General features: G+C 73.3%; 101 protein-coding genes (1 of these 101 only partly in view). 54 read left to right on the top strand and 47 right to left on the bottom strand.

All coding sequences use genetic code 11. The annotated features are described in order from the left end of the window. From Dsi01nite_RS19040 to Dsi01nite_RS19015, 6 genes are all read right to left on the bottom strand, one after another. Positions 1-959: the 5' portion of an ADP-ribosylation family protein gene (locus Dsi01nite_RS19040; protein WP_203847531.1), read on the bottom strand. 283 nt of this gene lie to the left of the window's left edge; 959 of the gene's 1,242 nt are visible here — the first part of the coding sequence; it begins with the start codon at positions 957-959; its stop codon lies off the left edge, out of view. Between the two features lie 14 nt (positions 960-973). After that, on the bottom strand, positions 974-1,240 hold the full coding sequence (locus Dsi01nite_RS19035) for a hypothetical protein (protein WP_203847530.1): 267 nt from the start codon (positions 1,238-1,240) through the stop codon (positions 974-976). A 63-nt stretch (positions 1,241-1,303) separates the two neighbouring features. After that, complete coding sequence (locus tag Dsi01nite_RS19030; protein WP_203847529.1) at positions 1,304-1,948, bottom strand: response regulator; 645 nt, start codon at positions 1,946-1,948, stop codon at positions 1,304-1,306. 2 nt (positions 1,949-1,950) lie between these two features. Then, positions 1,951-4,002 (bottom strand): sensor histidine kinase, encoded by a 2,052-nt coding sequence (locus Dsi01nite_RS19025; RefSeq protein WP_203847528.1) that lies wholly within the window; start codon positions 4,000-4,002, stop codon positions 1,951-1,953. Continuing rightward, entirely contained in the window at positions 3,999-4,619 is a 621-nt protein-coding gene (locus Dsi01nite_RS19020; protein WP_203847527.1) for a hypothetical protein, read from the bottom strand. Before Dsi01nite_RS19020 ends, Dsi01nite_RS19025 begins: the two co-directional genes overlap by 4 nt. 102 nt (positions 4,620-4,721) lie before the next feature. Further along, positions 4,722-5,615: a LysR family transcriptional regulator gene (locus Dsi01nite_RS19015; RefSeq protein WP_203847526.1), complete on the bottom strand. Its 894-nt coding sequence runs from the start codon at positions 5,613-5,615 to the stop codon at positions 4,722-4,724. 77 nt (positions 5,616-5,692) lie between these two features. Here Dsi01nite_RS19015 and Dsi01nite_RS19010 point away from each other — a divergent pair, with 77 nt between their 5' ends. The 3 genes from Dsi01nite_RS19010 to Dsi01nite_RS19000 are packed head-to-tail and all read left to right on the top strand — an operon-like array spanning position 5,693 to position 10,830. Then, positions 5,693-6,193: a nuclear transport factor 2 family protein gene (locus Dsi01nite_RS19010; RefSeq protein WP_203847525.1), complete on the top strand. Its 501-nt coding sequence runs from the start codon at positions 5,693-5,695 to the stop codon at positions 6,191-6,193. 58 nt (positions 6,194-6,251) lie between these two features. Then, on the top strand, positions 6,252-9,251 hold the full coding sequence (locus Dsi01nite_RS19005; protein ID WP_203847524.1) for an ATP-binding protein: 3,000 nt from the start codon (positions 6,252-6,254) through the stop codon (positions 9,249-9,251). A gap of 55 nt (positions 9,252-9,306) precedes the next feature. Then, entirely contained in the window at positions 9,307-10,830 is a 1,524-nt protein-coding gene (locus Dsi01nite_RS19000; protein WP_203847523.1) for a bifunctional 3-(3-hydroxy-phenyl)propionate/3-hydroxycinnamic acid hydroxylase, read from the top strand. On the opposite strand, the gene Dsi01nite_RS18995 is transcribed toward Dsi01nite_RS19000, so the two are convergent. Continuing rightward, positions 10,820-11,764 carry a helix-turn-helix domain-containing protein gene (locus Dsi01nite_RS18995; RefSeq protein ID WP_203847522.1) on the bottom strand — a complete coding sequence of 315 codons (945 nt, stop codon included), beginning with the start codon at positions 11,762-11,764 and terminating at the stop codon, positions 10,820-10,822. The two genes, Dsi01nite_RS19000 and Dsi01nite_RS18995, sit on opposite strands and share 11 nt — an antisense overlap. Positions 11,765-11,835: 71 nt before the next feature. Here Dsi01nite_RS18995 and Dsi01nite_RS18990 point away from each other — a divergent pair, with 71 nt between their 5' ends. Both Dsi01nite_RS18990 and Dsi01nite_RS18985 read left to right on the top strand, forming a co-directional pair. Further along, positions 11,836-12,840, top strand: a complete 1,005-nt coding sequence (locus tag Dsi01nite_RS18990) for a saccharopine dehydrogenase NADP-binding domain-containing protein (protein WP_203847521.1) — start codon at positions 11,836-11,838, stop codon at positions 12,838-12,840. Positions 12,841-12,916: 76 nt separating this feature from the next. Beyond that, positions 12,917-13,081, top strand: a complete 165-nt coding sequence (locus Dsi01nite_RS18985; protein ID WP_203847520.1) for a hypothetical protein — start codon at positions 12,917-12,919, stop codon at positions 13,079-13,081. 54 nt (positions 13,082-13,135) lie between these two features. On the opposite strand, the gene Dsi01nite_RS18980 is transcribed toward Dsi01nite_RS18985, so the two are convergent. Next, a complete protein-coding gene (locus tag Dsi01nite_RS18980) occupies positions 13,136-14,161 on the bottom strand; it encodes a hypothetical protein (RefSeq protein ID WP_203847519.1) in 1,026 nt (341 codons plus the stop codon). Between the two features lie 69 nt (positions 14,162-14,230). Between Dsi01nite_RS18980 and Dsi01nite_RS18975 the strand changes: the two genes are divergently transcribed. Continuing rightward, positions 14,231-14,629, top strand: coding sequence for a RidA family protein (locus Dsi01nite_RS18975; protein ID WP_203847518.1), 399 nt, complete (start codon positions 14,231-14,233; stop codon positions 14,627-14,629). A 141-nt stretch (positions 14,630-14,770) separates the two neighbouring features. Here the strand turns inward: Dsi01nite_RS18975 and Dsi01nite_RS18970 are convergent, their stop codons facing one another. Beyond that, on the bottom strand, positions 14,771-16,549 hold the full coding sequence (locus Dsi01nite_RS18970) for a WD40 repeat domain-containing protein (RefSeq protein WP_203847517.1): 1,779 nt from the start codon (positions 16,547-16,549) through the stop codon (positions 14,771-14,773). Further along, the gene (locus Dsi01nite_RS18965; RefSeq protein ID WP_203847516.1) at positions 16,550-18,010 is read right to left on the bottom strand and encodes an alpha/beta fold hydrolase; all 1,461 of its coding nucleotides are present in this window, start codon (positions 18,008-18,010) and stop codon (positions 16,550-16,552) included. It lies immediately after the preceding gene. 136 nt (positions 18,011-18,146) lie between these two features. On the opposite strand from Dsi01nite_RS18965, the gene Dsi01nite_RS18960 reads away from it, so the two are divergent. From Dsi01nite_RS18960 to Dsi01nite_RS18945, 4 genes are all read left to right on the top strand, one after another. Further along, a complete protein-coding gene (locus Dsi01nite_RS18960) occupies positions 18,147-18,695 on the top strand; it encodes a TetR/AcrR family transcriptional regulator (protein ID WP_203847515.1) in 549 nt (182 codons plus the stop codon). A 142-nt stretch (positions 18,696-18,837) separates the two neighbouring features. After that, positions 18,838-21,042 (top strand): MMPL family transporter, encoded by a 2,205-nt coding sequence (locus Dsi01nite_RS18955; RefSeq protein ID WP_203847514.1) that lies wholly within the window; start codon positions 18,838-18,840, stop codon positions 21,040-21,042. Between the two features lie 134 nt (positions 21,043-21,176). Beyond that, positions 21,177-22,508 (top strand): TrkH family potassium uptake protein, encoded by a 1,332-nt coding sequence (locus Dsi01nite_RS18950; RefSeq protein WP_203847513.1) that lies wholly within the window; start codon positions 21,177-21,179, stop codon positions 22,506-22,508. Positions 22,509-22,528: 20 nt separating this feature from the next. Then, entirely contained in the window at positions 22,529-23,182 is a 654-nt protein-coding gene (locus Dsi01nite_RS18945; RefSeq protein WP_203847512.1) for a potassium channel family protein, read from the top strand. A gap of 23 nt (positions 23,183-23,205) precedes the next feature. Here Dsi01nite_RS18945 and Dsi01nite_RS18940 read toward each other — a convergent pair whose 3' ends face one another. Continuing rightward, complete coding sequence (locus Dsi01nite_RS18940; RefSeq protein ID WP_203847511.1) at positions 23,206-23,505, bottom strand: hypothetical protein; 300 nt, start codon at positions 23,503-23,505, stop codon at positions 23,206-23,208. Between the two features lie 64 nt (positions 23,506-23,569). Next, the gene (locus tag Dsi01nite_RS18935; protein ID WP_203847510.1) at positions 23,570-24,160 is read right to left on the bottom strand and encodes a DoxX family membrane protein; all 591 of its coding nucleotides are present in this window, start codon (positions 24,158-24,160) and stop codon (positions 23,570-23,572) included. A gap of 178 nt (positions 24,161-24,338) precedes the next feature. On the opposite strand from Dsi01nite_RS18935, the gene Dsi01nite_RS18930 reads away from it, so the two are divergent. Further along, positions 24,339-24,803 carry a chemotaxis protein CheX gene (locus Dsi01nite_RS18930; protein ID WP_203847509.1) on the top strand — a complete coding sequence of 155 codons (465 nt, stop codon included), beginning with the start codon at positions 24,339-24,341 and terminating at the stop codon, positions 24,801-24,803. Here the strand turns inward: Dsi01nite_RS18930 and Dsi01nite_RS18925 are convergent. Then, positions 24,800-25,354: a TetR/AcrR family transcriptional regulator gene (locus tag Dsi01nite_RS18925; protein ID WP_203847508.1), complete on the bottom strand. Its 555-nt coding sequence runs from the start codon at positions 25,352-25,354 to the stop codon at positions 24,800-24,802. The two genes, Dsi01nite_RS18930 and Dsi01nite_RS18925, sit on opposite strands and share 4 nt — an antisense overlap. Positions 25,355-25,414: 60 nt before the next feature. On the opposite strand from Dsi01nite_RS18925, the gene Dsi01nite_RS18920 reads away from it, so the two are divergent. The 3 genes from Dsi01nite_RS18920 to Dsi01nite_RS18910 all read left to right on the top strand — a co-directional run bounded on the left by Dsi01nite_RS18920 (position 25,415) and on the right by Dsi01nite_RS18910 (position 27,488). Continuing rightward, on the top strand, positions 25,415-26,050 hold the full coding sequence (locus Dsi01nite_RS18920; protein ID WP_203847507.1) for an FMN-dependent NADH-azoreductase: 636 nt from the start codon (positions 25,415-25,417) through the stop codon (positions 26,048-26,050). An 85-nt stretch (positions 26,051-26,135) separates the two neighbouring features. Further along, the gene (locus Dsi01nite_RS18915) at positions 26,136-26,456 is read left to right on the top strand and encodes a DMT family transporter (RefSeq protein WP_203847506.1); all 321 of its coding nucleotides are present in this window, start codon (positions 26,136-26,138) and stop codon (positions 26,454-26,456) included. 51 nt (positions 26,457-26,507) lie between these two features. Next, positions 26,508-27,488 carry an Acg family FMN-binding oxidoreductase gene (locus tag Dsi01nite_RS18910; protein WP_203847505.1) on the top strand — a complete coding sequence of 327 codons (981 nt, stop codon included), beginning with the start codon at positions 26,508-26,510 and terminating at the stop codon, positions 27,486-27,488. Positions 27,489-27,543: 55 nt separating this feature from the next. Here Dsi01nite_RS18910 and Dsi01nite_RS18905 read toward each other — a convergent pair whose 3' ends face one another. From Dsi01nite_RS18905 to Dsi01nite_RS18890, 4 genes are all read right to left on the bottom strand, one after another. Next, the gene (locus Dsi01nite_RS18905) at positions 27,544-29,154 is read right to left on the bottom strand and encodes a sensor histidine kinase (RefSeq protein WP_203847538.1); all 1,611 of its coding nucleotides are present in this window, start codon (positions 29,152-29,154) and stop codon (positions 27,544-27,546) included. A 127-nt stretch (positions 29,155-29,281) separates the two neighbouring features. Further along, complete coding sequence (locus tag Dsi01nite_RS18900) at positions 29,282-29,917, bottom strand: response regulator (RefSeq protein ID WP_203847504.1); 636 nt, start codon at positions 29,915-29,917, stop codon at positions 29,282-29,284. Between the two features lie 129 nt (positions 29,918-30,046). After that, complete coding sequence (locus Dsi01nite_RS18895) at positions 30,047-30,883, bottom strand: universal stress protein (RefSeq protein ID WP_203847503.1); 837 nt, start codon at positions 30,881-30,883, stop codon at positions 30,047-30,049. Positions 30,884-30,952: 69 nt separating this feature from the next. Next, complete coding sequence (locus Dsi01nite_RS18890) at positions 30,953-31,585, bottom strand: hypothetical protein (RefSeq protein ID WP_203847502.1); 633 nt, start codon at positions 31,583-31,585, stop codon at positions 30,953-30,955. Positions 31,586-31,767: 182 nt separating this feature from the next. Here Dsi01nite_RS18890 and Dsi01nite_RS18885 point away from each other — a divergent pair, with 182 nt between their 5' ends. Further along, a complete protein-coding gene (locus Dsi01nite_RS18885) occupies positions 31,768-32,256 on the top strand; it encodes a sensor histidine kinase (protein WP_203847501.1) in 489 nt (162 codons plus the stop codon). A gap of 9 nt (positions 32,257-32,265) precedes the next feature. Here the strand turns inward: Dsi01nite_RS18885 and Dsi01nite_RS18880 are convergent, their stop codons facing one another. The 3 genes from Dsi01nite_RS18880 to Dsi01nite_RS18870 form a co-directional block, all read right to left on the bottom strand. Then, positions 32,266-34,497 (bottom strand): molybdopterin oxidoreductase family protein, encoded by a 2,232-nt coding sequence (locus Dsi01nite_RS18880; protein WP_203847500.1) that lies wholly within the window; start codon positions 34,495-34,497, stop codon positions 32,266-32,268. 157 nt (positions 34,498-34,654) lie between these two features. Continuing rightward, entirely contained in the window at positions 34,655-36,259 is a 1,605-nt protein-coding gene (locus Dsi01nite_RS18875; protein WP_203847499.1) for an ABC transporter permease, read from the bottom strand. Continuing rightward, complete coding sequence (locus Dsi01nite_RS18870; RefSeq protein ID WP_203847498.1) at positions 36,256-37,149, bottom strand: ABC transporter ATP-binding protein; 894 nt, start codon at positions 37,147-37,149, stop codon at positions 36,256-36,258. The genes Dsi01nite_RS18875 and Dsi01nite_RS18870 overlap by 4 nt, the downstream gene beginning before the upstream one ends. Positions 37,150-37,208: 59 nt before the next feature. On the opposite strand from Dsi01nite_RS18870, the gene Dsi01nite_RS18865 reads away from it, so the two are divergent. Beyond that, the gene (locus Dsi01nite_RS18865; RefSeq protein ID WP_239135994.1) at positions 37,209-37,766 is read left to right on the top strand and encodes a GbsR/MarR family transcriptional regulator; all 558 of its coding nucleotides are present in this window, start codon (positions 37,209-37,211) and stop codon (positions 37,764-37,766) included. A gap of 18 nt (positions 37,767-37,784) precedes the next feature. On the opposite strand, the gene Dsi01nite_RS18860 is transcribed toward Dsi01nite_RS18865, so the two are convergent. Genes Dsi01nite_RS18860 through Dsi01nite_RS18850 form a run of 3 tightly spaced genes read right to left on the bottom strand, consistent with a single transcriptional unit; the run spans position 37,785 to position 42,617 of the window. Next, a complete protein-coding gene (locus tag Dsi01nite_RS18860; protein WP_203847497.1) occupies positions 37,785-38,426 on the bottom strand; it encodes a hypothetical protein in 642 nt (213 codons plus the stop codon). A 37-nt stretch (positions 38,427-38,463) separates the two neighbouring features. Further along, on the bottom strand, positions 38,464-40,764 hold the full coding sequence (locus tag Dsi01nite_RS18855; RefSeq protein ID WP_203847496.1) for an FHA domain-containing protein: 2,301 nt from the start codon (positions 40,762-40,764) through the stop codon (positions 38,464-38,466). Further along, on the bottom strand, positions 40,761-42,617 hold the full coding sequence (locus Dsi01nite_RS18850) for a serine/threonine-protein kinase (RefSeq protein WP_203847495.1): 1,857 nt from the start codon (positions 42,615-42,617) through the stop codon (positions 40,761-40,763). Before Dsi01nite_RS18850 ends, Dsi01nite_RS18855 begins: the two co-directional genes overlap by 4 nt. Positions 42,618-42,725: 108 nt before the next feature. Between Dsi01nite_RS18850 and Dsi01nite_RS18845 the strand changes: the two genes are divergently transcribed. Then, the gene (locus tag Dsi01nite_RS18845; protein WP_203847494.1) at positions 42,726-45,725 is read left to right on the top strand and encodes an AfsR/SARP family transcriptional regulator; all 3,000 of its coding nucleotides are present in this window, start codon (positions 42,726-42,728) and stop codon (positions 45,723-45,725) included. 48 nt (positions 45,726-45,773) lie between these two features. Next, on the top strand, positions 45,774-47,084 hold the full coding sequence (locus Dsi01nite_RS18840) for a glycosyltransferase (protein WP_203847493.1): 1,311 nt from the start codon (positions 45,774-45,776) through the stop codon (positions 47,082-47,084). Between the two features lie 70 nt (positions 47,085-47,154). On the opposite strand, the gene Dsi01nite_RS18835 is transcribed toward Dsi01nite_RS18840, so the two are convergent. Beyond that, positions 47,155-47,997: a LysR family transcriptional regulator gene (locus Dsi01nite_RS18835; protein ID WP_203847492.1), complete on the bottom strand. Its 843-nt coding sequence runs from the start codon at positions 47,995-47,997 to the stop codon at positions 47,155-47,157. A 72-nt stretch (positions 47,998-48,069) separates the two neighbouring features. Here Dsi01nite_RS18835 and Dsi01nite_RS18830 point away from each other — a divergent pair, with 72 nt between their 5' ends. From Dsi01nite_RS18830 to Dsi01nite_RS18820, 3 genes are all read left to right on the top strand, one after another. After that, on the top strand, positions 48,070-49,269 hold the full coding sequence (locus Dsi01nite_RS18830; RefSeq protein ID WP_203847491.1) for an MFS transporter: 1,200 nt from the start codon (positions 48,070-48,072) through the stop codon (positions 49,267-49,269). Positions 49,270-49,351: 82 nt separating this feature from the next. After that, positions 49,352-49,951 carry an RNA polymerase sigma factor gene (locus tag Dsi01nite_RS18825; protein ID WP_239135993.1) on the top strand — a complete coding sequence of 200 codons (600 nt, stop codon included), beginning with the start codon at positions 49,352-49,354 and terminating at the stop codon, positions 49,949-49,951. Then, complete coding sequence (locus Dsi01nite_RS18820) at positions 49,944-50,876, top strand: CU044_5270 family protein (RefSeq protein ID WP_203847490.1); 933 nt, start codon at positions 49,944-49,946, stop codon at positions 50,874-50,876. Before Dsi01nite_RS18825 ends, Dsi01nite_RS18820 begins: the two co-directional genes overlap by 8 nt. A gap of 15 nt (positions 50,877-50,891) precedes the next feature. Here the strand turns inward: Dsi01nite_RS18820 and Dsi01nite_RS18815 are convergent, their stop codons facing one another. Further along, entirely contained in the window at positions 50,892-52,106 is a 1,215-nt protein-coding gene (locus tag Dsi01nite_RS18815; RefSeq protein WP_203847489.1) for an EAL and HDOD domain-containing protein, read from the bottom strand. Between the two features lie 282 nt (positions 52,107-52,388). On the opposite strand from Dsi01nite_RS18815, the gene Dsi01nite_RS18810 reads away from it, so the two are divergent. Beyond that, positions 52,389-54,788, top strand: a complete 2,400-nt coding sequence (locus Dsi01nite_RS18810) for a phosphoketolase family protein (protein WP_203847488.1) — start codon at positions 52,389-52,391, stop codon at positions 54,786-54,788. 10 nt (positions 54,789-54,798) lie between these two features. On the opposite strand, the gene Dsi01nite_RS18805 is transcribed toward Dsi01nite_RS18810, so the two are convergent. Next, a complete protein-coding gene (locus Dsi01nite_RS18805; protein WP_203847487.1) occupies positions 54,799-55,296 on the bottom strand; it encodes a pyridoxamine 5'-phosphate oxidase family protein in 498 nt (165 codons plus the stop codon). A gap of 126 nt (positions 55,297-55,422) precedes the next feature. Here Dsi01nite_RS18805 and Dsi01nite_RS18800 point away from each other — a divergent pair, with 126 nt between their 5' ends. Together Dsi01nite_RS18800 and Dsi01nite_RS18795 are read left to right on the top strand one after the other, a co-directional pair. Continuing rightward, a complete protein-coding gene (locus Dsi01nite_RS18800) occupies positions 55,423-56,910 on the top strand; it encodes an FGGY-family carbohydrate kinase (RefSeq protein ID WP_203847486.1) in 1,488 nt (495 codons plus the stop codon). Further along, the gene (locus Dsi01nite_RS18795; protein ID WP_203847485.1) at positions 56,907-58,547 is read left to right on the top strand and encodes a fucose isomerase; all 1,641 of its coding nucleotides are present in this window, start codon (positions 56,907-56,909) and stop codon (positions 58,545-58,547) included. Before Dsi01nite_RS18800 ends, Dsi01nite_RS18795 begins: the two co-directional genes overlap by 4 nt. On the opposite strand, the gene Dsi01nite_RS18790 is transcribed toward Dsi01nite_RS18795, so the two are convergent. Continuing rightward, positions 58,537-59,532: a LacI family DNA-binding transcriptional regulator gene (locus Dsi01nite_RS18790; RefSeq protein WP_203847484.1), complete on the bottom strand. Its 996-nt coding sequence runs from the start codon at positions 59,530-59,532 to the stop codon at positions 58,537-58,539. The two genes, Dsi01nite_RS18795 and Dsi01nite_RS18790, sit on opposite strands and share 11 nt — an antisense overlap. A 254-nt stretch (positions 59,533-59,786) precedes the next feature. Between Dsi01nite_RS18790 and Dsi01nite_RS18785 the strand changes: the two genes are divergently transcribed. From Dsi01nite_RS18785 to Dsi01nite_RS18755, 7 genes are all read left to right on the top strand, one after another. After that, positions 59,787-63,002: a DUF2961 domain-containing protein gene (locus Dsi01nite_RS18785; protein WP_203847483.1), complete on the top strand. Its 3,216-nt coding sequence runs from the start codon at positions 59,787-59,789 to the stop codon at positions 63,000-63,002. Then, on the top strand, positions 62,999-65,122 hold the full coding sequence (locus tag Dsi01nite_RS18780; RefSeq protein WP_239135992.1) for a family 43 glycosylhydrolase: 2,124 nt from the start codon (positions 62,999-63,001) through the stop codon (positions 65,120-65,122). Before Dsi01nite_RS18785 ends, Dsi01nite_RS18780 begins: the two co-directional genes overlap by 4 nt. A gap of 114 nt (positions 65,123-65,236) precedes the next feature. Further along, positions 65,237-66,781, top strand: a complete 1,545-nt coding sequence (locus Dsi01nite_RS18775) for a sugar ABC transporter ATP-binding protein (RefSeq protein ID WP_203847481.1) — start codon at positions 65,237-65,239, stop codon at positions 66,779-66,781. Further along, entirely contained in the window at positions 66,778-67,842 is a 1,065-nt protein-coding gene (locus Dsi01nite_RS18770) for an ABC transporter permease (RefSeq protein ID WP_203847480.1), read from the top strand. The genes Dsi01nite_RS18775 and Dsi01nite_RS18770 overlap by 4 nt, the downstream gene beginning before the upstream one ends. A gap of 34 nt (positions 67,843-67,876) precedes the next feature. Further along, positions 67,877-68,872, top strand: a complete 996-nt coding sequence (locus tag Dsi01nite_RS18765) for a substrate-binding domain-containing protein (RefSeq protein ID WP_203847479.1) — start codon at positions 67,877-67,879, stop codon at positions 68,870-68,872. A 194-nt stretch (positions 68,873-69,066) separates the two neighbouring features. After that, positions 69,067-70,527, top strand: coding sequence for an FG-GAP repeat domain-containing protein (locus Dsi01nite_RS18760; protein WP_203847478.1), 1,461 nt, complete (start codon positions 69,067-69,069; stop codon positions 70,525-70,527). A gap of 29 nt (positions 70,528-70,556) precedes the next feature. Next, positions 70,557-72,593, top strand: coding sequence for an N-acetylmuramoyl-L-alanine amidase (locus tag Dsi01nite_RS18755; protein WP_203847477.1), 2,037 nt, complete (start codon positions 70,557-70,559; stop codon positions 72,591-72,593). Here Dsi01nite_RS18755 and Dsi01nite_RS18750 read toward each other — a convergent pair. Then, complete coding sequence (locus Dsi01nite_RS18750) at positions 72,571-72,876, bottom strand: hypothetical protein (RefSeq protein WP_203847476.1); 306 nt, start codon at positions 72,874-72,876, stop codon at positions 72,571-72,573. The genes Dsi01nite_RS18755 and Dsi01nite_RS18750 overlap by 23 nt on opposite strands. Beyond that, the gene (locus Dsi01nite_RS18745; RefSeq protein ID WP_203847475.1) at positions 72,861-73,007 is read right to left on the bottom strand and encodes an NmrA family NAD(P)-binding protein; all 147 of its coding nucleotides are present in this window, start codon (positions 73,005-73,007) and stop codon (positions 72,861-72,863) included. The genes Dsi01nite_RS18750 and Dsi01nite_RS18745 overlap by 16 nt, the downstream gene beginning before the upstream one ends. Before the next feature lie 84 nt (positions 73,008-73,091). Between Dsi01nite_RS18745 and soxR the strand changes: the two genes are divergently transcribed. Next, the gene (gene soxR, locus Dsi01nite_RS18740) at positions 73,092-73,568 is read left to right on the top strand and encodes a redox-sensitive transcriptional activator SoxR (protein ID WP_203847474.1); all 477 of its coding nucleotides are present in this window, start codon (positions 73,092-73,094) and stop codon (positions 73,566-73,568) included. A gap of 45 nt (positions 73,569-73,613) precedes the next feature. On the opposite strand, the gene Dsi01nite_RS18735 is transcribed toward soxR, so the two are convergent. Both Dsi01nite_RS18735 and Dsi01nite_RS18730 read right to left on the bottom strand, forming a co-directional pair. After that, entirely contained in the window at positions 73,614-73,964 is a 351-nt protein-coding gene (locus Dsi01nite_RS18735; protein ID WP_203847473.1) for a hypothetical protein, read from the bottom strand. A 14-nt stretch (positions 73,965-73,978) separates the two neighbouring features. After that, positions 73,979-74,689 (bottom strand): hypothetical protein, encoded by a 711-nt coding sequence (locus tag Dsi01nite_RS18730; protein WP_203847472.1) that lies wholly within the window; start codon positions 74,687-74,689, stop codon positions 73,979-73,981. A 160-nt stretch (positions 74,690-74,849) separates the two neighbouring features. On the opposite strand from Dsi01nite_RS18730, the gene Dsi01nite_RS18725 reads away from it, so the two are divergent. Both Dsi01nite_RS18725 and Dsi01nite_RS18720 read left to right on the top strand, forming a co-directional pair. Then, on the top strand, positions 74,850-76,799 hold the full coding sequence (locus Dsi01nite_RS18725) for a histidine kinase (RefSeq protein WP_203847471.1): 1,950 nt from the start codon (positions 74,850-74,852) through the stop codon (positions 76,797-76,799). A 66-nt stretch (positions 76,800-76,865) separates the two neighbouring features. After that, positions 76,866-77,507 (top strand): response regulator transcription factor, encoded by a 642-nt coding sequence (locus Dsi01nite_RS18720; protein WP_203847470.1) that lies wholly within the window; start codon positions 76,866-76,868, stop codon positions 77,505-77,507. A gap of 388 nt (positions 77,508-77,895) precedes the next feature. Here Dsi01nite_RS18720 and Dsi01nite_RS18715 read toward each other — a convergent pair whose 3' ends face one another. Continuing rightward, positions 77,896-78,222: a DUF6223 family protein gene (locus Dsi01nite_RS18715; RefSeq protein WP_203847469.1), complete on the bottom strand. Its 327-nt coding sequence runs from the start codon at positions 78,220-78,222 to the stop codon at positions 77,896-77,898. Between the two features lie 197 nt (positions 78,223-78,419). On the opposite strand from Dsi01nite_RS18715, the gene Dsi01nite_RS18710 reads away from it, so the two are divergent. Both Dsi01nite_RS18710 and Dsi01nite_RS18705 read left to right on the top strand, forming a co-directional pair. Next, positions 78,420-79,520: a sensor histidine kinase gene (locus tag Dsi01nite_RS18710; RefSeq protein ID WP_203847468.1), complete on the top strand. Its 1,101-nt coding sequence runs from the start codon at positions 78,420-78,422 to the stop codon at positions 79,518-79,520. Further along, positions 79,517-80,179, top strand: a complete 663-nt coding sequence (locus tag Dsi01nite_RS18705; protein ID WP_203847467.1) for a response regulator — start codon at positions 79,517-79,519, stop codon at positions 80,177-80,179. The genes Dsi01nite_RS18710 and Dsi01nite_RS18705 overlap by 4 nt, the downstream gene beginning before the upstream one ends. Positions 80,180-80,194: 15 nt before the next feature. On the opposite strand, the gene Dsi01nite_RS18700 is transcribed toward Dsi01nite_RS18705, so the two are convergent. Further along, positions 80,195-81,046: a universal stress protein gene (locus Dsi01nite_RS18700; protein ID WP_203847466.1), complete on the bottom strand. Its 852-nt coding sequence runs from the start codon at positions 81,044-81,046 to the stop codon at positions 80,195-80,197. 191 nt (positions 81,047-81,237) lie between these two features. Here Dsi01nite_RS18700 and Dsi01nite_RS18695 point away from each other — a divergent pair, with 191 nt between their 5' ends. After that, entirely contained in the window at positions 81,238-81,882 is a 645-nt protein-coding gene (locus Dsi01nite_RS18695) for a CBS domain-containing protein (protein WP_203847465.1), read from the top strand. Between the two features lie 3 nt (positions 81,883-81,885). Here Dsi01nite_RS18695 and uppS read toward each other — a convergent pair whose 3' ends face one another. Beyond that, positions 81,886-82,668 carry a polyprenyl diphosphate synthase gene (gene uppS / locus Dsi01nite_RS18690; RefSeq protein WP_203847464.1) on the bottom strand — a complete coding sequence of 261 codons (783 nt, stop codon included), beginning with the start codon at positions 82,666-82,668 and terminating at the stop codon, positions 81,886-81,888. A 147-nt stretch (positions 82,669-82,815) separates the two neighbouring features. Between uppS and Dsi01nite_RS18685 the strand changes: the two genes are divergently transcribed. The 3 genes from Dsi01nite_RS18685 to Dsi01nite_RS18675 all read left to right on the top strand — a co-directional run bounded on the left by Dsi01nite_RS18685 (position 82,816) and on the right by Dsi01nite_RS18675 (position 86,302). Further along, positions 82,816-83,019 carry a hypothetical protein gene (locus Dsi01nite_RS18685; protein ID WP_203847463.1) on the top strand — a complete coding sequence of 68 codons (204 nt, stop codon included), beginning with the start codon at positions 82,816-82,818 and terminating at the stop codon, positions 83,017-83,019. Between the two features lie 7 nt (positions 83,020-83,026). Next, positions 83,027-83,803 (top strand): hypothetical protein, encoded by a 777-nt coding sequence (locus tag Dsi01nite_RS18680; protein ID WP_203847462.1) that lies wholly within the window; start codon positions 83,027-83,029, stop codon positions 83,801-83,803. A 291-nt stretch (positions 83,804-84,094) separates the two neighbouring features. After that, complete coding sequence (locus Dsi01nite_RS18675; protein ID WP_239135991.1) at positions 84,095-86,302, top strand: DEAD/DEAH box helicase; 2,208 nt, start codon at positions 84,095-84,097, stop codon at positions 86,300-86,302. Between the two features lie 6 nt (positions 86,303-86,308). Here Dsi01nite_RS18675 and Dsi01nite_RS18670 read toward each other — a convergent pair whose 3' ends face one another. Continuing rightward, entirely contained in the window at positions 86,309-87,757 is a 1,449-nt protein-coding gene (locus tag Dsi01nite_RS18670) for an EAL domain-containing protein (RefSeq protein ID WP_203847461.1), read from the bottom strand. A gap of 84 nt (positions 87,758-87,841) precedes the next feature. Here Dsi01nite_RS18670 and Dsi01nite_RS18665 point away from each other — a divergent pair, with 84 nt between their 5' ends. Then, the gene (locus Dsi01nite_RS18665) at positions 87,842-88,495 is read left to right on the top strand and encodes a GNAT family N-acetyltransferase (RefSeq protein ID WP_203847460.1); all 654 of its coding nucleotides are present in this window, start codon (positions 87,842-87,844) and stop codon (positions 88,493-88,495) included. Between the two features lie 145 nt (positions 88,496-88,640). Here Dsi01nite_RS18665 and Dsi01nite_RS18660 read toward each other — a convergent pair whose 3' ends face one another. The 4 genes from Dsi01nite_RS18660 to Dsi01nite_RS18645 all read right to left on the bottom strand — a co-directional run bounded on the left by Dsi01nite_RS18660 (position 88,641) and on the right by Dsi01nite_RS18645 (position 93,300). Continuing rightward, positions 88,641-89,456: an NAD(P)H-binding protein gene (locus tag Dsi01nite_RS18660; protein ID WP_203847459.1), complete on the bottom strand. Its 816-nt coding sequence runs from the start codon at positions 89,454-89,456 to the stop codon at positions 88,641-88,643. Between the two features lie 41 nt (positions 89,457-89,497). Continuing rightward, on the bottom strand, positions 89,498-90,325 hold the full coding sequence (locus tag Dsi01nite_RS18655; protein WP_373318792.1) for an NmrA family NAD(P)-binding protein: 828 nt from the start codon (positions 90,323-90,325) through the stop codon (positions 89,498-89,500). A gap of 73 nt (positions 90,326-90,398) precedes the next feature. After that, positions 90,399-92,561: a pectate lyase-like domain-containing protein gene (locus Dsi01nite_RS18650; RefSeq protein ID WP_203847457.1), complete on the bottom strand. Its 2,163-nt coding sequence runs from the start codon at positions 92,559-92,561 to the stop codon at positions 90,399-90,401. 208 nt (positions 92,562-92,769) lie between these two features. Next, positions 92,770-93,300: a GNAT family N-acetyltransferase gene (locus Dsi01nite_RS18645; protein WP_203847456.1), complete on the bottom strand. Its 531-nt coding sequence runs from the start codon at positions 93,298-93,300 to the stop codon at positions 92,770-92,772. 131 nt (positions 93,301-93,431) lie between these two features. Here Dsi01nite_RS18645 and Dsi01nite_RS18640 point away from each other — a divergent pair, with 131 nt between their 5' ends. Beyond that, the gene (locus Dsi01nite_RS18640; protein ID WP_203847455.1) at positions 93,432-94,718 is read left to right on the top strand and encodes a condensation domain-containing protein; all 1,287 of its coding nucleotides are present in this window, start codon (positions 93,432-93,434) and stop codon (positions 94,716-94,718) included. 6 nt (positions 94,719-94,724) lie between these two features. On the opposite strand, the gene Dsi01nite_RS18635 is transcribed toward Dsi01nite_RS18640, so the two are convergent. Beyond that, positions 94,725-95,837 (bottom strand): PucR family transcriptional regulator, encoded by a 1,113-nt coding sequence (locus Dsi01nite_RS18635; protein WP_203847454.1) that lies wholly within the window; start codon positions 95,835-95,837, stop codon positions 94,725-94,727. Between the two features lie 116 nt (positions 95,838-95,953). Here Dsi01nite_RS18635 and Dsi01nite_RS18630 point away from each other — a divergent pair, with 116 nt between their 5' ends. Together Dsi01nite_RS18630 and Dsi01nite_RS18625 are read left to right on the top strand one after the other, a co-directional pair. Beyond that, on the top strand, positions 95,954-96,760 hold the full coding sequence (locus tag Dsi01nite_RS18630) for an alpha/beta hydrolase family protein (protein ID WP_203847453.1): 807 nt from the start codon (positions 95,954-95,956) through the stop codon (positions 96,758-96,760). A 23-nt stretch (positions 96,761-96,783) separates the two neighbouring features. Next, positions 96,784-97,656: an alpha/beta fold hydrolase gene (locus Dsi01nite_RS18625; protein WP_203847452.1), complete on the top strand. Its 873-nt coding sequence runs from the start codon at positions 96,784-96,786 to the stop codon at positions 97,654-97,656. Here the strand turns inward: Dsi01nite_RS18625 and Dsi01nite_RS18620 are convergent. After that, positions 97,651-98,403: an SDR family oxidoreductase gene (locus tag Dsi01nite_RS18620; protein ID WP_203847451.1), complete on the bottom strand. Its 753-nt coding sequence runs from the start codon at positions 98,401-98,403 to the stop codon at positions 97,651-97,653. The genes Dsi01nite_RS18625 and Dsi01nite_RS18620 overlap by 6 nt on opposite strands. Before the next feature lie 10 nt (positions 98,404-98,413). Further along, positions 98,414-99,673, bottom strand: coding sequence for an EAL and HDOD domain-containing protein (locus tag Dsi01nite_RS18615; protein WP_203847450.1), 1,260 nt, complete (start codon positions 99,671-99,673; stop codon positions 98,414-98,416). Between the two features lie 154 nt (positions 99,674-99,827). On the opposite strand from Dsi01nite_RS18615, the gene Dsi01nite_RS18610 reads away from it, so the two are divergent. The 6 genes from Dsi01nite_RS18610 (at position 99,828) to pth2 (ending at position 104,489) form a co-directional block, all read left to right on the top strand. Continuing rightward, positions 99,828-100,754, top strand: coding sequence for an anti-sigma factor RsbA family regulatory protein (locus tag Dsi01nite_RS18610; RefSeq protein WP_203847449.1), 927 nt, complete (start codon positions 99,828-99,830; stop codon positions 100,752-100,754). Between the two features lie 99 nt (positions 100,755-100,853). Beyond that, positions 100,854-102,062, top strand: coding sequence for an inorganic phosphate transporter (locus Dsi01nite_RS18605; RefSeq protein WP_203847448.1), 1,209 nt, complete (start codon positions 100,854-100,856; stop codon positions 102,060-102,062). A gap of 14 nt (positions 102,063-102,076) precedes the next feature. Continuing rightward, on the top strand, positions 102,077-102,391 hold the full coding sequence (locus tag Dsi01nite_RS18600; protein WP_203847447.1) for a hypothetical protein: 315 nt from the start codon (positions 102,077-102,079) through the stop codon (positions 102,389-102,391). After that, positions 102,388-102,717: a DUF3349 domain-containing protein gene (locus Dsi01nite_RS18595; protein ID WP_239135990.1), complete on the top strand. Its 330-nt coding sequence runs from the start codon at positions 102,388-102,390 to the stop codon at positions 102,715-102,717. The genes Dsi01nite_RS18600 and Dsi01nite_RS18595 overlap by 4 nt, the downstream gene beginning before the upstream one ends. A gap of 75 nt (positions 102,718-102,792) precedes the next feature. Then, positions 102,793-104,073, top strand: coding sequence for a phytase (locus Dsi01nite_RS18590; RefSeq protein WP_203847446.1), 1,281 nt, complete (start codon positions 102,793-102,795; stop codon positions 104,071-104,073). A gap of 62 nt (positions 104,074-104,135) precedes the next feature. Then, positions 104,136-104,489, top strand: a complete 354-nt coding sequence (gene pth2, locus Dsi01nite_RS18585; protein ID WP_239135989.1) for a peptidyl-tRNA hydrolase Pth2 — start codon at positions 104,136-104,138, stop codon at positions 104,487-104,489. A gap of 7 nt (positions 104,490-104,496) precedes the next feature. On the opposite strand, the gene Dsi01nite_RS18580 is transcribed toward pth2, so the two are convergent. The 4 genes from Dsi01nite_RS18580 to Dsi01nite_RS18565 form a co-directional block, all read right to left on the bottom strand. Beyond that, entirely contained in the window at positions 104,497-105,327 is an 831-nt protein-coding gene (locus Dsi01nite_RS18580) for a carbohydrate ABC transporter permease (RefSeq protein ID WP_203847445.1), read from the bottom strand. Position 105,328: 1 nt separating this feature from the next. Next, entirely contained in the window at positions 105,329-106,336 is a 1,008-nt protein-coding gene (locus Dsi01nite_RS18575) for a carbohydrate ABC transporter permease (protein WP_203847444.1), read from the bottom strand. 63 nt (positions 106,337-106,399) lie between these two features. After that, complete coding sequence (locus tag Dsi01nite_RS18570) at positions 106,400-107,620, bottom strand: sugar ABC transporter substrate-binding protein (protein WP_203847443.1); 1,221 nt, start codon at positions 107,618-107,620, stop codon at positions 106,400-106,402. Between the two features lie 32 nt (positions 107,621-107,652). Further along, complete coding sequence (locus tag Dsi01nite_RS18565; protein WP_203847442.1) at positions 107,653-108,657, bottom strand: LacI family DNA-binding transcriptional regulator; 1,005 nt, start codon at positions 108,655-108,657, stop codon at positions 107,653-107,655. Positions 108,658-108,775: 118 nt separating this feature from the next. Between Dsi01nite_RS18565 and Dsi01nite_RS18560 the strand changes: the two genes are divergently transcribed. Genes Dsi01nite_RS18560 through Dsi01nite_RS18550 form a run of 3 tightly spaced genes read left to right on the top strand, consistent with a single transcriptional unit; the run spans position 108,776 to position 111,740 of the window. Further along, positions 108,776-110,716: a glycogen debranching N-terminal domain-containing protein gene (locus tag Dsi01nite_RS18560; protein WP_203847441.1), complete on the top strand. Its 1,941-nt coding sequence runs from the start codon at positions 108,776-108,778 to the stop codon at positions 110,714-110,716. A 32-nt stretch (positions 110,717-110,748) separates the two neighbouring features. Beyond that, positions 110,749-111,099, top strand: coding sequence for an ArsR/SmtB family transcription factor (locus Dsi01nite_RS18555; RefSeq protein WP_203847440.1), 351 nt, complete (start codon positions 110,749-110,751; stop codon positions 111,097-111,099). Further along, positions 111,096-111,740: an SRPBCC family protein gene (locus Dsi01nite_RS18550; RefSeq protein ID WP_203847439.1), complete on the top strand. Its 645-nt coding sequence runs from the start codon at positions 111,096-111,098 to the stop codon at positions 111,738-111,740. The genes Dsi01nite_RS18555 and Dsi01nite_RS18550 overlap by 4 nt, the downstream gene beginning before the upstream one ends. 54 nt (positions 111,741-111,794) lie before the next feature. Here the strand turns inward: Dsi01nite_RS18550 and Dsi01nite_RS18545 are convergent, their stop codons facing one another. Continuing rightward, the gene (locus Dsi01nite_RS18545) at positions 111,795-111,956 is read right to left on the bottom strand and encodes a hypothetical protein (RefSeq protein WP_203847438.1); all 162 of its coding nucleotides are present in this window, start codon (positions 111,954-111,956) and stop codon (positions 111,795-111,797) included. 140 nt (positions 111,957-112,096) lie between these two features. Here Dsi01nite_RS18545 and Dsi01nite_RS18540 point away from each other — a divergent pair. Further along, positions 112,097-112,980: IPT/TIG domain-containing protein (locus Dsi01nite_RS18540; RefSeq protein ID WP_203847437.1), on the top strand; the 884-nt coding region annotated here is incomplete at its 3' end.

Genomic DNA, 112,980 nt, shown 5'->3' with positions numbered 1-112,980 from the left:
GGGTCGCCGCTGTCCGGCGGGAGCACGGCGCCGATCGCCACCCCGCCCGGCGGTCGTTCGGCGGCCGCCCAGCGGGGTGGGCCGTCGGCCGCGCACGCCGCCTCGTCGGCCGGGGCGAACCAGTCCAGGGCCGCGCCGAGCGGGAACAGCATCCAGTACTTGTCCGGGCCCTCGTCGTCGCTGAGCGCGTCGTCCAGCACCCGGCGGATCTGGGCGAGGACCGTCGGCGCCTTCGAGGTCCAGGTCTCGGCGGAGTCCCGGGCGTAGTTGTACGCGACGAACGACGGCAGCTCGGCCGGGTCGTCGTACCAGAGGCCGTAATGCAGCCCGTCGGAGCCGCCGCCGAGGACCGTGACCAGTTCGGCCGGGTCGCGCCGGAACCGGCAGTGCAGCCGCTCGTCGAGGCCGTCGTGCCCGGTCCGGTCGAGCCCGCCGTCGTCGAAGTAGCCGGTGATGCCCCAGCTCGACAGCCCGAGCCACTGCAGCGCGCGGCGTTCGCGGTCGTCGAGGCTGTGCAGGAACGCCGCGAGGATGGCTACGTGCCGGGGCAGGCGCAGGCCGTACACCCGCGAAAATCGCTGCTCGACGGCCGGGAAGCGGTCCGTCATGGTGTCGAGGGCGCCGAGTCTGCGGGCCTCGTCGGCGTCCGTCGGGGCGAACATCCACTCCTCGAACCTGGCCTCGTCCAGGCCGAGGGTCTCGCTGAGTGGCGCGGCGAGCGCGGCCCGGGCGGCGCCGGGCACCTCGAGGCGGGCGAGGGCGGCGGTGAGCCGCTGCTCCGCGTCGTCGCCGAGGACGAGCGAGGCGGTCGGGCCGCTGTAGGTGCGCTGGTCGTAGAGCGACACCCGGACGACCTGGCCGAGACCGTTGACGGGCGCCGGCTCGGACAGCGTGCTCAGGGTGACGCGGTCGCCGTCGAACTTGCGGTAGCTGATGAGCCGGGCTGCTTCGCTGGTCACCCCGGGCACCTTAGTCAGTGGGGTGGCTGGATGCGTGGGCGGTGGGTCCGGTGGCGGTCCACCTGGTCGTGGCCCCAGCGCAGCAGGTCGGCCGCGGTCCGGTCCCAGGCGGGGTCCTCGGTGACCGGGTAGTCGCCTTCGAGGGCGGCGACGACGCCGTTCCACACCCGGCCGAACTCGCCGCCCCCGGTGGCTCGGTGTACCCCTGCGCCATGACCAGCGAGCGGATCTGGTCCCAGGTCTCCACCGGCCACGGAGGCGGACCACCTGCGGACATCCATCGATGTTCTCACTCGCGGGACGCCTCGAGTGAGGGTGGTGGTCTTCGTCGCGGCCGGCCGCTGTTACAACCCGGCTGCGCGGGCCCTGTCGATCGCCTCGGCCCGGGTCTCGACGCCGAGCTTGGCGAAGATCGTCGAGATGTAGTTGCGCACGGTCTTCGGGCTGACGCCGAGCCGGTCGGTGATGGCGGTGTTGGTCAGGCCGGCCGCGACGAGCTCGAGGATCTCGTGTTCGCGCACGGTGAGGGTGGCCAGGACCCCGGGTGTGCGTGCGGGCCGGGGCGGCGCCGACACCTGCTGGGCGAGGTGCTGGGCGGCGGCCGAACTGAAGATGGCGTCCCCGGCCGCGGCCGCGTGCACGGCGCGCAGCATCTCGTCCCGATCGGCGCCCTTGACGAGATAGCCGCGGGCGCCCGCGCGGACGGCGGCCAGCACCGAGGCGCTGTCGTCGAACATGGTCACCACCAGGATCGCGACCGCGGGACGCTGCCGCAGGATGCGGCGGGTCGCCTCGACCCCGTTGAGTTGCGGCATCGTCAGATCCATGACGACGACGTCCGGGTCCAGCTCGACGGCCTGCCGGACGGCGTCGGCCCCGTCGCTGGCCTCGCCGACGACCTCGACCGCCGGATCGGAGGCGAACGCGGCCCGCAGCCCGTAGCGGAACATGGGATGGTCGTCGGCCAGCAGCACGCGGATGACGGTCATGGTCACTCCGATCGCACCGGCAGTCGGGCGGTGACGACGGTGCCGCCGCCGGTGGCGGCACCGATGTCCAGTGTCCCGCCGAGTTCCTCGGCGCGTTCGCGCATCGACAGGGTGCCGACGCCGGGACGCATACCGGCCGGCAGGCCGACGCCGTCGTCGACGACCTGGAGGCACAACGCGTCGTCCTCGACGGTGACCCGCAGACGGGCGGTTGCCGCGCCGGCGTGCCGGGCGACGTTGGTCAGTGCCTCGTGCGCGATCCGGAACGCGGCGACCTCCACCGCGGCCGGCAGTCCGGGAAGGTCGTCGACGTGCACGTCCAGGTGGAACGTGCGGTGCTGCTCGGCGGCGTGCTCGAGCGCGGCGGCCAGGCCGAGCTCGTCGAGGACGGGCGGGCGCAGCTCGCGGGCAAGTCGCCGGACCTCCTGCAGTGCCTGCTGGCTCTGCGTCTTGAGCTCGCCGAGGATCGTGTCGGCGGTCGCCGGGTCGCTGCCGATCAGCGACCTGGCCGCGTCGATGGTCAGCGCCTGGCTGCCGAGTGCCGAACCCAGGGAGTCGTGCAGGTCGCGGCGGATCCTCCGGCGTTCCTCCTCCCGGGCGGCGACCAGCTTCTCCCGGGCCCGCTGCAGGTCGGCGGCCAGCCGCCGGGTCCGGGCCGACTCCCGAGCGGCGGACAGGGCGGCGCCGCAGTGGTCCGCCAGGTCGGCCACCAGTCGCCGGTCCAGCCGGTCCAGCGGGCCGGCGATCTCCAGGCGACCCAGTTGGCTGCCCTGATAGGTCAAGGCGACGGATTCCAGCTCGGTGGTGGCTGTGCCGATGGAGGCGGTCAGGTCGCCGTCGAGATGGACCGCCACATAGGGAGCGTTGAGTGCCCGGCCGACGGCGTCCACAATGGCCGGCGCGACCTGATCCGGTTCGACGATCTCGGTCATGCGGCGACCCAGTCGCGACAGCACACCGTACGGATCGCCCCGTTCGCCGTGGACGACCCGGCCGACCGCCCGCTGCACGCGTTCGCGGACGGGGTTGAAGACGACGGCGACGATCCCGGCCGCCAGCAACGGGCCGGCGATGGTCCGGTCGGCCGGCCACAGGGCGCCCACCCCGGCCACGACGACGGCGTACACGCTGACGACGAATCCGGTCAGGATGACGAACAGCAGCGTGCGGCTGATGACGGTGTCGACGTCGAACAGCCGGTGCCGCACGATGGCCACCGCGATCGCGGCCGGGAGCAGCGCCGCCATCGCGTAGCTGACCAGCATCAGCACGGCGTACACGGCCAGGCCCCGGGAACTGGTCTCGTGCTGGATCCGCAGCAACGGCGTGGTCGCGTACGCGATCGTCAGCGCGAACCGCAGCGCGACCGCGAACATCACCAGCTTGGTCTGGCGGCGTTCCTGCGGTCCGGAGACCCGCACGTAGCGGTAGACCTGGGCGACCGCGCAGCTGCCGAACAGCACCAGCAGGATCACCGCCTCGGCCGGGCTGCCCGCCAACGCGGGCACGGTCACCGACGCGACCAGGTACGCCGCCCAGCCGGCCGCGAACCAGCGGCCCCACCGCGGCGCGAACCGGCCGTCCGGGAACACGTAGGCCAGTTGGAACAGGCCGATCCAGGCCACTCCCTGCAGCAGCGCGGCCGGGTCGGCCAGCGCCGGGACGAGCCGGCCGACGACGTAGGGGACGCCGCCGCCCGCGACCGCGAACAGGACCAGCACGAAGGCGAGGTACAGGCGCAGCCACGACAGCCGGCCGCGCAGCACGAACCCGGCGGCGACCACGCTGACCGCGGTCAGCATCAGCTCCAGCAGCAGGAAGTAGCCGACGTACCAGCGTTGCGGCAGCGCCCAGCCGCTCAGGACGTCGCGCAGCTGACCGGCCGACCAGCCCTCCGGCGCGACCCAGGCCGGGGACGCCGCGTCGGCCTGGTGGCCCCAGGCGATCAGCCCCGCGACGAACCCGGCCAGCAGCAGCCCGATCGCCGTCAGCACGGCGGCCCGGCCCAGGCGCAGCGCGCGCCCGACCGAGCCGATCGTGGCCTCGGAGCTCATGCCGTGGAGGCTACCGGCTGGACCGTCGCGGTCACCGGACGGCGCAGCAGGCCGATCCCGATCGCCAGCCAGAGGAACCCGACGAGCAGCGGCGGGAATGCCCCGCCCAGCGCGAGGTCCGCCAGCAGGATGAGGCCCGCGATGATCGCCACCACCAGCCCGGTCCGCCGCAGGACGCCCGTCCGGCGCAGCCCGACGCCGGTCAGGACGATGGCGGCCAGCGCGGCCCAGATGGAGATCATGCTCAGCCACAGCGACGGGCTCCACAGCGAGTTGTCGGAGAGCTTCGCCGTCGTGGACCCGCTCATCGACAGGGCCAGCACGAGGTTGCCGATGATCGCGACCGCCGAGACGCCGGACGCGATCCGGGTCGCGACGGTCAAGCCGGGAGAGGTCGCGACCATCGCCATCCCGGCCGCTCCCGTCAGCACCGCCAGCGCGTACAGGACGGCGATGGCGACCCATTGCAGTCGGACGTCGGCCAGGACGCCCGGCGTGAAGTCGGCGGAGTTGTCGACGCCGGTCTGCGCCAGTGTCGCCATGGCCAGGACGAACCAGGCCAGGAAGGGGGCCAGGGCCAGCACGAGCAGGCGGCCGGTTGCTTTCGGATCGCGCATCATGAGCTCCTCGGTCGGGGTGGTCTGGCTGCCACGATCCCGAGCCCGATGTCCCAGGCAGTAGAGGCGAGAAGTCCCGGCCGCGGCCGGCCTTCGCTTCCTTCAGCGGCGCGGGGCTTCGGCCGTGGCGGCGACGAAGGCGCGCACCCGCTCGGTCGTGCGCACCGTGCGCCACACCGGTCCCCACCGCAGCGGCGGCGCGTCGTGCAGCGGCACGTAGGCGACGTCCGGGCGGGCGTGGAAGCGGGTGGCGTGCTCGCCGACGACGAAGACGCCCTGCCCGGCTCCGATCAGCGTCAGGACCTCCTGGAACGTCTGCGCCGACGGCCCGTCCACGATCGGGCGTCCGCCGGGTGTGCGGCGGGCCGGGTCCGGCCGGTACTCCGGGATGGAGCACGGTGCGACGAGCAGCGGGCTGCCGGCGAGGTCCTCGACCGAGGCCGAGGGCCGGCCGGCGAGCGGGTGCCGGGCCGGGACGGCCAGCATGCGTGGCTCGGACAGCAGCGCCGGGCCGCACGTCAGGTCGGGCTCGTCGAACGGGAAACAGCCGAACAGCAGGTCCAGCTCGTCGGCGCGGAGCCGGTCGACCGCGCCGGCGAACTGGACCTCGTTGAGGCGGACCTCACAGCCGGTGTGGCGCCGCCGGAAGCGTTCGGCGCCGTCGACGACGAGCTGCCCGGTGGCCGCGCCGACGAACCCCACGCGCAGCACGCCGGTCAGGCCGCGCCCGTCCGCCACGGCCCGGACCAGGGCGGCGGTGACCTGGTCGTAGGCCGGCCGCAGATCCTCGTACAGCCGCCGGCCCGTCCCGGTGAGCGCCACCCGGCGGCTGGTCCGCTCGAACAGCGGGACACCGACCCGCCGCTCCAGCACCCGGATGGTCTGGCTGACCCGGGCGGTCGTGCGCCCCAGCCGCTCGGCGGTGCGGCCGAAGTGCAGCTCCTCGGCCAGGGCCAGGAAGGTCTCGATCTCGTGCCGTTCCACTCGCGTCTCCATGATCGTCAAGCCACGCTTCACGATCGTTGCACGTTTCGGCGTTGTTCGGCGGGTACCGGTGGGCGACGGTGAACGACATGTACGTCACAGACAACCGCGCACTGTCCGCCACCGACGCCGGGGCCCTCGCGGCCGAGCTGCGCGACCGCACCGAGGTGATCGACGCCGTGTACCGCTTCGGGCTGGGGCAGGACCTGCGCGACCGCGACCTGTTCGGCTCGGCGTTCGCCGATGACGCCGAGCTGGACTTCGGCCCCGCGGCGGCCCGCTGGGGTGGGCAGGCGCCGCTCATGACCGGGCGGGACACCATCACCGGCACCATCCTGGCGCTGTTCGGCGGGCGGGTCGACACCACCCACGTGGTCACCAACCCGCGCGTCCGCGTCGACGGTGACGCCGCCCGGCTCACCGCCGTCGTCGAGGCACAGCACCTGCTCACGGCCGACCACGGCACGCACGCGCTGCTCAAGAACCTGTACGACGTCGACCTGGTCCGCGACGGCGCCCGCTGGGTGATCCGGCGGATGCGCATCGAGAACGTCTGGTACACCGGTGACCCGAAGTTGATCTTCGGGTAGAGCGTCCCGGGGCTATGCTCGCGGGGTCACGTCCAGGGTGCCGGGGGATCATTCAGCGGTGTGGTTCGCGATATTGGGGCCGCTGCGGGTGTCGCGCGACGGCGAGGCGGTGCCGGTCGGCGGGCCGAAGCAGCGGGCGCTGCTGACCCTGCTGCTGTTGCGGGCCAACCGGGTCAGCACCACGGACTGGCTGGTGGACGCGCTGTGGGACGGGGCTCCGCCGCCGAGCGCCGAGGTCACCCTGCGCACCTACGTCGCCGCGCTGCGGCGGGCCCTCGAGCCGGGCCGGGGTGCGCGGGCGCAGGGCCGGATCCTGGTCGGCCACGACGGCGGCTACGAGCTGCGGGTGGCCGGCGACGCGATCGACGCCGTGCGGTTCACGGAGCTGTCGGCGGCGGGCGCGCGGGCCCTCGCCGAGGGCGATCCGGTCGCCGCCGAACGGCACTACACGCAGGCCCTCACGCTGTGGCGCGGCGACCCGGCCGCCGGCGACCTGGCGGCGGTGCGGGCCGAGACGGCCCGGCTCGCCGAGACGCGCCTCGCCGCTGAGGAGGGCCGCTGCACCGCCGCGGTCGCCGCCGGCCGGCACCTGGCCGTGCTGCCCGATCTGCGGTGCTTTGTCGCCGAGCAGCCGGCCCGGGAAGCGGCGCGCGGGCAGCTGATGCTGGCGCTGTACCGGGCTGGACAGCAGACCGAGGCCCTGGCCGTGTACGACGAGGGCCGCCGGTTCCTGGCGTCGGAGTTCGGGGTGGAGCCGACCGCCGAGCTGCGCGCCCTGCACCGCCAGATCCTCGGCCACACGGTTCCCTGTGAGGCGCCGCCGCCGCGCGGGCTCGTCGGGCGGTCCGCGGAGCTCGAAGCCCTGGCGGCGCACCTCGACGGGGCGCGGCACCACAGCGGCGGCGGGCGGATGGTGGCCGTCGTCGGTGAGGCCGGGATCGGCAAGACGACCCTCGCCGCCGCCGTCGCCGACCGGGCCGCGGCGGCGGGGATCCCGGTGGTGTGGGGCCGCTGCCCGGACGTCGGCCAGGCGCCACCGTTCTGGCTGTGGAGCCAGGTCGTGCGGGGACTGCTCGCCCTGCCGCACACCGAAGACGTCGCCGCCCTGGCCGGATTCGTCGAAGGGCGGTCTCCTGAGGACGGCGGACCCGACCCGGCCGCCCGGTTCCGCGCCTATGACGCGGTGTCCGAGCTGATCCGTGCCGCCGCCGGGCCGGCGGGGCTGCTGCTCGTCCTGGACGACGTGCACGCGGCCGACCCCGATTCGCTGCTGCTGACGCGGTACCTGACCACGACCGTCCACACAGGACGGGCGCTCGTGCTGGCGACGCTGCGGCCGTACGAGCACGACCCGGGGCTCGTCGCGACCCTCAACGACCTGGCCCGGGGCCGCGGATCCGGGCAGCTGCGCCTCGGCGGGCTCGACCCCGCCGGCGTCGCGGACCTGGTCGCGGACCGGACCGGCGGGCCGGCGCCGGACGACCTCGTCCGGCGGCTCGCCGACCGTACCGGCGGCAACCCCTTCTTCCTCACCGAGCTGCTCGCCGCGCCCGAGCGGCCGCTGCCGCCGAGCGTCCGCGACGCCGTCCGGATCCGGCTCGACGGACCCGACCCGGCCGCCCGTGAGTGCCTGGACGTGCTCAGCGTCGCCGGCCGGGAGCTCGACCTGCACCTGCTGCGGGCGGTGACCGGCACCGACGCCGCGCAGCTGCTCGCCGGGCCGGGCGCGGCGCGGCTCGTCACGGAGGCCGGGCCGGGCACGGTCCGCTTCCGGCACGCGCTGCTCGCCGAGGTCACCTACGCCGAGCTGCCGCCACCGCGGCGGGCCACCCTGCACGCCAGGCTCGCCGGCGCGGCCGCGGACCGGGGTGGGCTCGCCGCGGGCGAGATCGCGCACCACTACGGACAGTCGATCGGGCTCGGCCACGCCGCGGACTTCCTGCGGTGGACGGTGCGGGCCGCCGACGATGCGGCCCGGCGCCTGGCCTACGAGGACGCCCTCGCCCACCTCGGCCGGGCCGCGGACCACCTCGCGCCGGACGCGGCGACCTCGCCGGAGGCGGCCGCCACCGAACTCGGCGTGCAGCTGCGCCGGGCCTCGCTGCTGCAGATCACCGTCGGCGTCGGCAGCGACGCCGTCGCCGAAGCGGCCGCCCGGGCCAGGTGGCTGCTGCCGTACACCGGGCCCGACACCGACGTGAGCACCGCGCTGTGGACGCTCGGCGAGGTCGCCTGCAACCGGGCCGAGTACGCCGTCGCCGAAGACCTCGCCCAGCGGCTCACCCGCGCGGTGACCTCCGACGACGAGCTGATCGCGGCCGCCGGACCGTACCTGCTCGGCGTCGTGTGCTATTTCACCGGCCGGCTCGGCGAGGCCGACGGGCACCTCAGCACCGCCGTGCAGCGCCTCGCCGCGGTCGACCCGCGGCAGCTGCGCGAGCAGGCGGGCCGGACGCCGGCGCTCGCCGCGTACAACTTCCGCGCCCTGGTCCGGTCCCTGCTCGGCGACGCCGGGGCGGCCCGCGCCGACATCGACGCGGCGGCGGCGCTGGCCGAGCGCGGCGACGACGCGTACGGCCGCGCCAACGCCGCCCTCTACGCGGCGTGGACGGCGTTGCAGGAGCACGACGTCGCCGCGGGCCGGGACGCCGCCCGGCGGTGCCGGGAGATCGGCGCGCGGCAGCGCATGCCGCACTTCGTCACCACCGGTGACTTCGTCGCGGAATGGGCGGCGGTGCGCGGCGGCGAGCACGGCCGGCTCGCCGCGATGCGAGCCGCCGGTGAGGCCATCCACCGGCTGGGGCTGCGCGCGACCCTGACCATCTCGATCGCGGCGATGGCCGACGCGCACCTGGTGGCCGGCGACCCCGCCACCGCAGCCCGGCTCGCCGCCGCCGGCCTCGAGGCGGCGGCCACCGCCGGTGAACAGGTGCTCACCGCCGAGCTGCGCCGCGTGCGTGGCCTCGCCAACGGCGACGACGAGGACGTCCGGGCCGGCGCCGGGATCGCCGCCGCTCAGGGCGCCCGGCTGCTGCTGGCCCGCATCGCCCAGGGGTAGCCGTCTCCACAGCGGCTCCACACGGTTTCCACAGGGCCCTGCTGGACTGTGCGGCATGGACACAGATGTCGTCGTGGTGGGCTGCGGGCCGGTCGGCGCGCTCACCGCCAACCTGCTCGGGATGCGCGGCGTGCGGACCCTCGTCGTGGAGCGCGGCACCGCGCCGCACGGGCAGCCGCGGGCGTTCTCCTGCGACGACGAGGCGCTGCGGGTGTATCAGCAGGCCGGCCTCCGGGACGAGGTCGCCGCCGACATGTACCCGCCGCCGGTCGTCGAGTACGTGAGCGGCAACGGCCGGCCGTTCGCGACGATCGCCCTCGACGAGGTCGACTTCGGCCTCGGTAGCGAGCCGCTGCACTTCTTCGACCAGCCGTGGCTGGAGGCGTCGCTGCGCGGCGGTCTCGACCGGTTCCCGCATGTCGAGCTGCGCACCGGCGTGGAGATGACCGGCCTGGAGCAGGACGCCGACGGCGTCACCGTCCGACTCAGAGACGCCGGGGGCGACAGCACGATCCGGGCCCGCTACGTGCTGGGCTGCGACGGCGCCCGCAGCGCCACCCGGGCGGCGGCGGGGATCGGGCTGAGCGGGACGTCCTACGCCGAGCCATGGCTGGCGATCTCCGGCGACGTCGAGCCCGGCGGGGTGCGGCAACCGCGGACCAGGTTCGTCTGCGACTGGCGCCGTCCCGCGTTCGTGTCGCCCGGCGCGTTCGGCACGCACCGCCTCGAGTTCATGCTCCGCGCGAGTGAGACACCGGAGGAGATGACCCGCCCCGAGACGCTCGAGCGCCTCGTCGCGCCGTACGTCGACCCGGCCCGGTTCACGGTGACCCGCGCCGTGGTGTACACCTTCCATCACCTGGTCGCGGAGCGCTGGCGGGCCGGGCGGGTGTTCCTTCTCGGCGACGCCGCGCACCAGATGCCGCCGTTCCTCGGCCAGGGGCTGTGCAGCGGGCTGCGCGACGCGGCGAACCTGACGTGGAAGCTGGCGATGGTCGTCGACGGCACCGCGGGCGACGACCTGCTCGACTCGTATGAGACCGAACGGCGCCCGCACACCGAGGAGATGGCGGTGACGAGCGTCCGGCTGGGCCGGGTCTTCCTGGTCCGCAACCGGGCCGCGGCGTTCCTGCGCGACACCGCGCTGCGCGCCGTGCAGGCCGTCCCGCGGGTCCGCCGGTTCGTGCGGCACTTCGAGTTCAAACCGGCGCCGGTCCTGCACAAGGGCCTGCTCGCCGGCGGCACCCGCCGCGGCGCCGTCGGCACCATGTTCCCCCAGCCCCGGGTGTCGGCCGCGGGGGAGGCCGCACCCGTGCGGCTCGACGACGTGCTGGGGACCGGGTTCGCCGTGATCGGCCCGTCGGTGACCGCCGCGACCGTCTGGACCGGCCCGCCGGCGGCCTTCATCCGCGTCCTGCCGCCGGGCTCCGTCGCGACCGCCGGGTCCGGGGTGCGTGAGGTCGTCGACACCGACGGCGTGCTGACCGCCTGGTTCGCCAGGCACCGGGCCGAGGTGGCGGTGCTGCGCCCGGACCGCTTCGTCTACGCCGCGGCCCTGGACGCCGCGCTCACGAGGTGACGGCGCGGAAGGTGCGGCGGTAGGTGTCCGGCGGGACGCCGACGGTCCGCTGGAAGTGGCGGCGCAGCGTCGTCGCCGTGCCCATGCCCGCGGCCGCGGCGATGGTGTCGATGCCGTCGTCCGTGTTCTCCAGCAGCTCCTGGGCGCGGCGGATCCGCTGGGCCAGCAGCCACTGCAGCGGGGTGGTGCCGGTGACCGCGTGGAAGTGGCGGGCCAGGTGGCGGGAGCTCATGTTGGCCTGCAGGGCCAGGTCCTCGACGGTGAGCGGCTGGTCCAGCCGGCGCATCACCCAGGGCAGCAGCGCCGACAGGGGATGGCCGTCGCGGTCCGGCACCGGGGTGGTGACGAACTGGGCCTGCCCGCCGGCGCGGTGCGGGGGCACGACCAGCCGGCGGGCGACCACGTTGGCGACCGCCGGGCCGTGGTCGAGGCGGACCAGGTGCAGGCACAGGTCCATCGCCGCGGCCTTGCCCGCGGACGTGAGCACGCTGCCGTTGTCGATGTAGAGCACGTCCGGGTCGACGGTGATCCGTGGGTACCGCGTAGCCAGCTGGTCGGTGTGCGCCCAGTGCGTGGTCGCCCGCAGCCCGTCGAGGAGCCCGGCGGCGGCCAGGACGAACGCGCCGGTGCACAGGGAGACCACCCTCGCGCCCGCCTCGTGCGCCGCGCGGACCGCCTCGACCAGGTCGGCCGGCGGGTCCACGTCGACGTCCGCGAGGGCGGGGACGATCACGGTGCGGGCGCGCGCCAGACCGTCGAGCCCGCGGTCCGGCTCCAGCACGAACCGGCCGACCCGCACGGCGCGCGTGCCGCACACCGAGACGTCATACCAGGGACCGCGGACGGCGTCGGGGGCGGGGCCGAACACCTCGCAGGCCAGGGCCAGCTCGAAGTGCAGCATCCCGTCGGTGGCGGCGACCGCGACAGAGGTCATGTCGGAAATTGTACGGGTCATGTCGTTCCGGACACTGGCCCGGTCCGTGCGGCCGGGACAGGATCTCCGGTATGGATCACAGGAACGTCGCGGTGTACGGCGCCTCCGGGCACACCGGCCGGTTCGTCGTCGCCGAGCTGGCCGCTCGCGGATACGCCCCCCTCCTGCTCGGCCGGGACCGGGACAAGCTGCTCGCGCTGGGGGCCAGTGCGGCGCGGCAGGCGCCGGTCGACGACCCGGACGCCCTCGACCGGGCCCTGGACGGCGCCGCGGCCGTCATCAACACCGCCGGGCCGTTCGCCACGACCGCCGCGCCGCTGATCGAGGCCGCGCTGCGCGCCGGCATCCCGTACGTGGACGTGGCCGCCGAGATCGAGGCGAACCATGACACGTTCCGCCACTTCAGCGAGCGGGCACGCGCCGCGGGCGTCGTCGTGGTCCCGGCGATGGCGTTCTTCGGCGGCCTCGGCGACCTGCTGGTCACCACCGCGATGGGCGACTGGACCGCCGCCGACGAGGTGCACGTCGCCTACGGCCTGAGCAGCTGGCACCCCACCGCCGGCACGCTCGTCGCCGGTGCGGTGTCGGGGCAGCGGCGCGGCGGGCGCCGGGTCCGCTACACCGGTGGCGGGTTGGAGTATCACGACGACGCCCTGCCGACCCTGCGGTGGCCGTTCCCGGCGCCGCTCGGCCCGCGGGACGTCATCGGCGGGTTCAGCATGGCCGACGTCGTCACCGTCCCCAGCCACCTGTCGGTGCCGGAGGTGCGCACGTACATGACCACCACGGCCGCCGCGGACCTGGCCGCCGGCGGCGCCGGACCGGTGCCCGTCGACGACCGCGGGCGCTCCGCGCAGACCTTCGTGGTCGACGTCCTCGTCCGCTCCGCCGGCACCGAACGCCGCATCGCCGCCAGTGGCCAGGACATCTACGCCATCAGCGCGCCGCTCGCGGTCGAGGCCGTCGACCGGATCCTCACCGGCCGCACCGCGACCACGGGCGTCGCCGCCGCGGGGGCGGTGTTCGACGCCCCGGACTTCCTGCGCTCACTGTCGGCGCACCTGTCGGTTTTGTGACGGGTGTGGCGCGGGGCCTCTACGCTCGACGCAAGTTCGTCCGACCGGAGAGGTGGTGGTTGTGATGCAGCCGGCCATGGCTGCGGGACCGGAGTTCGTGGAGCCGGTGCGGGGGCGCGGCAGGAAGATCCTCCTGTTCGGGCTGCTCGCGCTGATGGCCACGGTCACCGCGTTGGTGGTCACGTTCGTGGTCTTCGTCGCGCCGGCGGCCGGTGCCGCCGGCGGTTGCGGCGGAGGCTGAGGTCACGCCGATCCGGCCGGGGACGCCATTTGCGTCTCCGGCCGGGTGCTGAGGTCACGCCGATCTGGCCGGGGACGCCGTCGCGTCTCCGGCCGGGTCCGGTCTCGGCAGCAGGTAGGGCAGCCGCTCGGTCAGGAACCGGCGCGGGAACGCGTCCCGGAGCCGCCACAGCCCCGCGTCGACGACGAAGTGCGCCATCAGCAGCCCGGTGTACGCGCCGAACACCGCCCGCGCCGCGGTGCCACCGCCGTGCAGGTGCGAGGCGGCGTTGAGGGCCAGCCCGCCGAGCAGCGCGACGTTGACCAGCACGGCCAGGCTCACCACCGGCCCGAGCCCCGGCCGCGGCGCCCCGGCGACCAGCCCGACGATGAGCAGGTACTGGTACCCGTGCGCGATCGTGAGCCCGGCGACGGCGGCGTAGGGCGAGTCGAACAGGAACACCGGGCCGAAGAACAGCAGCGAGATCAGGTACACCGCGACGTACTGGACCGGCCGCGACGCGGGCGGCCGCTCCCGCAGCACCACCACACCCGCGACGACGGCGAGCACGAACGCGACCGCGGCGGCCGGGAACAGCCAGCCGGTCCGCGGGTCGACGGCGAGCTGCAACAGCTCCGGCCGGACCAGCAGCCCGGCGATCCCCGCCCCACCGGCGGCGACGATGGCCAGGCGCTCCCTCGGCCGGACCGACCCGACCCCGTGCGCGACCCCGGCCAGCGCGGCCATGCCGAGGTTCTGCTTCTGGAAGTGGAAGAACTGCCACGCGAAGAACGCCAGCAGCGGCCAGACGAACAGCCGCTCGGGCAGCACCGCGGCGACCGCGGCCGTGCCCACGACCAGGCCGATCGGCGCCCACACGTAACGCCCCTGATGCGCGGCGGCGTGCCGGCGCACCTCGGGCACGCTGAAGAACCACCCGGTCGCCGCCACGTGCACCGACGATCCGACGAACAGCAGCCACTGCAGGGCCCGCCCGGGCGGCGCGTCACCGGGCGGGGCGAGCGCGACCGTCACCGCGACCGCGCCCACGGTCAGCGCGATCGTGCCGAGGAGCCACACACGCCGCAGCGAGCCCGTCACACCGCGAGGATAGCGAGGCCCCGCGAATTCGGTGGCACCGCTGGTGGCGGCCCTGGCACAGTCCGCGTCATGCCCGTGGAACTGATCCGTGCCGCCCGCCTGACCGACGCCGTCCCGTATGCCTACGCCTCGGTGGTCCCCGCCGGCGCCCGGCTGATCCACACCGCCGGCGCGTGCCCGGTCGACGAGCACGACCGGCTGGTGGCGCCCGGAGACATCGCCGGGCAGGCCCGGCAGGTCATGGACAACCTCGAGGTGGCGCTGCGGGCGGCCGGGGCCGGGTTGACCGACGTGGTGCGCACGACCGTCTACGTCGCCAGCACGGACCAGGCCGACCTCGTCACCGCCTGGAACGTGGTGCGGGCCCGGTTCGGCGACCACGACGCGCCGAGCACGTTGCTCGGCGTCACGGTGCTCGGCTACCAGGGCCAGCTCGTCGAGGTCGACGCCGTCGCCGTCGCCCCGTGAACGGGTAACCTGCTCGCGTCCACCGGTCGTTCCACGGTGCCGCGTTGAACACGTCGACGAACACCTCGACGATCGATGGCAGGAGCGCAGGCTCCCAACCCACGATCGTCCCGGCCACAGGACCATCCACCCCTGTCGTGTTCAGTACGGGTACTCCGCGCAGATGCGCTCCACCTCGGCCATCGCCCAGCGGATGTTGCCGCGTTCGTCGTCGCGGAACCGGGCGAGGGCGGGGATCGCCGCCCGGACCGCGGCGACCTCGTCCGGCTTCCTGGTCCGGTGCCTGGTGTCGGCGATGTCGGCGATGACCATCAGCACGAGGTTCTGCGCCTTGGCGTCGGGCAGCAGCATGAGCTCGACCAGGAACGGCACCGCGGGTGGCGCGGCCGACAGCCGGCTGGAGCGGGACACCAGCAGCTTGTAGAGCTGCTTCGCCGCGTCGAGGGCGGTCTCCTCGTCGTCGGAGGCGGCCTGCGCCATCAGCCGTGGCACCGCGTGCGCGGGGCCCTGCGTCGACCACAGCTTCCCCCAGTCGATCTCGGCGAGCCGGCGTTGCAGGTCGCGGGTCGGCCACAACCGGTCCAGGTCGAGCTGGAGGGTGGCGGTGCCGGCCGGGATGCGGACCGACATCACCGCCGAGCCGTCGACGGTGATGGCCTCGATGCCGGTGCCGAGGCGCAGGTCGGCGGTGGCGCCGGTGGTGCGGTCCCAGGCGCGGACCAGGCCGTCCTCCCACGCCGCGAACAGCGCCGGGCCGGTGCTGAGCTCGGCGGCGGCCAGAGCGGTCACCGGAGCGGGACGCCGGTCCAGCGGCGTCCGGCGCGGCGTGCCGTCGACCGGCCAGGAGCGCAGCACACCGTCGGCGTCGCCGCTCACCACGGTGTGGCCGCCGCCGGGCTGCCGCGCGAGGGCCACGGCGGTGACGGGCGCCCGGTGCAGCACCTGGTGCCGGGCCACGGTCCCGCCGTCCACCGCACCCGGTGCAGACGCACTGTCCAGACCGTCCGGAGTGGACACGCCGTCCGGAGTGGACACGCCGTCCGGAGTGGACACGCCGTCCACAAAGGACGCAACCCGCCACCGGCCGCGCCGGTCGGCCTCGCCGGCGGCCAGGGTCGCGGCCCGCAGCCGCAGCCGGCGCAGCGGCTGGAACGACGGCGCCGTCACGGCCTTGTCGTCCCAGGCGAGGCCGAGGGACTCGGCGACCGCGGTCAGCGCATCGCGGTTGCGGGCCCGGATCACCACCGGGTGCGCGGCGCCCGACCCGCGGCCGTGGCTGACGAGCGCGTCCGGTGCGCCGTGCAGCACCGCGTCGACGCCCATCTCCTGCCACGGCGGCAGGCCGAGCTCCGGGCACTGCTCCCGCAGCCGCTGCACCACGTCGGCGCCGGCCGCGTCGGGTCCGAAGGTCAGGCTCCAGCCGTACGCCGCGGGCAGCCGGTCGAGCGTGAGGTGCAGCAGGAACTCCGAGATCGAGCGGTTCTGCAGCACCCACTCGCCGCCGCGGTCCACCAGCACCCGCGGGTCCGGCAGGTGCGCCTCGGCGGCCAGGTAGCCCCACGTGTTGGAGTAGTGGTACTCGGACATGAACCCGCACACCCGCCGGTCGTCGCCCGCCGCGGTGAACGGGTTCCGCTCCGGCAGCTCACCGGCCACCGCCGGCGGCCACTGCGAGTGGGTCCAGTACAGCCGCGGGTTGAACAGGAACGAGTTGACGGGTCGCTGCCACCACTCGTCGAGCGCCGAGGGGACCGGGAGGGCGGGGTCGACCTCGCCGGCCAGGTTCTCGCCGCCCTCGCGGGAGTGTGCCGGGTCGCCGCCGGGGTCCTGGAATCCCCACTCCGCGTGGATCTCGTCCAGCAGTGACCACTGGTCGGCCTGCTGGGCGAGCCGTTCGGCGAACGTGGCGTAGTTGATCATTCAGTACCCTACCGTGAACCGCTGCCGGACGAACGAGCCCTGCTCGACCGCGTCGATGACCGCGGCGGCGTAGTCGCCGACCGTGACCCGGGACTCGCCGGCGTCGTCGGTCAGCGGGGTGTCCCGCGCCTGCGCGCGGTAGCGGCCGGTCTTGTCGCCCGGCACCAGGTGCACCGGCGGCGGGCTCACGTAGGACCAGTCGACGGGGGTCTGCGCCGTGCGCAACAGGTCCAGCGCGGCCGCCTGGTCGAGCGCGGTTTCGCGGTACACCTGCGGAAAACGGGGCGAGTCGACGAATCGCTCACCACTGGGGGCGAGCAGGCTGCCCCCGCCGCCCAGGAAGACGAGCCGGCCCACCCCGGCCGCGGGCAGCGCCGCGAGCACGGCGGCGACGGCGCGCGGGACCAGGTGGTCGGGGCCCTTGACGGCGACGACCACCGCGTCGTGACCGGCGACGGCGTCCTTGACCGAGGCCGCGTCGGTGACGTCGACGTCGGCGCTGCCGAGCGCGGTGACCCGGTGGGCCCGGTCCAGCGCCTCGCGGGACACCGCGCCGCCGAGGTTGCCGGTCGCGCCGATCACGGCGATGCGCAGGGTGCGCGGCGCCCAGGTGCGGTCGACGAAGTCGGCGAGCAGCGGCGCGATCTGCGGCAGGCACTCCTCGAGGGCGAAGTGCCCGGTGTCCAGGACGTGCAGCTCGGCGTCGGGGAGGTCACGCAGGTAGGCGTGGGCGCCGGCCTCCGGGAAGAACGGGTCGTTGCGGCCCCACACGATCAGCGCCGGCGGCCGGTGCTCGGCCAGCCACTGCTGCCACACCGGATACTGCGCGACGTTGGTGTGGTAGTCCAGCGCGAGGGCGACCTGCGCCTCCTTGCGGCCCGGCAGGTCCAGGAAGTGCTGGTCGAGGGTCCAGCCGTCCGGTGCGACCAGGGCCGGGTCGCCGGTGCCGCCCTCGTACTGGTCGCGGGTCACCGGCAGGACCAGGATCTCCCGGACCCGCTCCTCGGCGCCGGCGACGCCCGGACGGTTGGCGATCATGCCGCGGGCCAGGTCGGAGAGTCCCTCCTCGTAGGCGTTCGCGTTCTGCACGACGAGACCCGCGACGGCGGCCGGGCGCCGCATGGCCAGCCGCAGGCCGACCGGTCCGCCGAAGTCGAAGGTGTACAGCACGAAGCGGTCGAGCCCGATCGCGTCGACGAAGCCCTCGACGACGTCGGTGAGGCGCTCGAACGTGTAGGTGAACCCGTCGGGGACCTCGGTATGGCCGAAGCCCGGGTAGTCGGGGGCGATCAGGCGGAACCGGGTGCCGAGCGCGTCGATGAGCCGGCGGAACTGGTGTGACGCCGAGGGGAAGCCGTGCAGGAGCAGCAGGACAGGCGCGTCGGAAGGACCGGCCTCGCGGTAGAAGACGCGGACGTCCCCGACCTGCGCGAACCGGTGTGAGACGCGAGGGATCTCCATGGAACGCACCTCTTAACGAGAAGGATCTTGCGTTAGCATGGGTATCGTGGCAGAGGATGACGCCCTAATGCAAGGTGATTCTCGTTTAGGTGGGTCGGTACGCCCCGGCGGGCGCACCGCACGCACCCGCGCCGCCGTGTTCGACGCCGCCATTGCCGAGCTGGGCGAGAAGGGCTTCGCCGGCACCAACCTCGAGAAGATCGCCGGCCGGGCCGGCGTCGCGCTGTCCACCCTGTATCGCCGCTGGGGCAACCTGACCGGCCTGCTCCAGGACCTCGTCGACGAGCTCACCCTGGACCTGTCCCCGCCGGACACCGGCTCCCTCGACGGTGACCTCGCCGCCCTCGGCCGGCTCATCCTCCAGCTGCACCGCCACCCGGTGCACCGGCCGTGGATGGACGCCGTGACCGCCGCCGCCGTGCACGACCCGGCCGCCCGCGCGGTGCTGTCGCGCACCATCATGGCCCGGATCCAGCGCGCCGCCGGCGTCGTCGAGGCGGCGGCCGCCCGCGGCGAGATCCCGGTGGACACCGACGCCGCCGACGTGATCCGCATGCTCGCCGCGCCCTTCTACTACCGGATGTACGTCAGCGGCGAACCCCTCACCGACGACCTGCCGGAGCGGGTCGCGGGCGCGGTCGCCGCCGCCGTGCGCGCCGGCACCCTGCGCCGGACCACGCCGTGACCTGCGCCCGGGCCGGGGCCGGGCGGGCAGCCCCACCGGCCCGGTAGGGCTGCCCCTACCAAGGGTGAGCGGGGTCGCCTCACCGCAGGTCAGCGGGCCCACCGGATCGATACCGCCGGTTGGCGAAAATAGCGTTCCTGGCATGGAATCCAGGGAGAACGTGAAAGGCATCGCGGCGCGGATCGCGGTGTGGAGCGCCCGCCATCGCGCGCTCGCCATTCTCGGCTGGCTGGTCTTCGTCATCGGCGTGACCGTCCTCAGCGGCCAGGCCGGCATGGTCGAGGCCGGCAGCGGCGACTTCGGCAACGGCGAGTCCGGCCGCGCCGACCGGATCGTCGAGCAGGCCGGCTTCCCCGAGCAGGGCGCCGGCGAGATGGTCATCGTCACCTCGAAGACCGCCACGGTGGACAGCCCGCCGGTGCAGGCGGCGATCGCCGAGGTCACCAGGGCCGTGCACGACACCGGCGCGACCGAGCCGGTGTCGGCGCCGCTGACCTCCGAGGACGGGAGGTCGGCGCTGCTCACGTTCGCCGTGCGCGGCGACCCCGAGACCGCCAAGGACCGCATCCAGCCGGTCCTGGCCGCCGTCGCGGCGGTCCAGCGGGCGCACCCGGACCTCTACATCGCCGAGGCCGGCGACGCCAGCGGCGACAAGCTGATCGGCGACGAGCTGGACGAGGGCCTGAACCGGCTGTCGCTGCTGTCGATCCCGGTCACCCTCGGCATCCTGCTGGTCGCCTTCGGCGCGATCGTCGCGGCGCTGCTGCCGGTCGGGCTCGCCGTCACCGCCGTCGTCGGCGCCGTCGGCCTGCTCGCCTACGCCAGCCACCTGGCGCCCGCCGTCGACACCACCATGCACGTCATGCTGCTCGTCGGGCTCGCCGTCGGCGTCGACTACTGCCTGTTCTACATCCGCCGCGAGCGCGACGAGCGCCGCAACGGCGCCGACGCGCACCGGGCCCTGGTCATCGCCGCGCAGACGTCCGGCCGGTCGATCTGGGTCTCCGGGCTGACCGTCATCGTCGCCATGGCCGGCATGTTCCTCACCCGCGACACCACGTTCGTCAGCTTCGCGATCGGCACCATCCTCGTCGTCGCGACCGCGGTCCTCGGCTCGCTGACCGTCCTGCCGGCGCTGCTGTCCGCGCTCGGCGACCGGGTCGACCTCGGCCGCATCCCCGGCCTGTACCGCAAGCGGGCCGGCGGCGGCCGGGTGTGGAGCGCGTTCCTGCGCCTCGTGCTGAAGCGGCCGCTCATCTCCGCGGTCCTCGCCGTCGCGGCCCTCGGCGCGCTCGCCGCGCCCGCCCTGGACCTGCGCACCAAGGGCGAGGGCGTGGAGGACCTGTCCCCGAGCGCGCCGATCACCCAGGCGTTCCTCGCCATCCAGGCGGCGTTCCCCGGCGGCACCGGGCCGGCCGTGGTCGTCGTCAAGGCACCCGCCGTCAGCGGTCCCGGCTGGGACGGCGCGGTCGCGGAGTTCAAGCGGCAGGCCCTGGCCACCGGACAGCTGCACGAGCCGGTCACCGTCGAGGTGAACCCGTCCGGCACGGTCGCCATGATCAGCGTCGGTCTCTCCGGTACGGGCAGCGACCGCGCCTCCGAGGACGCCCTGGCGGCCCTGCGCCGCACCGTCATCCCCGCCACGCTCGGCGGATATCCGGGCGCCTGGGTCGGCGTCACCGGCGACACCGCGGGCTCCAAGGACTTCAACGACCAGCTCGCCGACTCCATGCCGCTGGTCTTCGGGTTCGTCCTCGGCCTGGCCTTCCTGCTGCTGCTGGTGTCGTTCCGCTCGGTCGTCGTGGCGGTCACCGGCGTCGTGCTCAACCTGCTGTCGGTCGCCGCGGCCTACGGGATGCTGGTCTTCGTCTTCCAGTACGGCCACTTCGAGTCACTGCTGGACTTCCGCGCCGCGGACGGCATCACCAACTGGATGCCGCTGTTCCTGTTCGTGATCCTGTTCGGCCTGTCGATGGACTACCACGTGTTCGTGGTCAGCCGGATCCGTGAGGGCCACGACCGCGGGCTGCCGACGCGGCAGGCGGTCACCGAGGGCATCACCGCCACGGCCGGGGTCATCACCAGCGCGGCCGCGGTCATGGTGGCGGTGTTCGCCCTGTTCGCCACGCTGCCGCTGGTCTCCACCAAGGAGCTCGGCGTCGGCCTGGCCGCGGCGGTCCTGCTCGACGCGACGATCGTCCGCGCGGTGCTGCTGCCGGCGACCATGGCGCTGCTCGGCGAGCGGAACTGGTGGCTGCCCCGCTGGCTGAACTGGCTGCCGCAGGTGTCCCACGACGTGCCCGCCGGCCCGTCGGCGGACCGGGAGCTGGCCGCGACCAGATTCTGACGGGGGAACTGACGGGGGAACTGACGGGGGAATTGACGGGGGAATTGACGGGGGAACAAGTGCGGCGGCCATCCGGGTCGCCGCACCTGTCGTTGCCCGGCTTCTCTTGCGACACGGGCCTTAGGATCTTCCGCATGTTGCGTGCCCTGCGGCACCCCACCCGACTGCTGCCGGCGGCGTTCCTCGCCGCGCTGCTGGTCGGCACCGGTCTGCTCATGCTCCCGGCCGCCCGCGCCACCGGCGAGCCGGCCCCGCCGCTGGTCGCGTTGTTCACCGCCGCCTCGTCGGTGTTCATCACCGGCATGAGCACGGTCGACCCCGCGACGTACTGGTCCCCGGCCGGCCAGGGCATCATCCTCGGCCTCATCCAGGTCGGCGGGTTCGGCATCATGACGTTCGCGACCGTCCTGGGCCTGATGGTGTCCCGCCGGCTGGCCCTGCGCACCCGGCTCGTCGCGCAGGCCGAGACCCGGTCGCTGAACCTCGGCGAGGTGCGGGCGCTGCTGCTGCGGGTCCTCGCCATGATGGTGGGCTTCGAGCTGGTCGTCGCGGCCGTGCTGACCACCAGGTTCCGCATCGCCTACGACGACTCGTTCGGCACCGCCCTGTGGCACGGGGTGTTCCACGCGGTCAGCGCGTTCAACAACGCCGGCTTCTCGCTGTACTCCGACAGCTTCATGGGATTCGTCGGCGACCCGTGGATCTGCGGCACCGTGGCGGTCGCCGTCATCCTCGGCGGCCTCGGCTTCCCCGTGATGCTGGAGCTGTACCGGGAGTGGCGCAAGCCACGGTACTGGTCGATCCACACCCGGCTCACCGTGTGGGGATCGGTGATCCTGCTGCTCATCGGTACCGTCGCGATCACCGCCTTCGAATGGTCCAACCCGGCCACGCTCGGCCCGCTCAACTGGCGGGAGAGCCTCGTCGGCGGGACGTTCAGCGGCGTCACCCCCCGCACCGCCGGCTTCAACAGCATCGACTACGGCGCCGCCCGGCCCGAGACGCTCGCCCTCACCAACGTGCTCATGTTCATCGGCGGCGGCAGCGCCGGCACCTCCGGCGGTATCAAGGTCACCACGTTCTTCCTGCTCGCGTTCGTCATCTGGGCCGAGGTCCGGGGCGAGGACGACGTCAACGTCGGCGCCCGCCGCGTGCCGGCGCAGGCCGTGCGCCAGGCGGTCACCGTCGCGCTGCTCGGCGTCGGCACGGTCGCGCTCGGGACGCTGGTCCTGCTGCTCGTCACCGACTTCCCGTTCGACCGGGTCCTCTTCGAGGCGACCGCCGCGTTCTCCACCACCGGCCTGTCGACCGGCATCACCGGCTCCCTGCCGGCGTCGGGCCAGCTGGCGCTCGTCGCGCTGATGTTCATCGGCAGGGTCGGTACCATCACGGTGGCCTCCGCGATCGCCCTGCGACACCGGAAGCTGCGCTACCGCAGGCCCGAGGAGCGACCGATCATCGGGTGACCTTTCCGGCAGGAGCAACGATGACCAAGAGCGGTGTGGTGGTGATCGGCCTCGGCCGCTTCGGCGGGCAGGTCGCCGAGTCCCTGACCGAGCTCGGCCACGAGGTCCTCGGCATCGACGAGAACGCCGAGATCGTCCAGAAGCTCTCCGACGTGCTCACCCACGTCGTGCAGGCCGACTCGACCGACGAGGAGGCGCTGCGCCAGATCGGCGTCACCGAGTTCAACCGCGCCGTTGTGGGCATCGGCACCGACATCGAGGCCAGCGTCCTGACCGTGCTGGCGCTCACCGAGCTCGGCGTCGGCGAGATCTGGGCCAAGGCGATCTCCGCCAAGCACGGCCGCATCCTGGAGCGCGTCGGCGCCCGCCACGTCGTCTTCCCCGAGTCCGACATGGGCGTCCGCGTCGCCCACCTGGTCACCGGCCAGCTGCTGGACTTCATCGAGCTCGACGACGGCTATGCGATCGCGAAGGTCTGCCCGCCCGACGAGCTGATCGGCCGGACCCTGACCCAGCTGGGCCTGCGGACCAGGCACGGCGTCACCGTGGTCGCGGTCAAACGCGCCGGCAAGGAGGCCGAGACGGCCCTGCCGGACACCGTCATCGAGCGCGGCGACACCCTGATCGTGTCGGGCCCGACGAAGAAGGTCGAGCAGTTCGGCGAGCGACCGTAGTGCGGCGGTGCCAGTTTCGTGATCTACGCCGTGAGTTGGTCGAGCCAGGCCCGCGTCGTGGTGGCCGCGTGCAGTGGGTCGTCCGTGACGATCCGCTGGTCGGCCTCGATGATGAACGGTGGCTGTCCGTGGGGTGCGGTGTCGATCTGCACCAGGTCGGGCCGGGGTGAGACGCCGAGGAAGTAGACGTTGTCGTCGTCGCTGGGATGCGTGACATCCAGTCGTTCGATCAGCAGATGCGGGATGTTCTGGCGGAGGTTGTCGAAGACCTCGTCGATGGGGCCGCCGGTCCGCTCGGTGGGCTGCCAGTTACGACCTCGCATGGGGCGAGTATGCACCGCCGCGGGCCCGGGACGGATGGTCCCGGGCCCGCGGCCTGCGATGTGGTCAGATGAGCCAGCGGTGGCGCTGGACGAAGGGCAGCTTGGCCCAGCGGCGGCCGAGGCCCCAGGTGTGCCCGGCGTACGCCGCGGCGAGGACCACCAGCACGACCGCGTAGATCAGGTGGTAGTCGGTCAGCGGGTTGGTGGAGCCGCTCGCCGCGCCGGTCGCGGTGTGCTGCGCGATCGGGAACTCGGCGAACCACATCAGACCCATGATGAGCGCGCCCGACGCGGCCGCGGCGCGCAGGCCGACCCCGGCGATCAGGGCCAGGCCGACGCCGAGCATGCCGAGCATGAAGAGCCAGTTCGCCCACCAGGTGCCGGCCATGGCGTGGAACGCGGACTGGAGCGGGCCGACGTCGACCGAGCTGAGGAAGCCCTTGGTGGGTGACCCGCCGTGGATCCACGCCTTCGCCGACGGCGTCGAATACCCGAGGCCGAAGGTCTTGTCCAGGAACGCCCACAGGAACACCGCGCCGGTCGCGAGGCGCAGGACCGCGAGGCCCTTCGCGGCGGTCCGGGTGAGCATGGCGCCCGGGGCTTCGACGCGTTCGAGGTGGCTGGCAGGGGTGTGGTGGACGGGCACGGCGCTCATTGTGGGCCTCCAGTCGGTTTCCTTGACGACCTCAGTGTTGTCGGCGCCGGCGGGGGTACGCCGGTGCCGAAGCTCCCGGATCCACCGGGCCGAAAGGCCCGGAGTTGCTCAACCCGGGCCCGCGCCGGTCGATTGGCAACCGGGGTGGGACGGCGGGCCCGGGCCGAGAGGGGTTTCGGTGGATCCGGAGACGTCCCTGTCCGAGGACGACCTGCGCGGCATCGTGTGGCAGGTCTGGACGGCCTACCTGCACTGCACGCCGGAGGTCGAGGGCAGTCCGGAGCCGATGCCGGACACCGCGGACGTCACTGCGAGCGTCGGTGTCGCCGGCGCGTGGAACGGCCTGGCCGTGATCCGGTGCGGGCTGCCGGCGGCGGGTCAGATGGCCGGCGCGATGCTCGACATCGACCCGGTGGGCGCGAACGCCGACGACTGCGCCGACGCCCTCGGCGAGCTGGTGAACATCCTGGCCGGCAACGTGAAGAGCCTGCTGCCCAAGCCGAGCCACCTCTCGCTGCCCCAGGTGGTGGTGGGCCGGGCCAAGGTGGTGTGGCCGGGCACGACATCGCTGCACACGCTGCGGGTGACCCGCAACGACGAGCCGGCCGTGCTGACGATCCTGCGGGGCGAGGACAGGCGCTAAAGCACCCGGCGGGCGAGGTCGCCGAGCGTCTCGCGGATCTGCGCGGGCGGGTGTTCGAGCACCTCGCGCTGGTAGCGGTACAGGTCGGGAGCGAGGGGGGCGAGCAGCACGTCGGCGAGCACCTCGGGCCGCGGTGTGCCCGCCTCGCGCAGCAGCGACAGCACGTGCGCGCGCCAGAACCCGTAGGCGCCGGTCCGGTAGCGCGACTGGCCGATCTCGGTGCCGAGCACCAGGTGCACGTGCTGCTCCAGGAGGTCCACCAGTGCCGCGTAGAACGCCGTGAGCCGCTCGGCCGGCGGGGCGCCGGGCCCCAGCGGTGGCGGTCCGGACAGCATCCTGGCCTGCAGCGCCCGCTCGTGCTCGTCGAGCAGCGCCACGGCGATCGAGGCACGGTCGGGATAGCGGCGGTACAGCGTCGCCCGCCCGACGCCGGCCGCCTGCGCGATGTCGTCCATGGTGACCTGATCCGCGCCCCTGGTGGCGAACAGCTCCTGCGCCGCGGCGAGGACCCGGGCCCGGTTGCGGGCCGCGTCCGTCCGCTCGACCGCCATGCGCCCACGGTACCGTCGGCGAAGTGGACATGGTGTCCACTTCGGCGCTAGTGTTGCGGCGTGACGAAGCCGCACCTGCTGCACCTCGATGCCAGCGCCCGCCGCAACGGGCACTCCCGCACGCTCAGCGCCCGGTATGCCGGGGCCTGGCGGGCCGGGCACCCCGACGGCCGGTACACCTACCGCGACCTGGTGGCGGCGCCCGTGCCGTTCATCGACGAGGCGTGGACCGAGATCTGCGACCACGCGCTCGCCAACGGCATCACCGACCCCCGGCGGCTGCCGGAAGGGGTGCGGACGCCGGCGCAGCGGGCCGCCTGGGCGGTCGTCGAGCCGCTGCTGGCCGAGCTGCTCAGCGCCGACGAGCTGCTGATCGGCGTGCCGATGTACAACTACGGCGTGCCGGCCTGCCTCAAGGCGTGGATCGACCAGGTCACGTTCCCGCGGGCCCGCCTCGACGTCCGGGTCGTCGTCGCCGCGGCGCGCGGCGGCACCTACGCGCCCGGCACCCCGCGCGAACCCGTGGACCATCAGGAGCGCTACCTGCGCGACTTCTTCGCCGGGCACTTCGGCGTCCAGGACGTGACCGTGATCGCCGTGGAGCTGACCAACGCCCTCGTCGACCCCTGGCTGTCCGATGCCCGCCCGGCGCACGAGGAGTCCTACGCGGCCGCCCTCGCAGCGGTGGCGGTATGAGCGGGCCGGAGCGCAGCGGAGGCGCCGCGAATCATGGGCTCAGCATTGGCTCAGGCCGACGCCGGAGCGTAGCGGAGGTGGCGGCATGAGCTGGGTGATCCTGTGCCTGGCGGGGCTGGTGGAGATCGCGTGGTCGCAGAGCATCAAGCCGACCCAGAACTTCACCCGGCCCGGCCCGACCGCACTGTGCGTGGTCCTCGGCGTCGGCGCGGTCTACCTGCTGTCCCGGGCGATGCAGACGTTGCCGGTCGGCACCGCCTACGCCGTGTTCACCGGCATCGGTGCCATCGGTGCCATCGTCCTGGGCGTCGTCGTCCACCATGACCCGATGTCCGCCCTGCGGCTCCTCGCCGTCTCGCTCATCGTCGCCGGGCTCCTGCTGGCCCGCATCGCGACCCCGGCATGAGGGACCTTCGGCCCTGTCCGGCGCCGGGACCGCGGGGGAAGCGTGGAAGGCATGACAGCCACCGGGACCTGGGATCAGGACACGTTCGCCGCGGCGGTCGGCGAGGCGGTGCTGGCGCCGTCGATCCACAACAGCCAGCCGTGGCGGTTCCGCCGCACCGTGCACGGCATCGAGGTGCGGGTCGACCGGGACCGGGTGCTGCCGGTCTGTGACCCGGACGGCCGGGCGGCGCGGGTGTCGTGCGGCGCCGCCGCCACCAACCTGGCCCTGGCGCTCGCGGTCACCGGCCGGCCGGCCGCCTGCGCGGCCGGCCCCGGCGTGGTGCGCCTGGCCCCGGACGAGGCGAGGGCGGCCACCCCGCTGGAGCGCCGTCTGCACCGCCAGATCCCGCTCCGCCACACGAACCGCGCGCCGTTCGTCCAGGCCCGCGTCGACCCCGGCGTGCTGGCCAGGCTGGCGGAGGCGGTGGCGGCCGGCGGCGGCTGGCTGGACTTCGCCGGGGATGAGGCGACGCTGGCCGTGCTGGCGTCGCTCACCCGCCAGGCCGACGCGCGGCTGGCCGCGGATCCCCGCTACGTGGCCGAGCTGCGTGCCTGGAGCCGGTCCGCGGACCTGGCCGTCGAGGGTGTCGGCCGGTCGGCGGCCGGTGCCGCCCCGCACCCGGAGGAGCTGATGCCCCGCCGCGACTTCGGCGGCCCGGACCTGGCCGTCACCCATGATCCGACGCGGAGTCCGGCGGTCGCCGTGTTCGGGGTCCATGGCGACCACGCCGCCGACGAGGTGCGGGCCGGGCTGGTGCTGCAGCACCTGCTGCTGCTCGCCGCCGACCTCGGGCTGTCCACGGCGATGTACTCCCAGCCGATCGAGGTGCCGGCGGTGCGGGAGCAGCTGCGGCGCGCCGTGCACCGCCTGTTCGACCCGCAGCTCGTGCTGCGCTTCGGCTACGCGCCCGCCACCGGCGCCACGAACCGTCGGCCCGTGGCCGACGTCATGGAGGTCGACCCGGCACTCACCGCGGGACGCGCCGGCTGACGGTCGACCCGGGCGTTCACAGCGGGACGCGCCGGCTGACGGTCGACCCGGGCGTTCACAGCGGGACGTTCCAGCTGACGACGGTGCCGGCGGTGCTGGACTCCACGGTGCAGACGCCGTCGAGGTCGACGGCCCGGGCCCGCATGTTCGGCAGCCCCTGACCGGACGGCCCGGCGGCGGCCGCGATGCCGCGCCCGTCGTCGCGGACCGCCAGCGACAGCCGGCCCTGCACGATCGCGACAGTGATGGTCACGGCCCCGGCCTGGGCGTGCTTGGCGACGTTGCTCAGCGCCTCGCGGAGCACTGCGAGCAGGGCGGTGCGCTGCGCGTCCGGCACGGCGGTGTCGACCGGACCGTCGATGCGCAGCGCGGGCCGGAAGCCGAGCGGCTCGCGGGCCTCGTCGACGAGGTCGCGGATCTCGGTGCGGAAGCTGTGCTGGGCCGGGCCGCGCAGTTCGAAGATGGCGCCGCGGATGTCGCGGATGGTGGTGTCGAGGTCGTTGACGACCCGTTCGATGCGGGTCTGCACGTCGGGCTGGCCGGACAGCCTGGTCGCGCCCTGCAGCTGCATCCCGGCCGCGAACAGCCGCTGGATGACGACGTCGTGCAGGTCGCGGGCGATGCGTTCGCGGTCGCCGACGACGGCGAGCATCTCCCGCTCGTCCTGCGCGCGGGCCCGCTCCAGGGCCAGGGCCGCCTGCCCGGCGAAGGTCTCCACCATCGCCAGTTCGAGGCCCTCGGCGATCGGGACGCTGTCTTTGCGGTACGCGACCACGAGCACGCCGAGCGCGACGCCGCCGACGGCGAGCGGGACGAGCAGGGCCGTGCCGGTCGACAGCGGGGCCGGCCAGTCCGCCGCCGTCGCGAGGTCGGTGACCACGGACAGCTGCTGGCGGCCGAGCACCTCGGTGAACTCGCTGCCGTCGACGGCGACCGACCAGCCGGCGGCGTCGCCGGGCCCGCCGACGGACACCTCGACCGTCAGGCGCCCACCGCTCGTGTTGCCGCCGGTTTCGTCGGCCAGCAGGACCATGGCCAGGTCGGCGCCGGCCACGTCGCGGGCCCGGGTCGCGACGAATTCCAGCGCCTCGGTGCGGCGGACCTCGCCGAGCAGCACCGAGGTGATCTCGGCGGCGGCCATCAGCCAGCGCTGCCGCCGCTCGGCCTGGGCGTAGAGGCGGGCGTTGTCGATCGCCGCGCCGGCCGCGACGGACAGCGCGGAGACGAGGTCCTCGTCGTCCTGGGTGAACTGCTCGCCACCGGACTTCTCGGCCAGGTACAGGTTGCCGAACACCTGGTCGCGGATGCGCACCGGGACGCCCAGGAAGCTGTGCATCGGCGGGTGGTTGGGCGGGAACCCGTACGCGCGGGGATGCTGCGTGATGTCATGCAGCCGGATCGGTCGGGGCTCCTCGATGAGCAGCCCGAGCACCCCGTGGCCGCGCGGCAGGTCGCCGATGTCGGCCCGCTCCTGGGCGGTGACGCCGTGGTTGATGAACTCGATGAGCATCCGGTCGGGGCCGATCACGCCCAGCGCCCCGTAGCGCGCGTCGGCGAGCCGGCACGCGGCCTGCACGATGCGTTCGAGGGTGCTGTGCAGGTCGAGGTCGGAGCCGATCCCGACGACCGCGTCCAGCAGCGCCCGCAGCCGCTCCCGGCTGGTCATGACCGCGCCGACCCGGGCGAGCAGCTCCTGCAGCAGCGCGTCGAGGTCGACCCGGGACAGCGACGGCAGCGGCAGCGACGGTTGCCAGTCGGCCTGATCGTCGGTCACGACGTGATCGTATGCGGTTTCAGCGCTTGTTGAGCAGGCGGGACGCGAGGACGGCGGCCTGGGTGCGCCGCTCCAGGCCGAGCTTGGCCAGGAGGCTGGAGACGTAGTTCTTGACGGTCTTCTCGGCCAGGAACATCCGCTCGGCGATCTCCCGGTTCGTCAGGCCCTCGGCGACGAGCAGCAGGATCTTGCGCTCCTGCTCGGTGAGGTCCTTGAGCTCGTCGGGCTGCTCGGGACCCTTGCGGATGCGGTCCAGGACGCGGGCGGTGACCGCCGGGTCCAGCAGCGACTGGCCGGCGGCGACGCGGCGGATCGCGTCGACGAGGTCGGTGCCGTGGATCTGCTTGAGCACGTAGCCGGACGCGCCGGCCATGATGGCGGCGAACAGCGCCTCGTCGTCGTCGTACGACGTCAGGATCAGCGCCTTGATGGACGGGTCGACGGACCGGACGTCGCGGCAGACGTCGATGCCGCTGCCGTCGGGCAGCCGGCCGTCGAGGACGGCGACGTCGGGCCGCAGCGCCGGGATGCGGTGGGTGGCGTCCACGGCGGATCCCGACTCGCCGACGACCTCGATGTCGCCCTCGCGCTCCAGCATCTCCCGGAGCCCGAAGCGGACGACCTCGTGGTCGTCGAGCAGGTAAACCCGAATCATAGGTTCCTTCTTACTGGAGCCCGCCACCGCCGCCAAGCCGAACGGGCGATGTCGGGCCCAAGGTCCCGGCGGTTCGGGACCTCGGACCCGCGCCGTTCGACTTCGGTGATGACGGGGTGCCGGGGCGGGTCAGCTGTGCCGAACGACGAGCACCGGGATGTCGGCGTGTTCGAGGACGTGGGCGGTGACCGGGCCGAGCCGGGGACCGCCGAATCCCGCCTGGGCGCTGCCGCCGAGCACGACCATCAGCGCGTCGCGTGCCTCGTCCAGCAGCGCCTGCACCGGCGCGCCGTGGACGACTCTGGCGATCAGCTGCACGGCCGGGTCCTTGGCCCGCAGGGGTTCGAGGTCGGCGGCGAGGTCGGCGGCGACCCGGGCCGGGTCGGTCCGCCGGGCGAGCCGGGTCGCCGGGCTCTGCCACGCCCGGACCGCGACCAGCGGGACCTTGCGCGCGGACGCCTCCCGGAACGCCAGTTCGAGCGCCTGCTGGCCGCCGAGGGACCCGTCGGCGCCGACGACGACCGGCCGGTGCGACGGCAGGACGCTCTCCGGGCCGGCCCAGCGCTCGGCGTGGTGCACCACCAGGACCGGGCAGTGCGCGTCACCGGCCAGGTGGACGCCGACGGAGCCGGCGACCAGCGTGTGGAACCCGCCGTGGCCGTGGCTGCCGACGACGACGAGGTCGGCCTGCCGGGACTGTTCGCACAGCACCTGCTCCGGCTGGCCGTGCCAGGTCGAGGTCGTCACCGGCAGGCCCGGGCACCAGCGGCGGGCCTCCATCGCGGTCTCCAGCACCAAACCCTGATCGTCGAACGTCTCCTGGAGCGGGCCGGGGACCCCGAGGGCGTGCGTGATGCGCAGCGGTCGGCCGAGGCGCACCGCGGCGTCGGCGGCCCAGCGGACCGCGCCGAACGCGGCCGGCGAGCCGTCGATGCCCACGATCACCGGCCGATGGATGTTGGTCATGACGGCCTCCTTCGCGGCATGACGGGCTGTCCACTCCACGGTCGCGCGCCGGGACCCACATGGGAAGGGTCAGGCGGTCACGAGGCCGGTGGTCTCGGGGACCGCGAAGCCCCTGGTGGCCGGGGTGATCGCGGCGTGGACGAGGCCGGCCGCGCCGAGCAGCAGGAGCAGGCCCGCGGCGAGGTACGCGACGAGCGCCGCCTGCCCGGCCTTCGCGCCGAACTCGCTGAAGCCGTAGGAGGTGAGCAGCAGCCCGCGCAGCGTCTCGCCCTTGAAGACGGTCTCCCGGGCGGTGGTGGCGTCGGTGAGCTGCTGCTGCAGGCCGGCCACGGCGGGGTCGTCCTTGGGTAGGGCGGCGATCTTCGCGCGCAGGTCGGTCTGGACGTCGCCGAGCTGGGCGTAGGTCTTGCCGCCGGCGATGGACTTGAGGTGCAGGCCGATGAACTCGTTGGCGTAGCACTCGGCCTGCTTGCCGGTGGTCAGCTGCTGCCCGGCGTACCTGACCAGGCACGCCGACCGCTGCTCCTCGGCGGTCATGGTGGCCGCGGGTTTGAAGGAGATCTGCTGCTGGGCGAGCTGGCTTCGGACGTAGTCGTTGGCGAAGTCCGCGTTGCTGGTGAGCACGATGCCGGCGATGAGCAGGAGCCCGGCGAGGACGACGCCGCCGAGACCGAACAGGATGTCGAGGGTCTTGCGTTTCATGGTGGCCTCCGGGGTCGTGGGGTGGTGCCCTCAGGCTGCCGCCCGGCCCGCACCGCGGATCAGTGCGCAACGACCCCCGTCGAAGGGACCTCCGGCCCGTAACGCGGACGGCCGGGGGTGCGCTCCTTGAGGCGTGCGGATGCCGGTGCGAGCGCGCAACCGGATCATGGAAGGGTGTAGCCGTGGGGAAGATCAACCTGGGATCCGACGCGGCAGCCGCGCGCCGTGAACGCGAGTCCGAACTGCGCAACACCCTGCGGTCCCTGTGCGACGTGGCCCTCGCCGCGGGGCCGGGGACACCGGCGCAGTTCGCGCTCGGCCCGGCGGTGCACCGGCTCGCCGCGGTCATGCCGTTGCCGGTGCTCGTGGACGTGGAGGAGCTGCCGCTCGCCCCGGCGGTGGCCTCGACGGCGTACGCGACGATCTGCGAGGCGCTCGGCAACGTGGTCGGGCACGCCGGTGCGCGGCAGGCGACCGTCACGGTGCGCCGGCACGGGCCGACCGTGCAGGTCGTGGTCGCCGACGACGGCGCCGGCGGGGCCGGACCGGTCCTGGGTGGCGGCATCGTCACGCTCGCCGCGCGGGCGGCCGTGCTCGGCGGCCTGCTGCACGTCGACAGCCCGTCCGGCAGCGGCACCCACCTCGCGCTGGAGCTGCCCTCCGGGGCGTGAAGCCGGCGGTCAGGTGGTCGGAACGACGGTCACCGGGATGCCGTTGAGGACGCTGTTGCCCGACAGCGGGTCGATGGCCCGGTCGTCGGTGAGGATGTTGCTGTTGACGCCGGGACGGGCGGCCGCGACCGTCGTCCGGGTGCCCGGCGCGTCGTGACCCCAGCCGTGCGGGAGGCTCACCACGCCAGGCATCACCGTGTCGGTGATCTCGACGGCCACGGTGAGCGTGCCGACCCGGGAGGCGACGGTCGCCCGGCCACCGTCGGCGAGGTGCAGCGCCGCCGCGTCGCTCGGGTGGACCTGCAGCGTGCACCGGTCGCGGCCCTTCATCAGTGCCGGCACGTTGTGCATCCAGCTGTTGTTGGAGCGCAGGTGCCGCCGGCCGACGAGGACCAGGCCGTCGCTGGGCCGGTCGAGGGCGGCCCGCAGCCGGGCGACGTCGGCGGCGACGGGTTCGGCGCACAGCTCGACCTGCCCGCTGGGGGTGCGCAGCACCTCGGGGATGCGCGGGCGCAGCGGCCCGAGGTCCAGGCCGTGCGGGTGGTCGAGGAGCTTGCGCAGCGTCAGCCCGTCGGGGTCGGCGCCGAAGCCGTCGCCGTAGGCGCCGAGCCGCAGCCGGGCGTCCAGGAGCCGCTCGGCCGGCCCGTCGCCGTCGACGAGGGCCCGCAGGTCGGCCGCGGTCCGGCCGGCGACGGGGGAGTCCGGGTCGGTGGCGGCCCGCTGCAGCACCTGGGTCAGCAGAAGCTCGTGGCCGACGGCGACATCCTCGAAGCGCTGCCCGGCGGCGATGAGGGTGAGGCGGGCCAGGATGTCGCTCTCGTCCATGCCGCCGGGGTCCTTCGGCAGCACGGGCGGGGAGTAGGCGGCCATGTTGTGCACGACCAGGGTCAGGAACGCGAAGTCGTAGTGGCCGACGCGGGCGGGGTCGGTCGGCGGCAGGATCACGTCGGCGTGCCGGGTGGTCTCGTTGAGATACGGGTCGACGCTGACCATGAACTCGAGCCCGGTCAGGGCCTCGTCGAGCCGGCCGCTGTTGGGCGTGGACAGCACCGGGTTGCCGGCGACGGTGACGAGGGCCCGGACCTGCCCGTCGCCGGGGGTGGTGATCTCGTCGGCGAGGGTGGCGACCGGCAGCTCGCCCTTGACCTCCGGCAGGCCGCGCACCCGGCTGGTCCACCGCCCGACGCGGAACCCCTTACCGCCCGGTGCGGCGGCCGGGCGGGCGTGCGGGGCGAGGGGGAACATGACCCCGCCGGGCCGGTCCAGGTTGCCGGTGAGCACGTTGACGACGTCGACCAACCAGCTGGTCAGGGTGCCGAACTCCACGGCGCAGGTGCCGATCCGCCCGTAGACCGCGGCGGCGGGTGCGGCCGCGAGCTCCCGGGCGAGCCGGCGGATGTCGGCGGCCGGCACCCCGCACGCCGCGCCGACCTGCTCGGGCGTGAAGTCCTTGGCGAGGACCGCGACCGCATCGACGCCGCGGACGTGCCCGTCGAGGTGGTCCAGCGCGACGAGCTGCTCGTCGAACAGGGTGTGGACGAGCCCGAAGAGCAGCAGCGCGTCGCCGCCCGGCCGGATGAAGACGTGTTCGTCGGCGATGGCGGCGGTGCGGGTCCGCCGCGGGTCGATCACCACGATCCGCCCGCCGCGGGCCTGGACGGCGGCGAGCCGGCCCGGGAAGTCCGGGGCGGTGCACAGGCTGCCGTTGGACTCCAGGGGGTTGGCGCCGATCAGGACGATCAGGTCCGTGCGGTCGACGTCGGGCACCGGGATCGCGTCGGGGTTGCCGTACAGGTAACCGCACGAGACGTGTTTGGGCATCTGGTCGACGGTGCTGGCGGAGAACACGTTGCGGCTGCCGACGGCCTTGACGAGGGGGCCGCCGTAGAGCGGCCCCGCCATCGTGTGCACATTGGGGTTGCCCAGGTAGACGGCGACGGCGTCCCGGCCGTGCCGGGTGACCACGCCGGTCAGCCCGGCCTCGACCGCGGCGAACGCCTCGTCCCAGGTGACCTCGTGGTGCTCGCCGTCGGCGCCGCGCAGCAACGGCCGGCGCAGCCGGTCCGGGTCGTGCACCAGCTGCCCGAACGTCGCGCCCTTCGGGCAGATGAAGCCGGCGCTGAGGACGTGGTCGCGATCGCCGCGGGCCGCGGTGATCCTGTCCCCGGTGACGGTGAGCTCGAGACCGCAGACGGCCTCGCACAGCGGGCAGGTCCGGTAGGCCGTGCGGGTCGCGTCCATCGTTGCCTCACCGTCGTTGGTCGAGGAACTCGTCGTCGTCAGCTTGGTCCGTGGGACGCCGTCCCAGCAACCCGTCACGGCTCGTGGTCCCGGCGACCGTCACGGCGCGCGGTCCCGGCGACCGTCACGTTCGCGGTCCCGGCGACCTGGGTCACCGTTACGTGACCGGGACGCTGCGCCGGCGGAAGCCGGCCAGACCGGCGACCACCAGGACGATGGCGATGACGGTGAGGACCAGCAGCGGCACCACGGTCACCGGCCCGCCCGGGACGCGCGGGATGTGGGTGAACGGGGACACGTCCAGCAACGCCTGGCTCAGCTGCAACGCCGCGCCGATCTGGCCCAGGACCACGCACACCGACAGCGCCGCCCAGCCGATCGCCGGTGCCCGCCGCGGCGTCAGCCCGAAGACGGCCACGGTGAGCGCCGCGAGGACCCAGATCGCGGGCAGCTGCACCAGCGCACCGCCCAGCACCCGGGGAACCTCACGGCCGATGTCGCCGGTGGTCGCGCCGTAGAACAGCCCCGCGGCGAGACCGGTGACGAGCATGACGACGGTCGGGCCGAGGAACGCGAAGACCAGGTGGCTGGCGGCCCACCGCAGCCGGCTCACCCCGGTGGCCAGCAGCGCCTCGCTGCGCAGCGCGGCCTCCTCGGTGCGCATCCGCAGCGCGGCGGAGATCCCGTAGGCGGCGACGGCGATGGCGCCGAGGCCGAGCGTGCCGGCGAGGAACACGTCGGCCGCGCCGGACCGGCCGCCGATGCGTTGCATGATCTGGGTGAGCTCCTCGTTGTCCGCGAGGAGGTCGGCCGAGGTCTTGGCGACCCCGCCGAACAGCAGCCCGCCGACGACGCCGAGGCCCACGAGCCAGCCGTAGAGCGACCCGCGGTGCAGCCGCCACGCGAGGGCCAGGGGGCTGGACAGGCTCGGGGCGGCGGACGCCGGGCCGAGGCGCGGCGGCAGCAGCCCGGCGCCGACGTCGCGGCGCGCGGACAGGCGCAGCGCGAGCACGGTGACCGCCGCGGTGGCGACGGCGATCACGCCGAACACCCACCAGTGGTCGCCCGCATAGGCGTGCACGTTGTAGATCCAGCCGAGCGGCGAGACCCAGGTCAGCCAGGACAGGCCGGTGGTGACGTCGCCGGCGCCGCGCAGCCCGAACGCCACGCCGAGCGCCGCGATGCCGATGCCCCTGGCCGCGCCGGCGCCCTCGCTGAGCTGCGCGGTCACCGCGCCGATGGCGCCGAACAGGATGCCGGCGGCAGCCCAGGCCAGGCCCATGGCGAAGGCCCCCGCGGCCGGGGTGTCCTGGCTCATCATGCCGAGCGCGACGAGCACCCCGACGATCAGGCTCGCGCCGGCCATGGTGACGAGGGCCGCGGCGACGGCGGCGTGCCGGCCGACCACGGTGGCGCCGAGCAGCTCGCGGCGCCCGGCCTCTTCTTCGACCCGGGTGTGCCGGATGACGAACAGCACCCCGATCAGCGCCATGATCACCATGCCGGTGGCGGACCGCCAGAAGATCAGTGCGCCGAGGTTCGGGTCGGTGGGCTTCGTGCCGTAGAAGAGCAGCAGCAGTGGGCTGGAGCCGAGGTCGTCGATGTAGCCCTGCCGCTCGGCGTCGGTCTTGTACAGCGTCGCCGTGCCGGAGGCGAGGGACAGCGGCAGCACGGCCAGGAACAGCATCCAGATCGGCAGCAGCACCCGGTCGCGGCGCACGATCAGCCGAGCGAGGGATCCGGTGCCGGTGAAGGCGGTCACTTGGCCGGCTCCGTCTCGTAGTGGCGCAGGAACAGCTCCTCCAGCGTCGGCGGCTGGCTGACCAGGCTGCGCACGCCGTGCGACGTCAGCTGCCGCAGCACGGTGTCGAGCTGGGCCGAGTCCACCTGCAGGCGCACCTGGTTGGCTTCGACGTGCAGGTCGTGCACGCCCGGCAGGCTCGCGAGCCCGTTCGGCGGGGTGCTCAGCTCGGCCGAGATGAACGTGCGGGTCAGGTGCCGCAGCTGGGTGAGGGTCCCGGTCTCCACGGTGCGGCCCTGCCGGATGATGCTGACCCGGTCGCAGAGCGCCTCGACCTCCGACAGGATGTGGCTGGACAGCAGCACGGTCCGGCCGCGGCCCTTCTCCTCCGCGATGACCTGCCGGAACACCTCCTCCATCAGCGGGTCGAGGCCGGAGGTCGGCTCGTCGAGCAGCAGCAGCTCGACGTCGGAGGCGAGCGCGGCGATGAGCCCGACCTTCTGCCGGTTGCCCTTGGAGTAGGCCCGGCCCTTCTTGCGCGGGTCGAGGTCGAAGCGCTCCAGCAGCTCGTTGCGGCGGGCCGGGTTCAGGCCGCCGCGGAGCCGGCCGAGCAGGTCGATCACCTCGCCGCCGGACAGGTTGGGCCAGAGCGTGACGTCGCCCGGCACGTAGGCCAGGCGGCGGTGCAGCGAGACGGCGTCGTGCCACGGGTCGCCGTCCAGCAGGCGCACGGTCCCGCCGTCGGCGCGCTGCAGCCCGAGCAGGATCCGGATGGTGGTGGTCTTGCCTGCCCCGTTGGGACCGAGGAACCCGTGGACCTCGCCCTGCGCGACGGTCAGGTCGAGACCGTCCAGCGCTGTGGTCTGCCCGAACCGCTTGACCAGCCCGGCGACCGAAATGGAATTTTCCATGGTTCAGACGCTACACTTGTTTCACACATGTGTGAAAGTACGTGTTGGACAATTGAGGGATGGAACACCGGATGGCCCAGCGGCGGCAGCGGGACGAGGCGGCGTTACGCGCCTTCGTCGAGGACATGGCCAGGCTTCTCGGCGACTGGGGTTTCCCGCGCATGGCCGGCCGGGTGGTCTTCACGCTCATGGCCGCCGATGAGCGCTCCCTGAGCGCCGGTGAGCTCGCCGACCGCCTGAGCGCCAGCCCCGCCGCGATCTCCGGCGCCGTGCGCTACCTGGGTCACCTCGGCATGGTCAACCGCGAGCACGTCCCCGGGTCGCGGCGGGACCGCTACCGGCTCGTCGACGACTCCTGGTATGAGGTGACCGTCGCCAAGATGACGCTGCTCAAGACCCTCGCCGACGCGGCGGCCCAGGGCGCCGAGGCGGCCGGCGGGGCCGGCACCGTCGCCGGATCGCGGCTGGCCGACATGCGCGACTTCTACAACTGGGTCCAGGAGAGCATGCCGACCCTGCTGGACCAGTGGGCCGAGCTCAAGGCCGCCAAGGCCGGTCAGCCCCCGCCGGACCCCATCGGCCCGGCCGTCGCGGATCCCGCCGTGCGCCCCTGGTGATCGCGGCGAGGCTCGCCGCTACGCCGGGGGGAGGGCCTGCGGGCCCGGCGGGCCGCCGAGCATCCGCTGGTGGCGGGTCGCCTCGAGGACCGCGTGGGCCAGCGGGGCGAGGGCCGGAAGGTGCAGCCCGGCGGGGCCGTAGACCAGCCGGGCGATGCTCACCGCGAACCACGGCGCCGCCGGGCCGTGCAGCATGACGGGGTCGCCGACCTCGTAGCGCAGCACGAACAGCCACTGCGCCACGTCGCCCTGAAACTCCACGACACCCTGGTGCCAGAAGCTCAGCCACTGCCCGCGGTAGTCGCAGAGCAGGCGCTGGTTGGTGAGGATGGTCCGGACGGTCGCCTGGTCGCGCCACTGATGGGCGGCCTGCGCCTGCGCGCGCTGCCGCGCTGAGGAGTTCGCGATCGCGTTCGCGGCCAGCCCGGCGGCCACGAACGTCGCGGAACCGAACAGGAAGGTGCTGCTCTGCCGGTACGTCGCCGTGGTCCCGTAGAAGCGGGCATAGCCGAGCAGGGCGTCGCCGTACGCCACCTCGTCCGGGTTCAGCCGGACCGCGCCCGGCGGCAGCGCGGTGAGGTCGCCGCCGCCGTGGAGGTACCCGTACAACTGGCAGGCGCTGTCCCAGCCCGCCCGCAGCGCGACCTGCCGTCCGTCCATCCCGTGCTGCACCAGTGTCTCCAGTCTTCGCCGACGGTCAGCGGCCCGGCTCGTGCCGCCGCAGCGCCCACCTGCCGGCGCCGGTGACCACCGCACCCTGCAGCGCGAGGACGGCCATCGCCCACCACCACGCCGCGGCGGTGTGGTTCCACAGCGCGTCCGCGCTCGGGTTCAGCTCCAGCGCGCGCAGGTCGACGGTGCCCGCCGCGGCGGCGTACCCCCACCGGGCCGGCGCCAGCCATGACAGCTGCTCGACGCCCGTGCGGCCGACCACGGCGAACAGGCCGCCGCAGAGCACCAGCTGCGCCATCACCAACCCCACGAGGATCGGCATCGTCTGCTCACCGGTCGAGACGTACGCGCTGACGAGCAGGCCCGTCACGGTCGAGACCAGCGCCGTCAGCCAGACCACCACGATCAGCTCCAGCAGCGGCCAGCGCAGCACCAACGCCTCCTGCGCCCCGGGCCGCCCGGCGAGGCCCACGACCACGAACAGCACCGCCTGCATCGCGTTCACCGCGGCGAAGACGAGCACCTTCGAGCCGAGGTACGCGCCCGGCGCGAGCCCGACCGCGCGTTCCCGGCGGTAGATCGGGCGCTCCCGGACGAGTTCCCGGACGCCACCGGCGAGCCCGAAGAACACCGCGCCGATGATGAGCACGACGGTCAGCTGCGAGGCCTCGGCGCTGCGCCCGAGCGGGTTGTCCGGCCGGGCGAACCCGTCGTCGCCGGGGATCACGTACAGCAGCGCGGCCAGGCCCAGCGGCAACCCGAGCAGCAGTGCCGCGTACATCCGGTCGGCGAGCGTCACGGCGGTCATCCGGCGGGTCAGCACGGCCAGCTGCCGCCACCAGCTCTGCCGCGGCGGCGGCGCCTCGGCCGGCTGCGGCTGCGGCGCCACCTCGCCGCGGGTCGGGTCGTGGCGCGGCGGCGCGGTGCCGGCGTACCGCGCGGCCCAGCCGTCCGGGTCGTCGTACACCTGCTTGAAGACGTCGGCGTACTCGTCGGCGCCGAAGAACGGCAGGAGGTCGCCGGGCGGCCCGAAGTAGGCGACCTTGCCGCCCCGCCCGAGCACCAGCACCCGGTCGCAGACGTTGAGGTGCAGCGGGCTGTGGGTGACCACGACGACGGTGCGGCCACGGTCGGCGAGATCCCGCAGGCTCACCATCACGTCCCGGTCCAGGGACGGGTCGAGTCCGGAGGTCGGCTCGTCGAGGAACAGCAGCGAGGGCTCGGTGAGCAGCTCCAACGCCACCGAGGTGCGCTTGCGCTGGCCGCCGGAGAGGGTGTCGATGCGCTGCTCCGCCTGGCCGGTCAGGCCGAGCTGGCCGATCACCTCGTCGATGCGCTGCTCCCGCTCGGCGGTCGTGACGTCGGTGCCGAACCGCAGGGCGGCCGCGTACCGCAGGGCCCGGCGCACGGTCAGCGCCGCGTGCAGGATGTCGTCCTGCGGCACCAGGCCGATCCGCTGGCGCAGGTCGTCGTACTCGGCGTACAGGTCGCGGCCCTGGTAGATGACCGCGCCCTCGTTCGCCGGGCGGTACCCGGTCAACGCGCCCAGCAGCGTGGACTTGCCGGCGCCGCTCGGGCCGACGACGGCGAGCAGCTGGCATTCGCCGAGCTCGAACCCGATGTCGCCGAGCAGCCGCTTGCCACCAGCCACCGTGACGCCCAGCCCGTCCACCCGCAGCGAGACCCGGCCGGTGTCGACGTATTCGCGCAGCTCCGTGCCGTCGACGACGAGCTGGTGCCGGCCGAACGAGAGCAGATCACCGGAGCGCAGCTCGGCGTCGTCGACGCGGCGGCCGTTGACGAACGTGCCGTTGCGGGTGCCGAGATCGACGAGCCGCAGCCCGGTGCCGGTGCGCACCAGGTCCGCGTGATACCGCGACACCTGCAGGTCGGCCAGGACGATCTCGTTGTCCGGGGCGCGCCCGATCCGGGTGCGCCGGGCCGCGTGGTACGTCGCGGACGGCACCCGGCCGGCCTCGAACGATCCGGCCGCGCCCGGGCCCGACGCGACCGTCGGCGGCGGGGCCGATTCCGGGCGCAGGGTGAGCGACGGCCCGTCGGGCGCGCCGAGACGGATCTGGCACGGCCGAGCGAGGTCGAGCTCGTCCACCCGCGCGCCCGCGGCGTAGGTGCCGTTGCTGCTGCCGAGGTCGCGCAGCCGCCAGCCACCGGCCTGGAACCGCAGCTCGACGTGCTCGCGGGACACCCGGGGGTCCTCGATCACGATCCGGCACAGCGGGTCCCGGCCGATGCGCAGCGCCTGCTCCTCCGGGCCGATCCGGCGCTCCCCGTCCGGGGTGCCGATCAGCAGAGCCGTTCCGGTCACGGGCCGCCCTTCGGGATCCGCTTCGACATCGCGGTGGCGAGCTGGATCACGTCGGACTGGTAGCTGCCGTGGTTGGTGCCCAGGAAGTGCGCCCCGGTCACCGCCACCTCGATGACCACCTGACCGCTGCGGACGAAGACGATGGCGAGCTTGCTGCTGCCGCCGTCGTCGGTGAAGACGCCGAGGCTCTCCTCGCCGAGGGCCGTGGTCTGCAGCTCCTGCCATCCACAGCGCTGTGCCGTGGTCCGCAGCGCGCTGAAGTAGACCTTCGCCTCGTCGCTGTAGAAGCCCGCCACCGCCGAACTCACGAACGGGTAGCCCTCGGCGCCGTTCGCCTTGAAGGTGTTGGTCTCGGTGCCGGCGACGGCGTCACCGGGCACCGCGCCGCCGGCGCACAGCTCCAATGTGGACAGTCCACCCTGCAGATAGGTGGTGTCGGACCGCGACTCGACGGTGTTGGGCGCGATGCTCATGACCGCGGCGATGTCGCCGACGGAGACCAGCGCCGGGCGCAGCTGCGTCACCGGCGGCGGTGGCCGGCTCTTGTCGAAGGAGCGGGTGGCACCGGGCCGGCCGGTGCCGCCGGGTCCACCGCCGAGGTCGTCGAACGACGAGCCCAGCTTGTTCAGCGCGAAGCAACAACCGCCGACGACCGCCAGCAGGACGCCGGCGATCACGAGCAGGACCTTGCCGGCGCCACCCTTCGGCCGGCCGGCGCCCGGAAGCCCACCGGCGCCCGGCGGGAGCGGCGGCAGCGGATAGGCCACCGGCCGGGGCGACGCCGGCGCACCGGCGAACGAACCGGGCGGCATGGGATACCCGGACGCTCCCGACACCGGACCGGTGCCGGGCGGCCCCGGGAACGCCGGGCCGGTGGGTGGTGGGCCCTGGAACGCCGGGCGGGCGACGGGCGCGCCGGAGGACACCGGGCCGGTGGTCGGCGGCAGCGCCGCCAGGCCCAGGCCGGCGGTGGTCTGCAGCGGCGCCGCCCGCAGCGCGCGGATCCAGCCGGCGGCCGACGCGGGGCGCGCCTCGGGCCGGGCCGCGAGCATCGCGAGGATGCCGCGGACCTCCCGGTCGTTGCCCGGTCCGAGCGCCGCCGTGAGCCGCCCGGCCATGCCCTCCACGTCACCGGTGACCGGCGCCTCGCCGGTCACCGCGTAGTAGACCGTCGCGCCCAGCGTGTAGCGGTCGGTGGCCGGGGTGTACTCGCCGCGGGCGAGGGACTCCGGCGCCATGAACGGCGCGGTGCCGAAGATCCGCGAGGTCCGGTCGGTGCTGCGCAGCCGGACCAGCCCGAAGTCCACCAGGTACACCCGGCCGTCGGCGGCGAGCAGGACGTTCGCGGGCTTGATGTCGCGGTGGATCACCGCCGCACCGTCCGTGTCGTGCCCGCTGTGCAGGTGGTCGACCGCCTCGGCGACCCGCTCCAGCGGCGCGAGCACGTCGAGACCGCCGACGTCGCCCCGCTCGAGGGCCTCCTGGAGATTCCGGCCCTCGATCCACTTCATCACGAAGTAGAGCCGCCGGCCGGCGTCCGCGGGCTCGTCCGCGGTGTGCGGCGGCGGGCCGGTGAACACCTCCTTCACCTTCACCAGCGCCGGATGCTCCACCTGCGTGGCGAGCGCCGCCTGCAGCCGCAGCTCCCCGAGCTGGCGCTCGGCGGCCGAGTCGTCGTCGATCCGGATCATCTTCACCGCGTACTGGAACGACGCGGCGCCGTGATGCTCGCGGGCGAGCCAGACCTCACCCTCGCCGCCGGCGGCACGGCGCTCCACGAGCTCGTAGCGCTGCGGCGCGTCGGCCGGGCCGACGTACCGTGGGCCACCGTCCGTCGACACGAAATCTCTCACCGTTCTCTCCGCCCAGGGGCAACGTCGGGCGAGCGTAACGGAGTTGCGATGCCCCGATCCGGTCGTTGTTAGCGGCTTGTTAGCGCCGCGGTGCGGTATCAATGGCCTGTGGAGTTCGGACTGCTGGGACCGGTCGAGGTGCGCGAACAGGGCCGCGCGCTGCCCAGCGGGAGCGGCCGCGCGCGGTTGGTGCTCGCCGCCCTGCTCATCGACGCCGACCGGTTGAGCCCCGCCGACCTGTTGATCGCCCGGCTGTGGCAGGACCCACCCGCGTCGGCGAAGGCCCAGCTGCACAACCTGGTCAGCGGGCTGCGCCGCCGGTTCCGGGCCGAGGACCCCGCGCTGATCGAGACCCGCTCCACCGGATACACGCTGCGACTCGGGGCGCACCGGCTGGACCTGGCGGAGTTCCGTGGGCTGGCCGGGCAGGGCCGCGCCGCGGCCGGGGCGGGCGACCACACCGCCGCGGCGGCGCTGCTGGACCGCGCGCTGGCGCTGTGGCGCGGGCCGGCCCTCGCGGACCTCGACGGCCCCTCCGTGACGGAGGTCCGTGAGGCGCTGCACCGGGAGCGGCTCGCGGCGGCGGAGTTGAAGCTGGACGCCGCGCTCGCCCTCGGTGACCACGACACGGTCCTGCGCGAGGTCGGGCCGCTGCTGACCGCGCATCCGTACGCGGAGCGGCTGTACCGCCACCAGATGCTGGCGCTGGCCGGGGTGGGCCGCCGGGCCGAGGCGCTCGCCGTGTACCGCCGCGCGTACCGGCGGCTCGTCGACGACATCGGGGTCGAGCCGGGTCCGCTGCTGCGCGGCACGGAGCGGTTCATCCTTCGGGGCCGGCCGGTGGGCCAGGCGACCGCGCCACCCGCCCGGCCGGTGCCGCGGCAGCTCCCGCCGGCGGTCGAGCTGTCGGGGCGCGGCCCGCTGCTCGACGAGGTCGTCGGGCGGCTCGAGGGCACCGGCACCGCCGCGCCGGTGGTGCTGCTGGTGGGCCCGGGCGGGGTCGGCAAGAGCGCGCTGGCGGTGGCCGCGGCGCACCGGTTGGGCCCGGTGTATCCGGACGGGCAGCTGTACGCCGACCTGAGAGGCAGCCACGACACCCCGGCCGACCCGTTGCGGGTGCTGGAACGGTTCCTGCGGGCGCTGGGCGTGCCCGGCTCGGACCTGCCCACGGACCCTGAGGAGCGGATCACGCTGTACCGCAGCCACATCGCCGGCGGGCGGACGCTGGTGGTGCTCGACGACGCCGCCGACGAGGCGCAGGTGCGCCCGCTGCTGCCGGGAGCCGGCGGGGTGGTGGTGACGTCGCGGCGGCACCTGGCGGCGCTGCTGAACGTGGCCCGGTCCGTGGTGCCGGCGCTGCCGCCGGGCGACGCGGTCCGGCTGCTCGCCACCGGTGCCGGTGCGGCCCGCGTCGCCGCCGACCCGGTGGCGGCCCGCGAGATCGTGCGGCTGTGCGGTGGGCTGCCGCTCGCGGTGTGCATCGTGGCGGCCCGGCTCGCCGTGCGCCCCGACGCGACCCTCGACGAGCTGCGCCGGCGCCTGGCCGCGCAGCGGGGGCGCCTGGACGAGCTGGCGGTCGGCGACCTCGACGTGCGGGCCAGCATCGCGCTGAGCTACGACGCGCTGCCCGCCGGCGCGCGGCGGCTGTTGCTGCGGCTGGGTCTGGTCGCCGCCGGCGACTGGCCGGCGTGGGTGGCGCAGGCACTGCTCGACGCGCCGGCGCCGCTGGCCCGGACGCTGCTCGACCGGCTCGCGGAGGTCCACCTGGTGGAGCCGCTGGGCCGGGACACCGTCGGGCAGGACCGGTACCGGCTGCACGAGCTGGTCGCCGAGTTCGCCCGCGAGCGGCATCCCGCCGACGAGGCGCCGGCCGCACGGGACGGGGCGCTGCACCGGCTGCTCGACGGCTGGCTCGCGCTGGCCGGTGCGGCCGACGAACTGCTGGGCGACGCGACGGGCGACCCGGGCGTGAGCGTCGCGCCGGCGCCGCAGGACGGTGTCCGGGCGGTGCGCGCCGGTGCCCTGGACTGGTTCGAGACCGAACGTGCCGGCCTGGTCACGGCGGTCGAGCAGGCCGGCCACGCGGGCCTGCCGGACGTCGCCGGCGCGCTCGCGCTGCGGATGTCGGCCTTCCTGGGCAACCGGTGCTACGCCGACGACTGGGAACACACCTTGCACACGGCGATCTCGGGCGTGCGGTCCACCGGGTCGGACCGGCTGCTGGCCCGGCTGCTCGACGGACTGTTCAAGGCCCACCTGCAACGCGACGAGCACGCCCGGCTGCCGGCCGTCGCCGCCGAGCAGTTGGCCGTCGCGGGCGCGCTCGGCGACGTGCCGCTGCAGGTGCTCGCCCTGCGCAACGCCGGGCTCGCCGCCATGCGCCTCGGCCGGTTCGCCGAGGCCTTCGACCGTCTGGAACGGGCGGTGGCGACGGCCCGCAGCCAGCCGGTGGCGGCCGGGCTGCTCGGGGACAGCCTGGACAGCCTCGGCTTCGCCCGCTGGGACGCCGGGGACGCCGCGACGGCCCTGCCGGTGCTGGAGGAGGCGCTCGCCGCCGACGAGCTGCCGGACCGGTCATTGCGCACCGCGCTGCGCCGCTATCACTACGGGCTGGCGCTCACCAGCCTCGGCAGGTTCGACGACGCCGAGCGCGCACTCACCGCGGCGCTGCGCACCAGCGTCGCGGTCGGCGACGATCTCGGCACGGCGTACGTCCAGCAGGCGCTCACCGACGTGGCCGTCCGGCAGGGCCGGCTGGGTGAGGCGGCGCGGCTGCTGGACCTGGCGCTCGCCGGGCACCAGAAGCTCGACCGCCCGGACGGCCTCGCCGAGACCCTGCGCGCCGCCGGTGACCTGGCCGCCGCCGAGGGCCGCTGGGCGGACGCGGTCACCGCGCTGCGGCACGCCGTGGACATCTGGCAGCGCATCGGCGCGGCGGTGCCGGCCGCCCGCGGACTGGCCCGCCTCGAACGGGTCTCGACCTCGTCCGGTGACGGGGCCGCGGCCGCGGGGTACCGCCGGCAGTGGCGTGCGGTGCTCGCCGAGTTGCAGCTGGACGAAGCCGCGCTGCAGCTGCCCGCCGTCGAGCGCTCGGCCGTGCCCACGTGAGGTGAGGCCGCCGGGTCCGGCACGTGTCTCGATGCCATGCTGTGGGGCATGAGCCGCGTCCTGGTCACGTCCATGCCGTTCGCCGGGCACGTCGGTCCCACCGCGGGACTGGCCGCGGAACTGATCGCCCGCGGGCACGAGGTCGTGGCGTACACGGGCGCGAAGTACGTCCCGCGGTTCGCCGCGCTCGGCGCGCAGGCCCGGCCGTGGGTGCGGGCCCAGGACTTCGACGACGCGGACCTCGCCGCCACCTTCCCGGCGGTCGGCAACGGCAAGGGGCTGCGCAGCGGCCGGGCCAACGTCGAGCTGATCCTGCTCGGCACGGCCGCCGGGCAGGCCGCCGACATCCGCGCCATCGTCGAGGAGAGCGGCGCGGCGGGCCGGCCGATCGAGCTCATCGCCGCCGACCAGCTCGCGCTCGGCTCGGCCTTCGCCGCCGAGGCGCTCGGACTGCCCTGGGCGACGGTGGTGGTCACCGCCCTGACCCTCGCCAGCCGGCACCTGCCCCCGGCCGGGACGCGGCTGCTGCCGGCCACCGGACCGGTCGGGCGGCTCCGTGACGCGGCGCTGCGGTCCCTCGTCGCCGGAGTGTCCCGCCGGATGCTCGCCCCACAGGTCAACCGGGTCCGGGCCGACGCCGGCCTGCCGCAGCGGGTGAACGGCAGCCTCGACGACGCGTACTCCCCGCACCTGGTGCTGGCGCAGGGCGTGCCGGGCCTCGACTATCCCCGCCCGGACCTGCCCGCGCACGTGCGGTACGTGGGCCGGCTCGCCCCCGCCCCGCAGCCCGGCGCTTCGTTGCCCGCGTGGTGGGCCGAGCTGGCCGCCGCCCGCGCGCAGGGCCGGCCGGTCGTCCACATCACCCAGGGCACCCTCGACGTCGACCCGGACGACCTGCTGCGCCCGACGATCGCGGCCCTCGCCGGCGGGGAGGCGCTGGTGGTCGCGACCACCGGTGGCGCCGCCGAATCGGTGCTGGCGCCGGTCCCGGACAACGTGCGGGTGGCCAGGTTCCTCCCGCACGACCAGCTGCTGCCGCTGGTGGACGCGGTGGTCTCCAACGGCGGCTGGGGCGGCACGCTCGCCGCGGTGCAGGCCGGGGTGCCGCTCGTGGTCGCCGGCGCGACCCTGGACAAGCCCGAGACCGGCCGCCGGGTCGCCTGGTCCGGCGTGGGCCTGGACCTGCGCACCGGCAGCCCGTCCGCGGGCCGGATCGGCCGCGCCGTCGCCCGGGTGCTCGCGGAACCCGGCTTCCGGCAGCGGGCGGGCGAGCTGGGCGCGGCGCTGACGGCCGCGGGCGGCGTCCGCGCCGCGGCGGACCACGTCGAGCGGTTGATCGTCGCGCGGAATCCGAGTTGACCTTGGAGACTTTGTCTGCCCCTGACCAGACAAAGTCTCCAAGGTCAAACCTCGGTGTGTTGACGGGGGCTCAGATCGTGCGGCGGAGTGCGGTCTCGACGGCGTCGACCAGCGGGTCGCCGTCGGAGCGCGGGTGCCGGGCCAGGCCGAGCTCGACGTCCGGCAGGGCGGGCAGCACGTCCGTGCCGTGGCTTGCCATCGCCGGCTCCAGGTTCGACGGCATGAGCGCCGCGACACCGAGCCCGGCCCGCAGCGCGGCGAGCACGCCGACCAGGCTGTTGCTCTCGAACGCCACCCGCCAGGGCCGCTCGGCGCGTTCGAGGGTCTCCAGCACCGCGGTGCGCCAGGCGCAGGTGTTGGAGAACAGCACCACCGGCAGCGGATCGGCGGTCACGTCCACACCCTGGCCGACCGCCCAGACCAGCGGCCGGCGCACCGTCCAGCGCGGCGGACCGGGAAGGTGCGCCACCTCGTCGAGCACGAGATGGACGCGGCCGGCGTCGTACGCCTCCCGCATCGCGACGGTGGGGACGCTGAGGACCTCCAGGGTCGCGCCGGGGTGCAGCCGGGCAAGGTCGGCGAGGGCCTGCGGGAGCTGGGACGCGGCGAGGTCCTCGAGCAAGCCGGCGCCGCAGTGGCCGGTGAGCGCGCGCCCGGTCTCGGTGAGCGCCTGCGCCGACAGCGAGAGGATGCGCTCGGCATAGGGCACGAGCTCCCCGCCGGCCCGGGTCGGCGACACGCCGGACGGCGACCGGAACAGCAGCGGCCGGCCGACCACGCTCTCGAGCTTGCGCAGCTGCTGGCTGAGCGCCGGCTGGGTGTATCCGAGCTCGCTCGCCGCGCGGCTGATGCTGCCCGCCCGCACGGCGGCGACGAACGACCGGAGCAGCCCGATCTCCAGATCCTTGGCCATAAGTAGCCATTATGGCAGCCCCAGCGAATATCAGCGTTCCTATGATGCGGCGGATGCCCTAGCGTCAGTGGCGTGACCGGATACCGGCAGGTGCTCGCCGTGCCAGGGATGCCGTCGCTGCTGGCCGTCTCGCTGCTCGCCCGCACCGCGATCACCGCCGACGTGATGGCGCTGACGCTCTACGTCGTGCTGGGCCTGGACCTGAGCTACGCGGCGGCGGGCGGGGTCGTGGCGTCGCTGACGGCCGGCGTGGCGCTCGGCGGACCGCTGCTCGGCCGCGCGATCGACCGGCGCGGCGTGCGTCCCGTGCTGCTGGCAACCGCCGCCGTGCAGGTCGTGTTCTGGCTCAGCGTGCCGGCCCTGCCGTACGGGATTCTGCTCGGCACCTCCTTCGCCGCGGGCCTGCTGATGGTGCCGGCCCAGTCGGTGACCCGGCAGGCGATCGCCGCGACCACGACCGCCGGCCAGCGCCGGGCCGCGTTCGCGCTGGAGTCGGTGCAGGGCGAGCTGTCCTACATCGTCGGACCGGCGGTGGTGATCCTGGGCGCGGCGACGGTGTCGCCCGAGGCGATGGCGCGGGCGGCCGGCGCCACGATCGCGGCCGGCGGCGCCGGGATCGCCTGGCTCAACCCGCCCGTGCGCACCGACGAGGAGACCGGTGCCGGCCCGGCCGCACGCCCCCCGCGCCGGCAATGGCTGAACGCCCGAATGATCGCCGCCCTGGTGCTGGCGTTCGGCACCACGACCCTGCTCAGCGGCATCGACCTCGCCATCGTCGCCACCCTCGAAGCGGCCCATCAGGTGTCCTGGGCAGCCGTGGTCGTCGTCGTGCTGGGGGTCGCGTCCGTCGCCGGCGGCCTGACCTACGGCGCGCTGTCCCGCCCGCTGCCCACGTGGCTGCTGCTCGCGCTGCTCGGGCTCCTGACGCTCCCGGCCGGCCTCGCCCACGACTGGCGCTGGCTGTGCGTGGCCGTCGTCGGTGCCGGCCTGCTCACCGCGCCGACCCTGGCCACGGTCGCCGACGCGGTGAGCCGGCTGGCCCCGGCCGGCGTGCGTGGCGAGGCGGCCGGGCTGCATTCCTCGGCGCTGAGCGCGGGCTTCGCGATCGGCTCCCCGCTGGTCGGTGTGGCGATCGACCTCACCACCCCGGCGGGCGGCTTCGCCGCGGCAGGCGTGGCCGGCCTCACCGCCGCACTGACCGGATACCTGCTCTCCCGCCGCCCGGCCCGCCTTCCCGCGGCCCCGGACCGCGCGCCGCATCGAGTCGCGTAGACGGATTTCGAACCCGTCGCGACCCTGCGGGCAATGACAGACGACATGCTGTTTGTGCGTCTTCATGAGGGGGTGAGCGCCCGTGGCGGTACCGATAGCGCTCGAACGAGCATCAGGCCCGCGACCGGCCGACAACGAGCTGATCCGGCACTCACTGGACGACCCGGACGCGTTCGGTGGCATCTTCGACCGTCACGCGCCCGCCATCCACGGCTACCTCGCCCGCCGCGTCGGGCACTCGGTCGCCGACGACCTCAACGCCGAGACGTTCCTGGTGGCGTTTCGCCGGCGGGCGCGATATGACCTCGCCCAGCCCGACGCGCGGCCCTGGCTGTTCGGCATCGCGACCAACCTCGTGCACCGCCAGCGCCGCACGGAGCTCCGCCACTACCGCGCGCTCGCCCGCGTCGGGGTGGACCCGATCGACGACCAGGACGAGCGCGTCGTCGCCCGGGCCGCCGCGACCGCGGCCCACCGCCGGATCGCGGCCGTGCTGGCCCGGCTGTCGACCGGGGAACGCGACGTGCTGCTCCTGCTGGCCTGGCAGGACCTGGGATACGCGGACATCGCCGCCGCCCTCGACATCCCGATCGGCACGGTCCGGTCCCGGCTCAACAGCGCCCGCAAGCGCCTCCGCCACGCGCTCATCGACCTCTCCGAGAACGGATCCTTCCATGAATGAGCTCGACGAACTGCGCTCCTTCCGGGCCGGCCAGACCCCCGCCGATCCGATCGCCATGGCCCGCGCCCGGGCCGCGCTCGCCGCCCCGCCCCGCCGGCACCGCCGCGGGTGGCTGCTCGCGCCGGTGGCCGCCGCCGCGGCGCTCGCCCTCGCGGTCGGGCTGATGCCCGGCCGTCCGGACCACCCCACCGCCGTGCCGCCCACCGCTGCGCCGGACCCGTCGGCGTCGCCGGTCACCCGGTCGGAGCTCGTGCTGCGCAACGCGGCGGCCTACGTCGGCGGTACCCCGGCGCTCAGCGTCCGACCGGACCAGTTCGTCTTCGTCGAGTCCATCCACGTCAACTCCGAGGGCCCGGCGGATGACGGCGGGCCGCTGGTGACGTTCCTGCGCCGGAGCTGGCTGTCCGCCGACGGGACCCGCGACGGCCTCGTCACGGACCGGCGGAAGTCCGGCGGTCCGGAGGAACGGGTCGTCATCACCTGCCCGCCGGGGCACCCGTGCCAGCCCGTGTACCGCGCCGACCTGCCGACCGACACCGACGGGATGCTGCGCTGGTTCAAGGACCTCATCACGCAGCGCTACGGGTCCGACCGGTCGACCAAGTCCACGCCGGACTCCTACGCCTGGTCGATCGCCGGTGACCTGCTGCGGGAGGGCTACCTGCCGCCCGCGTCGGCCGCGGCGGTGTTCACCGCCCTGGCCCGCGTCAACGGCCTGACCGTCGTCGAGTCCGTCACCGACGCAGCGGGGCGGACGGGCGTCTCCGTCGGCATCGACGGCAAAGGCACCCGCAGCGAAATCATCTTCGACCGGGCAACATATGCCTACCTCGGCGAACGGGTGAGCGGTCCGGGCGGCCGGATCATCAGTGACACCGCCCAGCTGCGACTGGCGATCGTGGACCGCCCCGGCCAGCCCGGCTGACCGCACGCCTGGCGGTCAGTTGGAGCGGATGGCCTGGACGGTCCGGGTGGCCCAGGCCAGGGCGGCCAGCTGCTGGAAGAGGACGTCGTCGTTGGTGACGTCGGCGGCGGTGCCGTGCTCGTGGGCGTTGACGGCGGCGAGGACGTCGCCGAGCGGGCCGGTGCCGTGCAGCAGCGCGTCGCGGACCATCGCGGCGAGGGGGAGCTTGGCGGCGAGGGTGTCGACGGGCAGTCCGAGCAGCCCGGCGACGGCGTCGAGCAGGCCGGCGGTGAACGCCTCGTCGCCGGACAGGCCACCGCTCTCGGCGATCAGCCGGCACAGCTGCGCGTGGACGAGGATGTCGGCCGTCTGCTCCTCGCCGGCCTCGGTGAGGTCGCCGATCAGCATGAGCGTGACCCAGTCGCGGATCTGCGCGGTGCCGAGCATGACGACCGCCTCGTGGACCGACGACACGCGGTGCGCGGTGCCCGTCGCGGCCGTGTTGACCGCCTGCAGCATGCGGTAGCTCAGCGCCGGGTCGCTCGACACGATCGACACGACCCGATCCAGGCCGACGTCGGGCGCCATGAGCAGCCCCAGCAGGTGCACGCAGCGCAGCCGCGACGCGCTCAGGGTGCGGGCCGTGACGACCGCGGGACGGCTGAGGGCGTAGCCCTGGAAGAGGTCGTAGCCGCGCTCGTGCGCCTCGGTGACGTCGGCCGGGGTCTCGAGCCGTTCGGCCACGAACCGCAGGTGCGGGTGGGCCTTGCGGACGTCGAGGATCGCCTGCCGTTGCGCGGCGGTGGTGCCCAGGAAGTCGACCTTCACGTAGCTGGCCAGCTCGAACAGCCGCTCGTGCCCGGAGCCGGACACGAAGTCGTCGAGCGCGATGACGTAGCCGCGCTCGACCAGGGCGGCGACGCCCGCGACGAGACGGTCGTCGACGTCGACCGTCTCCAGCACCTCCAGCACGGCGTGTTCGGGGGCGAACGGCACGGGGAGCTCGCCGAGCAGGAAGTCCGCGGTCAGGTTGATGAAGCAGCGCCGCCCGCCGGCGAGGTCGTCCAGGCCGACGGTGGTGAACGCGGCGACCATCACCTGGCTGGTCGCCAGCACCCCGCCGTTCGTCGCGGACCGGGCACCGGGCGCGTTGCGGAACAACAGCTCGTAGGCGGCGACATCACCCTGCCGGTCGTAGATCGCCTGGCGCCCGACGTGGACATCGGTGACCTCAGGGATGACATGCGACATGGACTTCCCGATCCGTGTGTGACCGAACACCTTGTGTAGCCAATGGTGACCGGCGCGGGTACGCGGTGGCGACGGCCGAATGTGCGTGAACCGCGCCGATCGCCTGACAGCCGGTCGCCGCCGGGCCCGTGGGCCCGGGGGCGGGGGACTTCCGGCCCTGCCGCCGGAACCGTGTCCGGGCGATTGTCGAGGTGGCCGCCGCAGACCGGCGGCGGGCCCCCGCCGTGCCGCGTAACCTCGGGCCCGGGACGGACTGCACGCACATCGACGAAGGGACGTCCGGTGACCAGTGTCGCGGACCGCACCACCGACGAGCAGCTGACCGAAGCGCTCGCCCGGCCCAGTGACGACGAGATCGCCCAGCTGGACGCGTGGTGGCGAGCGAACAATTACCTGACCATCGGCCAGATCTACCTCAAGGCCAACCCGCTGCTGCGCCGGGCTCTCGAGCCGGACGACATCAAGCCGCGGCTGCTCGGCCACTGGGGCACCAGCCCCGGCCTGTCGCTGATCTACGCGCACGTGTCCCGGTTGATCCGGCGGACCGGCCAGGAGGCGATCTACCTGGCCGGGCCCGGTCACGGTGGTCCGGCTCTGGTCGCGGCCGGCTACCTGGAGGGCACCTACAGCGACATCTACCCGGCGGTGTCCCAGGACACCGACGGGCTGCTGCGGCTGTTCCGGCAGTTCTCCAGCCCCGGTGGCATCCCCAGCCACGTGTCCGTCACGACACCGGGCTCCATCCACGAGGGTGGCGAGCTCGGCTACGTGCTGGTGCACGCGTTCGGCTCCGTGATGGACAACCCGGACCTGCTGACGATCGCGGTCGTCGGCGACGGTGAGGCGGAGACCGGTCCGCTCGAAGGGTCCTGGAAGGGCATCTCCTTCATCAACCCCACCCATGACGGTGCGGTCCTGCCGATCCTGCACCTCAACGACGCGAAGATCGCCGGGCCGACGGTGCTGGGCCGCAAGGACCCGGCCGAGGTCCGGTCGCTGTTCGAGGGCCACGGCTACGAGGTGCTCGAGGTCGGCGGCGACGACCTGCCGGGCATGCACCACCGGTTCGCGGCCACGCTCGCCGAGGCGTGGGGAAAGATCCGCGCGATCCAGCGCTCCGCCCGCGACGGCGGCTGGAACGGCCGGCGGCCGCACTGGCCGCTGATCGTCCTGCGGTCGCCGAAGGGCTGGACCGGACCCGACCAGGTCGACGGCGTCCAGGTCACCGGCACGTGGCGGTCGCACCAGGTGCCGCTGTCCGGGGTGAGGGACAACCCGGAGCACCTGGCGATCCTGGAGCGCTGGATGCGCTCGTACCGGCCGGAGGAGCTCTTCGACGCCGCCGGTGCGCCGGTCGCGCTCGTGCGCGGTCTCGCCCCCGACGGCCACCTGCGGATGAGCGCCAGCCCGCACGCCAACGGCGGCCTGCTCACCCGCGCCCTCGACCTGCCCGACTTCCGCGACTACGCCGTCGAGGTGAAGAAGCCCGGCGGTGCCCACGCGGAGTCCACCCGGCGGCTCGGGGAGCTGCTGCGCGACGTGTACCGCGACAACCCGGACCGGTTCCGGCTGTTCTGCCCGGACGAGACCAACAGCAACCGGCTCGGCGCCGTCTTCGAGGCGTCCGACCGGGCGTTCATGGAGCGGGTCACCGACGCGGACGTCGCGATCGGCCGCGACGGGCGGGTCATGGAGGTGCTGTCCGAGCACAACTGCCACGGCTGGCTGGAGGGTTACAACCTCACCGGCCGGCACGGCATGTTCGCCACCTATGAGGCGTTCGCGATGGTGTCCGCGTCGCAGACGGTCCAGCACGGCAAGTGGCTGCAGGAGGCGAAGCGGCTGCCGTGGCGGGCGAAGGTTCCCAGCCTCAACGTGCTGCTCACCTCCACCGCCTGGCGCAACGACCACAACGGCTTCTCCCACCAGGGTCCCGGCCTCATCCAGGTGGTGCTCACCCAGCGCGGCGACGTGGCCCGGGTGTACCTGCCGCCGGACGCCAACACCCTGCTGTCCGTCGCCGACCACTGCCTGCGGTCGCGGTCGTACATCAACCTCATCGTCATCGACAAGCAGCCGCAGCTGCAGTGGTTGAGCATTGAGGAGGCCGCCGCCCACTGCGCGGAGGGCGCCGGCATCTGGGACTGGGCCGGCACCGACGACGGCGCCACCGACCCGGACATCGTCCTGGCCTGCGCCGGTGACATCGTCACGATGGAGACCGTGGCGGCGGCCCAGATCCTGCGGGAGCGGCTGCCGAAGCTCAAGGTGCGGGTCGTCAACGTCGTGGACCTGATGACGCTGCCCCGGCCGAAGGACCACCCGCACGGGATGAGCCCGACCCGGTTCACGGAGCTGTTCACCGACCGCGTCGACGTCGTGTTCGCCTTCCACGGCTACCCGGGCGCGATCCACCAGCTCGTGCACGGCCGCCCCGACGTGGACCGGTTCCGGGTCCGCGGCTTCATCGAGGAGGGCACCACCACGACCCCGTTCGACATGACGGTCCGCAACCGGGCGTCGCGCTACCACCTCGTCATGGACGCCATCAACAACGCCGCGCGGCTGCCCCGCGGCGCCACCGAGCTCAAGGCGTGGTGCGAGCAGAAGCTCGCCGAGCACGAGACGTATGTGGTGGAGCACCTCGAGGACCTGCCCGAGATCCGGAACTGGACCCTCTGAGCCGCGCCGTTCAGGCGCGCTGCCGCTCCTCCCGGGCGCGGATCAGCTCCTCGACCGCGCTCGGGAGGGTCGTCTCGAAGTCGATCAGTTTCGCCCAGGTCGGGGTCACGACGATGCGGACCATGCCGTCGTACAGGGAGCGGACCTCGGCCTCCCAGTGGACCCGCTGCTCGGCCGTCATCTCGTAGCTGCCGTTGATCTGCAGGTACTCCGCCGGGATGCCGTCGACGACGTCCAGCTCGGCCCGGCCGCGGATGAGCAGGATCTTGGGCGGGTGCACCTCGGTGTCGATGGTCAGGGCGACCATCGGGTTGTGCCGCAGTGACGACAGTTTCGGCGCGTTCGTCGAGGTGCACATGACGATCTGGGTGCCGTTCCAGGTGAACGCGATCGGCACGGTGCGGGGCGTGCCGTCCTTGGCGACGTACGCCAGCCGGGTCACGTCGCGGGCCAGCAGCTCCTGGCTGTACGGCCGGTGCAGCACCTCGGTGATCTCGTCCGGTCCCATGGTTCCTTCAGGTGTGTTCATGCACCTGGGACGGAGCCGGTCCCGCGTTCTCGACAGACCCACGCCAGGCCCCACGCATCGACGCCCGGCATTGACGGGGAAATCGATTTCTGACATCTTGTTGCCATGTCGAACACGGCGACGATCGTGGGCATCGATGTCGGCACCTCGAGCACGAAAGGGGTGCTCGTCGCGCTGGACGGCACGATCCTGGCGAGCGCCACCCGCGCCCACGAGGTGCGCCATCCGCGGCCGGGACACGTCGAGATGGACGCGGGGATCTGGTGGGACGAGGCCGTCTCCATCATCCGCGAGCTGCTGTCCGTGGCCCACAGCGAAGTCACAGCGGTCGGCGTCAGCGGCATGGGCCCGTGCGTCGTGATCACCGACGAGGCCGGCACCCCGTTGCGGCCCGGCATCCTGTACGGCGTCGACACCCGCGCCACCGCACAGATCGCCCGGCTGACCGCGCAGCTCGGCGGCGCCGGCCCGATCCGGGAACGGACCGGCTCCGCGCTGTCCACCCAGAGCGTCGGGCCGAAGCTCGCCTGGCTCGCCGAGCACGAGCCGGACCAGTGGGCCCGCGCCCGGCGCCTGTTCATGCCGGCGACCTGGCTCGGCTGGCAGCTCACCGGCGCCTACTACCTGGACCAGCACTCGGCCAGCCAGTGCACCCCGATGTACGACACCGCCGCGCAGGACTGGCACCGGCCGTGGGCCGCGGACCTCGCCGGGCCGCTCGAACTGCCGCCGCTGGTCTGGCCCGCCGACGTCGTCGGCACCGTCACCGCCGTGGCCGCCGCGCAGACCGGGCTGCCGGCCGGCACGCCCGTCGTCGCCGGCACGATCGACGCCTGGACCGAGGCGGTGAGCGTCGGCGCGCAACGCCTCGGCGACCTCATGCTCATGTACGGCACGACGATGTTCCTGGTGCACACCACCGAGGTGCGCAACACCTCGCCGGTGCTGTGGGGCACGACCGGTGCGTTCCCCGGGACCCGCAACCTCGCCGCGGGCATGGCGACGTCCGGCGCGATCACCACCTGGCTGCACGACCTGCTCGGCGCGCCCGGCTATCCGCAGCTGCTCCAGGAGGCGGCCGCATCCGGGCCCGGCGCCCGCGGGCTGCTGATGCTGCCGTACTTCGCCGGCGAGCGCACCCCGATCGCCGACCCCGACGCGCGCGGCGTGATCGCCGGGCTGACCCTGCGGCACACCCGCGGCGACCTGTACCGGGCGGTCCTGGAGGCCACCGCGTTCGGCGTGCGCCACAACATCGAGGAGCTCGAGCGGGCCGGCGGGCGCATCGAGCGGATCGTCGCGGTCGGCGGCGGCACCCAGGGCGGCCTGTGGGCGCAGATCGTGTCGGACGTGACCGGCATGGCGCAGCTGATGCCCGAGAAGACCATCGGCGCGAGCTACGGCGCCGCATATCTCGCGGCCCGGACCGCGGACATCGACCGCTGGAACCCGAACGTCGCGACGGTCCAGCCCGACCCGCGCACCGCCGAGACCTACGAGCGGCTGTTCCGGCTGTACCTCGACCTGTACCCGGCCACCGCCGCCATCGCCCACACCCTGGCCAGCACCCCCGCACCTTCGGAGGAACCATGACGAGTCCGTATCAGCTCCCGGTGCCGCTGCGGCGCCCGGCCGCCGAGCCCGCCACCGCGTACCTGGTGGTCAGCGGCGACCTGCGGCCGAGCGCGAACATCCGCTGCTGGCCCACCCAGCAGCAGCTGGAGGCCGACGTGACCGCGGCGCTCGGACGGCTCGGCTGGAGCGCCAGCCGCACGCACGCGTTCGACCCGGCGAAGCAGCACGGGTTCATCGACAGCCAGCGCATGGGCATCGAGGTGTTCAAGACCATCCCGCGCGACGCGCCGCTCATCGTCGTCGAGGCGGTCTGGCAGTACAGCCACCACGTCCTGGCGGGGCTGCGCACCCACGAGGGCCCGATCCTCGTCGTGGCGAACTGGTCCGGCGCGTTCCCCGGCCTGGTCGGCCTGCTCAACCTCACCGCCAGCCTCACCAAGGCCGGCGTCGGGCATTCCGCGCTGTGGAGCGAGGACTTCACCGACGACTGGGCCGTGGACGGGCTGCGCCGCTGGCTGGACACCGGCACCGTGGAGCACGACCTGTCGCACGTGCGGGACCTGCCGCCGCTGGACGAATCCGAGCCCGAGGTGGTGCTCGGCACCGCGCTGGCCCGGCAGCTGCGCGACGAGAAGGCCGTCATCGGCGTCTTCGACGAGGGCTGCATGGGCATGTACAACGCCATCTTCGACGACGAGCTGCTCAACCCCCTCGGCATCTTCAAGGAGCGGCTGTCGCAGAGCGCCCTGGTCGCGGAGATGCTCAAGGTGACCGACGAGGAGGCGGCGGCGGTCAAGGCGTGGCTGGACGAGCGCGGCTTCACGTTCCACTTCGGCACCGACGAGGCCGGCGAGCTCACCGAGGCGCAGACAACGAGCCAGTTCAAGATGTACATCGCGGCGCTGCGGATCAGCGACGACTTCGGGCTCGACGCGGTCGGCATCCAGTACCAGCAGGGCCTCAAGGACGTGGTGCCGGCCAGCGACCTGGCCGAGGGCCTGCTGAACAACGTGGAGCGCCCGCCCGTGCGCAGCCGCGACGGCGGCCGGGAGCTCTACGCCGGCGCCCCGCTGCCACACTTCAACGAGGTCGATGAGGGCGTGGCCGTCGACGCGCTGGTCACCAACCGGTTGTGGAACGCGATGGGCTTCGACCCGGCGACCACGCTGCACGACATCCGGTGGGGTGCGGACTACGAGGGCGAGTTCGTCTGGGTCTTCGAGATCTCCGGCTCCGTGCCCGCCTCGCACAACGGCGGCTACGACAAGAGCTACAGCATGCGGCAGCCGCCGATGTTCTTCCCCCTGGGCGGCGGCACGCTGAGCGGAGTGTCGAAACCGGGCGAGATCGTGTGGTCGCGGGTGTTCATCATGGATGCCGTGCTGCACGTCGACCTGGGCCGGGCCACCGTGCGCGGCCTGCCGGCGCAGGAGTCCCAGCGCCGGCTCGACGCGACCGACCGGCAGTGGCCGATCATGCACGCGGTGCTGCACGGCGTGGGCCGCGACCAGCTGATGGCCCGGCACAAGGCCAACCACGTGCAGGTCGCCTACGCCCCGGACGCCGGGGCCGCCGACCGTGCCCTGCTGGCGAAGGCGGCGCTGTTCCACGAGCTCGGGGTCGTCGTGCACCTGTGCGGCGACGTCAAGATCTGAGGCTGCTCTCGCGGACCTTGAGCGTCGTCTGCAGGGTGACGGTCGACGGGGGCCGGTCCGGCTCGGTGATCCGCTCCGCGAGGAGCATCGCCGCGGTCCGGCCCAGCTCGTAGGTCGGTTGCGAGACCGTCGACAGCGAGGGCCGGACCAGGTGCGCCCACGGGATCTCGTCGAAGCCGATGACGCCGATCCCGGCGGGCACCGTGATGCCCCGGTCGACCAGGCACTCGAGCGCGCCGACGGTCATGAGGTTGTTGGCGGCGAAGACCGCGTCCGGTGGGTCACCCGCGTCCAGCAGTGACGCCATCGCGGCGTAGCCGCCCTCCTCGCGGTAGTCGGAGTAGCGCACCAGCCGCGCCGGTGCGCCGAAGCCGTGCGCCTTCAACGCCTGCTGGTAGCCGCGCAGCCGCTGCGCGGCCGTGGACACCTTGCGGGGTCCCGTGATGCAGGCGATGCGGTGGTACCCGCCCTCGATGAGGTGCTCGGTGGCCATGTGCGCGCCGTGCTCGTTGTCGACCAGGACGCTGTCGATGTTGGCCCCGCTGACCTGCCGGTCGATCGCCACGACCGGCGTGCCGGCCTCGATCAGCCGCCGCACGTTGGCCGGGTCGCCGGAGCTGGAGATGATGACCCCGGCCATCTGGTCCTGCAGGGCGGCGGTGACGTACTGCGCCTCCTTGGCCGGGTCCTCGTCGCTGTTGCACAGCACGACCGAGTAGCCGGCCCGCTGGCCGACGTCCTCGACGCCGCGCACCATCGCGGTGAAGAAGGGGTTGCCGACGTCGGAGATGATCACCGCCCACAGCGTGGTGCGGCTGCGGCGCAGGTTGCGCGCCACGGAATTGGGGCGGTAGTCCAGCTCGCGGACCGCCTCCTGGACCCGGGTGGCCATGTCGGGGTCGACGCTGGACCGCCCGTTGAGCACCCGGGAGACGGTGGCCGGGGAGACCTGTGCGCGCTGCGCGACGTCGTAGATGGTCGCCATGATCCCAATCCTTCCCGACATCTCCGGAGCGCAATAATGCCACGCCGGACGGTCGTGCCTACCGGTGACGGGCCGCCCGGTGTGGCCGGAAATCGATTTCGCCCCGTGGTTGGCGACGGGCGCGCCGACCGCCGTGCCGCCGGCGCTCGAGGCGGGCCGGCCGCCCTGACCGATCGTAAGCTTCTGACATATTGACGCAGGCGTATGTAAGTCGTCTACTGGCAGCAATCGATTTCTCGGAAGGGACGCCACCCATGCGCCTGTTGCGAAGAACCGTCGTCGCGGCCCTGCTGCTCCCGCTGCTCATGGCCGTCGCCGCCCCCGCGCCCGCAGGCGCGGCGGTGCCGGACGACAAGGGACCGGTCGGCTGGGACACCTACCGGCGCCTCGACCGGCTGCCGACGCTGTCCGCCGGCACCCGGACGAAACAGTTCTCCGGCTTCGGCCGCGACGGCTCCAACGACGACGGCTTCGGCGGCACCTACTCGTGCCTGCGCACCGACGGCGGCTGCACGATCGCCGAGGACCGCGGCGCCGGCGAGATCCAGTCGATCTGGTTCACCCGCGACAACGGCGACGTCAGTGCCACCGGCTGGATCCGCGTCGAGCTCGACGGCGTCACCGTCGTCAACACCGGCCTGCAGAACCTCGTCAACGGCAACCTCGGCGCCCCGTTCGTCTGGCCCCTGGTGACCAACGCCGACCAGACCTCCGGCGGTGTCACGGTCAAGGTGCCGATGCCGTACCGCACCAGCATGCGGATCGTCACCCAGAACAACCCGCTCTTCTACCACGTCGGCTACCGCACCTTCGCCGACGCGAACGGCATCACCCGCTTCAACCCCGCCGACCAGGCCCTCGACGTCGTCGACAACCTCCGCCAGGCGGGCCTGCGCGACCCGAAACCGCCCCAGGCCGGCGCCACCACCGCCACCGCGACCGTCACCGCCCCGGCTGGCGGGCAGGCCACCCTGGCCGCGCTGAGCGGGCCGCGGGCGATCAGCGCGCTGCGGCTGCGCATCCCCGACGGCGCCGCCACCGAGGCGACCCTCACCGCGCTGCGGCTGCGGATCACGTTCGACGGCCGCACCACCGTCGACGCCCCCGTGGCGGAGTTCTTCGGCGCCGGGCTCGGCGAGCGGACCGTGCGTTCGCTCATGTTCGCCATGGACGCCGCACCCGGCGGCTGGTACAGCGCCTGGTGGCCGATGCCGTTCGGCGCCAACGCCACCGTCGCGATCGCCAACACCGGCGGCGCGTCGATCGGCGGCATCCAGGCCGAGGTGACGTCCGCGCCCACCACCTGGTCCAGCGACGTCGGCTACTTCACCACCCAGTCGCGCCGCGCCGAGACCGTCGCCGGCAAGGACTGGATCATGGCCGACCAGGCCGGCCGGGGCCGCCTCGTCGGGGTGTCGCAGACCATGCGGGCGCACATCACCGGCGGCAACACCCGCAACTACCTCGAGGGCGACGAACGCATCCACGTCGACGGCGCTTCCAGCCCACAGTGGTACGGCACCGGCACCGAGGACTTCTACGAGTCCGGCTGGTACTTCAACCGCGGCGAGTACTCGGGCGTCTTCACCGGCAACACCGGGCACCGGTTCCGCACCGGGGGCTGCGCCGACGAGTGCGACGCCGCCTACCGGCTCATGCTCGGCGACGCCGTCGCCTACACCAGCGGCCTGCGGTTCGGCATCGAGCACGGGCCGACCGCCAACGAACCGGCCGACTACGCCTCGACCGCGTTCCTCTACACCCAGCCGACCGCCGCGGTCCGCCAGACCGACACGGTGCTGACGGGCGACGCCGCCAGCCGCAGCGCCCACGGCTACGCCGACGGTGCCGCCACGCAGTACCAGCTGACCTCCGTCTTCGAAGGTGACAACGACGACGTGTCCAGCACCGGCCAGGTCCGCTCCGGCACCTCGGCGATCTCCTTCCGGGTCGCGGTCGAACCGGGCAACTCCGGGGTCCGGCTGCGCCGCACCGGCGACCAGCAACGCGCCTACCAGCAGGCGGCGGTCGCCGTCGACGGGGTGAGCGCCGGCACCTGGCTGCAGCCGCTCGGCAACGAGATCCAGCGCTGGCTCACCGACGAGTTCACGCTGCCCGCCGCGCTCACCGCCGGCAAGTCGGCGGTGACGGTCACGCTCACCCCGGTCGGCGGCGCGTGGACGGCGTCGCGCTACACGGCGTCGAGCATGGTCGCGCCGTACCTGGACACCACCGCGCCCGGCGCGGTCACCGGACTCGCCGTCACCGGCGGGCGCACCCACGCGATCGGGCTCACCTGGAGCGAGGCGAGCGACAACGTGGGCGTCACCAGCTACCGCGTCTACGGCTCGACGAACTCGTCCGTGCCGGTCACCGCGGCGAACCTGCGCGGCACCGTCGCCGGCACCGGCTTCCGGCACGGTCCGCTGCCGATCGGGCAGACCTGGTACTACCGGGTGGTCGCGGTCGACGCCGCGGGCAACGCCGGGCCCGCCTCCGGGGTCGTGTCCGGCAGCGTCCGCGGCCGGGTCGTCAGCGACGTCAACGGCGACGGCCGCGACGACGCGGTCGCGTTCACCCGCGGCGCCGACTCGGACGTGTTCAGTGCCACCTCGACCGGCACGTCGTTCGGGGCGTCGGTGAAGGGCAACGACTTCTTCGCCATCGACGGCGAGGTGCCGTTCACCGGCGACGTCAACGGCGACGGCCGGACCGACCTCATCACCTTCACCCGGGGGTCGCTCGCCGACGTCTACGTGGCGCTCGGCAACGGCAGCGGCGGCTTCGGCGGCGGCGCCAAGTGGCACGACTTCTTCGCCGTCGACGCGGAGGTGCCGCTCGTCGGGGACGTCGACGGCGACGGCCGCACCGACATCATCACCTTCACCCGCGGCGCCAACGCGGACGTGTACGTGGCGCTGTCGACCGGCAGCGGCTTCGGACCCGGCATCAGGTGGCACGACCGGTTCGCCATCGGCACCGAGACGCCGCTCGTCGGCGACTTCGACGGCGACGGCCGCGACGACATCGCGACCTTCACCGGCGGCACCGGCGGCAGCTTCTACGTGGCGCTGTCCGACGGCGGCCGGTTCGTCGGCGACGGCTGGCTGTGGCGGTCCGGCTTCGGCGGTGACGTGGTGTCGACCGGCGACGTCAACGGCGACGGTCGCGACGACCTGGTGGCCTTCACCCGTGGCAGCACCGCCGACGTGTTCGTCGCGTTGTCGAGTGGCACGGGCTTCGGCACGCCCGTGAAGTGGCACGACAACTTCGCCATCAACGCCGAGCGGCCGGGTGTCGGCGACTTCGACGGCGACGGCCGGGCCGACATCGTCACGTTCACCGGTGACCCGGCGGCCGACGCGTTCGTGTCGCTGTCCGACGGCGGCCGGTTCGTGCAGAACGCCTGGAAGTGGCACGACACCTTCGGCGGTGGCGCGTCCACGGTCGTCAGGCCGAGCGCGCCGTGAGAGCCATCGCACTGGTGGCGGCCCTGCTGATCCTGGCAGGGCCCGCCCCCGCGTTCGCCGCGGACACGCCGGTCACCCTCGAGGCGGAAGGCCTGCTGCCCGCCGTGTCGTCGACCGCTCCGGTGGAGTCGCAGCCGAACTGCTGCGGCGTCGCCTGGTCCGGCGGGCGGCAGCTGTGGTTGCGGGCCGCCCACGCCGGTGACTCCGTCACCGTCACGCTGCCCGCGGTGACGCCCGGCCAGTACGACCTGGGCGGGATCCTGACGAAGGCGGCCGACTACGGGACGCTGCGCTTCGCCGTCGACGGGGTCGCGATCGGTCAGCTCTTCGACGGCTACGCCACGGCGGTGCAGCGCACCGGCGCGGTCCCGCTCGGCTCGGTCGCCCTCGCGGCCGGCACGCACCGGCTCACCGTGACGGTCACCGGCCGGAACCCGGCATCGACCGGGTTCTTCGCCGGCCTCGACACGATCACCCTGCAACGGGTCGGTGCGCTGGCGACGGTCACCACGTCGACGTATGAAACCGTGGCGGAGACACCGTCGCGCGGCACCCTCACTCGCGTGTACGACCCGAGCGTGGGCGAATCCGCCGCGTGGTACCTCAACGACCACACCATCGTGCAGCACCGCGGCACCGGCGTGTGGCACGCGTTCGGCATCACCCACGCCGAGCCGGGCGCACCGCTGCAGGAGACGCTGTTCGCGCACGCCACCGCGCCCACCCCGAACGGGCCCTGGACGAAACAGCCGGCCGCCCTCACGGCGTCCCCGGCGGCGGGGGAGCAGTGGATCTGGGCCCCGCACGTCATCCACGACAACGGCGTCTACTTCATGTTCTACGCGGCCGGGAACCCGGACTACACCCGCTACCGGATGCACCTCGCCACGTCGACGGATCTGGTCACGTGGACGCGCAGCCCGGCCAACCCGCTGTTCACCGACGGCTGGGAGGCGCGGGACCCGATGGTCACCCGGGTCGGCGAGCAGTGGGTCATGTACTACACCGCCACCACCGCCCCGAACGGCGGCAACCACATCGTCGGGTACCGCACCAGCACCGACCTGACCACGTGGAGCGCCCGGCGGACCGCGTTCACGTCGCCGTACACCGGGCAGGCGGCCGGGCAGACCGAGTCGCCGTTCGTGGTGCGGCGCGGCGAATGGTGGTACCTCTTCGTCTGCTGCGACGGCACCGACTACGGCGCCGCGTACCGGCGCACCGCCGTCTACCGCAGCCGCGACCCCTTCCAGTTCGACGGGGCGGAGAAGGTCGCGGTCCTGGACGCCCACGCCGCCGAGGTGATCGTCGACGGGTCGAACTGGTACCTCAGCCACGCCGGTTGGGGGATGGGCGGGCTGTGGCTCGCCCCGCTGCAGTGGACCTCCGGGGTCGTGGCGCGGGGGCGGGTGGTCAGCACCGGCTACCTGCGCGCCGACATCCGGACCTGGCCGTCCGCGCGGATCGCCTCGCTCGGCGTCGACCCGGCGGGCGGCGGCGCCTACCGGCCGGCGCTCGACTCGTCCTACCGCGGCACCGGGCCCTACCTGGCGGTCGGTGGGTTCGGGGTGACCGACCCGGCCGGTGCACCGTCCAGAGTGGACGTGTCCGCGGACGGGACCCGGATCAACCTCGCCGGCATCCCGTTCGGCAACGAACCGGTCACCGCCGACTGGCTCATCTCCGTGGTGCCCCGATGGACGGGACCGGCGCTGCAGAGCGACGTCGTCTGGTCCGTCAACGGGTGGCCGACGGCCGGCGTGTGGGAGGTCGCGTTCAACGTCGACGGCGCGCTGCCGATGGTCGGCGACCCGGCCACGGAGGCGCGACCGACCGGGGACGTCACCGGGATGCCGGCGTGGTCGATGCTGTCCTCGGCGGAGGCCGGCGGGCTGTCGGTGGTGTCGGCGCACCGCTGGGCGTCGGCGTGGCGCGGCGACAACATCTGGTACGACGCCGGGCACGCGATGGCGGCGTGGCAGCCGCTGTGGCGCAACGGCGGCGTCGCGTGGGCGCCCGGCCAGTATCCGGGCGGGACGTGGCGGATCGCGTCCAGCGGGGTGCGCCGGGACGTGGCATTCGCCGGCACCGTGTGGTCCGCGATCAATGCGATCCCGTGACCTGCCATTGATGCCGGACATTACGAGATTGCGACGAGGGGTTGACAGGACTATGACCGTCTCTTACGTTCTCACCTGAGAAATCGATTTCTCACGGCCCCGGGGGTGGTGCCCATGAGCGAGGCGCTTGTCACGATGACCGGCATCACGAAGCAGTTCGGCGGCGTGGTCGCCTGCCGCGACGTCGACTTCACGATCCGGGCCGGCGAGGTCCACGCGTTGCTCGGCGAGAACGGTGCGGGCAAGTCGACGCTCATGAACGTGCTGTCCGGCGTCGTCACCGACCACGACGGCGAGATCACGGTCGCGGGGACGCCGGTGCGGTTCCACCGCCCGGCCGACGCGCAGGCGGCCGGGATCGCCACCATCCACCAGGAGCTCGACCTCGTGCCGGGCCTCTCCGTGGCGGAGAACCTGGTGCTGGGCCGCGAACCCCGCACCAGGCTCCGGCTGCTGGACCGCCGGGCGATGCTGCGCACCGCCCGGGAGCAGCTGCGGCAGCTCGGTGTCGACCTCGACCCGCGCCGCCCGGTCGGCGCCCTGCGCGTCGGCGAGCAGCAGCTGGTCGAGATCGCCAGGGCGCTGTCGCTCGACGCGCGGGTCCTCGTCATGGACGAGCCGACGGCGGCTCTGGCGGACGCGGAGGTGCGGCGCCTCTTCGCCACCATCGAGGAGCTGCGCCGCCGCGGCGTCGGCATCGTCTACATCTCCCACCGCATGGAGGAGATCGAGGCGATCGCCGACCGGGCGACGGTGCTGCGCAACGGTGGGGTCGCCGGCACCGTCGACCCGCGCACCGCCGGCCCCGGCGAGATCATCTCGCTGATGGTCGGCCGGTCGGTGGAGACGCTCTTCGGCTCGGCGAACGCCAAGACGGGAGCGCCGCTGCTGGAGGTCGACGACCTCACGGTCCGGCCCAGGCACCGCCGGCCCGGGCGGTGCGAGCCGGCCGGGGCCACGCTGACGGTGCGGGCGGGGGAGATCGTCGGCCTCGCCGGGCTGATGGGCGCGGGCCGCACCGAGCTGCTGGAGACGCTGTTCGGGGCGGGCGCCAAGGGCCGCCGCAGCGGATCGGTCCGCCTCGACGGCGTGGCCTACGCGCCGGCGGCACCACGCCAGGCCCTGCGCCGGGGCGTCGGGTTCGTGCCCGAGGACCGCCGGGGCTCCGCGCTCGTGCTCGGGCACGCCACCGGCCGCAGCATCGTGCTCACCGCCCTGCACCGCCTCACCACCGCCGGCATCGTCCGGCGCCGGCGGGAACGTGCCGCCGTCGCCGGGAAGATCGCCGAGCTGGCCATCAAGACCCCGTCGGCCAACGTGCCCGTCGGCGCGCTGTCCGGCGGCAACCAGCAGAAGGTCGTGTTCGCCCGCCAGCTCCTCGCCGGGCCGCGCCTGCTGCTGCTCGACGAGCCGACCCGCGGCGTCGACATCGGCGCCAAGGCCGAGATCTACCGGCTCCTGCACCGTCTCGCCGACGACGGCATGGGCATCCTGCTCGCCTCCTCCGAGCTGCCGGAGCCCCTGGGTGTCTGCGACCGCATCGTCGTGCTGCGGGCCGGCCGGACCGTCGCCGACCTGCCCGCCGCCACCACCGACGCGGCGGGCATCCTCGCCGCCGCCATGGGCCAGCACAGCCGTCCCACGAGGGAGTCAGCGTGACCATCGACGAGCAGACCCCGGCCGCCGGCACCGTCGGGCTCAAGGCCTCCGCGGCGTGCTGGCTGCGCCGGCCGCGCAGCCGGCGGGAGCTGATCGACCGGCTCTTCGCGGTGCAGAGCCTCTTTGCCCTCGCCGTCGTGTTCGCTGTCGCGATCGCGGCGTCGCCGACCCGCAACGGCGAAAACCTCTTCCTGTCGACCGGCAACCTCGGCAACATCGTGCGGGCGGTGTCCGAGATCGGCATCATCGCCGTCGGCATGACGTTCGTGGTCCTGCTCGGCGGCATCGACCTGTCCGTCGGCGCGATCCTCGGCCTGTCGGCGGTCGGCACCGCCACGCTGATGGTCGACTCCGGGCTCGGCATCCTGCCGTCGGTCCTCGCGGTGCTCGCGATCGGCGCGGCCTTCGGCGCCCTGCAGGGCTACGCGACGGCCCGGCTGGGCATCCAGTCGTTCATCGTCACCCTCGCCGGGCTCCAGGTCGCCCGCGGGCTGGCCCGCATCTGGTCCGGCGGGCTCGGCATCCCGATCGCCTACGGCGACGGGCCCAAGGAGGCACCGCCCGCCTTCGAGATCCTCAACGGCTCGTTCAACGGCGTGGTGCCGGTGCCGGCCGTGCTGTTCCTCGCCATCGGTGTGGCCGCCATCGTCGTGCTGCGCACCACCGCGTTCGCGCGGCACGTGTACGCGATCGGCGGCAACGAGAAGGCGGCCCGTCTCTCGGGTGTACCGGTCACCCGGGTCAAGGTCGCCGTGTTCGCCATCGCCGGGCTCCTCGCGGCGGTGGCCGGGGTCGTCCACGCGGGCCAGCTCAACCAGGGCAGCCCCAACGACGGTGCCGGATACGAGCTCGACGCCATCGCCGCGGTGGTGATCGGCGGCACCGCACTGTCCGGCGGCTCCGGGTCCATGGGCGGCACCCTGGCCGGCGCGCTGCTGCTGGGCATCCTCAACAACATCCTCGCGCTCAACAACATCGACGCCAATGTGCAGCTGCTCATCAAGGGCCTGGTCATCGTGGCCGCCGCCGCCCTGCAGAAGCTGCACCGCACCGTCGCCTGACACCCCTCACCCCCTTTTTTCACAGGAGCGATCCATGCGTCATCGCATCAGCACGTTCGTCGTGCTCGCCTGCGTGCTCATCACGACCGCGTGCAGCGTCGAGAAGCCGTCCGAGCAGGCGGGCGACGCCGCGGGCGCCGCCTGCGGCACCGGCAAGGAGTTCCTCATCGGCATGTCGCAGGCGAACAACGCCGAGCCCTACCGCCAGGTCATGAACAACGACGTGACGGCCGCGGCGAAGGCGGTCCCGGGCTTCAAGGTGGTCGTCTCCGACGCCGCGCAGGACAACAGCAAGCAGGTCGCCGACGTCGAGAGCTTCCTCACCCAGAAGATCAACCTGCTGATCATCTCGCCCAACGAGGCGAAGCCGCTCACCGCGGTCGTCAAGAAGGCCTACGACCAGAAGATCCCGGTCATCGTGCTGGACCGCAAGGTCGAGGGCGACGCGTACACCGCGTTCATCGGCGGCGACAACGTCGCGATCGGCAAGGCCGCCGGCGAGTACTACGCCAAGACCCTGCTGCCCAGCGGCGGCAAGGTGATCGAGATCGCCGGCCTGCCGGGCTCCACCCCGGCGAAGGAACGGGCGGACGGCTTCCGGGCCGGCATCGCCGGCAACCCGAAGATCGAGATCGTGGCGTCGCAGCCCGGTGACTGGCTGCGGGAGAAGGGCCAGTCGGTGGCCGACGCGCTGCTCAAGGCGCACCCGGACGTCGCCGCCGTCTACGCGCACAACGACCCGATGGCCGAGGGCGCCTACCTCGCGGCCAAGGCGGCCGGACTCGAGACGAAGATCAAGTTCACCGGTATCGACGCGCTGCCCGTGCCGTCCGGCGGTATCAAGGCGGTCGAGCAGGGCCGGCTCTCGGCGACGTTCCAGTACGCCACCGGCGGCCGCGAGGCGATCGACCTGGCCAAGAAGATCCTGGTCGACTGCGGCAAGGACGTGCCGCGCAGCACGACCCTCGGCACCCAGCAGATCACCAAGGACAACGCGGCCGAGGTGTACACCAAGCTCGGCGGCTCCTGACCCGCGCATCGCATCGCCCGGCGCCGTCGTTCCAGCGCGCCGGGCGATGCGTCGTGCCTGCGTGCCGGTACCTGTGGCTTCCTGCCGGATCCACTGAGGTGAATGAAGCTTTCCTTCAGCGGATCCATTGACATCGATGGTGCTGAGTGCGGACACTCAGCAGCAATCGATTTCTCGGCATCCGAGGAGCCCCCGTGAGACGCATCCCCCTGGCGCTGGTGGCCGCGCTCTGCGCGACCGTCGCCGCCGTGGCGCCCACAGCCCCAGCGTCGGCGTCCACATCGGACATGCCGGCCGTCACCCTGGCCGCCTGCCCGTCGATCCCGGCCGGGCACGACCCGGCCGTCACCACGATCGTCTACCGCGTCGCCCGCAACTTCAACGCCAACGACAAGGTGACGCTGTCGGCGTTCGAGGCCGGCTGGGTCGAGTCGCACCTGAACAACCTGCCGTGCGGCGACAAGACCTCCCTCGGCGTGTTCCAGCAACGCTGGGACTACGGCTGGGGCACCCAGGAACAGATCATGGACCCGGTGTACGCGTCGACGCAGTACGTCACCCGCGCGATCACCTGCGACCGCAACAACCCCGGCTACAGCGCCGGCCAGGTCGCCCAGTGCGTGCAGCGCTCCGGCTTCCCCGACCGCTACGACCAGGTCGCCGCGAAGGCCCGGACCCTGCTCAACGAGGCCGCGCGCACCGCGGCCATCGCCGGCGGCTCGCCCACCGACGTCAACGGCGACGGCAGGGACGACATCCTCACGTTCACCCAGAACGCGCTCGCCGACGTCTACGTCAGCACCTCCACCGGCACCGCGTTCGCCGGCACCTCGGTGAAGTGGAACGACTTCTTCTCCATCGGCGGCGAGACGGCCACCACCGGCGACGTCAACGGCGACGGCAAGGACGACATCATCACGTTCGCGCACAGCAACACCGGCGACGTGTACGTGGGCCTGTCCACCGGCACGTCGTTCGCCGGCGGCGCGAAGTGGCACGACTGGTTCGCCCCCGGCGCCGAGATCGGTGCCGTCGGCGACGTCAACGGCGACGGTAAGGACGACATCGTCGCGTTCACCCACAACCCGTCCGGTGATGTCTATGTCGCGCTGTCCACCGGCACGTCGTTCGGCCCCGGACAGAAGTGGCACGAGTTCTTCGCGCCGTCCGGCGAGTACCCGGCGGTCGGCGACGTCAACGGCGACGGCAGGGCCGACCTCATCACCTTCACCCAGGGGTCGGCGTCGGCGGCGGACGTGATCGTCGCGCTGTCCACGGGCACGTCGTTCGGGCCCGGCCTGAAGTGGCACGACCTGTTCGCGGTCGGCACCGAGCTGCCCCGGGTCGGCGACGTCAACGGCGACGGCAAGGCCGACATCGTCACCTTCACCTGCGACGCCAACGCCGACGTCTACGCCGCGGTGTCCAACGGCGCCGCGTTCGTCGGCACCACAGTGAAGTGGAACGACTTCTTCTGCACCGCGGGGGAGTTCCCGTATCTCGCCGACGCCAACGGCGACGGTAAGGACGACATCGTCGTGTTCACCAAGGGCGCCACCAACGACGTGTACGTCGGCATCTCCACCGGCACCGGCTTCCTCGGCGGCGCCAAGTGGCACGACTTCTTCGGCCTCAACGGCGAGGCGACGCTGTGAAACCTCCGCACCTCCGATGGGAGACCCCCATGGCCAACTGGTGGCGCCGCGGCGCCGTCGTCCTGCTCGCCGGTGTGCTCGTCGCGGGATCCGCGGCCACCGCCCACGCCGCGCCCGTCGACGGCCTGAACGCGGCCTTCGCCAAGGCGGCCGCCGAGTCCGGCGTGCCGCGGGACCTGCTCGTCGCGGTCGGCTACGGCGAGACCCGCCTCGACGCGCACGGCGGCAAACCGAGCCAGGCCAACGGGTTCGGCGTGATGCACCTGGCCAGCAACCCCACCAACCACAGCCTGGAACGCGCCGCGACCCTCACCGGCGTGCCCGCGGCCGCGCTGCGATCGGACACACCGGCCAACATCCGCGGCGGCGCGGCGGTCCTGCGCGACCTCGCCGACGCCGCGGGCCTGAAAGCGGGCGATCGCGGCCGGATCGGCGCGTGGTACCCGGTCGTCGCGCGATACAGCGCGTCCGTCGACGACGCCACCGCCCGCCTCTACGCCGACAACGTTTACGACATTCTGCGGCAAGGGATTCCGGGCGCTGTTGTGGGCCGTTCCGTGGCGCCGGAGCTAGGCCGCTATGCCTCGACCGCGCCGACCGGGGGCTCCTCGCTCGCCGCCGCGGTCCCGGAGTACGGCCCGGCCCGCTGGGTCGCCGCCAACGGCGCCAACTACGGCGCGGGGCGGTCCAGCCGGATCACCACCGTCGTCATCCACGTGACCCAGGGCTCCTACGCCGGCACGGTCAACTGGTTCCAGAACCCGTCCGCCGGGGTCAGCGCGCACTACGTGGTCAAGTCCAGCAACGGCGAGATCACGCAGATGGTCCGGGAGGGCGACACCGCATACCACGCCCGCTCCGCCAACGCGTACGGCGTCGGCATCGAGCACGAGGGCTACGTCGACAACCCGGCCTGGTTCACCGACGCGATGTACCGCTCGTCGGCGGCCCTGACCCGCTACCTCTGCGACAAGTACGGCATCCCGAAGAACCGGACCGGGATCAAGGGGCACAACGAGATCCCCGGCAACGACCACACGGACCCCGGTCCCAACTGGAACTGGAACTACTACATCTCCCTGGTCAACGCGGGCGGCGGCGGGGGTACGGGCGGCAGGTACTACGCCGGTTCACCCACTGACTTCACCGGTGACGGCAAGGACGACATCGTCACGTTCAACCAGGGCAGCCTCAACGACGTCTACGTCTCGACCTCGACCGGCACCGCGTTCGCCGGCACGTCGGTGAAGTGGAACGACTTCTTCGGCCTGACGGGGGAAACCCCGTTGACCGGCGACTTCAACGGCGACGGCAAGGACGACATCGTCGTGTTCACCGGCGGCACCCTCGGCGACGTGTACGTCGGGTTGTCGAACGGCACCTCGTTCGCCGGCGGCGCGAAGTGGCACGACTGGTTCGCCCCGGGCGCGGAGGTCCCAGCGGTCGGCGACGTCAACGGCGACGGTCGCGATGACATCATCACGTTCACCCACGACGCCGCCGCCGACGTGTACGTGGCGTTGTCCACCGGTACGTCGTTCGGGCCCGGCGTGAAGTGGCACGAGTACTTCTCGATCCCGGGCGAGTACCCGGCGGTCGGTGACGTCGACGGCGACGGCAAGGCCGACATCATCACCTTCACCCAAGGCCCTACGACCGCGGCCGACGTGATCGTCGCGCTGTCCACCGGCGCCGGCTTCGGCGCCCCGCTCAAATGGCACGACCTGTTCGCCGTCGGCAGCGAGCAGCCGCGGGTCGGTGACGTCAACGGCGACGGCAAGGCCGACATCGTCACGTTCACCTGCAACGCCGACGCCGACGTCTACGCCGCCGTGTCCACCGGTACCGCGTTCGTCGGCACCACGGTGAAGTGGAACGACTTCTTCTGCACCGCCGGGGAGTTCCCGTACCTCGGTGACGTCAACGGCGACGGCAAGGACGACATCATCGTCTTCACCAAGGCCGCCACCAACGACGTCTACGTCGGGCTGTCCACCGGCACCGGCTTCCTCGGCGGCGCCAAATGGCACGACTTCTTCGGCCTCACCGGCGAGACCACCCTGTAACGATTTCGCTGGAGGGCGCCGGGCCGGCGCCCTCCAGCGCATCCCAGGACGCGGTCCCAGTCGACCGTGCGGGCCCAGTCGGCGCCACCTCCGGGTGCGCGGCGTGCAGCGCCACGGCGTCGAGGAAGTCGGTGTTGTCCTCGAAACGCTGGAACATGTCGGCGATCTCGTCGCCGGCCCACTGCCGGACCTGGTCCAGCGGCAGCTGCCGGTAGGGGATCTCCCGGCCGAGCACGTCGCCGAGGATCCGGGCCGCCTCCTCGCCGGTCACCCGGTCGGACACGACGTCGATGCGCTGCCCGGCGACCCGGGCGAGCGCACGAAGGCGGTGACCTCGTGGCCGTGGTCGAGGAGCAGCCGCGCGACGGCGCCGCCCTGCTTCCCGGTGGCGCCGATGACGAGGACGGTGGTCACAGGTCGACTCCTTGATCGTGCCGGGTGGCCGACACCGATCCTCTGGCCTCAACTATGGTTGAGGTCAAGCGCTATGTTCGACGCATGCCGAGGCCCCGCACCACGTTCCACGAGCTCACCGTCGGCCAGGTCGCCGACCGCAGCGGCGTGGCGATCTCCGCCCTGCACTTCTACGAGCGGCACGGGCTCATCCGCAGCACGAGGACACCGAGCAACCAGCGCCGGTACAGCCGCGACACGCTGCGCCGGGTCGCCTTCATCCGCGCGTCCCAGCACGTCGGGATCTCCCTGGCCGTGATCCGCGACGCCCTGGACCGGCTGCCGAGCGAACGCACCCCGACCCGCGAGGACTGGGCCCTGCTGTCCATGGGCTGGCGGGCCGAGCTCGACGCGCGCATCGCGCAGCTGCAGGCACTGCGGGACGACCTCACCGAGTGCATCGGCTGCGGCTGCCTGTCGCTGCGGGTCTGCCACCTGACCAACCCGCGCGACATGCTCGGCCGCGAAGGTCCGGGTGCCCGCCGCCTTCAGCCACCCGTGGCGCCGTCGGGTGACGCCTGAGCACCGGGTCCGGCGTGCACCGTCGGTGGTGCACGCCGGCCGGCGTTACACAGTGGCGGGTCGTCGGCGAAGGCGCGGGGCGAGCAGGGCGGCGACCACGGCGGTCAGCACCACCAGTACCGCCGCGGACGCGACGAACGCCGCCGGCACGTCGTCGGCGAAGAACGCCGGCACCGCGCCGAGCGCCGACAGCACCCGCGTGACCACGACGGTGGCGACCGCCGAGCGGCGACCACGCCAGCCGTAGCCGACCGCGACGAGGGTGATCAGGCCGAGCGCGACGGCCGCGGCGGCGACCGGCAGCGGTGGCGTGTCACCACCTCCCGCGATCGCGGCGGCGATGTCGGCGACGCCCAGCAGTGCGGCGATGACCAGTCCGATCCGGAATGTGCGCATGATGATTTCCTCTCTCAAACAGCACGGGAAACGGGGGCGAGATCCCAGTCGTCGTCCGGGGTGCGCAGGACACGCACCGCCGCGACGGCGAACCCGAGCGCGGTCAGCCCCCACGCGGCGGCGTCCAGCGGCTGGTTGCCGATCAGGACGAACGCGAGGTGCAGCGGCTGCGACACGATGGCCGCGACGGCGGCCCAGACCGGGACGGCGTGCGCGCGCCACAGGGCGGCGCCGAGCAGGACCATGCCGAGGATGTGCCCGGCGACGAACATGAACGCGGCGGCGCCGAGCGGCGCCAGGGCGGTCTGCGCGTCGAGCACCCGCACGGCGGTGTCGGTGTCGACCGCCCCGCCGGCGACGGCCCGGATCGTCGGGTCACCGGCGAAGAAGAACAGGGCGGCGAACGCCGGCACCAGCAGGCCGACGCCGAGCAGCGCCAGCACCGGAGCGCGTCGCTGGGCGAGCCGGCCCGCCGCCAGCGCCGAGGGGATCAACGCGGCGAGCGCGACGACGCTGAGCCAGAGCACAGTGTCCTGCCGGCCGAGGTGGGCCGCGGTCTGGGTGACCGTCTCCCGGTTGTCGGCGGCGTGGAAGTACGGCAGGACGCCCCGCAGGACGGCGACGGACAGCGGGCCGAGCGGCAGCAGCACGGCGGCGGCGACCCGGCGGGCGGTGCGGGTGTCGCGCGTGGCGGTGGCCGGTGGTGCGGCGGTGGCGACGGACATGGCGCGTCCTTTCGGAGGCGGTCGATGATGCCGTCGACTGTCGCGCCGGCCCGCCCCCGACCGGTTGAGGCGCCGTCCCCGAGCGCCCGGGGAATTCCGCCCGGTCGGGTAGGGGCCTGCCCCCATCCCCGAACGCGGCTCGTGCCGCACCATGGTTTGCGTGAGCTCGCGGAGACCCTTGGCCTGGACGTTGTGCGCCCTCGCCGGCGTGGAGGTGCTGGTCGCCGTCGCCGGCGTGGCCGGTCAGCGGGTGTCGCTGGGTGACTTGGTCGACTCCTACATGCTCACCAACACCGCGATCGGGGTGGGCTTCGCCGGCTGCGGCGGGATCCTCGCGGTGCAGCGGCCCGCCAACCGGGTCGGCTGGCTCCTGCTCGGCGCCGGGCTCGCGCCGCTCACGACGGCCGCGATCACGCCGGTGCTGCTGCTCGGCATCACCCATGGCTGGCCGGAGTGGACGCTGCGGCTGCTGGCCAGCGTGTTCTACGCGGCGTGGCCGTGGGGGATCTGCATGTTCCTGCCCCTCGCCCTGCAGGTCTTCCCGACCGGCCGGCCGGTCTCGCCGCCCTGGCGCTGGCTGTTTCGGGCGACCGTCGCCGTCGGGGTGTGCTTCACCGCCGCGATGGCCACCGGGCCTTCCCCGTTGGTCATCGCCGATCGGGCCGTGCACTCGTACATCGAGCTGCCGTTCTACGACGCGCTCGGGCCGCTGTGGTTCGCCGCGAACCTGGCGCCGCTGTTTGCGTTGCTCGGCGCGATCGGTGCGCTGGTGGTGCGTTACCGGCGCGGCGACGAACAGCTCCGCCGGCAACTGCTGTGGCTGGTCTGGGCGCTGATCGTGGCGGTCGGACTGAACCTGCCGCGGTGGCTGGTCGGCGGCGGACCGATCCTGCTGCTGCTCGCCATCCCGCTCGTGCCGGTGGCGGTCACCATCGCGATCCTGCGCCACCAGCTGCTCGACATCCGGCTGGTGCTGTCCCGCACCGTGCTCTACCTGGCGCTGAGCCTCGCCGTCATCGGCGCGTACGCCGGGCTGCTGACCCTCTTCGACGCGCTGCTGCGCGGTGCCGGCGCCCCGCTGCTCGCGACGCTGCTGATCGCGCTGGCGTTCAACCCGGTCCGGGTCTGGTCGCAGCGGCGGGTCGACCGGCTGCTGTACGGCTCCCGGTCCGACCCCGTCCTCGCCGTGTCGCGGGTCGGCGCGCGCCTGGCCGCCGACGACCTGACCGGGGTCCTGGACGGCATCCGCGACGCGCTGCGGCTGCCGTTCGCCGCGCTGCGCCGCGACGGGCGGGAACTCGCCGCGGCCGGCCAACCACCGGCTAGCCTGCACACTGTGCCCCTGACCTTCCACGGTGCCCGGGTCGGCGAGCTGCTCGTCGGGGTCCGGTCCGGCGACCGCCGGCTCGCCGCCGCGGACCACGCCGTCCTCGACCTGCTCGCCGGGCCCCTCGCCACCGCGCTGCACGCCTCCGCGCTCGCCGAGGAGGTGCAGGCGTCCCGGGAGCGCATCGTCGCCGCCCGCGAGGAGGAACGCCGCCGCCTGCACCGCGACCTGCACGACGGGCTCGGGCCCGCGCTCACCGGCGCCGGGTTCAAGGCCGACGCCGCACACAACCTCGTGACCGGGGCACCCGAACAGGCCACGGCGCTGCTGGCCGAGCTCCGCCGTGACATCCGGGAGGCGATCGATGACGTCCGCCGCCTGGTGTACGGGTTGCGCCCACCGACACTCGACGAGCTCGGCCTCGCCGGTGCCCTGCGCCGGCACGGGGCGACGCTGCCCCTCGCGGTCACCGTCGACGCACCCGACACGCTGCCGGCGCTGCCCGCCGCGGTGGAGGTCGCCGTGTACCGCATCGGCACCGAGGCCCTGACGAACGTGGCCCGGCACGCGAACGCCGGCGCCGCCCGGGTCGAACTTGCCGTCGACTCGGCGGTCCGGCTGTCGGTCGTCGACGACGGATCGCCCGACGGGCCCTGGATCCCCGGCGTCGGACTGACCTCGATCCGGGAACGCGCGACCGAGCTCGGCGGCACCTGTGTCGCGGGCCCGACCCCGACCGGCGGGCGGGTCGTCGCCGTCCTGCCGCTGGCGGTGCCGTCATGACCCGCGTCGCGGTGGCCGTCATGACCCGCGGTGCGGTGGCATCATGACCCGCGGTGCGGTGGCATCATGACCCGCGTCGCTGTCGCGGACGACCACCCGGTCGTGCGGGACGGGCTGCGCGCGTTGTTCGCGTCCCTGCCCGGCCTGGAAATGGTCGCCGAGGCGGCCACCGGCCGGGAGGCGGTCCGGGTCGCGGTCACCGCACAGCCCGACGTCCTCGTCATGGACCTGCGCATGCCCGACCTCGACGGCGTCGCCGCCACCGCCGAGATCACCCGTCTGGCGCCGGCCGTCGCCGTGCTCGTGCTGAGCATGTTCGGGGACGACGACTCCATCTTCGCCGCCATGCGCGCCGGCGCCCGCGGCTATCTCATCAAGGGCGCGTCGCAGGAGGAGATCTCCCACGCGATCGTCACCGTCGCCGCCGGCGGCGCCGTCTTCGGCCCTGGGGTCGCCCGCCGCATGCTGAGCTTCTTCGCGGCGCCGGCACCGGCGACCGGGCAGGCGTTTCCGGACCTCACCCGCCGCGAACGCGAGGTCCTCGACCTCATCGCCGCCGGCCTGCCCAACGCCACCATCGCGACCCGGCTCGGCCTGGCCGGCAAGACCGTCGGCAACCACATCTCCACCATCTTCGCCAAGCTGCAGGTGGCGACCCGGGCCGAGGCCATCGTCCGGGCCCGCGACGCCGGCCTCGGCCGGGGCTGAGGTTCGCGGTGCTGGCCGTCACGCCCTGCGAATATTCAGCTGGAGGCGCGGGGACTTGATGGCACCGCCCGGCCTGCGGCCGTGCGGCAGGGTGGCGCGGTCACCCTGACTGCCGTCTTGCGGTGATCCCAAGCCAGGTCCGCACTCGCATGATCCACCGCCGTCGCGGTCATCATTCGGTGGTGCCACACCGCCGTTGATCACAAACAACCCAAATCGAACAAAGCTTCGCCAGTCGAACCCCGCGCATCGAACTACCTGGTGGATTACAGGTCGCCCGCGACACCTAATCCACCAGGTAGTTCAAGATTTCTGTTTCGGAAGCCTGGTACCGACCGGTCCCGTAGTCGATGGTTTCGCTCTTCGACCAGAGCGGGGCCGGACAAGCTCAGGCCGCGCGGCGGGAATGCGCGACGGCCAGGCCACCGAGGACCACGGCGGCCAGCCCGAACACGATGGCCGCGTAGCCCCCGACGACACCGTTGCCGGTGCCCGGCCCACCGTCGGCGGTGGCCAGGACGAGGACGCCGACCAGCACGCCGATCGCACCGGCCGACAGGGCGACAACGGTGCGCCGGCGGGACGCGCGGGCCAGGGCGAGCGCGCCGGTGACCGCGCCGGCCAGCGCCACGAACGCCGCCGCGGTGGCCACGAGCCGGTCGGTGGTCAGGGTGGACGAGCTGACGGACTCGGCGAGCAGGAGGCGGACGGACATGGCGGGGCTCCTCGTCTGTGCGAAGGCTGGATGCCGTCGATCGTGGCCGCCCCGACCCCCGCACCGCATCGTGCCGGCGTGGGCACTTCGCGCTGCCGCGGACGTGGTAGCGGCGCCGGGATCTACCACGGTCGTGGTATCCGGCCGTGGCCGTCAGGCATGATTCGCCACGGTGAAGACCCGGCTACTGTGCCTGCATGGGCGGTGCGCGGATCGGGGTCCGGGACTGGGTGGTCGCCGCCGGCGTCGCCGCGATCCTGCTGCTGGCCGGCCTGTCCGAGCAGAGCACCGGCCCCGGCGTCATCGGCGGGGTGCTGCTCGTCGCGGGCGGGCTGGCACTGGCCGTGCGCCGGCGCGCCCCGGTCGCCGTCCTGATCGTCACCGGGTCGTGCGCGGTGGGGTACCAGGCGGCCGGCTACAACGTGTTCGCCGTCGGCTACCTGATCGCGGTGTACGCGGCCGTGCGGGCGGGCCACCGCACCGCCACCGTGGTGACGAGCGTGATCATGCTGGCCGCCCTGCCCCTCGCCGCGATGGCGTCCGGGCTGCACGACGCGGCCCGGGCGTTCGCACAGGCGAGAGGGGTGCTCGAGCTGGCCTGGCTGATCGCCGCCGGCGCGGCGGGTGAGGCGTTGCGCCAGGCCGAACGCCGGGCCGACGAGGCCGAGCGCGGCCGCGAGGAGAGCGCGCTGCGGCGGGCCGACGAGGAGCGGCTGCACATCGCCCGGGAGCTGCACGACTCGCTCACCCACCAGATCTCGGTGATCAAGGTGCAGGCGGAGGCGGCGGTGCACCTGGCGCAGAAGCGGGGCGAGCAGGTCCCGGAGGCCCTGCTGGCGATCCGGGACGCCGGGCGGGAAGCGGCCCGGGAGCTCCGCGCGACCCTGGAGACACTGCGCGACGACGGCGGGACCGAGCGGTGCGGCCTCGACCAGCTGCCGGACCTGGTGCGGCGGGCGGTCCCGCCGGCGACCCTGACGATCGAGGGGCAGCGCACCGACCTGCCGGCCGCGGTGGACCGCACCGCCTACCGGATCGTGCAGGAGTCGCTGACCAACGTCGCCAGGCACGCCGCTGCCACGACCACGTCGGTGCGGGTCGCGTACCGGCCCGGCGCGGTGCACCTCCAGGTCGACGACGACGGCCGCGCGACGCCCGGCACGGCGCCGGTGCCCGGGGTCGGCCTGCTCGGGATGCGCGAACGCGTGACCGCGCTCGGCGGCCGGCTGCGGGCGGAGGCGCGCCGCGAGGGCGGGTTCACGGTGCAGGCCGAGCTGCCGGTCGAGGGTGCCCCGTGATCCGGGTCCTGCTCGTCGACGACCAGCCGCTCATCCGCAGCGGGTTCCGCGCCCTGCTCGACGCCGAGGACGACATCACGGTGGTGGCCGAGGCCGCCGACGGCGCCGAAGGCGTGGCGCTGGCGCGGCGGCACCTGCCGGACATCGCGCTCGTCGACATCCAGATGCCGGTCGTCGACGGCATCGAGGCGACCCGGCGCATCGTGGCGGACCCGGCCCTGGCCGCGGTGCACGTCGTCATCCTGACCAACTACGGGCTGGACGAACACGTCTTCGACGCGCTGCGGGCCGGCGCGGCCGGCTTCCTCGTCAAGGACATCGAGCCCGAGGACTTCCTGCACGCCGTCCGGGTCGCGGCGCGGGGCGACGCGCTGCTCGCGCCGTCGATCACCCGCAAACTGATCGACCGCTACGTCGCCCAGCCACCGCACCCCGGCGCCGCGACCGCGCTGCGCGGGCTGACCGGCCGCGAACGCGAGGCCGTCACCCTGGTCGCGCAGGGCCTGTCCAACGACCAGATCGCCGCCCGCATGGTGATCAGCCCGGTGACCGCGAAGACCCACGTCAACCGCGCCATGACCAAACTGCACGCCCGGGACCGCGCCCAGCTGGTGGTCATCGCCTACGAGTCGGGCCTGGTCACCCCCCGCCGTCCCTGATCTCACCCGGCCGGCTCACCCGGCCGCAGGCGCGTGCGCGATCAGCACCGGGCATTCCGCGTAGTGCATCAGCTGCTGCCCGACGGAGCCCAGCAACAGCCCGGTGAAGCCACCGTGCCCGCGGCTGCCGACCACGAGGAGCTGCGCCGTGTGCGACACGCCGATGAGGACCTTCGCGGCCCGGCCGACGGCCACGAGTGCCTCGACCTTGACGCCGGGGTACCGCTCGCGCCAGCCCATCAGCGACGACTCCAGCACCGCCCGTTCGGCCGCTTCGGCGGCGTCGGCGGGGATCAACGCCGGTGACGGCGGCAGGTACGCGCGGATCGCCACGAGCCCGGTGTCACGGGCGGCGGCGGCCTCGAACGCGAGCCGTAGGCCCACCTCCGCCGACGCCGACCCGTCGACCCCGACCACGACCGGGCCGCCGGTCGCGTCCCAGTGCCCGCGCACGACCGCGACCGGGGTGCGGGCGTGCGTCGCGACCTGCTGGCTCACCGAACCCAGCAGCAGGTTGCTGACCCCGCCGCCGCCGCGGTTGCCGACGACCAGCAGGCTCGCGGCGCCGCTCAGGTCAAGCAGCGTCGCCGCACCCGGGGCGTGCAGGGCGGTGCCGATGACGTCGATGCCGACGTGGTGTTCCCGGACCCGGGCGACCGCTTCGGCGACGATCCGCTGACCGTCGCGTTCGGCCGCCTCGATGAGCTCCGCCGTGACGTCGTAGTAGATGCCGGGCCACACGGCTTGGTAGCCGTGCACGATCTGCAACTGGGCGAGGGACCGCTCGGCCTCCACAGCGGCCCAGTCCACCGCCTTGCGGGCCTCGTCGGAGCCGTCGTAGCCGACCACGATCCGGTTGGCGTTCATGGGTTCCCTCCTTACGGGTTCACAACTCCCTCATCGCGGAACGTAGACACGGTCGCCGGTCCCGGGCAGGGCCGATGGACCCGGATTCGCGGGACCGGCCGGACGTCACCCGCGGAGGTGTCGTTGTGCCCTGCCGCGGGAGTCCGGGGAGCCATACGTTCGGCGCAGGAGCCGCACGAGGGAGGAACGCCATGAGCCGCTGGAACGTCGCCGACGTGATGACGATCGGCGCGATATCGGTGCGGGAGGACACGCCGTTCAAGGAGATCGTCGACCTCCTGGAGGCCCATGCGATCAACGCGGTGCCGGTCGTCGACGGGTCCGACCGGGTCGTCGGCGTGGTGTCGTCGGCCGACCTGGTGCCGAAGATCGAGTTCGCCGGGGACGGTGACCAGCCGCGGTCGTTCGAGGGCCGGCACACCCGCCAGGCGCGCGGCAAGGCGCAGGCCACCGCCGCCGGCGAGCTGATGAACGCCCCGGCCGTCACCGTCACCAGCACCACGTCCCTCGTCGCCGCGGCCCGGGCCATGGAGCACGACGAGCTCAAGCGGCTCCCGGTCGTCGACGGCTCGGGCCGGCTGATCGGCATGGTGACCCGCCGGGACCTGTTGAAGGTGTTCCTGCGCACCGACGCGGACATCCGCCGCGAGATCGTCGACGAGGCGCTCAAAGGGGTGGCCGGCGTGCAGAGGTCCCAGCTGCGGGTGGAGGTCGACGACGGGGTGGTGACCCTGCTGGGCGAGGTGGAGCACGGCTCGCTCGTCCCCGCGCTGATCCACCGGATCGAGCGCGTCGACGGGGTCGTCGACGTCGTCAGCCACCTGTCACCGGCGTGAGGACTACGCGCCGAACCGCCGGTGCCGGGCGGCGTACGACCGCAGCGCGCGGAGAAAGTCGACCTTCCGGAATCCGGGCCAGTAGACGTCGCAGAAGTGCAGTTCGGAGTACGCGGCCTGCCACAGCAGGAAGCCCGACATCCGGCGCTCCCCGCTGGTGCGGATGACCAGGTCGGGGTCGGGCTGACCACTGGTGTAGAGGTGCGCGGCGATCTGGTCGGCGCTCAGCCGCTGCGCGACGTCGTCGATGCCGTGACCGGCCCGTGCCGCCGTCTCCAGCAGCGACCGGATGGCGTTGACGATCTCCTCGCGGCCGTCGTAGCCGATGGCGATGGTGAGGTGGAAGTCCGCGCCGTTGTCCCGGGTGGCCTCCTCAGCCAGCTTCAGGGCATGGCGGGTGGAGTCGGGCAGGACGTCCAGCCGGCCGGCCAGGTGCACCTGCCAGATGCTGGTCGGCTTCCGCAGGCGCTCGGCGACCACCTCCTCCATCATGCGCATCAGGTTGCCGACCTCGTCGGCGGCGCGTTTGCGCAGGTTGTCGACGGATGCCACGAACACGGTGACGTGCCGGACGCCCATCTCGGCGCACCAGCGCAGCACCTCGTCGAGGTGTTCGGCGCCGTAGCGGTGGCCGATCCTGGCGTCCTCGAAACCCGCCTGCCGGGCCCAGCGGCGGTTGCCGTCCATGACGATCGCGATGTGCCGTGGCAGGTCCGCGCCGGTGAGCTGGGCACGGAGCCGGCGTGCGTAGATCGTGTAGACGGTGCGCTGCAAGGACGTCCGCATGCGCGCGATTCAACCACCGCCGGCGCCGCCGGTCCGTTGATCCGCCGTGCCTCCACAACACCCTCACAACCACCTGTCACGGAACCGTTGCCGGGCCGTGCTGCGTGCCGTCAGGCTCGAAACAGGCGGTCGCTCTGCGATGGTGACGTGTCCGACCCGATGCCCACGGCGGTGACGGTGATCGTGACGGATCCGGTCACGGTCCTCGGCATGGTGGCGTTGCTGGACGGGCCCGCGCTGCAGCGGTTCGGCGTCACCGTGGATGCCGCCGTGATCACCGTGGTCGGCACCCGGCTGATGCGGTGCCCGGCGACTGTCGAGGTGGTCGCACCGGCCCGCGGTAGTGGATGATCTGCCCGTGGGCACCCATACCTCCCGTGAGCCGGCGGACTTCGTGGTCGGCGATCCGGATGCCCGGTGGACGCTGCGGCTGGTGCGCTGGTGGTGGCTGCTCCCGCCGGTCGGCCTGGCGCTGTGGCCGGTGTCGCCGCTGCTGGCGGTGATGTCGACGGTGGCGTTGTTCGGGATCGGCTCCAGCGCGCGTGGGCTGGCGCCGTCCGTCCTCGCCCCGCGACACGGCCTGGTCGTCGTGCCGCAGCACGAGCGGGGCGCCTGGAGCGAGGCCCGGCAGTCGATCGGGCGCATCCGCGCGGCGTGGCCGGCCCTCGGCGCGATGGCCGAGCCCACCGACATCGGGCCGGCGCTCGACCGGGCCCGGTGGGGCCTCGCCGTGCTGCTGGTCCGGCGGGCCGGGACGGACCGGGCGCTGAAGGACCTGGACGAGGCGGTGCGCGGCCTGCCGGAGCGGGCGCCGCTGCGCGCGGAGGTCGCGGACCGCCGCGCCGAGATCCGCGCCCGCCACGACGAGCTGACCGGGGCGATCGCCGAGCGGCTCGGGGCGCTGCACCGGCTGGCCGAGATCTCCGGCGAACACGCCCACCAGCAGCACCGCACCGAGCAGGTCCGCGGCGCGCTGCGCCGGGCCCGGCGGGTGGACGACGGTGACCCGTTCGCCCCGGACGCGGTCGCCGAGGTGGCCGAACGGACCGCCGCGGTCCTGGCCGCCTATCACGAACTGTCGGCGCTGCCCGGCCCGGACGCCCCGCCGGAAGGCCTGGCCCGCGGCGGGCCGTGACGGCTGCCGGTGGAATGATCGTGGCTGCCCCAGCCCGGACGCCCCGGCTCGCGGCGGGCCGTGACGCTGCCGGTGGAATGATCGTGGCATGGGCGCACGGCCGTTGACGCAGTGCGAGCGAGTGTTGCTGGCCGTGGACTTCCCGGGTGTCGACCCGCTGCGGCGTCAGGCGGTGGGGGTGGTCGTCGTCGGCGGGTGCGGCTCTCGTCGACATCACGCCCGCCTGACGCCCGGTGTTCGGCGGTGATATCCGGCGAGCGCCGCGGGCGGTCTGTCGGTACGTTCAAGGGCATGTCTCCGCAGCCCCCCATGACGGCCTGGAGTCGCAGGGAGGTGCGGGCGTTGCTCGCCCGTGCGGCCGAGGTGCAGGCCGACGCCGAAGCGATCGTCGACACCGTCGGCGCGGGCCGTGCGGAGGTCGTCGCGGCGTATGAGGTCGCGCGCGAGCCCCAGGTGTGGACCGCGCTCGAGCAGATGTCGGTCGACACGGTCAAGGACACCGTGGACGGCCGGGCCAGGCTGGACGAGCTGCCCGCCCACGGCATCCGTTCGGTGGCCGACGTGCTGCGGGCCGGGCCGGCGCGGCTGGTCGGCGTGCCCGGCATCGGTGAGGGCACGGCCCGCAAGACCATTCACGCCGCCGAGCAGCTCAAACGGGCGGCGCAGGACTCGCTGCAGTTCCGGATCGAGTTCGACCCGAAGAACCCCGAGATGACCCGGTTGGTGCGGGCCCTCGCCAGCTTCGGCATGGTGTGGCACGCGGCCGGGGCGCACGAGGCCGACGCCGGACGCCTCGCCGCGGACCTCGCCGCGCTGCGGCCGGTCGCCGCGCCGGCCGGGGTCGGGCCGCTGCGCCGGCTGTTCATGCGGGCCGCGGACAAGGCCGTCGCCGAGGACGCCGCGCGGCGGATCGGCGCGCTGCTGGACACCGCCGTGCCGCAGGCGGCCCGGGACCTCCGCGCGCTGCGCACCCCGACCGACCGGCAGGTCTGGCGCGACTTCGAGCAGCGCTCGGCGGACTACTACGGCCTGCTCAGTCAGGTCGTCGGGCTCGGCGGTGACGTCGCCGCCAGTGAGGGGTTCCTGCCCGCGGACATCGTCGAGCGGGTCGGCGCGCAGCAGCTGGACACGTCCCGGCTCAGCGACAACCTGCGACTGCGTGGCTACCAGTCCTTCGGTGCACGTTTCGCGTTGGTACAGCGGCGCGTCGTCCTCGGCGACGAGATGGGGCTCGGCAAGACGGTCCAGGCCATCGCCGCGATGGCGCACCTGGCCGCGCGTGGCGCCACCCACTTCCTCGTCGTGTGCCCGGCCAGCGTCCTGATCAACTGGAGCCGCGAGGTCGCCAAGCACTCGACGATCCCGGTCGTCACGCTGCACGGCAACGGCCGGGCGCGGGCCGCCGCCCGGTGGCGGGCCCAGGGCGGTGTCGGCGTGGTCACGTTCGGCTCGCTCGGCGCGCTGAAGCTGCCCCCGCCCAGGCCCGCCATGCTGATCGTCGACGAGGCGCACTACGTGAAGAACCCCGACGCGAAGCGCTCGCAGGCGGTCAACCGGGTCGCGGCGGAGTCCGACCGGGTGCTGTTCCTCACCGGCACCCCGATGGAGAACCGGATCGACGAGTTCCGGGCGCTGATCGACCACCTGCGGCCGGAGATCGCCGCCGACATGGGGCCCGAGCACGCGGCGATCAGTGTCGAGGCGTTCCGGCGCGCGGCGGCGCCGGTGTACCTGCGCCGCAACCAGCCCGACGTGCTCACCGAGCTGCCGGAGCTGGTGCAGGTCGACGAGTGGGAGGAGTTCGGCGCCGAGGACGCGGCGGCGTACCGGACCGCGGTGCGGGAAGGGAACTTCATGGCGATGCGGCGGGCGGCGTTCGCCGTACACCGGCCGAACGACTCGGCAAAGCTCACCCGGTTGCTCGAGCTCGCCCACGAGGCCATGGCCGCGAAGCGCAAGGTCGTCGTCTTCTCCTATTTCCGCGACGTCCTCGCCGTGGTGGGCGCCGCCCTCGGCGATGCCGCCCGCGGGCCGATCACCGGCTCGACGCCGGTCGCCGACCGCCAGCGCATCGTGGACGAGTTCACCGCCGCGAAGAAGCCGGCCGTCCTGGTCTGCCAGATCGAGGCGGCCGGGGTCGGCGTGAACATCCAGGCGGCCTCGGTGGTGATCCTGTGCGAGCCGCAGGTGAAGCCGTCCATCGAGGCGCAGGCGATCGCCCGGGCGCACCGGATGGGTCAGGTGCGCACGGTCCAGGTGCACCGCCTGCTGATCGCGGACTCGGTCGATGAGCGGATGATCGAGATCCTCGGTTCGAAGGCGCAGCTGTTCGACGCGTACGTCCGGCACAGCGAGATCGCGCAGGCCTCGCCGGGTGCCGTGGACATCTCCGAGGTGCAGCTGGCCCGGATGATCGTGGCGGAGGAGCAGCAGCGGCTGGCCGGCACGCCGGAGCCCCGCCGTCACGACGACCGCGCGGCGGTGACCCGGTCCCCGTAGCGGCCGTCAGCCGGGGTGGTGGACGCCGCCGGCGAGGGTGTCCACGGTGCGCAGGATCTGCCGCATCACCGTGCGGCACAGGTCGGGACTCTGGCTGACGGCGATGTCCCACACCGGTGGGTCCTGTGGGTGCCCGCCGTGCGGCCGGCCGGCGACGGCCATCGCCAGCCCGGGGGACAGGACCACGAAACAGGTCTCGGGCGCGAACGCGTGCCCGGACGGCATGTCGGCGGCCCTGACCCGCCAGCTGCTCCACGCCGACACGTCCGGGCCGACGATGATGACGAGCGGGCAGCGTTCCAGCAGCATCGTGAACATCACCTGCCGTTCCGGCGCCATCGTCGCCGCGCCGGCCGGAGTGACGACCGCGACCGCGGGTGCCTGGTCGCCGACGGCGGCTCTGGTGGTGATGCCCAGGATCAGGTGGTCGAGCCCGGCCTGGCTGACGGCCGAGGTCTGCCGGGCGCCGCCGGCCGACAGCACGCTCCACGGGGTGCTGACCGCCTCGTCCGGGTCCGGGTGGACCAGCAGCGGGATCGGGTGCAGCGGCTGCGGGAGGTGCTCCGGCAGCGGCCCCGGCCGGCCGAGGAGGTGACCCTGCTGGAAGTACGAGCCGGCGGCCCGGGCGATCATCGACGCGTCGGTGTTCTCCACCCGCTCCACCAGCAGGGCCGCGCGGGTCCGCTCGCACTCGGCCATCGCGGCGATCAGCGCGATGTTGGCCGGCCCGAGCCCGCTGGAGATCAGCTGATGGTTGAGCTTGACCACGTCGGGTTCCAGGGTCGGCAGCAGCGCGGCGCCGGCGGCACTGAACTCGATGTCGTTGATGGCGACGCCCCAGTTCGCGGCGCGGGCCCGGCGCGCGGTCTCCAGGGCCTGGCACGGGAAGCGGGAGATGGCCCGGCCGGTCAGGTCCACGTACACCCGCAGCCGCTGCTCGGCCTCCTGCACGGTCGGCAGCAGGTCGGGCGGGCAGGGTTCGATCAGCGAGTCGGCCTCGACGTTGACGAACAGCGAGATCGACGGCGGCAGCCCGGCGTCGAGCATCTCCCGGAACGCGGTCACCCGGCAGATCCAGTCCAGCTCGCCGAGCCTGCCCACGGCCTGCGCGGCGGCGAACAGCTGCACCGGTGAGCGCAGCGGCCCTTCCGGCCCCCGGGTGAGGGCCTCGAACCCCACGACCTGGCCGTGCTCGGTGTCGTGGATGGCCTGGTACTCGATGCGGATCGAGCGGTCGGCGATGATCCGGTCGATGAGGCCGCCGGCGCCGGCCGGCCGGGCGGGCCTCCGGCGGCCCGCGACCGGCGCACCGGCGGGCACCGGTGTCGCCTCGTCGGGCGGCTCGTCGTCGACGTGTGGCGTCCCCACGGAGCCGGGTCTGAGGTCGCTGGGGCCCCGGTAGCCGCTGCGTGACCACAGCGTCCAGCCCCGGGTCTGGACCGTCTTGTCCGCCATGTCGCCTCCCACCGGATGCGCCGCTGCGGTCGCTTCATCGGCGGTGCGGCGGGGGTCCTGAGAAGTTCGCCGTAGGGTGGCCGGATGGCGGCGACCCTCGCACAGTTCCTCGACGCGGCGGCAGCGGGGCGGTTCCCGCCCGCCGACGGCGGCGTGACCGTCGTCGCGCAGCCGGGACCGCGGGACGCGGGGGTGGTCGCGTTCACCGCCCACTCGGTGGTGTTCACCGACGAGGATCCGCAGTGGGTGCGCTCGGCCCTCGCCGTGGTCGACTGCGACCCGCTCGCCGCCGCCATGCACCCGCGGTTCCTGTCCGCGCTGCTCGACCGCACCAGCCGGGGCACCGACACGATCGACCTGCTGACCGTGGCGCCGTCGCTGCCCGGCGACCCGCCGGTGCGGCTGCGGGAGCTCACCGACCCGGCGCATCCCCGCGTCCGCCGGGCCCTGGACCGTCGCGACGACGTGCGGGTGTGGACCACCGACGGCGGGATCGTCCTGCTCGGCCGTGGGGTGGCGGGCCGCTGGGAGACCGCGATCGAGGTCGACGAGGCGGTGCGCCACCGTGGGCTCGGCCGGGCCCTGGCCACCGCCGCCCGCCACCTCGTCCCGGCGGGGGAGCCGATCTGGTCACAGCAGGCGGCCGGCAACGCCCGCAGCATCCGCGCGTTCCAGGCCGCCGGGTTCCGCCCGGTCGCCTCCGAGCTGCTGCTGCACCGGCGGCCCGGCTCCGGCTGACGCGGCGGCCACCCGGCGGCGGCGGGTGGCCAGGAGTTGATCCACCCGCCGATGGTGGCCGGCGCCGCGCTGGGTAGCCGTCGAGCTCTAGAGCCTAGTGTCCTAGGATGCCCTACGCGGTGTGGCCCGCACCGCAGGCCCGAAATCAGGCGAGGGCGGCGGTCACCGCCTGCCGGAGCGTGGTCGGCGGCCGGCCGAGGACGCGCTCCAGGTCCGTGGTCTGCCGTTCGAGCAGGCCGGCCCTGGCCAGGTTCATCAGGAACCCCAGTGGGGTGTCCACCGCGGCGTCGACGGACGCGACGGGCCGGCCGCTGACCGAGGTGAGCTCCGCGGCCAGTTGCGGATACGTCCACAGGGGACCGGTCAGGTCGTAGCCGTGGCCGAGGTGGGCGTCGTCGGTCAGGACATTGGCGGCCGCTGCGGCAAGGTCGGACCGCAGTGCGGTGTTCAGCCCGCGACCGCCGGTGCTGCTGGTCAGGGTGCCCGAGGTGACCGCGTCGCGGAGACCGGCGTTGACGAACGCGTCGGTGTAGAACGGGTTCCGCAGCATCGTGCCGGACAGTCCACTGTCGACGATCGCGCGTTCGGTCGCGTGGTGGGCGGCGTTCGGGCCCTGCGCCGCGCCGGGCTGGTCGGCGCCCAGGAAGCTGGTGTACGCGACGGCCCGCACCCCGCACGCAACGGCCGCCTCGATCACCGCGAGATGCTGGCGGGTCCTGATGTCCGGATCCAGGGTGGGGGAGGAGATGAGCAGCAGCCGGTCCGCGCCCCGCAACGCGGTGCGCAGCGTGGCGGGATCGTCGTAGTCGCCGTGGCGGACGTCGACGCCGCGGGCGGCCAGGTCGGCGCACCGGCCGGGGTCGCGGACGGCGGCCCCGACCGGCCGGTCCGGGAAGCGGGTCAGCAGCTGCTCGACGACGAGCCGGCCGAGGGCGCCGGATGCGCCGGTGACAATGATCATGGCGGCATGCAACACCCGGCCGGGCCGGTCGCGCCAGCGATTTACCAGACGTCGGCGGTCGCCTTCGCGTACTCGGCGAAGTCGCGGGGCTCCCGGCCCAGCACCCGCCGCAGGTCGCCGGTCAGGTGGGCGTTGCGGCCGTCCAGGACCGTGGTGAACAGGTACATGAGCAGCTCCGCGACCTCGGGTGGCAGCGCGGCGGCGTAGTCCTGCGGTGGGACCTGGACGAACGTGACGGGCCGGCCGGTCGCGGCGGCGATCTCGGCGACCGCGTCGGCGAAGGTGAGCAGGCGGGGCCCGGTGAGCTCGTACACCTGCCCGGCGTGCCCGTCCTGGGTCAGTGCGGCCACGGCGACGTCGGCGATGTCGTCGGCGTCCACGAACGGCTCCGGCACGTCGGCGACGGGCAGGGCGACCTCGCCGGCGAGGACGGCGTCGAGGAGGTAGTCCTCGCTGAAGTTCTGGTTGAACCAGCTGCAGCGCAGGACCGTCCAGTCGATGCCGGCGCCCTGCACGACGCGTTCGCAGGTCGCGGCCTCGTCCTCGCCGCGGCCGGACAGCAGGACCAGCCGGGACACGCCGGCGTCCACCGCGGCCGTGGTGAACGCGCCGATGTCGTCGGGTGCGCCCGGCACGGCCAGGTCCGGGTAGTACGACACGTAAACGGTTTCGATGCCGCTGAGCGCGGGGGCCCAGGTGGCCCGGTCGGTCCAGTCGAAGGGGATCGGTGCGGTCCGGGAGCCGACCCGGACCGGGATGCCGGCGGCGTGGAGGCGGTGCACGATGCGGCGGCCGGTCTTGCCGGTGCCGCCGAGGACCAGGATCTCGTTCATGCATCCATTGCAGTGCAACGGGGTGAGACGTTCCATAGCCGAGACCCGCGGTTGCATGTTTCATCGTCCACCGGGGCGGGGGCCGCCGGAGCGGCCCCCGCGATATCGGTTACGGGAAGTTGAGCAGGTACACGTTGTTGGTGGTCGAGTTGGCGGCGGCGCCGGTGTTGTTGATGACGTGGGAGATGGTGCCGACGCCGCCGAGGGAGACGACGGCCATGTTGTGGAACTTCACGCCGGCGACCGCGGGCACCTCGAACGCGCGGGCCGAGACGACGGTGTTGTTGACGTTGAAGAAGCAGTAGCTGCCCAGACCCCACGCCTCGAAGGTGGTGACCCCGGAGGCGACCTTGATGGCGGGGTAGCCCTGGGTCGAGCCGTTCATCCAGGCGGCCTGGTTCGGCGGGTCGTAGGGCATCTCGTTCTGGAAGAAGATGATGCGACCGTTCGCACCGTTCCAGATGACCTCGTTCTTCTGGTAGTGCTCGACGAACAGGCCGGTGGCCAGGACGTTGTCGCCGTTGACGATGAGCCCGGTGTCGGCGGTGTTGACGGTCCAGCCGACGCCGCTGCCGTGGTCGGCGCGCCATGCCCAGGTGTGGTCGACGATGGTGTTGTTGGTGTTGACGACCAGGCTGTTGGTGGCCTTGCCGCCGACCATGCCGCCGATGCGGAAGAACACGTCCTGGATGGTGGTCGGGTTGCCGGCGTGCGAGACGCCGGTCTTGGACAGGCCGACCTTGAGCAGGGTGTCGCTGTTGGTGGTGCCGGCGTCGAAGAGCAGGCCCTTGATCCGGACCCCGTCGACGTCGGCGACGTCCATCGCGTTGACGCCGTTGTCCGGGATGATGGTGGCGTACCCGATGCCGAGGACGGTCGTGTTCGCCTTGGTGACGTGCAGCGTCTGGTTGACGTGGTACACGCCGGGGGTGAAGAAGACGTTGCAGCCGTTGGCGAGTGCGGTGTTGATGGTGGCGGCGGAGTCGCTGGGCTTGGCGACGAAGAAGGTGCTCATCGACACGGAGGTGCCGGGCGTGGAACCGCCGGCCCAGCTGGGCCCGGAGGCGTTGGTGCGCAGGTTCGGCAGGAACACGCGGTACTTGCCGGCGCCGTCGATGTAGAGGTACGGCACGTCGCGGGAGACGGGCGTGGTGGCGAGGGTCGTGTAGCGCGGGCCGGCCGCGGGGTTGGTGTTGAAGTTCGTCGCCGGCGCGCCGGGGGTGCCGGAGAAGACCATGTTCCAGTTGGAGCCGCTCCAGCTGCCGAGCTGGCTGTCCTTGGTGTACCACTGCTGCTGCGACGCGGACTCGCTGTTGCCGTCGATCTTCGAGTCGGAGATGTAGCCGCCGCTGGCCCAGCCGTAGCTGGCGGGGAACAGGTTGAGCCCGCCGATGATGTGCATGCGCCGGAACGGTGCGGCCTGCGCGACGGCCCACCGGTTGGTGCCGCCGAGCGTGTTGACGGACAGGTTCTCGGTGGAGCGCCAGAAGTTCTGGGTGGCGTTGCCGGCGTCGCTGGCGTTGAACGCGTCGACGGTCACGGCGCCGTTGATCCGGGTGTCGTCGGGGTTGAGGCCGAGCCCGGAGATCGAGGTGTTGAACCCGATGTTGGCGCCGACGTTGTACGGGGTCGCGCTCGGCTTGAACAGCAGCGCGTCGCGGCGGGTCTGGAACTGTGCGGTCTGCGTCGACTTCGTGGCCTCGAACACGGTGTTCAGTGCGGCCTGGATGGTCGCGTCACTGGAGTTGTGGTCGAAGATCTTGACGTTGGGTCCGAAGTCGGGGGTCTCGGAGTAGGTCGGGCAGGTGCCGGTCGGCGGCTGGGTCGTCTGGAGCGCGAACTTCTGCGCGCCGGAGCCGTTGCAGTCCCAGATCTGCAGGCGGGTGCCGTTGGCGGTGGCGCCGCCGGGGGAGTCCATGCAGCGGCCGGACTGCGGGTTGCGCAGTGAGCCGTCGGCCTGTGCGGCCCATTGCTGGGCGCCGGTGCCGTTGCAGTCCCACAGCTGCAGTTTGACGCCGTTGGCGGTGCCGCCGCTGGTGATGTCGAGGCAGCGGCCGATGGCGGTCAGCGCGGTGCCGTTCCAGGTGTAGTGCTGGTCGGCGGCGGCGCTCTGGCAGTCCCACAGCTGGACGGCGGCGCCGTTGACCCCGGTGTCGTCTCCGGCGACGTCGACGCATTTCCCGCCGGGTCCGAGGATGGGGTTGCCGACCACGGCCGCGTCCGCCGTGGTCATGGTGAGCCCGAACGCGGCCAGGGCTGTCAACGTTGTCATGACCAGGACGCGATACAGCGTTCTTGGTATGGCTCTCATGGCCTACCTGCTCTCTCTGCTCATCTGCCGGGCGCCGTCATGGCGGTGAGAGCGCTCTCAGCAATGGCCAAAGTGTTGCGTCGGCCTCTCCGGCATGTCAAGTAGTGACGACCGTCGAATCGCTCAGCAGCCGCCGACCGGCGACCGTGCCGCCCGTCGTAGGGGCGGATCACAGGTCCCGGGTGTAGTGGCGGATCTGTTCGCCGTGGTCGTCGGTGGTGGTGCGGCCGGACGGGGTCCAGCCGAGGCGTTCGTAGAGGCGCTGGGCGCGGTGGTTGGACTCGTGGGTCCACAGCTGGGCGCGGGTGTAGCCGGCGTGGCCTGCCTCGGTGTGGGCGCGTTGCATCACGAGGCCGCCGAGGTGTTGGCCCCAGCGGTCGGGGTGAACGGCGACCATCGACACGTGGGCGACGCCGGGCAGCGGGTCGGGGCCGGCGCCGTCCTGGTCGAGGGCCTGCACGACGAGAGCCATCGCGACCGGGTCCACGGGCGTCGCGCTGTCGTCCTGGGCGAGGATCAGGACGGTGCCCGGGGTGGCCAGGCGGTCGCGGACGCGGTCCTCGGCGACGGGCGGTGACGGGGCGCCGGCGACGGGTCCGAGTGGCAGGCCGAGGTGTGCCCGGCGGGCGATGTTCGCGGCGGTCCACAGGCGGGCGGTGGCGGGTGCGTCGGCCAGGCCACCGACCCGGGTTGTCAGCATCGGCCCACCGTATCGCGGGGCATTGACGGCCACTGACAAATCTGCAACCTTGAACGTCGAATCTGGCAAGAAGTCGTCGATGTTTTGCGTGACTCATGCGTGAAACAGCGCAATCAGGGACGGGCGGGCGCATGGAGGCACCGGAGCGGGTCGTGGTGCGGTTCGAGGGCGACGGCGCCGGTGAGGGACCTCTGTCGTGGGGGCAGACGGAGAACTGGCTCGCCATCAAGCGGCAGCAGACCTGGCTGCCGCTGGGCGGAGTGCAGCCGCTCCCGCCGGACAGCACCGTGGAGGGGGTCGCCGACGAGCTGCGCTACCTGCTCAGCCGGTTCCCGTCGCTGCGCACCAGGCTGCGGCTGGCCGGCGGGGAACGTCCGACCCAGGTGGTCGCCGGCGTCGGCGAGATCACGCTGGAGGTGATCGACGCCGGTGACCGCGACCCCGCAGCGGTCGCGGGTGAGGTGCACGACCGGTATCGCGACACCGCCCTGGACTTCACCGCGGAGTGGCCGATCCGCATGGCGGCGATCCGCGGCGGCGGCCGGCTGACCCACCTGGTGGCGCTGCTGAGCCACTTCGCCCTCGACGCCACCGGCGCCGCCGCCATGCTCGCCGGCGTGTCGTCCCGTGACACGTCCCCGCTGACCGGGCAGCAGCCCCTGGACCAGGCCGGATGGCAGCGGTCCCCGGCCGGCCGACGGCACAACGCGGCCGCGTTGCGGTACTGGGAGGGCATCCTGCGCGCGCTCGGGCCCCGGCGGTTCCCCGAGCCGGTCGCCCGCACCTCGCCGCGGTTCTGGCAGGGCGAGTTCACCTCACCGGACCTGCACCGCGCGGTGCGCGCCATCGTGCGGCGCACCGGTGTCGACTCGTCCACGGTGCTGACCACGCTGTACGTCGCGGCCATCGCCCAGGTCAGCGGCATCGACCCGGTGGCGATCCGCCCGACGGTCAGCAACCGCTTCCGCGCCGGGCTGTCCGACGTCGTGTGCACCCTGGTCCAGGCCGGGCTGCTCATGGTGCACGTCGCCGGCACCCCGTTCGACGAGCTGCTGGAGCGGACCGGGCGGCTGACTTTGTCCGCGTACAAGTACGCGTACTTCGATCCGGACGACGTCGGCGAGCTGCGGGAGCGGGTCGCCGTCGACATCGGCTGCTTCTACAACGACCGCCGCGGCCCCAACCGGGAGCAGGACCTGGACGCCGCCGAGCCCGATCCCGCGCCGGCCGGGCTGCGCTGGCTGTCGAAGCAGGACGCGCCGGCGGTCGAGCCGCTCTTCGTGCACGTCGACGACGCGCCCGGCACCATGCGGCTCACGATCCAGCTCGACGCCGACTACCTGTCACCGACGGACGGCGAGCGGGTCCTGCGTGCCATGGAGAGCATCGCGGTCGCCAACGCCGCGCCGCGCCCCTGAGGACCCTCAGCGCAGTTCCGTGGCGGTGAGCGCGGCCGCAAGCACCCGGGCGTCGGCGGGCACGGCCGGATCGAGGCCGGTCATCGTGGCGATGCGGTGCAGCCGGTAGTCCAGGGTGTTGCGGTGGATGTGCAGCTCCAGGGCGGCCTGGCGGCGGTTGTGGCCGTGCCGCACGAAGCTGCGCAGCGTCTCCAGCAGATACGGGTGCCCGCCCAGCGGGTCGAGCTTCGCGGCGAGCCGGTGCAGGCCCGGCCCGGGACGGGCGAGCTGGTATTCCACGAGGACGTCGTCGAAGCGGTACAGGCCGGATCCGCGCCCGAGGCGGCCGACCAGGTCGAGGACCTCGCGGGCCTCCGCGGCGGCGGCCGGGATCGCGGCGGGTGTGGCGGCCTCGGCGATCCCCGCCAGGACCGTGGTCTGGAGGGCCTCGTGCAGGCTCGCGACGAGCGCGTCGGCGTCGACGCCGTCCGGGAGCAGGGCGACGCCGTCGACGTGGTCGACAAGGACCGGGGTGCCGGCGTGCGCGTCGAGCGCCACCTGGACGAGCCGGTCCGGCGGGCGCGGTGAGAAGCGCGCGACGAGCACCGTGTGCCGGCGGCCGACCTCGAGCCGGGCGTCCTGCGCCAGGGTCTGGAACGGGCCGCCGTGCAGGAGCGCGGCGTGCAGCTCCCGCCGGGACCGGGCGGACTCGCTGTGCAGGTCCTCCTGCGCCTGGAGGTGGGCGACGACGACGGCGGGCATCACCACCGCCAGGCCGTCGAGCAGGCGGGCCCCGGCCACGGCGAGCTCGTCGGGGTCGGCGACCCCGGTGACCGTGCGCCACCACGCCCTGGCGCCGATGAGGTACGCCGCGAGCGCCGCCTCCAGGGGCAGATGGTCGCGGGCCCGGCGGGCGGACAGCTCCACCACCCAGGTCAGGTCCGTGGGGCGCAGCGGGCCGGGGTCGCGCAGCATCCTCAGCAGGAGGCCCAACACGGCGCTCACCGAGTCGCGGACCGGACCGTCCAGCGCCGCGGCCGGCAGGCCACGGTAGAAGGGCACGTCGGCGGCACATCCGGTGACGATCTCGGTGGTCAGCCGGTCGAGCCGGGACGCCATCCGATCATGCAGGTCCGGCATCCGGGCATCGTCACATTGCCCAAACCGGCGCGTCAATCATTGCCGCAGATGCGCACAGACACCGGCACGGGTGAACCCCGACGATGCAAGGACCCCCAAAGCAACGAGGAGGCACCATGTCTCACCGTTTCCGCCTCGCCGCCGCCGTGTGCGTGGCGGCGGCGATCCTGGTCCCCGCGACGCCCGCCGCGGCCGCGGACCCCTGGGACGCCCCCGGTCCCTACGCCACCGCCGTGCAGATCGGCGCGGTCAACACCCTGTACTACCCGCGTGACATCGCCTCGAGCCCGCGCCGCCACCCGGTGATCGTGTGGGGCAACGGCACCGGCGCCGCGCCGCTGGTCTACCGGGACCTGCTGCTGTACTGGGCCAGCCACGGCTTCATCGTCTCGGCCGCCAACACCCCCGCCTCCAACCTCGGCATCTCGATGCGGCTCGGCATCGACGCCCTCGCCGCAGCCGACGCCGACCCGGGCAGCATCTTCCGGGGCAAGGTCGACCTGGCGCACATCGGCGCGTCCGGGCACTCGCAGGGCGGCGCCGCCGCGATCGTCGTCGGCGCCGACCCGCGCATCGACGCGATCCTGCCGATCCAGCCCGGCCCCCTGGCCGACATCGACGACGTGCACGTGCCGGCGCTGCTGCTGGCCGGGCAGCACGACAGCATCGTCTTTCCGTTCCTGGTGAAGGCGTTCTACAACGACGCGACCCACATCCCGGCGATCTACGCTGAGGTCAGGGGCGCCGACCACTTCACGGTCGTCGGTGACCCGGGCCCGTTCGCGGCGCCGACCACCGCCTGGTTCCGCTTCCAGCTGATGGGCGACACCGCGGCCCGCGCCGAGTTCTACGGTCCGTCCTGCGGCATCTGCACGGACACCCGCACGTGGTCCGACGTGCGCCGCAACGCCCTCGTCCCCTGATTCCCACGACCCAACGGAGCACCATGGACACCGTCGAGATCCCCACCCCGGACGGCCCGCTGCACGCCCTGCGGTCCGGGCCGGCCGTCCCCGGCGACGGCGGTCCGGTCGTGCTCGCCGCGCACGGCATCACCGCCTCGGCGATGTCGTTCGCGGCGGTCGCCCGGGCCCTGCCGGCCGGCTGGACGCTGCTCGCCCTGGACCTGCGCGGTCGCGGCCGCAGCAACACCCTGCCCGGCCCGTTCGGCATGGACCGCCACGCCGAGGACCTCGCCGCGACCGCCCGGCAGGTCGGCCGTCCGGTCGTCCTGACCGGGCAGTCGATGGGCGCGTACGCGGCGCTGCGGGCGGCGACCAGGTTCCCCGACCTGTTCACCCGCCTGGTGCTCATCGACGGTGGCCTGCCGCTGCCGGTTCCCGCCGGCGCCGACCCCGACGCGGTCCTGGAGGCGACCCTGGGCCCGGCGATCCTGCGGCTGCGGATGACGTTTCCGACCGAGGAGGCCTACGTCGAGCTGTTCCGCAACCATCCGGCCATGGCCGCGTCCTGGAACGACGACCTCGACGCGTACGCCCGCTACGACATCACCGGCGACCCGGGCGCGATCCGCTCCCGGGTCGACCCGGCCGCGGTCGCAGCGGACGGCCGGGACCTGATCGTCAACGCCGCCACGTTCGGCGCGGACCTGGAGGCGCTCACGCTGCCCGCCGACCTGCTGTACGCGCCGCGGGGCATGTTCGGCCAGGAACCCGGGATCCTGCCGCGGCCCCTGGTCGAGCGGTGGACGGCGCAGAGCCCGCTGCGGGCCGAGCTGATCCCGGACTGCAACCACTACACGATCCTGACCGACCCGAAGCCGGCCGCGAGGATCAGCGAGGTGCTGACCGGGTCATGACGTGCCGGCGGTGTGTCCGCCGTTGACGGTGACGCGTTCGCCGGTGACGAACGACGCGGCGTCCGACAGCAGCCAGCGCACCGCGGCGGCGACGTCCTCGGGGCGGCCGACGCGGCCCAGCGGGACCCCGGCGACGTACTGCTCGACGGCGTCCTCGCCGACGCCGGCGTGCCGCTCGACCGGGACCCAGCCGGGGGCGACGACGTTGACGGTGACGCCGTGCGGGCCGAGCTCGCGGGCCCAGGTGCGGGCCAGGCCGACCTGGGCCGCCTTGGCCGCCACGTAGGCCGACCAGCCGGGCAGGGCCCGGTCGACCATGTCGGAGCCGATCAGCACGACCCGGCCGGTGCCGGCGGCCCGCATCGCCGGCACCGCGGCCTGGACCAGCAGCGTCGGGCTCTTCACGAAGAACAGCAGCTGGCCGAGGTGGTCGTCCCAGGTGAGGTCCTCGACGGCGACCTCCGGCTGCGGGCCGGTGGCGTTGGCGACGAGCGCGGTGACCGGCCCGAGCCGGTCGGTCACCGCGGCGGCGAGGGCGGCGACCGACGCCTCGTCGGTCACGTCGGCCTCGAAAGCCGCGGCGGTGCCACCGGCGGCGCGGATGCCGTCGACGACCGCGCCGGCCGCGTCCGCGCCGTGCCGGTAGTTGACGGCGACGGCCCAGCCGTCGGCGGCCAGGGTCCGCGCGATCGACGCGCCGAGACCGCGCGAGGCGCCGGTCACCAGTACCACTCCTGCAGCCGTCATCGCGGGGACGCTACACGTCGGCGGTGAGCTCGGCGAGGGTGGTGTTCGTCGAGTGGATCGCCGACAGGTAGGCCATGGCCATGTCCGCGGTGTCCACGGACGTCTGCGCCGGCAGGGTCCCGGCCGGTGGCATCTCCGCCGACGGCATCATGTACGCGCGGGCGGTGCGCAGCACGTCGCCGAGCGGGCCGCGGCCGGTGGTCAGGGCGTCGACCAGGGTCGCGTCGAGGGGCAGGCCCTGCAGCATCCGGTCGGCGGGCTCGTCGAAGAGGTCGGCGATCGCGGACAGCAGCCCGCCGATGTAGGCGACGTCGCCGGGCAGGCCCACGGCGCCGGCGAGGAACTGGGCGAACCTGGCCCGGACCAGCACGCCGCTGAGCTGTTCGGGGTCGGCCTCGGTGAGGTCGGCGACCAGCATCAGCGTGACCCACTGCCGGATCCGGTTGAGCCCGAGCGCGACGACGGTGTCCCGGATCGACGACACGGTCCGGGCGCGGCCGGTCGCGGCGTTGTTGGTGGCGCGCAGCAGTCGCAGGCTCAGCGCCGCGTCGCCGCCGACGAGGTCGACGACCTCGTCCATGTCGACGTCGTCGGCGCTGAGCGCGTGCAGCATCCGCAGCCGGGTGAGCCGGGCCGGGGCGAGCGTGACGGTCGAGTTGACGTGCGGGCGGCCCAGGATGTCGCCCTGGAACAGCTCGAAGCCGAGGGTGAACGCGAGCCGGAGCGCGTCGGGGGTTTCCAGGCGCTCCGCGACGAGCCGCAGGTGGCCGTGCCGGCGGCACTCGGCGACGGCGGCGCGGACCTCGGGCTCCGAGGCGTGCAGCAGGTCGATCTTCACGTAGCTGGCGAGGGGGAGCAGCGGTTCGTGGCCGCCGCCGAGGACAAAATCGTCCAGCGCGATGGTGTACCCGTGCTCGACGAGGGCGGTGACGCCGGCGATGACCTCGTCGTCGACGGTGGTCGTCTCCAGGACCTCGAGGACGGCCTGGGTGCCGTCGAACGGCAGCGGCAGCCGGCCGGTGAGGAAGTCGCGGGTCAGGTTGACGAAGCAGTCCCGCCCGCCGGACAGGTCGCGCAGCCCGAACTCGGTGAACGCGGCGACCAGCACCCGGGCGGTGGCGTGGGAGTCGCTGCGGTCCGCGCCGGACGAGGTCGCCCGGGCCCGGAACAGCAGCTCGTCGGCGACGACGACGCCGTTGCGGTCGTAGATGGGCTGCCGGGCGACGTGCACGACGTGACCGCTGCCAGGTGCCTCCGCATGCTCGCTCACCAGGCCATAATCGCGCTAAAACCGTCCGAATGGTGCGGAATGGTCAATACACCCTTTGCCGCAGATGGCCGAGTTGGGAGTACGGTGGACCTGCGTGACCCGGACTTCGTCGATCTGGACGGGTCGGCGGGGACGCCGGTGGAGGCTGATGGGGATGCAGGACCAGCTGACCCATGACGCGTTCTTCTACGGCACCGACGCGCGCTTCACCGACGTGCTCGTGCCGTTCGTCCGCGACGGGCTGCAGCGCGACGACGCGGTCATGGCCGCCGTCACCCACAACAACGCGGGACTGCTGCGCGACGCGCTCGGCCAGGCCGCGACGGCGGTGCAGTTCATCGACCGGGACGAGTGGTACCAGCGACCGGCGCGCACCATCGCGGGCTGGGGGCGGCTCCTGGCCGACGCGACCAGCCGTGGACACGAGGCGGTCCGCATCATCGGCGAGGTCGGCTTCGGCCCGCCGGCCCGGCACACGACCTGGACCCGCTACGAGTCCGTGGTCAACGCGGTGTTCGCCGACGCGCCCGCCTGGATCGTCTGCCCCTACGACACCCGGGTCCTGCCCGGCGCCGTGCTCGCCGACGCCCGCCGCACCCACCCGACGCTGACCGCGGCGGAACCCGGCGGCAACACGGCCTACCGCCCGCCGGCGGAGTTCCTCGACGCGGTGCCCGAGCCGATGCCACCGGTCGACGGCCCGCCGGCGCTCGTCGCGACGCTCGGCGACAGCGTCGCCGACGCCCGCTGGCTGGTCGGGCGGGTCGCCGCCGAGCACGGCTGGCCCGACGCCGGCCGGCTCGACGAGCTCCTGCTCGTCACCAGCGAGATCGTCGCCAACGCCGTGCTGCACGGCGGCACCCGGCGGGAGCTGCGGGTCTGGGCCGCCGACCCGGCGCTGGTGTGCGAGATCGCCGACGACGGTCCCGGCCCCGCCGACCCGCTCGTCGGCTACCGGCCCCCGGCCGAGCTGCTCATCGGCGGCCGCGGCCTGTGGATCGCCCGGCAGCTGAGCGAGGCGCTCGCCGTCAGCCACGACGACGGCTGGACCCGCGTGCGTTACGCCCTGCGGCGCCCCTGACCGCCGGGCGGGTGACCGGGCCGTGACGGTCCGGCGAACTCGCGTGTTGGCACGGTCCCCCCGCTGGCCGGAGCCGGTGGACCGGGTGACGATCGAGACGTGACCGAAACAACCGTGGTCCTCATCCTGGTGATCGTGACGGCGCTCGGGTTCGACTTCACGAACGGGTTCCACGACACCGCCAACGCCATGGCGACCTCCATCGCCACGCACGCCCTGCGGCCGAAGGTCGCCGTGCTCCTGTCGGGCATCCTGAACCTGGTGGGTGCCTTCCTGTCCGTCGAGGTCGCACTGACGGTGAGCAACGCCGTCGTGAAGATCCAGAACTCCAACGGCACCCCGAAACCGGACCTGGTCGCCGACGGCGGATCAGCACTGTTGCTGATCATCCTGGCCGGCCTCGTCGGCGGCATCACCTGGAACCTGCTGACCTGGCTGCTCGGGCTGCCGTCCAGCTCGTCGCACGCGCTGTTCGGCGGGCTCATCGGCGCCTCGATCGCCGGACTCGGCTGGGCCGGCGTCAACTGGAACGGCAACGGCAGCAAGCTCGACGGCGTCATCGGCAAGGTCATTCTGCCAGCGATCATGTCGCCGGTGATCGCCGGTGTCATCGCCGCGGTCGGCACCTGGCTGATCTACCGGATCACCACCGGGGTCGCCCGCCGGTTCACCGACAACGGGTTCCGGTGGGGGCAGATCGGCAGCGCGTCGCTGGTGTCGCTCGCGCACGGCACCAACGACGCGCAGAAGACCATGGGCGTGATCACGCTGGCCCTGATCGCGACCGGCGACTGGACCGACACCAAGAACATCCCGTTCTGGGTGAAGGCCGCGTGCGCCGTGACGATCGCGGCGGGCACCTACCTCGGTGGCTGGCGGATCATCAGGACCCTGGGCAAGGGCCTCGTGGAGATCTCCCCGCCGCAGGGCCTGGCGGCCGAGTCGGCGTCGGCGGCGGTGATCCTGACCTCGAGCCACCTGGGCTTCGCGCTGTCCACCACGCACGTCGCGACCGGCTCGATCCTCGGCAGCGGCGTGGGCCGGCCGGGCGCGCTGGTGCGCTGGGCGGTGGCCGGGCGCATGGTCGCCGCATGGCTGACCACGCTGCCGGCGGCGGCGATCGTCGGCGCGATCATGTGGTGGATCGGCCACGCGATCGGCGGTCTCGCCGGCGCGATCGCCATCTTCCTGCTGCTGATCGCCGCTGCCGCATACATGTACCTGCGGTCGCGCCGGCAGCCGGTCGACCACAACAACGTCAATGACGACTGGGACGCCCGGCGCGAGCTCGCCGACGCGGATCGCTGAGAGGACCGGGCGAGATGCAGCACAACCTTGGATTCGCGCTCGAGGCCGCCTGGAAGGTCCTGCTGGCGGGGCTCATCCTGGGCGCCGGCCTGCCGGCCCTGTTCGCCCTCGGCGTGAGGTCCCTCGCCTACGGCGCCGGCGGTGACGCCGAGGAGCACCAGGCGGGCGCCTCCGGACCGCGGGCACACCCCATCGGCACCGTCGCCGGCTACGCCTGCTTCGCCATCGTGCTGTTCGGCGTGGCCCTGGGCATCACCTTCATCGTCGCGTCGGGCTTCGGCAAGGCGATCAGCTTCGAGCACGTGTACCCGACCATCGTGGACAAGTGAGGACCGCCGTGGGTGAGCTCCGCTCGAACTTCCTGACCCGCACCGTGGAGTGGCTGCGGGCCGGCTACCCGTCCGGCGTGCCCCGCCAGGACTACGTGGCGCTGCTCGGGCTGCTGCGCCGCAAACTGACCGACACCGAGATCCACAAGATCGCTCAGGACCTCGCGGACGAGTCGCAGCGCACCGCCGACCCGATCAGCACCACCGACATCGAGGCGATGATCAACGACGCGGTGCTGCAACCGGCCTCGGCCGAGGACGTCGCCCGCGTGTCCGCCCGTCTCGCCGCCGGCGGCTGGCCCCTCGCCGACCCGCCGACCGACTGAACCATCGGCACAGGCGAACGCCGGTGTTTCATCGGCGTTCGCCTGCGCGACGGCGGCGCACCATAGTTTCGGTCGATGCGACGACTCTTGACGCTCACGGCCGTGGCCGTGCCATTGTTGCTCATTCCCGCGGCCGCGCAGGCCGCACCGGCCGTCCAGGCCACGCCGGGACTGCGGACCGTGACCCCACGCGTGGAGACACCGGCCCTGTACGACGACGAGGCCGGCGGCGACGCCAACGCCGACGACCCCGCGATCTGGGTCAACGAGCGTGACCGCGGCGCCAGCCGGGTCATCGCCACCGCCAAGAACGGCGGCCTGCGCGTCTACGACCTCGCGGGCCGCGAACGGCAGGCGATCGCGACCCCGCCGGCGCCCGGCGAGGACGACGAGTCCGGCCGGTTCAACAACGTCGACCTGGTGCAGGACTTCCGGCTCGGCGGCCGGACCGTCGACCTGGCCGTCGTCACCGACCGCGGCCGCGACCAGCTGCGCTTCTACCGCATCGACCCGGCGACCGGGACGCTCACCGACGTGACCGCACCCGACGTCCCGTTCGCGTTCAGCACCGGGCAGGCCGAGGTCAACGAGCAGCGCACCGCCTACGGGCTGGGCACCTACCGGGACTTCGACGGCACCCCGTATGCGGTCGTCAGTCGCCGCAGCACCAGCGACGTCGGGCTGTTCAAGCTCGTCGCGAAGGGCTCCGCGGTGACCTACCAGCGGGTCGACCGGCTGACCCTGCCCTCGACGTTCCGGCTGCCGGACGGCTCGGCGTGGTCACCGTGCGCCGACCCCGGCGACGGGCCGCAGGTCGAGGGCACCGTCGTGGACCCGGCGACCCGGGTGGCGTACCTGGCGCAGGAGACCGTCGGCCTGTGGCGGGTCGCGGTGTGGGGCGGCCGCTTCCGCGGTGCCCCGCAGTCGGTGGAACGCACCCGCGAGTTCGGCGTCCCGGCCCGCTTCGACGAGGCCGAGGACGACTGCGTCGTGGACTACGCCGCCGACCCGGGCTACGGCGGCCGCATCGCCGCGGACGTCGAGGGGCTCACCATCCTACGCACCGGCCCGCTGACCGGCACGCTGCTGGTGTCCAGCCAGGGCGACGACACGTTCTACACCTACGACCGGCTGACGCTGCGCCCGACCGGCCGGTTCGCGGTCGTCGACGGCGCCCGCGCCGACGGATCCCAGGCCTGCGACGGCGCGGCCGTGACCGCCACCGCCCTGCCCGGCTTCCCCGGCGGGCTGCTGGTCGTGCACGACGGTGAGAACACGCCGGCGGCCGGTGACCGGGAGAACACCAACTTCAAGTTCCTCGACGCCGGCTTCCTGCGCGGCGCCCGCACGTCGTGACGTGCGACCCGCGCACGGTCGTCCGGGCCGTGCGCGGGTCACCCGCGATAGCATCCGGGGTCGTGAACAGCGAACCGAAGATGGTCCTGGTCGTGCGCACCGACCTCGGCATGGGCAAGGGCAAGATCGCGGCACAGGTCGCGCACGCGGCGGTCGCGGCGGTGCTCGCCGGGCCGCACGGTGCGGTGTTCGGCGACTGGTTGAGCGCCGGCCAGCCGAAGGTGGTGCTGAAGGTCGGCGGGGAGGCGGACCTCGCCGACCTGTGCGCCCGGGCCGGCGACGCGGGCCTGCCGGTGCAGGTCATCCGCGACGCCGGCCGGACCCAGGTCGCGTCGGGCACCGCGACCTGTTGTGCGATCGGGCCGGCGTTGCCCGCCGACGTCGATCCCGTCACCGCGGTGCTGAGCCTGCTGTAGCACCGGTTCAGCCCTTCACGCCGCTGCTGGCGACGCTGCGGACGAAGTACCGCTGGAAAATGACGAACACGATCGCCACCGGGATGATGGTCAGGATGGAACCGGCCATCATCACCGGATAGTCGAAGCTCTGCCCGCCCGCCCCGCCACGGCCCAACGTGGACAGTCCAAAGGGGAGCGTCCAGTGCGAGGGACTGGCCCGCACCACGATGAGCGGCATCAGGAATTCGTTCCACACGCCCTGGAACGACAGGATCGTCAGGGTCAGCAGCGCGGGCCGGGCCAGGGGCAGCACGACGTGCCAGTAGGCCTGGAAGATCGAGGCGCCGTCGATGCGGGCCGCCTCCTCCAGCTCGCGGGGCAGCTCGACGAAGAACTGCCGCATCAGGAAGATGCCCATCGCGTCGACCGCGAGCGGCAGGATCAGGCCGGTGTAGGAGTTGAGCAGGCTCAGCTCCTTGAGCACCAGGAACCGTGGCACGGTCAGCACGATCGGCGGCACCGCGAGCACGGAGATGATCCCGGCGAAGAGGACGCCCCGGCCGCGGAAGTTGAGGCGGGCCAGGGCGTAGCCGGCGAGCGAGTCGATGAAGACCCGGCCGAGGGTCGCGGCGACCGTCACGACGATCGAGTTGAACGTCCACAGTGGAAAGTCGCTGTGCACGAGGACGTCGGTCCACGCGCGCAGGTCGAATGAGCGCGGCCACGGGGACACCGAGCTCGTCGCGACCTCGGGCCGGGACTTGAACGACGTGCCCAGTGACAGCAGGAACGGGTAGATGAACACGACGGCGAAGGCGATGAGCAGGCCGTAGCGCAGCGCCCTTCTGAACACCACGTCAGCGCTCCTTCCGCAGCACGAGGCGCTGCACGCCGGTGAAGACCAGGATGATGACGAGCACGACGAACGCGATGGCGGCGGCGCGGCCCATCGCACTGTTCTGGAAGCCTTCGCGGTAGATGAGGTACGCCGGGGTGAGCGTGGTCTTCTGCGGCCCGCCCGACGTCATCGCGTAGACCTGGTCGAAGACCTGCCAGGTGCCGATGATGCCGAGGGTCAGCACCAGGAACAGCGTCGGCTTGAGCAGTGGCAGGGTGATGCGGAAGAACCGCTGCCGGGGCGAGGCGCCGTCGATGGACGCGGCCTCCTCGAGCTCCTCGGGGACGTTCTGCAGTCCGGCGAGGAACATCAGCATGAACGTGCCGGTGGTGGTCCAGGTGGCGAGGATCATGACGGAGCTGAGCGCGACGCTGGGCCCGGACAGCCAGTCCCACCACGACAGGTCCATGAACTCGCCGCGCAGCGCGCCCGGTGCGGCGTCGACACCGACCGCGCGCAGCAGCAGGTGCAGCAGCCCGTCGGAGTCGTCGAGCCAGACCAGGTCGACCTTGCCGGGCAGCACCGCCGACAGCACGGTGTTGACCACGCCGGTCGGGCTGAACAGGAAGATGAAGATGAACGCGACCGCGATCGAGCTGGTCACCGACGGGAAGTAGAACGCGGTGCGGAAGAACGTGCGGCCCTTGAGCAGCCGGGCGTTGACGACCAGCGCGAGCAGGAACGCCAGGAACGTCTGCGCGGGCACCACGCCGAGCACGTAGTACAGGTTGTTGCGCAGGCTCTTGGCGAAGTCACCGCGCACGACGCTGGAGTCGGTCAGCAGATCGGCGTAGTTGGCGGCGCCGGCGGGTTCGGAGGCGCCGAGCGGGGTGAGCCCGCTCCAGTCGCGGAAGCTGACCCACAGGGCGAGGGCGATCGGCGCGACCATGAACACGCCGAGTCCGATGATCGCGGGGGACATGAAGAGCCAGCCGGCCAGTCCCTGCCGGCCGTGGATGCGTGACATGCGGGACTCCCAGGGGGAGGGGCCGCCACCGCGGGGGGACGGCGGCGGCCCCGGTCGAGAGGATCAGCCGAGGATGTCGGTCCCGGCTTTCTGCGTGCTGGTGATGACGTCGCCGACCTGCTTGTTGCCCTTGGCGAGGCCCTGGATCCCGTCGTTGAACGTGTCGATCGCGGTGCTGAAGCCGGGCACGAACACGGACTTCTTCGCGTAGTCGCCGCCGGCGACGAACGCCTTGAGCTCCGGCTTGTCGGCCAGCCACTTGTCCGCGAGGGACTTGCGCGACGGCATGACCGGGAACTCCTTGGTGACGGTGTACTGCTCGTCGGGCGAGGTGAGGAACTTGACGAAGTCGAGCGCGGCGGCCTTGTTCTTGGCCGCCTTGGCCACGCCGTAGCAGACCGAGTACGACATGGTGCCCTTGCCCTTGGGGCCGGCGGGGAGTTCGGCGACGGCGTACTTCGTGTTCGGGAAGTCGTTCTTCATCGCCCCGACGATCCAGTTGCCCTCGATCGTCATGGAGGTGAGCGCCTTGCCGAACGCCTCGCCGCCCCAGCCCGCGCCGACCGCCGCCGGGGTGCCGAACCAGCCGGCCTTGTGGTTGTCGGTCACGTACTGCAGGGCGGTGCGCATCTCCGCGGTGTCCATCGTCATCTTGGTGACGTCGTCGTTCGTCGGCCAGGCGCCGGCCTGCGCCATGAACACGCCCCAGCGGTAGAACTCCGGCCCGAGGACGAGACCCGGGTGCCCCGGCTTGGTCAGTGCCTTCGCGGCCGCGGTCAGCTCGTCCCAGGTCGTCGGCGGGGTGAGGCCGGCGGCGGTGAAGTCGGCGGTGTTGTAGACCAGCTGCAGCGTCGAGAAGTCCTTCGGCGCGCAGTAGTAGGTGCCCTTGTAGGTGAAGGACTGCTTGAGCGTGTCGTAGAAGTCGCCGGGGTTGTCGACCTTGTCGCCGATCGGCTCGAGGACGCCGTTCTTGCCGAAGTCGGGCAGCTTGTTGTCGTTGACGTAGAAGACGTCCGGTGGTTCGCCGCCGGACAGCGCGGTGGTCAGTGCCGTGTCGTATTCGGGCAGAACCTTCAGGTCGACGGTGTTGCGGCCCTGCTTGTTGTAGTCGTCGACGGCCTTGCGCAGCACGGCGTCCTCGGCGGGGGAGGAGGAGAACGCGAACATCGTGAGCTTGGCGCCGGTGGCGTTGCCCTCGGTGCCGCCGCCGCCGTCGTCGCCGCAGGCGGCGGTGAGCAGCACGGTGGACAGCAGGATGGTCAGCAGGCGGGATGGTCGGATCATGGCGGTCGCTCCCAGGGGGGTCGGAGAAACACTCAATGCGGGGCGCTGGAGGCCCGGACGATCAGCTCGGGTGCCAGCAGTTGCCCGGTCGGCTCGCCGGGCGTCTCGCCCGGGACGGGGCCGAGCAGGGCGCGGATCATCGCGTGGCCGACGGCCTCGATCGGCTGCCGCACGCTGGACAGGTCGAGGGCGCCGGCGGTCGGGGTGTCGTCGAAGCCGACGACGGCGAGCCGGGCGTGCCGTTGCCGCACGGTGCGCAGCACGCCCGCGGCGAGCGTGTCGGTGGCGGCGACGACGGCGGTGGGTGGGGTGGGGTGGTCCAGCAGCACCTCCGCCAGCCGCGACCCGGTGGCGAGGGAGTCCTCGCCGCGCAGGTCGAGGTGGTGCGAGCCGTCGAGCAGGCCGTGCTGGTCCAGGGCGGTGCGCCAGCCGTCGGCGCGCCGGTCGCCGACCGCCGCGCCCTGCGGGTAGCCGACGAACGCGATGCGCCGGTGGCCACCGGTGACGAGGTGCTCGACCGCGGCGGCCGTGCCGGCGGCGTTGTCGATGTCGACCCACGGGTGCTCGGCGTCGGCGCCGGTCCGGCCGAACGCGGCGAACGGGATGCGCAGCTGGCGCAGCCCCGGCGGTCGCGGGTCGCCGGACTGGATGCCGTAGAGCACCACCCCGTCGATCGCGCCGGCCCGGTGCAGGGCCTGCACGTTGGCGACCTCGTCCTGCGGGTCGTCGGCGGTGAACAGCAGCAGGTGACGGTCGGCGGCCCGGCCGGCCTCGGCGAGGGCGTGCAGGAAGCGGTCGTGGATGCTGCCCAGGGCGTGCGGGTGCATCGGCTCGATCCGGTAGCCGATCATGCGTGAGGTGGCGGCCCGCAGGGACTGCGCGACCCGGTTGGGCCGGTAGCCGAGCTGCTCGATCGCCGTCTCGACCCGGGCCCGGGTCTCGGGCCGCACCCGCTGCGGCGCGTTGAGCACGTTGGACACGGTCTGCCGGGACACGCCGGCGGCCCGTGCGACGTCCTCGACGGTCGGCGGGTGCATGGTTTCCTCCCAATGTCGTGTTGAACGTTCAAATCAGGTGTTGCGGATTGCCGGTTTGAACGTTCAACATGGATGTCCGGACAGTCTCACCCCACCACCGGCTTGTCAAGAGGACCCCATGGCGCAGCCCTACCTGCATGAGCACGTGACGTGTGTCGCCGCACCGGCGACCTGGCTCTCCGACCGTTCGGGCCAGCTCCGCGGCGGTGCCGACGGTCTCTACGTCGACGACCGCCGGGTGCTGTCCAGGCTGATCGTGACCGTCGAGGGCGCCGAACCGGTCCCGGTCCAGGTCCGCCGGACGGGCGCGGCCTCGGCCCGGTTCACCGCGGTGCTGCCCGCCCTCGGCGACGACGGGCCCGACCCGACCGTCACGCTCGATCGCCGCCGCGAGGTCGGGCCGCGCGGCGGCACCGAGACCCTCACCCTGACCAACCTGTCCCACGCGACGCTCACCGTCGAGATCGCCGCGACGTGCGAAACCGATTACGCGACCATGGGCGCGGTGAAGGACGGCAGGGATACCGGGTCCACTGTGGACCTCGGCGGCACCCCGGCCGCGGCGCGGGACGGGATGCGGGTCTCCGTCACGGCGGACCCGGCGCCGGACGCCGCCGGGGCGCTGCGCTGGCGGGTCACCGTCGCGCCCCGGGACAGCTGGAGCGTGCTGCTGGGCTTCACCCGCACCGACGTCGCGCCGATCACCCGGGTCGCCGAGCCCAGCCGGCTGCGCGTCACCGCCGACGACCGCCGGCTCGACGCCCTCGTGCGCACCGGCGTGGAGGACCTCGACGCGCTGCGGCACGCCGACGGCGAGCACGTCTATTACGCGGCGGGCAGCCCCTGGTATCTCACCCTGTTCGGCCGCGACTCGCTCTGGGCCGCCCGGCTGGCCCTGCCGCTCGGCACGGCCGTGGCCGCCGGGACGCTGCGCGCGCTCGCGGGCCGGCAGGGCGTCCGGCACGACCCGGAGACCGACGAGGAGCCCGGCAAGATCCTGCACGAGGTGCGCCCTGTCGACGCCGCCCACTGGCTGCCGCCGGTCTACTACGGCACGGTCGACGCCACCGCGCTGTTCGTCAGCACCGCCGCCGACGCGTACCGCTGGGGCCTGCCGGCCGCGGAGGTCGAGCCGCTGCTGCCGCACGTCGAACGGGCCCTGGCCTGGCTCGCCGGCCACGACGGCTTCATCGCCTACCAGTCCAGCGCGAAGGGCCTCGCCAACCACGGCTGGAAGGACTCCGGCGACGGCGTCCAGCACGCCGACGGTCGCATCGCGAAGGGGCCCTTGGCGTTGTGTGAGGTCCAGGGGTACGCCTACCGCGCCGCCGTGGACGGCGCCTGGCTGCTGGAGGCGTTCGGCCGCCCGGGGGCCGCCGGGTGGCGCGACTGGGCGCGGGGGCTCGCGGAGCGGTTCCGCTCGGCGTTCTGGTGCCCCGGCGGTTATCCCGCGGTCGCGCTCGACGGCGCCGGCGAACAGGTCGACAGCATCACCTCGAACATCGGCCACCTGCTCGGCACCGGCCTGCTCACGCCGGGGGAGAGCGCCCGGGTCGCCGGGCACCTCGCCGGGCTGCGGTCACCGTTCGGCATCCGGACCATCGCGCCGTCCTCAGCCGGGTACAACTTCCTGTCCTACCACCTCGGCTCGGTCTGGCCGCACGACACCGCGATCGCCCTGCTCGGCCTGGTCCGCGACGGACACCGGCAGGATGCGGCCGTGGTGATCCGGGCGGTGCTGGACGCCGCCGCACGGTTCGACTTCCGGCTGCCGGAGCTCTTCGGCGGCGACGACGGCCCGGCACCCTACCCGGCGTCCTGCCGGCCGCAGGCGTGGGCCGCGGCGGCCGGCCCGGCGGTGCTGACCGCGCTGCTCGGCCTGGACGTCGACATGCCCGCCGGCCTCCTGCGGCTCGCCCCGCTCAGCCCGTCGCCGGTCGGCGCCTACCGGGTGCGGGGCCTGCGGGTCGGCGGCGGCGAGCTCGACGTGAGCATCTCGGCCGATGGAGCGGTCACCGTCCACGACGGTCCGGCCGGGCTCACCATAGTTCAGCCTTGACTTATATAAGCCAGGGGTGACATTGTCGTGCCGTGCATGCGTTCGACGTGCTCGGCGACCCGGTGCGGCGCCGGATCCTGGAGCTGCTCGCCGACGGGGAACAGCCCGCCGGCGCGGTCAGTGACGCCGTGCGGGCGGAGTTCGGGATCTCCCAGCCGGCGGTGTCACAACACCTGAAGGTGCTGCGGGAGTCCGGATTCGCGACCGTGCGCGCCGACGGCACCCGCCGCCTGTATGCCGTGGACGCCGCGCCGCTGCAAGAGGTCGACGCCTGGCTCGAGCGGTTCCGCGGGTTCTGGTCGCAGCGGCTGGACGCGCTGGGCACCGAGCTCGCCCGGGGCAGGCGCACACCACCGACTCCTCCAGAAGGGCCCAGATCGTGACCGACATCGTCAACCAGATCAACGCCGCGCACCGCGCGATCGGCAACCACCCGGTCGCTTCGGGCGAGGGCCGTTCGGTGCTGTTGCGCCGCAGGTACCCCGCCACGATCGAGGACGTGTGGGATGCCTGCACCGACCCCTCACGGCTGGCCCGCTGGCTGGGCCAGGTCGACGGCGACCTGCGCCTGGGCGGCCGGTTCCAGATCAAGGACAACGCCGGTGGCGAGATCGTGCGCTGCGAGCAGCCGCGCCTGCTGCAGGTGACCTGGTCCTTCGGCGGGGGCGTGGACACCGAGGTCGAGCTGCGCCTCACGCCCGACGGCGACGACGGCACCGTGCTGGAGCTGGAGCACTCCTCGCCGGCCGGGTTCATCGACGAGATGGTGCGCCAGTACGGGCCCGGCGGCACGATCGGCATCGGCGGCGGCTGGGACATCGCGCTGTTCGGCCTGGACCGGCACCTGCACGGCGCCGACCTGGACCCGGCGACGTGGGAGAGCCTGCCCGAGGTGAAGGAGTTCGCGATCGGCGCGTGCCACGCCTGGGGCGCGGTGATCCAGGCGGCCTGGGGCACCAGTGACGAGGACATCGCCGCGGCGATCGCGATGGGCGTGCAGCAGTACGCGCCGGACTCCGCCTGAGCGCGTTTCGCGTCGGCGGCACCCGGCAACGGGCAGTCGCGTAACCGGTTGCGTTCAGTCCTTTGTGTCCTCCGGCAGGTCCGGGACGTCGGCGCGGTACAGGCTGAGCAGGACGCCGTAGGAGTCACCGGCGTCCTGCCCGGTGCCGAGCTGCTCGGCGAGCCGTTCCAGGCTCGCCGCGACGGTCTCGGCCAACGTCTCGCCCGGGCCGTTCACTGCGACGGCGCTTTGCGTCGTCCAGACTTTCGACCCGGGCCGGAGCTGCTTCCCCGGTGGCAGGATTGTCGATTCGCGATAAATATGCGCATTTTCGACTAGCTTGCTGGTGATATCAGCAGCCGGTGTTCGGGGGAACCATGTCCGCTTTGTACCGGGTCTGGGCAGGCGTTCTCGCCGCCGGCCTGTTCGTACTGTCATCGGCGGTAGCCGTGGCACCGGCCCAGGCGGAGACCGGCGCCGCGCGTCTCGTGCAGGCCGCCGAGGTGCCCGTCGTGACGGCGGTGAGCCCGACCGCCGGCGCCGCGGGCACGACGGTCACCATCACCGGCACCGACTTCACCGGCGCGACCACTGTGACGTTCGGCGGCGCCGCCGCCACCTCGGTCGTCGTCGTCAGCGCCACCCAGATCACCGCCACCGCGCCGGAGCACGCCGCCGGCGCCGTGGCGGTCGTCGTCACCACCGCGCTGTGCGGCCCGTCCAGCGGGGGACCGCAGTTCACCTACGCACCCCAACCGGTCGTGTCGGCGCTGTCGCCGAGCACCGGCAGCACCGCCGGCGGCACGTCGGTGGTCATCACCGGCACCGGGTTGACCGGAGCCTCCGCCGTGACGTTCGGCGGTGTCGCCGCGACGTCGTACACCGTGGACAGCGCCACCCAGATCACCGCGGTCAGCCCGGCCGGCACGGCGGGCGCGAAGAACGTCGTCGTCACCACTCCCGGCGGCGCCTCGACCGCGACACCGTTCACGTACGCGGTGCCCGCGCCGGTGGTGTCCTCGCTGTCGCCGAACAGCGGCAGCACGCTCGGCGGCAGTTCCGTGGTCATCACCGGCACGAACCTCACCGGCGCCACGGCGGTCACGTTCGGCGGCGTCGCCGCGACGTCGTTCAACGTCGACTCCGCCACCCAGATCACCGCGGTCAGCCCGGCCGGCACGGTCGGCGCGAAGAACCTGATCGTCACGACCCCGGCGGGCCTGTCGGTGGCCGTCACGTTCACCTACCAGATGCCGGCGGC

The sequence above is a fragment of the Dactylosporangium siamense genome (genome assembly GCF_016862795.1).
GTDB classification, from domain to species: Bacteria; Actinomycetota; Actinomycetes; order Mycobacteriales; family Micromonosporaceae; genus Dactylosporangium; species Dactylosporangium siamense.
The sequence above is the reverse complement of the archived record's forward strand: the minus strand, read 5'-3'. Positions and strand labels throughout refer to the sequence as shown.

What these genes read in the sequence shown, in the direction of transcription:
- Dsi01nite_RS18945 (WP_203847512.1), top strand. Translation starts at nt 22,529, where the DNA reads ATGACCAAGAGCGGTGTGGTGGTGATCGGCCTCGGCCGCTTCGGCGGG.
- Dsi01nite_RS18795 (WP_203847485.1), top strand. Translation starts at nt 56,907, where the DNA reads ATGACGAGTCCGTATCAGCTCCCGGTGCCGCTGCGGCGCCCGGCCGCC.
- Dsi01nite_RS18815 (WP_203847489.1), bottom strand. Translation starts at nt 52,106, where the DNA reads ATGTCGCATGTCATCCCTGAGGTCACCGATGTCCACGTCGGGCGCCAG.
- Dsi01nite_RS19010 (WP_203847525.1), top strand. Translation starts at nt 5,693, where the DNA reads ATGTACGTCACAGACAACCGCGCACTGTCCGCCACCGACGCCGGGGCC.
- Dsi01nite_RS18620 (WP_203847451.1), bottom strand. Translation starts at nt 98,403, where the DNA reads ATGACGGCTGCAGGAGTGGTACTGGTGACCGGCGCCTCGCGCGGTCTC.
- Dsi01nite_RS18890 (WP_203847502.1), bottom strand. Translation starts at nt 31,585, where the DNA reads ATGAAACGCAAGACCCTCGACATCCTGTTCGGTCTCGGCGGCGTCGTC.
- Dsi01nite_RS18870 (WP_203847498.1), bottom strand. Translation starts at nt 37,149, where the DNA reads ATGGAAAATTCCATTTCGGTCGCCGGGCTGGTCAAGCGGTTCGGGCAG.
- Dsi01nite_RS18625 (WP_203847452.1), top strand. Translation starts at nt 96,784, where the DNA reads ATGGACACCGTCGAGATCCCCACCCCGGACGGCCCGCTGCACGCCCTG.
- Dsi01nite_RS18565 (WP_203847442.1), bottom strand. Translation starts at nt 108,657, where the DNA reads ATGCACCCGCCGACCGTCGAGGACGTCGCACGGGCCGCCGGCGTGTCC.
- Dsi01nite_RS18880 (WP_203847500.1), bottom strand. Translation starts at nt 34,497, where the DNA reads ATGGACGCGACCCGCACGGCCTACCGGACCTGCCCGCTGTGCGAGGCC.
- Dsi01nite_RS18720 (WP_203847470.1), top strand. Translation starts at nt 76,866, where the DNA reads ATGACCCGCGTCGCTGTCGCGGACGACCACCCGGTCGTGCGGGACGGG.
- Dsi01nite_RS18900 (WP_203847504.1), bottom strand. Translation starts at nt 29,917, where the DNA reads ATGATTCGGGTTTACCTGCTCGACGACCACGAGGTCGTCCGCTTCGGG.
- Dsi01nite_RS18675 (WP_239135991.1), top strand. Translation starts at nt 84,095, where the DNA reads ATGTCTCCGCAGCCCCCCATGACGGCCTGGAGTCGCAGGGAGGTGCGG.
- Dsi01nite_RS18975 (WP_203847518.1), top strand. Translation starts at nt 14,231, where the DNA reads ATGCCCGTGGAACTGATCCGTGCCGCCCGCCTGACCGACGCCGTCCCG.
- Dsi01nite_RS18955 (WP_203847514.1), top strand. Translation starts at nt 18,838, where the DNA reads ATGGAATCCAGGGAGAACGTGAAAGGCATCGCGGCGCGGATCGCGGTG.
- Dsi01nite_RS18970 (WP_203847517.1), bottom strand. Translation starts at nt 16,549, where the DNA reads ATGATCAACTACGCCACGTTCGCCGAACGGCTCGCCCAGCAGGCCGAC.
- Dsi01nite_RS18670 (WP_203847461.1), bottom strand. Translation starts at nt 87,757, where the DNA reads ATGGCGGACAAGACGGTCCAGACCCGGGGCTGGACGCTGTGGTCACGC.
- Dsi01nite_RS18630 (WP_203847453.1), top strand. Translation starts at nt 95,954, where the DNA reads ATGTCTCACCGTTTCCGCCTCGCCGCCGCCGTGTGCGTGGCGGCGGCG.
- Dsi01nite_RS18700 (WP_203847466.1), bottom strand. Translation starts at nt 81,046, where the DNA reads ATGAACGCCAACCGGATCGTGGTCGGCTACGACGGCTCCGACGAGGCC.
- Dsi01nite_RS18655 (WP_373318792.1), bottom strand. Translation starts at nt 90,325, where the DNA reads ATGGAACGTCTCACCCCGTTGCACTGCAATGGATGCATGAACGAGATC.
- uppS (WP_203847464.1), bottom strand. Translation starts at nt 82,668, where the DNA reads ATGCGGACGTCCTTGCAGCGCACCGTCTACACGATCTACGCACGCCGG.
- Dsi01nite_RS18820 (WP_203847490.1), top strand. Translation starts at nt 49,944, where the DNA reads ATGAATGAGCTCGACGAACTGCGCTCCTTCCGGGCCGGCCAGACCCCC.
- Dsi01nite_RS18590 (WP_203847446.1), top strand. Translation starts at nt 102,793, where the DNA reads ATGCGACGACTCTTGACGCTCACGGCCGTGGCCGTGCCATTGTTGCTC.
- Dsi01nite_RS18600 (WP_203847447.1), top strand. Translation starts at nt 102,077, where the DNA reads ATGCAGCACAACCTTGGATTCGCGCTCGAGGCCGCCTGGAAGGTCCTG.
- Dsi01nite_RS18805 (WP_203847487.1), bottom strand. Translation starts at nt 55,296, where the DNA reads ATGGGACCGGACGAGATCACCGAGGTGCTGCACCGGCCGTACAGCCAG.
- Dsi01nite_RS19025 (WP_203847528.1), bottom strand. Translation starts at nt 4,002, where the DNA reads ATGAGCTCCGAGGCCACGATCGGCTCGGTCGGGCGCGCGCTGCGCCTG.
- Dsi01nite_RS18710 (WP_203847468.1), top strand. Translation starts at nt 78,420, where the DNA reads ATGGGCGGTGCGCGGATCGGGGTCCGGGACTGGGTGGTCGCCGCCGGC.
- Dsi01nite_RS18835 (WP_203847492.1), bottom strand. Translation starts at nt 47,997, where the DNA reads ATGGCCAAGGATCTGGAGATCGGGCTGCTCCGGTCGTTCGTCGCCGCC.
- Dsi01nite_RS18860 (WP_203847497.1), bottom strand. Translation starts at nt 38,426, where the DNA reads ATGGACGGACGGCAGGTCGCGCTGCGGGCGGGCTGGGACAGCGCCTGC.
- Dsi01nite_RS18715 (WP_203847469.1), bottom strand. Translation starts at nt 78,222, where the DNA reads ATGTCCGTCCGCCTCCTGCTCGCCGAGTCCGTCAGCTCGTCCACCCTG.
- Dsi01nite_RS18925 (WP_203847508.1), bottom strand. Translation starts at nt 25,354, where the DNA reads ATGGCGGTCGAGCGGACGGACGCGGCCCGCAACCGGGCCCGGGTCCTC.
- Dsi01nite_RS18990 (WP_203847521.1), top strand. Translation starts at nt 11,836, where the DNA reads ATGGATCACAGGAACGTCGCGGTGTACGGCGCCTCCGGGCACACCGGC.
- Dsi01nite_RS18995 (WP_203847522.1), bottom strand. Translation starts at nt 11,764, where the DNA reads ATGACCTCTGTCGCGGTCGCCGCCACCGACGGGATGCTGCACTTCGAG.
- Dsi01nite_RS18575 (WP_203847444.1), bottom strand. Translation starts at nt 106,336, where the DNA reads ATGTCACGCATCCACGGCCGGCAGGGACTGGCCGGCTGGCTCTTCATG.
- Dsi01nite_RS18775 (WP_203847481.1), top strand. Translation starts at nt 65,237, where the DNA reads ATGAGCGAGGCGCTTGTCACGATGACCGGCATCACGAAGCAGTTCGGC.
- Dsi01nite_RS18695 (WP_203847465.1), top strand. Translation starts at nt 81,238, where the DNA reads ATGAGCCGCTGGAACGTCGCCGACGTGATGACGATCGGCGCGATATCG.
- Dsi01nite_RS18790 (WP_203847484.1), bottom strand. Translation starts at nt 59,532, where the DNA reads ATGGCGACCATCTACGACGTCGCGCAGCGCGCACAGGTCTCCCCGGCC.
- Dsi01nite_RS18985 (WP_203847520.1), top strand. Translation starts at nt 12,917, where the DNA reads ATGGCTGCGGGACCGGAGTTCGTGGAGCCGGTGCGGGGGCGCGGCAGG.
- Dsi01nite_RS18645 (WP_203847456.1), bottom strand. Translation starts at nt 93,300, where the DNA reads ATGCTGACAACCCGGGTCGGTGGCCTGGCCGACGCACCCGCCACCGCC.
- Dsi01nite_RS18800 (WP_203847486.1), top strand. Translation starts at nt 55,423, where the DNA reads ATGTCGAACACGGCGACGATCGTGGGCATCGATGTCGGCACCTCGAGC.
- Dsi01nite_RS18840 (WP_203847493.1), top strand. Translation starts at nt 45,774, where the DNA reads ATGAGCCGCGTCCTGGTCACGTCCATGCCGTTCGCCGGGCACGTCGGT.
- Dsi01nite_RS18940 (WP_203847511.1), bottom strand. Translation starts at nt 23,505, where the DNA reads ATGCGAGGTCGTAACTGGCAGCCCACCGAGCGGACCGGCGGCCCCATC.
- Dsi01nite_RS18965 (WP_203847516.1), bottom strand. Translation starts at nt 18,010, where the DNA reads ATGGAGATCCCTCGCGTCTCACACCGGTTCGCGCAGGTCGGGGACGTC.
- Dsi01nite_RS18570 (WP_203847443.1), bottom strand. Translation starts at nt 107,620, where the DNA reads ATGATCCGACCATCCCGCCTGCTGACCATCCTGCTGTCCACCGTGCTG.
- Dsi01nite_RS18765 (WP_203847479.1), top strand. Translation starts at nt 67,877, where the DNA reads ATGCGTCATCGCATCAGCACGTTCGTCGTGCTCGCCTGCGTGCTCATC.
- Dsi01nite_RS19020 (WP_203847527.1), bottom strand. Translation starts at nt 4,619, where the DNA reads ATGCGCGATCCGAAAGCAACCGGCCGCCTGCTCGTGCTGGCCCTGGCC.
- Dsi01nite_RS19000 (WP_203847523.1), top strand. Translation starts at nt 9,307, where the DNA reads ATGGACACAGATGTCGTCGTGGTGGGCTGCGGGCCGGTCGGCGCGCTC.
- Dsi01nite_RS18915 (WP_203847506.1), top strand. Translation starts at nt 26,136, where the DNA reads ATGAGCTGGGTGATCCTGTGCCTGGCGGGGCTGGTGGAGATCGCGTGG.
- Dsi01nite_RS18610 (WP_203847449.1), top strand. Translation starts at nt 99,828, where the DNA reads ATGCAGGACCAGCTGACCCATGACGCGTTCTTCTACGGCACCGACGCG.
- Dsi01nite_RS19030 (WP_203847529.1), bottom strand. Translation starts at nt 1,948, where the DNA reads ATGACCGTCATCCGCGTGCTGCTGGCCGACGACCATCCCATGTTCCGC.
- Dsi01nite_RS18895 (WP_203847503.1), bottom strand. Translation starts at nt 30,883, where the DNA reads ATGACCAACATCCATCGGCCGGTGATCGTGGGCATCGACGGCTCGCCG.
- Dsi01nite_RS18935 (WP_203847510.1), bottom strand. Translation starts at nt 24,160, where the DNA reads ATGAGCGCCGTGCCCGTCCACCACACCCCTGCCAGCCACCTCGAACGC.
- Dsi01nite_RS18865 (WP_239135994.1), top strand. Translation starts at nt 37,209, where the DNA reads ATGGAACACCGGATGGCCCAGCGGCGGCAGCGGGACGAGGCGGCGTTA.
- Dsi01nite_RS18755 (WP_203847477.1), top strand. Translation starts at nt 70,557, where the DNA reads ATGGCCAACTGGTGGCGCCGCGGCGCCGTCGTCCTGCTCGCCGGTGTG.
- Dsi01nite_RS18640 (WP_203847455.1), top strand. Translation starts at nt 93,432, where the DNA reads ATGGAGGCACCGGAGCGGGTCGTGGTGCGGTTCGAGGGCGACGGCGCC.
- Dsi01nite_RS18650 (WP_203847457.1), bottom strand. Translation starts at nt 92,561, where the DNA reads ATGACAACGTTGACAGCCCTGGCCGCGTTCGGGCTCACCATGACCACG.
- Dsi01nite_RS18735 (WP_203847473.1), bottom strand. Translation starts at nt 73,964, where the DNA reads ATGCGCACATTCCGGATCGGACTGGTCATCGCCGCACTGCTGGGCGTC.
- Dsi01nite_RS18730 (WP_203847472.1), bottom strand. Translation starts at nt 74,689, where the DNA reads ATGTCCGTCGCCACCGCCGCACCACCGGCCACCGCCACGCGCGACACC.
- Dsi01nite_RS18660 (WP_203847459.1), bottom strand. Translation starts at nt 89,456, where the DNA reads ATGATCATTGTCACCGGCGCATCCGGCGCCCTCGGCCGGCTCGTCGTC.
- Dsi01nite_RS18560 (WP_203847441.1), top strand. Translation starts at nt 108,776, where the DNA reads ATGGCGCAGCCCTACCTGCATGAGCACGTGACGTGTGTCGCCGCACCG.
- Dsi01nite_RS18950 (WP_203847513.1), top strand. Translation starts at nt 21,177, where the DNA reads ATGTTGCGTGCCCTGCGGCACCCCACCCGACTGCTGCCGGCGGCGTTC.
- Dsi01nite_RS19015 (WP_203847526.1), bottom strand. Translation starts at nt 5,615, where the DNA reads ATGGAGACGCGAGTGGAACGGCACGAGATCGAGACCTTCCTGGCCCTG.
- soxR (WP_203847474.1), top strand. Translation starts at nt 73,092, where the DNA reads ATGCCGAGGCCCCGCACCACGTTCCACGAGCTCACCGTCGGCCAGGTC.
- Dsi01nite_RS18635 (WP_203847454.1), bottom strand. Translation starts at nt 95,837, where the DNA reads ATGCCGGACCTGCATGATCGGATGGCGTCCCGGCTCGACCGGCTGACC.
- Dsi01nite_RS19035 (WP_203847530.1), bottom strand. Translation starts at nt 1,240, where the DNA reads ATGGATGTCCGCAGGTGGTCCGCCTCCGTGGCCGGTGGAGACCTGGGA.
- Dsi01nite_RS18665 (WP_203847460.1), top strand. Translation starts at nt 87,842, where the DNA reads ATGGCGGCGACCCTCGCACAGTTCCTCGACGCGGCGGCAGCGGGGCGG.
- Dsi01nite_RS18905 (WP_203847538.1), bottom strand. Translation starts at nt 29,154, where the DNA reads ATGACCAGCCGGGAGCGGCTGCGGGCGCTGCTGGACGCGGTCGTCGGG.
- Dsi01nite_RS18785 (WP_203847483.1), top strand. Translation starts at nt 59,787, where the DNA reads ATGCGCCTGTTGCGAAGAACCGTCGTCGCGGCCCTGCTGCTCCCGCTG.
- Dsi01nite_RS18910 (WP_203847505.1), top strand. Translation starts at nt 26,508, where the DNA reads ATGACAGCCACCGGGACCTGGGATCAGGACACGTTCGCCGCGGCGGTC.